Below are 115,343 nucleotides of genomic sequence, written 5' to 3'. Positions count from 1 at the left end.
TGCTTTTCCTCCAGATGCGAAAATAACGCGGTTATTCATATTGTTATCTCCTATTCAATTTGATATGGATTCATTTTTATAGATGATCAAAAACGAAAAGAGAATTGAATTATTAATCCAATCCTCTTCTCTCCTTTGTTTGTGCTCTTATTCCGCTGAAACGATGTTTGAAATTGAATGATCTGTTTCTTCAAAACACCTAGTGAAGTTGTCGAAAAATTCAGTTGATTGCAACCAACAGGAAAACATATCATCTTCCTTCATTTGTTGAGAAATTGTAGTAATGGCTTTTGATAATTGACGAAGAGCACCCTTTTGGATATTTGTTAGTTCCGAATAGGAAATGTTGTGTTGATTGGTAACAACTTCTTCAAATCCAATTGTCTGACTAGCCTTAGCCTCGCAAATTACATTATCTTTTTGCTTAGAAAGAGTACTTTCGTGAACATACGGAACTAGTTTATTACCATTCATTCTGTATTCTGGAGTCTTTAAAATATCCTCAACAAATGCATACTGCATAGCTGTTAGATTTGTCTGATCAATATTGAGACATGATTCTATGCTCATTTCTTCTGAATGTGCGAAAATTTGAATGGTTTCTATTCTTACTGAATAATCAGAAAATTGGGAGTACCACAGATTCTCATCCGTTAGATCTCTTTTAGTGTAATCTCCAAAAAACTGACTAAACTCTCCATTTACTGCTTTAACAATAGGATGTTCACAATCATTTTTGGTATTTTGAAATTCAATGAGTTTGTTTCCCCCTATCTCTATATCACCAAAGATTAAACGATAGTTCACCATCACATAATTCTTTCCATTTTGCATTAACATTTTTTTCACGGCTCCTTTAATATAATTGGGTTGTAGGTGTAAATGACGCAAAAAAACACCTAACAAAAATCGCCAATTAATACACACGTCTAGCGTGGTTTTAAAATTGGTCACCTTTGTTAGGTGTTTTTAAAGTATAGAATGCTCTCCTTAGCGCGTGCTGGAGAGAAAGGTCTTGATATAGATAAGTTATAAAGTTATTCTATCATAAAATTAGCATTTTTCATAAAGAACTTTTTATGAATGGAAATAATATTCAACCTGTTAGAGTATCCTTAATGTATCCTTAATGTATAATCCATACAACCCCCTACTTGTCAGGGAATATTCTGTTTCAGTTCAAGATTAGTTTTGTGTTATGATAGCTTTGGAGGTGGTTATTATGGTGAATCAACATGTCCCACAATATTTTCTTTATCAAGTTGTTGTAGAACTAGGTGAACAACTTGAAGAAATATACAATTCTCTAAACGAAGGCAACATACGTGACTATATAAACCATATTATTACATCAGAATTCTCATCAGACACTAAACAAGAATATACAAAAGAACATACAAAAGAACTTAGACGTATAACATATAAATATTCTCAGGCTAACAAAAAACGTTGGGCTGACTCTTTATCAGAGAGTGTTCTTTCGAAAAAAAAATCTAAAAATACCACTGAACTATCGAAAGAACTTGATCTTCTAAAAGGTCTTTTACAAATGTATGGACCCGATGAACTTAAAAAACTACAGGGTGTAACGACAATAGAAGGTGTGATAGAAAAACGAATACAAGAAGTTAATGATTGGTGCTCTGACAAAGATTCAAGACTTGGTAATTACAAATACATCAAGGATAAAACACCTCTTCAAATTAAGAAAGCACTTCGTTTAGATACTATCATTGTCGTTGCAGACTTATTGATTAATAATTACGAAGGTACTATTAATAATATAATTGTAGACCAACCACTACAATATACGGATCATCCCGTAAGCAGCACTCCATTGAAAAAGATGACGTTGACAGAAAAAAGTGTTGTTATCAACAATAAATTGCACTATATCAGTGAATACCAACCCGAAGAGAATTATTCTCTGCTCACATTAGTTAGTCAAGATATAATTTCAGAGGAAAAGGTGTTAAGATCTATCGATGATAAAGATATGCAGATATTTCGCGCTGTTCTATCTAGACGAGATCGTAAACGATTCTTTGAGGAGAAAATAGTCTCTGTCACAATAGGTGAACTTGTTCGCCAAATTTATGGGTCAGATAGTAAACAAAGCTACAAAGCAGTTAGGGAACGTTTAATCAAAATGGCAAATATCAGATTTAACGTTGTCGAACCAAATCGAACATTAGTATTCGGAATTTTTGCTCATTTAGAGATTAAACCTTTTGGTAATGGTGAACTAGCTGAGATTACATTAGATCATGAGATTCATCAAAATTATATAAAAGGTCAGGTTATTCGTGCTTATAGTGATAGGTTAAGCTTTTTTGTTAATAAGAGTTCACAGACTCTTATATTCCCGCTTCAAAAAGAGAGATTTCTATGTTATTTCAGGCAAACCGGTTATGCCGGAGTTTTTGATTATGCCTATTTCATTCATAAGATACAATTCCAAAGCAAGCGTAAAGATTTGAATTTAAAAATGATAGAAGAATGCTTGCAGGATTTTGTGAATCAAAAAGTAACAATAGAGAGCTTTGAACGAAAGAAAGATGTTTTTTATATCACGTTTCTCCCTGTTGAATCCTATGAGGTGCAGGATCTGCTTGGTAACCAAGAGATGGAGAATTTCATTGAATATTAAACAGAACAACAGAATACTATTCCAAAGGAAAAATAGAGTTAGAAAAATAACTCTATTTTTTTGTCTAAAAAGTCGTCCATTTTTCCGTTATACGTACAACTCGCATAAAAAGTCGCCCATTTTTCCGCTATACATATAACTCGCATAAAAAGTCGCCCATTTTTCCGTTATACATATAACTCGCATAAAAAGTCGCCCATTTTTCCGTTATACGTACAACTCGTATAAAAAGTCGCCCATTTTTCCGCTATACGTACAACCCGCATAAAAAGTCGCCCATTTTTCCGCTATACATATAACTCGCATAAAAAGTCGCCTATTTTTCCGTTATACATATATTTCGCGTTAAAAGTCGCCCATTTTTCCGCTATACATATATATCACAATAAAAGTCGCCCATTTTTCCGCTATATACTATAATTACATCAAAAGTCATCCGATTCTCCGTTATTTACACTCTGTCTAAAGAGTATTTCGTTTGTAAATGAGTTTAAATTCTTATCCTTTGCTAAAGCCAGATAGGTTGAGATAGAAAATCATCTAAATCTCCGCTATTTAGCACAATAACGAATAATGATCACCCAATTCTCCGCTAATCATAAAAAGTCGCCTAAATTTCCGTTAAGCGTGAAGATCAAAAGTCACCTTTGTATTTATTAATAAAATATTCACCTATATAAAGTTGCTGATTCCTATATATTTTTGCAAGAAAACAATAATTTATAGCCTAAATCTCCGCTATTCAAGAAAATATCTCATGAAAGTTCAATATACGTTGAGAATATCGTCCAATTCTCCGCTAAACTTTTAAAAAATATTCTTTTATCTTATCTGAAATAACAAAAACCCATGCTCATCAAGATATTTAAAGAAGTCGTCCAAATTCCCGCTATTTATAAAGTAACTGTATTCGTTGATTAATTACAAAAATCGCCCAAATCTCCGTCATACTGCGTCTATTTACCATCAAAACTGACAGTGCTATAATGATCTTTATTGGAAGATTAATACTCCATAACCATCATAAATCTTATTGAATTCTTGTAATTTAATAAGAGATTATACACCAGACAATAAAAATAGAACCCAACTACATACATTCTAAATAAGTGTTAGGTCGGCAAACTCACCACTTATTATAGAACTCACGAAGTCAGGTCCTTTGTTTTACTATTCTTAAGATATGTTTTTAGTATAACATGCCTTTTGAAAAAGTAAAAGATTGAACCTTTATTTTCTTGACTTCTTTTGTTGGGAATAAGGAGATTTTATAAATGAAACATCATCCTGATTTGTTCGATGCTAGAACACTACATAATGATACTCGTCTTCTTTTCAAACTCAAACTCCTCCTTGGTTCGGTATGTGCTTATGGTGGTGAAGTACCCCTTCCTATTTCTGATATTGCTAAAAGAATGGGTACCTCCAACTACCGAATATCTACCCTTATACAAAAATTAATCACTGAGGGATTAGTCCACCATGATACGAATGGTAAACTATTTTTAAATCGATTTGTTTTCGTTCAAGAGAAAGAAGAAACTCAAAAGGACGAGCTATATTCAAAAAATTTCATTTTCTATAATTGCGATGACTTTTTAAGTGAAAACCGAAATGTACAACGGTTCATTATTCACTATGTTGGAAAGGAACTAGTTTATATGCCTGGTAACTGGAAATGGGGTCATATCAACGATATGTATGGTTCTGGTGGCTTACTGAATATCCGCACACGTAAAGAAGCGATACAGATTTTAGAGAAAGCATCTAAATATCTTAAAATCAAAATATACAAGGATAACTACCAGGTTTTGAATGTACATCCTGAATGGTTAGCAATGGGAGAGGTTTATTCAGAAGGTGCAGAGCTGTGGGTTTTAAAACAACTAAAAAAGCATCGTTTTTGCTGTGATTTTATATCTCGTAAAGCCGTTTGGCAAATGGCGAAAGTCATGGAAGATTATTATGCTAAAGCAGGATATGAATATGCTTCTGAGATTTTCGATACTGCTTTATACAACATACAACATAATACGATGCGTTCTCATACTTTCTTCAAAATGATCTATAAAGATGAGAGTGAATATGTGGTAAACGAAGAAAAAAATGAATTGGATGAAATCAGTGCTTATTTCCGTGCAGTAATGGAAGCAGCAGAACTTAATTATGCGGTACAAATGTCTATGGAACTTGAGATATTTAAAGAAAAAAAACGTGTTGCTGAGTCAAACCTATTTAACGATCATGAGCTATCTGAAAACAATCAATTAATTATTGATGAGTCGAATAAGCAGTACAAAAACGTTTGGGAAAAGCTAATAAAAATACATCAATACTGGTTACAACGTTTCCAACAGAAGCCTGAATGGTTTATTAAAAATTTTAACCAGATAATCTCCCTTCCTGATCCAATCCTGGAGATTAAAAATGTGATAAAAAGAGAGATAAATAAAAAAGCAACCAATATAAGATCGTTGGTTAACTAATGTAAATCGATATTCATTATTCGATCTATTTTGTTCTGCAATAAAATCATTGCATACCTCGATTACCAGTGGTGGTTCTATTTAATATAGAGCGACTATTATTTCTCGTTGCCTTAAAACAACCCCCTTCTTCCTTCAGGTAAATAGTTAATGAAAGATCCTACTCCTTATATAAATATTACCTTCTATCTCTACCTAATTTTGTTGTCGATCGACTAAGAATGTATTTATTATACTAAATTCTGTGGATAACGTTTTTTGTGAGTTGGTTAAAGTAAAAAGTGGATCTGATAAAGTTTTCATATTCACGGATAGAGTAACTATGTACTGTGGATATGAAATCTTTTAACATTGATAATGTCTTTCTGAATGTGTACCTAATATATTATGTTGTGTAATTCGTATTGTACTTTCTTTAACCAATTATTAACATGAAGATAAACCCATACATAGCAAGGCTTTATTGATCTTAAAACCACTCGTAAAATGGTATTAACCAAATGTATTAACGTTATGGTCTTAATCAATAGTTTTAATTTATAGTTTTAATAAATTATATTGTGAAATGGTTTTTATTAGCAAGTCAAAACAACCGCTTCAAATTAAATTATGATTGCATCTATAATAATAGAACCTCCCCTCTAACTATATTAGAGGAGAGGAGTAAAGATTACATTATTTAGATTATTTTATTATAATAATGGCAGCAATTGCATCTTAATAATTTTTGCTAAGTGTCTAGAAACACGATAATCGACGCAATTTTTCAACATTTCAAATATTGCGGTTTTACTTCCTATAAATGAAAAATCATCTGGTAAACTAAACAATCTTGCTGTTTCTCTAACAGATAGGTATCTGTCTAGTTGAGGATGGATGAATACATCGTCCTGAACATGAGTTATCGTGGGAGCCTGGCCTGTACCTAGTAAACGCTGACAATAATTGCTGAACGTTTTATTAGGAGCTCTTAGTTCAACAGGGACATTTTTAATATTGCCACCCTGTGGAACATGCTTCATTCGCTCCAACGTCTTTTCAGTGGGTGTAAAGAACACATCTTGTTGATGTACACCTTCGATGTCTTCAAAAGCTTTGTTCACTGTCATATACTCAGATAAATGCGGTATAGAGATTTTAGGTTCTCCTTCTTTTATGCCTAGGATAAACGCACGGGATCTTTTTTGTGGAGATCCCAACATTGAACTGTTTATAACTTTTGCTGTGATTCCAAAGTTACTTAATCTTTCTTTAAATCTTTTTAACATAATTCCACCTTTAACGGAGATAAAATTTTCTACATTTTCTATGAGAAATGCTTTTGCTTTACTCCATTGGATAATGTTTATCGTTTGTTCCACAATCGGGTGGAAAAATGATATATCATCTCTAAAGTTGTTTTTGGTGTTTAATGCACTGTACCGAATACAAGGAATCCCAGCAACCACTAAATCACAGATTGGAACATCCCCTTCACTGAAGTCCATGACATCTTGCGTGATTATGTGATCACCAATGTTCTCCTTGTAAGTCAACACATGATTATCTTTCAATGCTTTGGATTCAAACCGATCATTCGCAAAAATAATTTCATACTGTTCATCAAGGAAGCCTTTATCCATGCTACCGCACCCCGAAAACAGGGAGAGCATTTTAATTGACTTATCTTTTAGACGTTGTGGAATGCTGCCTTCGGAAGATTTTGAAAAGTCTAAGCCTTCCGCTTGGAAATAATTAAATAAATCCAGTTGTCCGTAACCTGATGCATGACAGTATTCATTAATACTTACTGAATACTTTTTATTTTGAAGCATCGTGTGCTGTTCTTTAGCATCTTTAAAGGATACGACGTTTTCTAACTCTACTAAATTCGCCTCTGCGACTGTAAAAACAATTTTCCCTTTAAGGATTTCCACTTCAATTTTATTATGCTCAGCAAAGAAACCCTCTACGTCTTTAGCCTTTATATCGATTACTGGAACTGTGCTTCCGTTTTTTTGAGTCGTTTTTGCTACATGCTTCTTAGAACCGGATTCTACAGGTAGTATGGTAATCTTTTTCTTGTCTTGATCTATTGCGTACTTAATTGGCTGACCTATTCCAAAGCCATAATTCGCTAAGTATTTAGCTTCGATGTACAACCTAGATTTAATTTTGTATAAGCGTTTCTTAATAGTTTCCTTCATGAGTGCATTCTCCTATTGAATAGTTATTGGGTTGTAGGCGCAAAAAAACACCTAAAACGAATGAATGATTAGACACACAGATAGTGTGAAATAAGCATTAATCACCGTTTTAGGTGTTTTGTTTAATAAAAATCTCTTCTGCGCCTGCGAAGAGTAATAGTTAAAGTTTTGAAAATGTTATGCATTAATTGTAGCACACACTGAGAAATTCTGCTTAACGAGAATTATCGCTCCTCTAACGACGTGTAATGATTTGTTTATAATACTTTATATAATTCATGTTTAATGGTTGTGTTGTGCCTTACTAATTACACTTTATAGTGTAACAAGTGAAATTAGTTGAAGAGTTCGGGAGAAACAATTCAATTAACTCCTGTTTACTTGAATAATGTATAAGGAGTCGTTAAACATGTCAAAAGAAACAGAGTATGCAAAATTTTGTAAGGTAGCTTCAAAGATATCTGCAAGAGGTATTTCAGGTTATATCACCCTTCCCAGTTCTGTTACATTTGAAGGTACTAACTCTAACTATGTAAACTACTATCTAGGTGGTTTCCTACAGGCAGAGTGTGGTCTATCTTATAGAAAAGGTAATGCAGGATTCCGTTGGTTTGCAAATGATCATAATGGACTTGTAGGTGCTGGATCATGGGGTGAATTTGCTTTCGGTCAGAAAGTGCATCTCAAACTTGTTGTTGATGAACCAACAACAAATCCATCAACTCCTCTATATATTCGTTTTTACGTAAACGGTATAGAAAAAGTTAAATATACGTATAAGACATTTCTGGTTGGTAATACAGCTAGCGATTTACGATTAATTATTGCTGCTGGTAGCAATGTTTATGCTTCTACGCCAAATACATTGCCTGCATGGGACATCTGGCATAGTCAACTTACTGCGTCGCAGTTGCAAATTAAGAATGCGAGTAGTAACACTTGGACTGCACTTACTACAACTAATTCAACTCCTAGTACTTTCCATTGGCCTGAGAAGAATGGAGTAGCTGTACCGTGTCCAAATCCTCAAAATTATATATTTAATTTTTCTCAATTAGCTAACTCGACTGTAACTGCGACTTTGGCGAAATAGTAACAGTATTTAAATCTTAGTGATTATTTATCTAGCCCTCAGGTCCTGCTTCTAGCAGAGACTTGAGGATTTTTTTATGGTAATAACCCTTAGATTATCGATGATTTAAAATGACAGTGAGTGATATATTTACCCGCTATCAACTAAGCTTGTTTTCCTGTGGAACATAGATAATATAAAAAATCATCATCCAAATAAGGATAATGATTTTTTTGTATATTAGGATTCACCAGGAATCTCAAATATGAAGTTTGATCCGCTGGAAGAGGGTGCAGAAGCTTCGAAAATTGATTTTCCATTCTCATCAATAGTCCCATATTTCACTTGATCTATTTTCCATAAATCCATAAAGTAGTTTATTTTACCTGTGAAATCAGGTCGAGAACCCCACTCTTTCGCTACAGATGGGATAATATTAGGAATTCCATCTTTATTACTTGAATCTTTTTTTCCGGCTTGTGCTTCCCAAATTTCCCGTGCTGCACCATTCTGTACTTCAAAATATTGAGCTATACCCCTATATACGTATAGGAACCTATCTTTTTGTCCGAATTGAAAATAGTAATGACCACCACTCCCTCCCTCTTCAGTTGGCGTAAAACCATCATGTAAAAAAATACGAGGCAGTTTTATTACAGCATTTCTAACTTCTGTAATATCATTGCTCTTAAGCGATTCTGAAAGTTCTTTATCCGTTTTATAAATAATGATGGTTCTAGTTTTCTCATCCCATTCTACATGTGCTTTCAAACCTTCACCAATAAAGCGGAATGGAACATAAGTCGAACCATTTTTAATAATTGATGCGGTTGCTAGAGTAACCTCATTATCTCCAATAAAAGCTGTTTTACTGCCCACTTTTATTTTAACCTTATCCAGCGTTAAAGAATCCTTCACAGTGACAGTTTTTGTATTATTATCCCAATGGACGTTTACATTCGGTACTAGTGTAACGGTACGTATTGGAACCAGGATATTGTTATTAATGATAATAGGAAGTTGTCCCTCAACTTTTTGCCCATTAATATTTAAATTAATTCCGTTCACCTTTGAAGCAGATACAACATTAATTGAACAAGATACTACGACGATCAAGATACTTAACAAACTAATTATTTTTTTCACGATTCATTCCTCCATTTACATTGTTATATCCATATCAACAGCCTTTTGACTAAATAATAATTATTGAACATTATCCTTCACCAAGCTGGTTTTGATTAATTTCGAATGTTCTAGATTATTAACGTAAATAAATGGAAAAAGTTGCACATTTGGATTGTAGGCGCAAAAAACACCTAAAAGGAATGAATGATTAGAAACACAAATAGTGTGAAATAAGCATTAATCACCGTTTTAGGTATTTATTTAAAAGAGTACTAAAGGATATCGTTTTAGAATATATGATTTATTGAATCATATTAGATGAAGGTTGAGAGAATAATTCTAATCAATAGCAATTAACTTCCAAACTCCTTGGTTATCTTTTTTAAAGTATAATAACCAAGAAAAATCTTTTATGTTTTGTCCGTCCGCTTTCTGGCCTAAAACATCAATAGATACTCTTTCTTCAGCGTCAATATATGCATCAGGGGATACTTCATAGAAACGAAATTTATAGGGTCCTGTAAGTAGAGCTTCAAATTCAGAAGCATATGCTTCTGGGAAAATATTAGTGAAGTAATCAGTATCATGTTTTACAACAGCTTCTAACATAGTTAGGAGTGCTTCTTTAAAGTTATCATCAACGTTCGGAGAATCAATCTGATCAACATCAATGAAAACACCTTCTTTAAAGTTAGATGTAGTTGGAGTATTGTTGTCATCAGTTAAAACTTCATTAGGCTTGGTTGATTTGGTTTCTTCATTTTTATCAGTACTGATATCGCTTGTAGAAGTGAGACTTTCGGATACTTTCCCACAAGCGGTAATACTCATTACGGTAATAAGCAAGCCCAAACTAATAATTAAATGTTTTTTCATATAGCACCTCTTTTCTTTATATATATAAACGCAAAAAAGGATAAAAGGTTTTGAAATGTAAACAAATGCCCTGTAGTTACACAGGGCATTTATATTTAAATATTTAATATTAACTCCGCATTGCAACCATTGAGTAAACTGCACGAGGAGTTTGGTCCGTACCACCAAAAGATCCCTCAGCGACTTTATATTCAGACGAACCGCCTCCATCAAGGAAGATCCCGTTAACCAATGTACCAGATCCTACTTTTTCCTTAATAGCGTTTCGGAATGCAGTTGCCGAACATTTAGTAGTTGATACAACTAACCAGATGTTATTCGTATTATTATATACTAAGCCTGTGCGTGCGGAACTGCCATCTAAATCTGGCATGTTTTCTGCAGTAGCTTGTGCTTTCCAGCCACTTTCATTGTTTAGTCCCATACTGATACCACCTTGTGCCCAGTATTGGGTTTTACTTAGTACATTCAGATCATTAATCGTTGAAGCAACCTGTACAGAAAATTGAGAGGCTTTTGTGTCCCACACAAGGGTACCACGATTATATTTTTCATTTTTATAACCACTACCGTAAGTCCCATTTGATCCATTAATCGGATTACCGTTATTCGCTGCAATCGAAAGTATGCTACTACCGTAGAAGAAGCCTCCGTTAACACCATATATAGATTGTGCAGAAACTGCCTTCTGACCGATATATGTCATATAAACATTATTAGGTGAAGTTTTCATCGTCACCAATTTAACACCATTTGAAGCAGTATAAGTTGCATAAGTATAAGCCATTTTATAACCTCCAGAATATGATTTGAAAACTCTGCTTGGCCAAGTTTGTTTTCTTACTAATAAAAGTGTTCTAACTCTGTAAAAAAACAACCTAAACTTTACTTAGATTAGTATAATAAAAAAGGCCAGCAAACAGCGCTGACCTCTTTTTCCGAATATATAAAACGATAATATAATGAATGCTATATGGGAACGTTAAAACATTTACTTAGCTATAAAGAGTTCAACAAACTGCGTATAGTCAGGAAGGGAATCAAGATCGTATCTCTGTACAGCACGAATCACTTTCTCCGTAAGATCTTGTTGCACATCACTTCGTTCATTTGGTTTTGCGCGTAGACTAGACTTAATGATAAGTGGTTGAAACATGACGATGATTTGATTCATCGCCTCTTTATCTCCTTCTTTTGCCCGCTGCACAAGTTCAAATAAATTTATTTCATTCACTGTTTCGTTCATTTCTTTTTAAGCACCTCATCTTTAATGATCTCTATCATCTCTCTTATTGTTGCGTTGAGCATTTCAATTTTTTTTTCAAATCGTAAAAGTAGATAACCTGTTAATACGATGGGAAATCCTAAAGTCGATATTGAGGTTGTAAGCATTGAAATTAATGTTTGTGTTTCCAAATTAGCCAACCCCCTGACAGGTTGCAATAGCCACAGCCAAAAGTTCATTCTTCATTTTTTGAAGTGCTTTAATTCTAGTCTTTGTTATTGCCTGTTGGGATACTTTCAAAGAATTTGCGATTTCTGTATCTAACACACCTGCATCATAGGCGAGTGTAATAATAAGTTGTTGCTTCTGAGTTAGCTTTGAAAATGCAGAGTACAGCTTAGGATCTTCAATTTGAGATTGGAAAACTTCTGGACTACGTTGTGGTAAATCAAAGTCTGGTGTTGCTGATAAGGAAGAAATGTACTCACCTAGTGACATATCTCCTTCATCACCTACAGGCGTGTCAAAAACCAATGGGTTTCTTTCATCATATCTTTTACGCTTTCTGTGATAATCGATATCAGCAAAATAAATAAGTTGGCATAGATATTTTGTAAAGCGAAATTGAAAGAAAAAACTTTTGAATGCCGTGTCAAGTTCGACCTTTACTTCTGATGATGGATCGCAAAGTTGCCTCCCAAATAATAGTACATGGTATGGATTTTCGAAGAAGCCACATATTACTTTATTTTCAAATACCCTTGGGTGACTTTTACGATATGTAAGGAAAACATCAATTTCTCTCATGTTGGAAGATGATTTGTTTACTGCTATTGTGTTCAATATAAATCACTCCTTTACGTTCTTAGATTCTATCTATTAAAGTGATATGAACCTCCTTTTACACAACCCCTTTTACGAACGTTTGTTCTTTTATTGTGTAAGAATGGATTTTTCGCAATGTATCTCTATCTCTATTATAGAACAAATGTTCCTATTATGATATGAAAAATATTGCTTATTTTCGTCGTTTGTTAGTTGTTTACAGATGTTCTAATCATAATTTATGACGTACAACTTAGACTTGTCGGAGTATAATGAATTAGGATTCTGTTGATACTGGAAGAATTGAGATAGTAAACAAACGTGAGTGGATACTACGCTAAAATTAGTAGATGATGGATAGAGCACTCGGATAAGGGGCCATGGGGTAAGGGGACACAAAAAAATTCAAAAACGCCAGATGGAGGGCTTTTTCGCATATTCATTTCTATACAGTAACTTTTAAAGCAATTGATTGCCATGAATTTTATAAGTGTATGAATGTCAAAACGGCAGAACATAGGGCTAACTATTTCCCATCAATTTGTTAAACATAATACAATGGTTCGTTTACGTTATTATATGTATTCTCAAACGTATCTTACGTTCGATATGAATGATTTTTATATCTCTTATTCCAAATAGGAGTATGGTGTAAAACGTTGGCGTTACTGGAGTTATAGCAAAAAGAACTACAGGAATAATAATTATCCTACCGGCTAATAGATAATTGAAAAATAGATGACTCAAACGCCCCTCTTTCGCCCCCTAATGTTATAAAATTGGAAAAAAGAAGTTTTCCTTGCTAAGAGCAGAATCTGCAATAATCCTTCCTAACGTCATCGATCCTTTCGAGTTAGGAAAATAGTTAAGAACCTAAATAAAACACGTAATACATAATTCATCCTGTTGGATAGTTATGTATTACGTGTAACATGTTATATTCCAATTAAGATAGCATTAACACATTTAAGTTATTTGAGGTGTTATAAATTAAATCCCTATAATCATATAAAAAATAGAGGAGTATCGCATTTGCGGTACTCCTCTATTTTAAGTTTTCTTTACTCTTCTGCTTCGGGTCCTAAGTAGTAACCATCACAATAATGAATTTGAATTTATTATTTTAAAGATGCATACACGTCGGAGTTACCAATATATTTCTTATCCAATAGGTACGTTTTACCGTCAGGGGTTGCTACATTTAGTGGCCATTCTTCTGTCTCTAATCTACTACTTGGTGTATTTGCTGTAAAGGCAACCCAATTATTTGAGCTATTTTTATATTTCATTTGATAAGCCCTAACTTGGTCGTGTTTAACAGTCCATGCTTTTAGTGGTGGAGTGACCCCTGTTGCTTGATAAGAAGCTAAGACTAGCCGTGCAGAGTTCGGAACAGAAGTGACTGTCTTACTGAAAGTTTTGATAATACTATCATTTACCTTGAATTCTATCAGGTTCAGTGCGTTTCTTTCAAGAGAAATTGTGACAGTAGCGCCGTTAGCGTATAAAGTTGGTCCATATGTTGTAACGCCCTCTCCATTCGCAAAAGCACGCCACATTAAAGCACCATTCTGTTTCCAGCCACTTTGGTCTTTACAAGATATACCGCATTCATAAGAACCAAGGCCACAGTAGAAATTGATATAATCATATATTCCTGGCAAGGTTTTAGCGTTTGGTAATGTTAATGTTGCTTTGAACCCTTTGTCGTTAAGATCACCTGTTTTGATTCGTACAACCTTTGCATATTCATCGAGCTGTCCCATAGTTAATAACTTCCTCTCAAATTGTTTATTTTGTTTTAGTTTGATTGACTATTTTTACTAGTAAATAGTGTAGGTAGGTTCGGGATACCACGTTGAACTGACTGTATCCCTCAGCAGCTAACGTGGGAACTTATACCTCAGCCTCGTCTTAAAGAAGTTCTCATTCTTTCAGATCAATTTGGCTTATGTTATATAAAGTGTTATGAACTGCAGAATTCACAACCATGTTTAAAATAATTAAAAAAAATTTTTATTAGTAAGTAAGTTTGAAACATGCTACCGGATTTGCGTAAGATACCTTGTATATGTTCTTGAATCACCCGGAAAGGCAAGTTTTTGAAAATGTCCATGTCTGTAATAAGATAATGGAAATGAATATAAACGGGAAAAAACCCTATGATTAGCTCAGCTAATTATAGGGTGCTTTTTTATGGTGCAGCGTGCCCAGATAAGCACGCATGAGTATGAGAGGTGGCTACTGAACTAATGGAGCGTCTTACTCGATTTTGGTCCAGCTATTTCAGATGTTAAAAATAACACATGGAATCGTAGAACGGGTAATTCGTTGGAATCATTATGCTAATTTGTAGTAGTGAATTACTATGAAGTAACTTAAATCAATGTGGAGAAGGGTGATTAGGAAAAGAATCTTCTATAATTTTAAAAAAACAATGGCTAGTTAAAGTTCTAAACAATAAGAACTTCAACTAGCCAATTACTTTATGGTGTTATAAGCTCATGGTGATGCCCCTTCAGCTCAATTCTATAATGTCCAAAGGTTCCTTTTCGATCATCATCGCTTGGATCGCCAAAGCGTTGATAGCCAAATGTAGAGATACCATTAACATTAATTGGCCAATCATAGACCTTACCCTCAGTGTCGAATCCATAATAAAATCCAGGCTTACCTAAATAATCAGAAGACCATTGTCCATTGTTAAACGTTGCAGATTTTAAATTGCTTGTTTCATGAGGATCGGTTATACCACGCTCATATCTCGTCAAATAATAGACATCGTTTAGATATGTTTTTACTGCCTTTATTGGTGCTTTTTCAATCGCTACCCTTGTAATCACTTCTCCATCCACACGGTATAAATTATATTCCTGCGTTGTGTCATAGGCATAATTCAAATAAAAATGGCCCATCTCTGTATTAAACCATTTATCCCCCTGACGAACCAAGTTTTTATCCTCAATGAATTCCTGATAAACAAAAGGCTTGAAATATGAGAAAGTATTGTCATTACTAAATAATAATTGTCCCTTTTCTTTAATGACTACCATAAAACGGTCACTATAGACAATGGATTTTCCTTGGTATAGTAATTTAAAAACGTGGGTAAGATTAAGTTGTTCAATCGCTGTTGCGTTAACATCCCTAATTATAATCAAACTATATGGTTGAATCTCCGTATTTTTTAAATAGACTACTTTTTTATTAAATGCCTCGCCAATGTACCTTAAAGGAATATACGTTGAATTGTTGTAAATGGTTGGGGCCACATCCATATCACTCGATTTACCATTTATAGAAATATTATTCTTCCCTATTTCCAAGAAAATGGTTTTGTTAGCGTCTTTAATGGTAATGGACTGATTTTTTTTATTAAAATCTACCTTTGCACCAAATCCTTCAGAAATAAAACGAAGCGGGACTAATGTCCTTCCATCTTTAACAATCGGCTGAACGGCTGATACCTTCTGCCCATTAATAAATGCTATGGAGCTTTCAGGGGAAAGAACCAAACTATTTTTCAAGTCATATTCTGTTACATCTTTATAATAGTCATGAAGATTTTCCGCGTGTATCGTATAACCAAAAGCTAGGAATAATGTAAAAGTGAATAATGTGAGGATCATTTTAACTTTCATTGCTACACCTCTCTATAATTAATTTTTTATTCTAAAGATACATATATGCCCTAATTACCAAAATATGTATTGTTTATATTATACACTTTTCCGTCAGGGGTTGCTACCCCTAAGGGTTGATCCAATATTACGGTTGTAAAAGGTTCACGCCTGATATTAAAAACGTTATTCGAAATGTGCATGCAACTTCTTCTATTGATACAATGTACATAGGGAGGATGAACAATGACAGAAGTTCGAGATAAGATGAGAACATTAAGGCGAGGAAGAAGACAAAACGGTGAATGTGCAGCTGGTTGTGGTACATATAGTGGTTTAAGTTATCTTTGCCCTACTTGTGCTTTAGATCAAAGTGAACGCCAAAGACGACAACAACTTGGTGAAAGAGTATTGAAGAGGCGCCCTAGGAGATTGTCTACTTGGGATGAGAACTATACGAATCGTTCTCTTGTTGGTGCTATGGAGAAGAAAGGGTATCCACCTAATGATACCGAAAAAATGAAGGAGTTAGCAGAATTGATTGGATGTACAATACGGACGGTTCAAGGATGGGTTTATGAAAAAAGAGTACCTAGAACTAAATTCCATTCGGCTATTGAAGAAATCCTTGATACTCCTATCCAATTTTAGTGAGCACAAACTTACTGAAATTTAGTCTAATAAAAAATGCAGGAATGTTAAATATAATTAGAATATTGAAAATCCCTGCTCAAGAGTTAGGGGTTTTTTTCATAGGCGTATAGATCCTAATCTATTTACAGGAGAATGTCATAGAAAATCCCGCTACATTCTTTAATATAAAATCCATCATATTTTAATGATGTGGTATTATACAGATCAATGAAACACGAACTAAAGGCGCTCAAAGCAGATTCACTTCTCACCCATCATGCTAACTACTGGACAACCTATATTCACCCTCAGTTTATGATTATTATAGAACCGACATGAAAAGGAGTTTATTATGAAAAAATACACGTTATTAATACTGATGATTTTTGTAATGATGACAGGGAGAACAGATGCATCATCACTACTCCTATCTCCAGGTCTTGGACACATACAGGATAGAGCAGGCATGTTTCCCACAGCATCCATTCCTGACCTTGAAAAATCAGCTACTAGATCCCCTTATCACTTTTATATTGTTACGGTAGAGAGTTTAGACGGTAAGACACAGGATCAGTACGCTATGGATATCTATAAGAAATGGGAATTGAATACAGATGAAATCCTGATCCTATTATCTGAATCAGAACAAAAATTAAAGATATATTTTGAAAACATCAATCTACAACAGATCATCGAGGCCCTCCCAAACGATTACGCAGGTAGCGGGTATGCACCGACTTCCAAAATGGATCTATTGATAATTAAAAACTTTATTACTCCAGCAGAAAATGGAGACTTTGCAACCGGCATTCAAATGTTAATGGAAGCAATAAACAACCTAGCTGATAAAGGACTCGAAACATGGCATTACGTGATCATGGGGAGTATAGGTTTGGCTTTTGGTATGTACCTCATCAACAGAGGATACAGTTTAAGGACTCAAGGGAAAACAAAATTAAACTTGTTTAGGGTAGGTCGTTCACTATCCAGTCAACTAAATGGATACGTGGAACAAATTACTGCCTTATTAGAGAGATACAATAATCCTACGGATTCTCAACGGTTAACCTATATTAAATCAGAGGCAGACCATTTATCTATACAACTATCCGTGTTAGTTAATTCAATTGAGACGACAAAATTAAGTATATTTAGTGATTTTGGAGTGAGAACACTTAACAGGTACCAACAAGACTTACACACTTCTCATAAAACAATCGATAGCATTAAACATCAATTAGATGAAATACATAATCTTGAAAAGGAAATCAAAAGTTTGCTTGAAGAAATTCAGTCAAGAGCACACGCGTTGATGTCCCGTATAGAGATTTTATCTACTACGGCCAATTTGAACGATTTACTAGCTGAATTGCATCAAGAAATTGAATTAATTCAACAGAACTTTACTAATATGGAACTTTTCAATGCCAAAGAATATTTTAACCTAATTCGTGCACAGATCGAAGAAAAAGAACATTTATTAAGTAAACTACCTGATATGTATAAACAACAACAAGAGTATAAAGTGCAAATTCGAACTGTGGAAGGTAATATTCAAGATTTATTGATTCATCTAAATCTAACTCTTGTAGACCGCAAGGCGTTTGCTGAGTTGCAGCGAGCGTCACTCTTGTGTGACCGGTACTTATTTATTTTGAAATCAGGAAATTTGAGAGAAGCAGAACGGATCTCTAATGAAATTGTTGACATTATAAAACAGTCGGTTGCTTCTGTTAAAGAAACTCTCGAAATGCGTGATAGTGTGACTGTAATACTTAAAAATTTAGAAGATTGGGTTGCCAATATGGGGTATAAAGATAATACGTACCTAGGCGAGTTGAAGCGGGTACAAGAAACATTTCATCTATCAAGTTGGGCTGAGATGAAGGAAGATTATACAATGCTTAAGAAGGCGCACAGTGAGTTTGATGATGATTTCACAGTATTTAAACAGTTGATATCCGATCACTACTATGAACAAGCCCAAACTTTGGGAGATTCATTGATTAAGTTAACTATATTGATAGATCAAAAGATAAAAGATCTTAATGTCTATGATAAAGCCATTTCTAAATTAGAATGGCTGAAGAATCGCTTTAGCATCTATTTTGAAAAGTATGAATCTTATTACGCGAAATTCATCGGTTTAAAACTAGACCAATCTGTACAATTTATTGCGTTAGAGGGAATGAATCAGCTGATTCTAGATCGTAACAAGTCACTATTTCATATGATATCGTTCCCTCCTTACCATATAGACGAAATAGATGATGAAGTGAGTTTATTTGTTAAAGATATTCTAGAATTCATTAAGAGTGTGGATAGATTTGAAGATCGACGAAAGTATGAGGAAACGATTAAACCGATCACTTCTAATCTGGAAGATGAACAAAGGTTAGACCATACGGGGCAACAAAATGAATATACAAAGAGACAAGAACAGAAACTATTATCATCGACGAGTTTTATTGGTCAACGAGAGAATGTCACAAAGACGGGTTCAGGCTCTAATGATGGGCAAACTTAGTACTGATCAATTTTAGTTTAGTATCATCATACGTATCAATTTTTGTAACACATATACCCGCTTCCTTTGATTAGCAAGGGAGCGGGTATATGTGTTTTGTTGATATCTTGTTCATATTGCATTATTGGTTGTCTTGAAATGTCATCTTAAAGAGTAAGTGTAATTTGGAAGTAACTTTTCTACGCTTCGCGTCATATGACCTTAAATGACCTCATTTGCAAAGGAAAGGATCAAGGTGTCCATTTGCACCATATATGGCAGTGCGAGCTCTCTGGGGCTACCCTCGAGCGTTACAACCAATATCTAACGTTATATTCCATCTACTCTTTTATATGATATTCGTGTGTTCTTTAAATCTCATGCGATCATGTATAGAAAATAAAGGACATTTTTTTGAAAAACTGAACAGTACACGTTTAGAAATTGGCACAGGTATTCAAATAGATGCTTTGGAGAGCACTTCTTTCGTCTCCTGGTGAGATAGGTGTAAGTGAATAGTCCGATAGAAACGACTCTCACTACTTATACTCGCCTGAAGCGGGTAATATCAATAAAATTAGAGCATGCTATGAATGACATCTGGATCATTGATCTGTATTTGGTGTTCAAGTTGCAGCAGTTCAAGATCTATGGGTTCTTCTTCTATAAATCCGTTCTCGGACTCATATGAATATCGATGTTTGATGATAGCTTGGATTTTCTCTTCACTTTTCTCCAGTACCGCATGATGTAATTCTTTATTGAACAAGGCTTTTAATAATATAAATTGATTTAACTTCAACATTTTTATCATCCTCTCTAAATTAAGCTTACTTGGCTAATCAAATACAATCTAAAAAAAGAAGATCCAGCATACTCGCTAGACCTTCTATATTCCCCATACGGGTATTTTATTATGGTATATCCTCTACCCGCTCATATACACCTGTAAAGGTCTTCATGTGGGAATTGTTATCTTTGATGTATTCACTAACATTTTTATCGATCTGGTCCATGATTTCTTTATATGTGTGGGAACCGTAATTTGATAGCCATCAGCGATTAACTCAGCTACAACGTATAGAAGAACGTGTACTCTCAATCATCATTTGTGTATTGTGTCCTAATCGAACGGCTCCGGTCACGGTTTAGATAATGAAAAATATAGAATCCACTGAAAAAGAAAAGAAGCAGGTTAAGTAACCCGCTTCCTCCGGTGGAATATTATAGTTCAACTTTTGCTCTTCGTAACTGAGGCTTATAGAGCGTATTCATTGTCGATGTCGATTTAGAAAGGACATGCACCCGAATCGCAGGTCTCTTATTGGCTCTCAAGCGATTCCGTAAATGACCGATGTAGATCTGGTTGGGATCCATTGGATCAAATTTACGTTTTACTGCCTTTTCGATATCGGCAACCTCTCGCGCAAAGTCTACTGCATTGGGTTCAAAACCCCAAGTTCTGCGTAGAACCCTGTAATGCTTAAGAAGAACCTCTTTCGCTTTTATCTCTGTATAGCCAAGTTCCTGCAGCTCATTCATAACTGCGCGAATGTATGGTTTATTCAACATGTGAGTATTGGTCTTGTTCGCCATAGTATTGGTATTGTCCATGATATGAGTAATGTTCTTATTCATCATCTGAGTATTGGTCTTGTTCGTCATAGAAATCCCACTCCTTCTTGTAATTGGTGGAATTGTTGATTTGGCCACTGAATTTTGCGAGATCTAATTTGTAGTATCCCTCAAAATGGAGGATTTGATTCAAACGTTCGTCAAAAAAGGCGATCTGGTCACCAAGTTCTAACCCGAGGAGACGATTCCCATCCGTGGAGCGGGTAATGTTCTCCCCAAACCACTGTATATGCTCCTGGTTATCAAGTGATTTCCCACTTTGAATGAATTCTTCGATGACATCACCAGTATCATTGTCAGCCATCGAACCACATACAATCTGCGGATGGGGCATGTCTCCCCTTTGATTGCAAAGGCAGTTATCGAGTGAACTGTCAAACCTATGATTTAATACGAATTCCACCCAATCGATACTCTCTCCACGAAAATCCTTAACCGAGATATCGTCGTTATACCGTTGCGGGTATATACGAATCTTGGCTACAGCGGGAATTTCGTCTTTAGAAATTGTTACAGCGCCCGCTTTAATTTTACGGATAAGCTTGCCGACAGGCCAAGTCATTGCCTGCTTCAGGTCAATGGTGGTATATAATCCTGTACCAAAGTCTCTGTTTCGGCTCTCACCTAAGAAGTCAAAGTTAATTAACTTCGTTTTAAGCCCGCCTGCGATAGCCCCCATCGTAGTACCGTGGTACACAACGTCTGGTAGGCGAAGTGAAGTTGTAAAAGTAGCCATAAAACCCTCCTACTTAATTATATCATACATTGGATAATTTTCACGCACAATTAAGCATAAAGAGCAAACGAAAGCGGTCTGCTTTTCATGTCATTAGGATTTATGATCCGTAGTCAACCAGTTCCGTCCATCGCTGCAACTTTTCGTGGTATTCGAAAAAGTCACACGCGATGTCGAGAAAAAATTGCTTGTTCATGCGCAGATCATCCTCATTGTAGTTCTTAGCCGTGAGATTGGCGATGACCTGTTCTTTTGTCAGAAGCGGAACATCCGGGTCGAACTTACCGGTGACCTTGATAAGGAGATCATTTTCCGGCTCATGGCCTACCACCTCATAGACGATATCCATCAAGCACGCCGCACCGGTCAGACGCTCACTGAGTTCATCATTAAAGTTCTCATCATCGCAACAAAGTACCGTAGATAGGGGAACTCGGATCAAGCCCTGTATAACCCCTTCTGTGGCGTTCTTAGAGGCTTCGAAAGCGGTAATTTCTTTCCGCACACGGTTGGTGATCGCACGATCGTCGCCGGAGATGTCACTAACATCAACAATGATCTCCTTATCTCCCTTACGCTGCGTCACATAGATTGAAAGGGTCCTTTCAAACTCTACACTTCCCCAGGACGGTTCAGCGCTATTCCAGCAGAAGCCAACTTCTTGACTTCTCTCAATTACCGCGACTGTGTGATACGCATCAAGATCGGGACCAAATTTGAATTCCAATTCCTGCTCGAAAATGAACTCGATTATCGCTTCATCGTCCTTTGCTTCGCAGGCACTGCTAATCAGGTCACCGAGTGTTCCATCGGATTCGTAACCCCTTACTTCCTCTTTATCCACTTTAGCGAATGCTGAGATAACATCATCGTTCTCCTCCATCAAGGCTTCGATGAAAGATTTCCGATTAATCATGTTGATTTGTCCTGCCATTCTTTACCATCTCCATTTCGATCAATTTTGGGTTGTTTTGGGTAAAAAAAGAGCCCTATCAACGACCAATAGTAAACCCAAATAGGGAATTCACAATTAGTCGCTCATAGGGCGCTTCTTACAGCATAATACTCTCTTTAGTCGCGTGACAGAGAGCTAAGAATAAAAATGAGTAAAAATATGTATATATCATAGCATTCGAATGGAAAAATGAAAAGAAGCGGGTGTAGTATCCCGCTTCCGTAAGTCTAATTAGTTATGAGTGACCTGTGTACTTTTCTTGTGAAGCTTCACGAAAGCTTTCATGTCGGCGTCTGCTTCTGCCCGCTGATCGCCTGGGATTGGTAATGCCAATATCCCGTCATCAATTCGTCTATAAGCCGGGCGAACTCTCACACGGAATGGAACACGTCCTAAAACTAGAGGATTTGTTTTTCGCATGAGTATCAACTCCCTTATCTATAGTATAACCCAACTAGCTATTACCTTCACGTAGAGCCGTAACCCCTCCAAATGACTGTCTATTTCAATCATTATACTGTAAGGACGATTTGTTAAGCATATGAACATTCATGTTGATGATCCCAAGAAAACAGAAGTACTTCCTCAGACGCCAGCAAGTAACGGAGTTCAACTTTTATCACTCTGCTTTACTACTCGACAGAAGCGGGTATATGTGAATACCCGCTCCCTTGCATTCATCCCTATGACACTAATTGTTTATGTCATTCTTCATTCTCTTTGCTATCACTACATAAATCTATGAATTTCTTTTCTCGTTAACCTGAGTATGTTACCAAAAGGTGATTTGCCGATGAAAACTGGCTTCCCTAAACCTTTAGGGAACTCTATTTTCTCAACTCTGCCAATACCCTTTCCACCGTCGTGTGTAAAATATTCAAAAGCTTTGCCCATATACTTCATAATCGACACTCCCTCAACTTTCATTAACCTGCTTTATTACTTGGCAGAAGCGGGTTCTTTACGTTACAACCCGCTTCTGCACAGCCACATTGTTCTCTAACGCCATATCCCTAATAAATCGCTCAGTCCATCGCTCACTCCGGGTCATGACTGGTTTGCGCGTTGGAACGAATGAATCGGGTTGATCAAACAAATCGAATCGCTTAACCTTTTCACGGTGAAAACCTTCCAGGTCAAGCTGAACCAGACATTCCCGAATCGTACCCCTTATTGAATCGCTCCACGGTATAAACATACCGTCTTTCTCGTTATAGAAGAAGTAAGTGATCTGATACATGCCGGGTTGTTTCGCAGACATGCTTAATATCGCGCGGGACCGATTTCTCATGGGATTATAAAAATAATAGATGAGTCCAGTACTGTTGGTCATAGTACAATTCCAGACGGAATGATGACGGTTTCCAGCAGCTCAGCGTATAGAATGGAGTTGTCTCCTATAAGCGAGCGATACTGCCCCTCAGTCATTCGGGAAGGCTTACGCAATCCGGCCTTAGTCTGGCAGTAATGGAGAACTTGTTGGTACAAGTTCGCGGCGATTGTGTCCCGGTTAACAAGGTCATACCGACCCTTATAATTCTGGCCATCGCTAAACTCGATCTTGAAGTCCGTTTTGTTGTAGCTGCCATTATCAGGAGCCCAAAGTGCAAGCTTCTTAAGAATGGCGTCTGCTTCTCCCCAAGAATGGGTTTCAAATAGGCGTCCTATAAGGTGTGAATGGCCTTCTACTGGTGAAATCGTTATTCGGGTAACCCTTACAGGATCCACGGAAGCGGGAGACAAAGATTGAACCGTCACGGTACTGTTAGTCATAAAATATTCCTCCTTTAATTTATGGTTATTAAAAAACAATAGAGCACCCTTCCGCTTTGAAGGTGCCCTACTGGTATTTTTAAGGATGCAGGGTTACTGCACTGCCGTTTTGCTCACGTCTTCGTCGTAGAAAGTGAGATCTTCACTGATGTTTCCATCATTATCGATCATGACCCATGTACAGCCGCGAGCATCTGCAAATTCCAGAACGCGCTCCAGATCAGCCGGCAAATCGAACTCATAGGGGACAATCGGGAAAAAGAAGCCGATTTCATCTTTAGTGTAAACATTAAATCCCCCGTCGTTGTATGCCTGCTGACCGAGGTACTCGAGCGTGTCGGATGTGAGATGACCGGTCGAGAGCTCTAGCATCTTGTAAACCACATCATTGCGGACGGTGAGGAACTCTTTCGCGTAATAATCCGATCCGTCCAGTGTCATGTAGCAATTACCTCTGGCATCATGAGAGTACTTTACCGAAAAAGCTTTGCCGTCAGCGTCTACTCCTTCTACTCGATTCTCTTTCCATGAACTCACCTTAATACCACTTGAATGTGTAAGCATAAATCTTCCTCCTCAATCATTTTGGGATGTTTTGGACACAAAAAAAGAGTCATATCAATGACCAATAGAAAACTCGAATAAGGAATTGACCCTACTCTTAAATGACTGGGATATGATTTCCGCGATCTAATATTTCAAATGCACCTGGAAGGTTGTTTCCTACTTCCTCCCAATTTTCACACTTCGGACACTCAATCTCCCAATCATCGTTGGGAAGATAGTTCTTTTGTCGGTCATACAAAAACTCATGTTGGCATTGTTCTTGTTTACACTTCAACTTAAACATATCATTCATTACGGTCATACTTAACATCTCCTCCTCGAAATGAGTTATTGGGTTGTTTTGGACACAAAAAAAGCCCTATCAACGACCAATAGAAAACCCGAATTGGGAGTTCACAATTAGTCGCTCATAGGGCGCTTCTTACAACATAATACTCTCTTGAGTCGCGTGACAGAGAGCGGTGAAAAAATTGAGTTAAATTATGTATGTATCATATCACTCGAATGGAAAAATGAAAAGAAGCGGGTATGGTCTCCCGCTTGCCTGCTAGAAATGAATGGTTGGATCTTCATCCGGCTTGTCAATCTCAAGTTGATAGGTGATATCCGGAGAAAAGCTTTGGATCGGCATCTGAATCGGCATATCCTTTTGATCGACATTAAACAATGCGTAGTTAAGGTAGGTGGGATGGTTTTTATGGACCCCCTCATACATCACCCCGTCGTATCCAATATGACTGCAGCAGGTGCCGATGTAATTGGGAAAGAGATAGGCTTTCTTCAGCGGGTTGGATTCCTCATTAGGTTCGTTGAAAAATCCACGGAATTGCTGATCAAAATTACCGATATCGAATAAACGGAACACCCGCTTCGTCTTAAACTCAGCGACATCAATGAATTCATCCGGAGCGGGATGAAGTTCGTAAGGTATTGCTGTTAAGCTATCTGTTACATATAGGACGGGAACGCCGATCGTATTATAACGGCCATGCTGCGGTTTCCCTTGAGGCGGAGCCCACATATTTTTTTTAGGATAAGGACCGGACTCATCCTTCCTCCTTGGCCGCCCTCTGAAGAGTGTTGTCATTACGGGCACGCTCGCATACTCGCCGGCATCAAAGTGAGCCTTCAGTGCACTATAGATTCTGACGCCTGTATCGTGTTTAAAGGCGAGCATAGGATGTTCCATCAAGAGGACACGGAAATCGATCATGTCCTCATAAGTGAGCGTTATGCCGTACTGATGGGTGAACGAAAGAAAGTCTTCAACGTCAAAACCCCATAACCGGTCCATGTCCTCTCGGGTATATATATCCTCGTATTTGCCAAACACTCCGCCTTCAGGATTGTGACGCTGGTGCCTACCCTCTCGCCCATACCCACAAGGGCATTGTATCAGCTGTGTAAACCGATCCAATTGCTCTTCCGGCACGCCTTGAACGTAAAGGAATTCCTCAACGCTGTTTGCATCCTCCAATGTCATGGGGGAACTTCGGTCATCCGGATCATCGTTGAACACATGGACTAAATGAGCTCGTTCATTTCCTTCACAGTGCTCGCAACCGCCGATATCTTTGGAGATGTGATCCGCTAGTTCCACGAGCGTCTCCTCGGTGATGGTGAGGGATAAGTAATCACCGCCCTCTTGTATCGTCGTATTACAAGATTCACAGAAAAGCGATTCGGGGGCCACCTGTTCTTGGATGCTACCGTGTTCCTGGAGAGACATGCCATATATACGGAATAACATGGTTAAATTATCATAGCAGCCCAGGCAATAAGATTGATCATCGATATCAATATCTGAAAGGCACATCACTCTTTCCTCCTTCAAATTCATATTCATTTTTCGAGGAAGCGGGGGCCTGCTTCCTTTATTCTCCTTTTATGATGCGACAATCGTGGCTTATGGTCAAGCCCGAGAGTATTGCGGCAATAACTCACGCAATTTCTAGGGGTATAAGCGTAATTAACTGGTAGCAGACATTTCCTCGCTGAAGAGACTACTACACTAAAGCGGGTATATGAAGGTTCTTTTGACTCTAGAGCCTTCCAAAAATAAAAGAATAAGCAGATCCAATAGGACCCGCTTTATATTTATTACAATTACTTATCTTCCTTGTAGTCGATCGTGCTTCGATAGCTAGGTTTGCATTTATTATTCGATGTATCATCTGGAAAGAAATGATTGAGGTGAAAAATGATTTAAAGTCACAAAAATACATTCAATATGCTCAAAAATGCGACATTTCACTTTATGTGGACAACAAAAGTCCATATTAGGTGATATAAACTACTCATTTCTAGTATTTTAAATGTCTTTTGGGTATTTTCTGTACTACTGCCTACTGAATGGACTGTATCCACGATCTTATTTACTCTCCATAAGGGGAAACGTTTGTGACTGGCTCTGTGCAGACCCATTCTACACATTTTGTAGACTTACTGGAGCGGGAAACTCGTGTGGTGTATAGGATTTTAAGAGGTATACATTAAAGTATAATTAAGTATACATAAAAGGGGAGTTGTCGAGGTAATAAGAACATGCATCATTTAATAGGATAGTATATACAGCTGTATCTATTGCAGGCCCTTTATATCTGTTACATGTAGAAAATGACTACAACCGCCAATATATCCGAACTGCTAGGATAAAGGCGGTTGTAATAGTTATTCTTATAGGACTAATACCTGTAATGTTAATCTATTCAAATATGTCTTATTAGTTTACAGGACACCAATGGAGAACCACTGAATATTCCCATAGATTCCATTCGATATAACTTAATTCATCGTCTATGTCTGATTTAAGTAAACTTCACTATTTTTAAAATCAACAGCTTAAAAATATACTGCATCCTCTCTCTTTTCTACAAACTCAACATTTTCGTATTTACCTAATGATTCAATATGAACTTTTAATGCTTGAATTGTGTAATCCATGTTTTTCCTCCGCCCTATAATAGTTCAACAGACACTTACATCTACTATTGAGTTGAAGAACTGCTCTTTGGAGAGTTCAAATCGATATAACTCACGGTCTTCATCCAAATAGTCATCATCTACGCTGGCACCCATATGATCCCAAAATCCGCGATTTCTATCGTTGGTTTCACCAATGATTTTTTGGATATCTAATTCATTAAAGATTGCTTTGACTATACGCTTACCGCATCCGATATTTTTAATGAATGCATTTAGGTAGTCAATATAAAATTCACCGGAGGATAGAACAGAAGAATTATTACTGGACTCTCCAATAAACAAACCGAGTACAAGATCTCTTAGCAACACTTCATGAACAGTCTGCCCATCTTCATTTACTTTAATTGTTATTGTAATAGGGTCATTTAACTCGATTGTTAATGGATCTACTCCACCAGTATCTATCAATCGTATACATTCTTCATCGATCATTGCTAACAAGTCAGTTCTATTAGCTGATGCAGCAGTTTCCTTTAGATTCATCAGAGAATCCAGAGTTTGGTCAAACGAAGAGATTCCAGACTTACGATTGTGTACTATTTGTCTAAATTCTATGTTTATTAAAAACTCAAATGCACGATTTTCCATAATATAAAAACCTCCTGAATTTATATACCTCGGCTATGACGAGATATTATTATATTTACCTGTTCGTTTGATAAGTAATGAAGCGGGTCTTATAAAACCCGCTTCAGAACATTATATAGGAATCCTAACACTAGTAGACAAGTTTCATGCTAGTAGTCGTACGAATAATTGTGCCTCGCTGTGAATAGTGATATAACCCGATAAAGTAAGACTGAAATAGGAGCGGGAATGATGCTTCAGCGATTTTCGTTATAATTTAATTGCTTAAGCGACGTATACGTTCTACAGTACCATCATAGTTATCAGAAAAAACTAGCGCCTCTACCCAATGGTTCATACCACCGGAATAATCCTTCATGTGTTTGATTGAACGATACATTACACGATTACCCATAGACTGGCTTATCGTTACATATACACCTTTACCATCTTCCCAAAGACCCATTAGCAAAGCATCTCCACTAACAGCTATTCCACCTGGGTTAAAGGACACCTTGGACTCTTTCAAATTAAGGTCCTTAGCTAGTTGTTTTAAAGCAGCAGTACTACTTCGTTTAAATTGATTTTTTCCATCCAGATTATAGGATAGATCGGTACCGTACATGATTTTAGACATTTCCGTTAATTTCTTGTTTTGACTAGATACGTTTAACATTAGAATTCCTCCATTAATTAGATTTGGGTTGTTGGCGCAAACAAAATAGCACCTAACAAAGATTAAATAAAGGCACAAGGAGTTGTGCAATTAGTTAATTAATCACTGTTAGGTGCTTTCTTATCATAAGAAATCTCCCATGCGCATGCGGGGAGTAAATAGTTGTGTGAAAAAATAAATTATATGTATATGATATCACGTGACTTTACAAAAATACATATTGAATTATAAAAAGGTATGTTAATGATGAATGGCACTGTCTCCCCTATTCCCTTATAAGGGGAGTGTGGGAATTTGTATCGATACAAAAGAATAGGGAGTAACCTGTTCACGTTAGTAGACACCTTAACGTGCCTACCAACGTGAACAGGAGTGAAATGAAATCGGATAATTAGCGGTCACTTCAATGTGGCTACCAACAATCTTCTTTTATCTCTGAGTGAAGCGGGAAAAACATTAAATCATTGTAGTCATGTTAACGTGACTACAAAACAAGAAAAAGGCCAAGGGAATCATCCCCTAGACCTTGCAACATAAAACATAAGTGGATTTGATCTTTTAACATTAATGATTTTGCCACTACGATCATACCAAAGATTATTGTATACATCATGCCACAATGCTTTCTCAAATAATTTAGTGAATTCTTCTTGATCATCACAACCTAAAAAATCAATAGAGTGAGGTTTTTTCTCAGAGAAAACTAAGACAGGAATAACTTCAATAGCATTAATTCTTTGCATAGATTTTATTTCTTTATATTTGCGTCCAAAGTCAATGGCTTTACAAATCCCACCTGTTTCATATTCATCATACTTAACGTAAAGGTAGATTTGGTTCTGCTGATCTATTTGAGTCACAGTGAAAGATGGTTCCCAACCTAGACTCATTACTTCACCTGGATAAAGATAACAAAAACCTGAGAATGAAGCGGGGTTAATTCCTGGAGAAGGTTTTGGTTGGCCAATAAATCTATAATCTTCTAAAAGTGGTCTCAAATTATTACTTAATTTCTTCTTTAATAAATCTTCTTCATAAATGTGAGATAAGATTAAACTCTCAAGTGTTTCTATATTGCCGACATAAAGATTAAGAAAAGTCCCCCATGAACCAATTGTGTTTAAAAAATTCTTTTGTAGGTTGGCCCATCTTGACCAAAGACTTTGTTTAGCTGTAGTAACAAAAAAAATAGCATCTGGTACTGTTTGACTTAGTCTTGATCGATCTATGTCCTGACCCATATAGTTCAAAAATAGATTGTACTTAGAAAATTTCTCTGCAAGAAAAGACCCACGCTCTGTACCCATATCAAATTCAACCCAACAGTGAAATTTCTTTTTTCCATTTGCATCTTTAATTATAAATTCTCCATCAGGTCTAAATATCTTATCTACGTCCCTCTTACTTTCGATGTCGGGAGTTGTGAATTCTACAGAAGAGTATCGATTATCAATGAAATCATATTGATAATTATGCTTAATTGTTAGCAACTTCATTAACACATTAAAATCTATACCTAAATTGTGATGTTTTAGGAGTCTTTCTTTTGGAGGTCTGTATAATTCATAGGGAAAGTACCCATGATCTCCATCCCATCCTGTTCTGTGGAAGCCTTTGATCTCTGGAATGTCTAAAAGATTGTACGCAACAGATAAACCTTCGTCAGACAAAGTATACATACGTGAATCATTTTCAGGATGCCTTCCAGCAATCATGACTAGACCCGTTTTTTGTAATCTAGCGATTTCATTCCACAAATGTCTTACTTTAGGCAGCCTTAATTGTTCTCTTGAATAATGTGGGAATGTTAAGGGTATTTCGGTAGGGTCAATTAGGAAATACAGTTGATATACATTAAGGCTTCGGTATTGAAATAATATGTTAATGATTTTCTCTTTTGTTGGTGAGATTTTATATAGGTTTTTTAAGTCCATATTTTGGTGATCAGTCCTTTCTAAATCTCTCATGTATCTCAGACATATTTACTCACACCTTGAACCTCGACCTCTGGGTCACAAACTCGACTAGTCTGAGAGTATCAAAGAAAACTGATAACCGGCAAGGCTTTTGTCGACCTTTTATAATTAGTTGAGTTTGTGACTGTGTATGTGACTACTTATGTGACTCATCCTGTGATCGAATCACAGGAGCAGTCACATGGTTAATCACACATGAAGTCACTAAATCGACATGAAAAATTAATGATCTTTAGCGTGTTGTATTTCCTGTAAAAATGATCGTCAATTCAGAGATTATAAAGAGGTATAAATCATCTGATGCTATTCTATATAACTGAAAGCTAAATCAAATGAACGTAGGAATGATAGATAGCCATGATTTAATGAACTTCTTACACGTTGTGCTTTGTAAATAACAATTTAAACATCACCATATTATTTTATATGGTTGGAGATGTTAGAAACCATCAAATTTCTATGTGAGTATAATTAATGAATAACTAAGTATACTTTTAGATAACGCTTATTTAATAAGCTTTTATTAAATCATTTACGATGTCCCTCCTATTTTTCATATTGATATATATATAAAATGAATGAATATAACTAATTATTAGTTAATTAGAAGTATAATTAATTATACTTTCATTGAATGCTATAGAATTCCCCTATGTTTATTAGGTTCTATAGTGTATACTCAAAGTATAACTAATGTATACTTTAAGTGTGTGTTATCTATTTAGGAGGTGCTGAAGTGTATGAGCGAATATATGACGATATTCATTACAAATCATTTTTAGACAAATTATCAGTTTGCCAAATTAATGTTTTATCTATTATTTCTAACACATTAGAAATATCACAAAAAGATATCATTGATGAATTGAAAACTGAATACTCAAAGGTTCCTATAGTTGCTGCGATTGAATCTCTTCACTTTGCAGGACTAATCGCATTTCGTTACGTAAGAAAAAACAATAGAAGAAAACATGCATATTATCTAACCAAGGATGGTCTTGAATTTAGTGATTATGCAAACAAACAAAATATTGAGGAGGAATAAATATGGGGATCTCAAATAGTAAAGTACTTAGCTATATGAATGACAATGGATTAATAAATGAACTTTCTTTAAAGATTGGAGTAATTGGTGCAGGACAAAAAGGTAATAAGGATGCTGACATCTTTGCTGGATATACCTACGATGATGGCACTAAATGTTATCCTAGTCTCGCGGTTAATTTTGCGAAAAATGATATGATTCATCTTAAACATATACCTGAAGAAGATCGACTTCATTTTGAAGGTTTAGCGGGAGCAGCTCGTACCCCTTCTCTAGTGATTGAAATGTTTGATCCTAAAATTAATGAATCTGCGAATGATATGCGAAATCAATTGATTGATGCAATGGAAAGAAAGTTTAGTGAAGTGGATCATTTAATCATCTGTGCGGGTGCAGGTGGCGGAGTTGGAACTGGTTTTATATCGCTTGTAATAAATCTTGTTCAAGAAGAATTCTTCCCTGTTCCTATAACTTTCTTGATCTCTCTTCCCTTTGATGATCCAACCGAAATGTCTAACTCTATTCTACTAATGTCGGAACTTAATGATTTTGTTAAGCTCCAAAACGATTTATTTGAACCAGGTGATATTAAACCTGTAGGAAGCATTTTTTTAACTGATAATAAAAAGATGTATAATACTTTCTCTGTTCAAAAAGGAAATCGATTAAATCAGGACAAACTTATTTCGTGGAAAGATGAAGGTAATGATGCAATTATTAGTACAATTCATGAAGCTAATGTGATACCGGCGAATTTTGGTAGTGATAATGTTACATATGATCCTTCTGACTTTGTTAAGTTGGTTCAAACTTCGGGTGGTTTTATTAGTATTCATAAGGCGCAAATTGATGCTCCCTTTGATAATGATGTTCTTAAAGCTAAGATGACAAACAGCATAACTCGTGGTTATTTTGCATGTGATCATAATTACGATACTGCTACTATGTACGGTGGGTTTGTAATTCGACCAAGGAGTGCATCTTCTTTTAAAGATGTAAAAACTGAACAAACGATTAAAAGTGTGGTATCCGAGTTCAGCTCAACTGCTCAAGGGAAATATGGAGATCCAATATGGGATGCGGACTATGCCGTTGTCTATACCATGTTTTCAGGTATGATAATGCCGAACAGAGTGGTGGAACTTAATGAGGAACATACTATAATGAAACAAAATCAACTGGAAGCAAAAACAAGTAAGGAAATTACAGTGGATTTGTCCAATGTAATTGATAGTGTTCGTAAAAATTCATTCAAACTATATGATAAGAAGCCAGCTAATAAATTTGGTTCAAAATCAAATGAAAATGTCACTTCTGTCTTTAGTAGAAATACTACTGATAATCTTGAAGAGAATGTAACTAGAACAACTGGTGATTCAAGTTCAAAAGCCGGAAGTGTTTGGGCAAAAATGAAAGAAAAAAAGAATTTAGAAAAATAGAATTTAAACTACGTAAATCTATTATCTGATGTGTTAGCAATATTATTATATATTTATAAAATATAAAAACCGAAATCCACATATATAATGTAGGATTTCGGTTTTTTTATAGTGAATATCACAATAATGCTCCTAACTATCATGGTCCGTTAGGCCTGAAATAAACATATCCTTTGTAAGTCACTTCATGATATCCTGACCCATCACTACTAATAATGGTGTAATAAGTGCTATTCATTTGAAGCGATCCAGAGAAACGGCCGACTGGGAAGTAAGTTATATAAAAATAAGTAGAAGGTACAGTAGAATTACTCTCTCCCTTGCCAAAATGAATAAGTCTTATAGTTTCCACATACTTTGGAGATGTATCATAGAAGTTATTCACTTTTTGTTCTACATCTGCTGCGGATACTGGAGATACTGGCAATACTGAAATAATAGTAATCAAAAAAGTTAATACGAAAACAATAAGTGATTTCCTATTATGTTTTAGTTTCAATTTAATCACCTCCTTTCCCTCTTATAACATACATAATTTCCAAATATATCAATATAATATTTAAATATAGTAAATACTTTCAATTATTCAGACAAAGGAATTGAGGGAAAGAGAAGAATATTAAATAAGCCTAAGATGTGATCCCTTTACCAGTGGATCTCCCGCGTACTGTCCTTTGGTATATAGGGGAAAAATTGAACTTCGATGCCTGTTACGTTCGTTTGATGCTTCTTTCCGACAAGCGGCACAAATTCACTGATTATGGGGAATGATGATTTCCTGCTCACCCTACTTGCTCACGATACTTTTATTGCTCTTTCCATTACGGGTACACGTCGTTTGCTAATACTGCATATCATGCTTCTGGTAGCATAAATGAGCATTCATCTCACCTTCCTGCATCTCTTGCACCTTCGCAGCAAACAACTCTTTCAATGCATCTTGAGCATCCTGTGCTAACACCAGCTGATTCTCATTAATAAACGTAATTGGTTTCGTCCATAATCCCATGGCTGTCTTATACTATTATTTTATTAGTTTTGGAGTTGTATGGAGAAAAGAAGTATTGACTGGATTTCTATTTTCCACGCGGATTTTCGAGTTGCCGTACCATCAGACTCTTTAAAATTAGTTTTAGGGAGCCTTGAAGTTGAAACAGTGACTTCCAACTAAACATACCTATGAAGCTTGACGTTACATGGAACCCACTAATTAAATGGATTCCACTTTCCTCTTTGATTTCACGAATTGCGCCATCAATCAGATTTTCTCCAACTTCAGTTATCCAACCAAGATACACCCAACCATCGTGTGATTGTTTGATCGCACAGAACATATTTATCTTGTACTATTTCTAATCAATGGAATAAATCATGTGTAGTTTTGAATAACAGTCACCTATTTCATATTAATATCATAAAGTTTAATCCTTTCTGATTTTAAACAGAAAAATAGACGATAATTTCTTATCGCCTAAATACCCATTTATTATTTTTGTTCTCTAAGTAGATGAACTAGTTCGGGATATTCCTTTTTAAGCAACAATCGAACTGCTTCATTTACAAAGCGATATCTAAACCCTGTATCGTCACCGGCTAGCATATCAATGATTTCTATAATTTCCTTTTCCATGTAATACGATCTTGACGCATGTGTATCAACCAATCGTTCTTTTTTATAACGATTTGGTTTGTTTTTAACATGGTTAAGCAGTGATGGATCAATTAGTTGTTGATCTTGTTTTTTGATAGTCTTTTGATTAAATGCTTGTTCTCTAGCCAATATGTCTGATTCCAGCTTTTGATATCTAATTTCAAGATTATTTAATGTGTGATCTGCGGGTGGAACGCCTCCTCCTTCAGTGCTATCAGAAATAGTCTCAGAACTGATTATAGTGGCTTCAGAGGTCTTAGGAATCTGTTTATTTATGTTAGCATTTGATGGCGCGGATATTTCTAACGGTTCTACAATATCGTTTGGTTTATCGTTCGGTTCAAGGATTGGATCTACTAACATTTGTAAAGTACCCTTGCGACCTCTTGTTGGTCCATTTATTTTTTCTTTGTAATCATCCTTGTTTGACAACTTCCATCAACTCCTTGTAAAACGGATCATACTGATTTAGGACTTTTTTGATATCTTTATTGTTTTCAAATCCAAGTAAAGGTAGTCTCCCAACATCAGCAGTCCTTTTTATGATTGTTTTATAGACATATCGAGGATATTTTTCTTCAACAGCTTCGGAATAAGCTTGATTATCATTTCTTCTCATATCTATCATACTCCGTAGGATACCTGCTATTTTGAGATTCGGATTCAGTTTTTCTTTTACATATTCTATAACCTCTATATAAGCTTCCAATGATGAATAACTAAACTTACTTGTTTCAAACGGGATAATTACATAATCAGATGCGGCCAATGCGCATATGCATATTTCACCTAGAGCTGGTGGACAATCAATGATAATATAATCGTATAAGTGTGTTATTTTATCTAGTGCATTTTTCAATGTGAAATGATATTGTCCTTTAAGTTTGGAATAAAAATGTGCACCTAGTGTGTTTATGTTTGGACTTCCCGCCAAAATATGTAGGTTATCATTAATTATTGAAATACAAGTCATAGCTTCTTCATTTTGAACTGCTCTATGAATCGTATTTTCCCCAAATTCAAAAATATCATCAATGCCAGTTAAGAGTTGAGTTAAATTACCTTGACCGTCGGCATCTACAGCTAAAACTTTATATTCTTGACTTAACATGTGTGAAAGAATGCTGGCTGTCGTTGATTTTCCAGAACCGCCTTTTATAATTCCAACAGAGATTGTTACTGCCATTAAATACAGCCCCTCTTCAAGTAACATGTGGTATAACATAGAGATTAATTGTTAGATATGTTTAGTTTAATAGAGTTTAGAAGCTAAAGTCAATGAGAATGCGGGATTTCAAGTGGATTAGGTTTAAAAACTCTTAGCAAATTTGAAAGACAGATCGACTTATAATTCACAATGTACATTGGTTATTAATACTCATACATTGTTGCATGCAAACATGCATGCATGTTTGCATGCACATGTACATTCATATATAAGGACAAAGTGGAAACAAGAATGAAACCTAAAGACCGATTATAATTGGAATGACTATGTCCGTCTAAAGTTACGATAAAAATTAACTTTAATGATGAATATAAAAACATAAGGGACTGTTGTTATGAAGATAGAACTGAAGATGAGTGCCACTATAGATTGTATATTAAATTAGAGGGTGCATATTGAATTAACTATACTATTAAAGGTTAACTTAAAAGAAAAGCCGAAGTTACGCTTGTATTATGAAGTAATTAAGAATTTAAAAGCGCATATAATAAATGATGACAATGTAATTAGTAATTAAAATTTACTATTAAATACTAATGTTAATAAGCTTTAAATATTAATAATGAGTGGAGTTTTGATAATGCTTTTGCAGGTAAATATTGAACTAGTTTTAAAATGATCAGTAGATACAAAAGAGTCTCTAAAAGAGATTTTTATATCTAAACTGTATATGAAATATATAATCATTTTAATTCTAGAATTAAAGATGTAAGGGTAGTGAATTTTAATTATTTAATCAAAAGTCTCCTCCACTAGACTTCTTTTTGATCTACCTAATAGGCAGTCTTTACATATAAAAGGCATAATACTTCAGGCGAACTCCCACCACTTCCATTTCATTTAGAAGTGTGATCCTCATGAGGCCTCCAATTCACCTCGTCACTTATAAAAGAGAAAATCCTTGTATTCCCCTTTAGTGCTCTTAGGGATGAAAGATATAAGGCACCAGAACGGGAATTGTAGTTATCCTGATCTAAGGGGAGTATAACTCGAAAGCTAGCTTCATGGATCAAGCACCGTTGCCGTGTTAAGGCGAAGAGGGAAGATGGATCTTCTCAGGACAACGGGTATATCGGGGTCTGTATATGAACGTGAGGGTCTTAGTACATGCCGATGTGAACGGTGCAGCCAATATTATACGAATAGTGCCAAAGGAAAGATTGGGATAGTGACTGGATGGCAACTAGACCATCATTGTGTCAACTGCACTGGTGTTAAGCATCCAGTAATAAGTTGGATGATGCATCAGAAACGACTTCAGCCAAAGCGACATCTTTGCTACGTTGAGGGAGTATTCATATAATAGAAGAATCTATATGAATAAATACTAGTTGTTGACAAGATTATGGAAATTGTTTTATGATACTTGTATAAATAAACCAAATAAGATCCGACCGGGTCACAAAAAGCGAAGCACGCTTAATGCCAACAGGCATTTAGCGTGCTTTTTTGTGTTTAAGCCCTTAAGGAAAGGGGTGTATTCCAATTAAAACCAAATTATCACCAGGAGAGTTAATGAAAATACATAGGATACGAAATGGAATTTCTCAAGAAACACTTGCAGAATCGATAGAATCTTATCAAGTGAGAGTTAGTCGTATAGAATGTGGAACCGAAAACCCTACAGAAGAAGAGATTCTTAAGATTGAACATTCTTTAAAAGTGAAAATATGGAGTAAATAAAGGGGAATAGTGAATGGTATCTCAGAATGATCAAAAAAGGCCTACAGCGATTATAGCTATACCAAATCACACGTTCGCTGAAGGATTAAGAAAACATTTTGAAAATGAAGGTGTACAAATTCTCGATGTTTGCGTAGTAATGGATCATTTAATTGAAAGATTATACGAGCTAAAAGAACAAAAAGTTATAGTGAATGCACTTGTAATATCATCGGATATTGCAACTAAGTTAAAGGACAAGAGATTAGATTATTTAGCAAATATTATTGAGAAAATTCGTGGGGACTTTAGTGAAACATCCATAATTTTTCTCTCGAATGAAAATGAAGGTCATCCTTTACTAGCAGAACTTGTTTCGATGGGGATATACAATATTTTTGTTAAATCATCATCCAATACTGAACCATTGGATATACAGCTACTGGTTAAATGCATACATACACAAAAGCTGTACAGTGATGTGAAAAAATACAAAGACTATGATAGGGATATTCCTTGGAGAAGATTTGTTAACGGGGCTCAACCGATAACGATCAATGTTGAAGCGAAAAGCAGCGATGATCATTTAGAACAAACTAACTCAAGTAAAAGTACACCTGGAAATAGTGATGAAAAAAGAGAAGAAGTACTTAATAAGTCATCACTAGATAGTAAAAGAGAGAAAGTCAAAAATACGGTAAACCACATAGAAGACGATTTAGAAGATGTTGAGCTTATGTGGTTATTACCGCCAATTAAACCGCAAGTGATTGTAAAAGAAAGAATAATTGGAAAGTCAATTATTGCAGTTGCTGGTATTGAAGAAGGTGGTGGTAAGACTCATACATCTATTCTGATTGCCAATTACTTAGCTAAGCGGGGATACCTTGTTAAGTTGATCGAATGTAATGACCGTAATGAATTTGAAAACATTGAGACTTCATATGAAGGTAAAAATGTGGATACTCATAGTACTGATGAGTTTTTCATTAACGGAGTAACATATGTAAAAGAAAATTCAGGTCTAGAAATGGCGCAACACCTTACGACTGATCACACTCATGTAATTCTTGATTTAGGTTCATTCGATAGTTCTGAATATATAGAAGAATTCCATCGTGCAAACATCCAAGTCATTGTTGGTTCAGGAAGCGAGTGGAAACAACCGAAAATCAAAGAGTTTTTAGAATTAAATAGAGGGCTAGATCAAAGTAAATGGATATTACTTATACCACTCGTTGAGGCACAAAGTCTTAAGGATATAAGAGCGAGTGTGGATAATATAAATCAAATTTATTCAGTTCCGTATCATCCAGATCCATTTATTAATAGTGATAATACGGATGAAACATTTGATAAGGTTTTTGATGACCAGAGTTACCGGAAAAAGAAAAGAAGAGCGAGCATTGGTGCAGTAATCGGATGTTTGATCGTAATTGCATTAATAATGTTGTTCTATTATCTAAAATGAGGAGTGAATTACATTGTCAGCAATAAGACAGAGAACCAAGAATTTAATCCTAGCAGGTGTAATAGGTGCTATTGTCACAGCAGCAATAGCAGGTGGTGGAATTACTTATCTAATCAAGCAACAAGCTAGAGAAGAAAAAGCGATACGCATAGAATATCAAGCGAAGATTGATGAAGCAGAGAAACTTCTCAGTGAACAGAATGCAGTTAAAAAAAGCGTAGTAGTAACCGCAAAGGAACTGAAGGCAGGCGAAAGTCTTACACGATCTGATTTGAAGTTGATTGAAGTGCTTGAAACCGACGTACCAGAAAATATGGTACCAAGTATCGAAGGCTTACTTGGAAAAATTATTAAAATCGATGCAGGAACAAATACGCCATTAATTAGTTCAATGGTGTTTGAAGAGGGAGCGACACCAAAAGATCTTAGAAATAAAGAATATAATGTGTTTCAGCTGCCTTCACAACTTAAGAAGGGACAATATGTAGACGTTCGTATAACATTCCCAACTGGTCAAGATTACACAGTATTGACTAAGAAAAAGGTGAAGGATCTCTCAGGTAATACAGTTTGGCATGATGTTAATGAATTTGAGATTCTTGCAATGGAGAGTGCTATTGTTGATGCCTATATACATGGGGCAAAGTTGTATGAAATTACCTATGTAGATCCATTTATGCAGGATGAAGCGATCCCTAACTATCCTATTAATCTAAATGTAATAAATTTAATAGAATCTGATCCGAATATTGTGAAAAAAGCAAAGAAGTCTCTAAGTATTTGGAACAGAAATCAACTTGAAAAATCGATGGACGAAATGGATGAAACAGATAAACTGAAAGTTCAAAATGGTAGTGCAATGCTTCAGCAACAACTTGTAAATGACCAAATGGTAATACAACAAAACAATGAAGCTATGTCCAACGTTCAAACTGGACAAAGTAATCTAGAAAATACACCAGAAACAGCGTCTCCAAGTGAAGTGGAAACAAATGATATTGTAAATAATGGTTCTGCTCTACCGGATGATTCGATAGTCCAACCAATAAGTACAGTAGAGAAAGAAAAAGACGTATTTGAGCAGCCATTAGTCAACCCATAAAAAAGGAGGGAAAGCATTGAATAAAACAATGTTTTTTGGAGCGTGCGATATAAGTGACTTACTTCAATATACAAGTAAAATACTTACGGAGACAGGTAAAAAGGTACTCGTAGTTGACAATACATTAGAACAATTTATCTATTTCGGAACAACAAACCATAATGAAAAAATTAAAATAACTGAAAATGATGGTATTGAAACTACATCTGGATTTAAAAACATATCAGATCTTGAAGCATTTCTTCTTAAAAATGATAAATATGATGAAGTCCTTATTCATTGTACAGATCCCGACTTTATAACAAAAGACGATCTGTCGAATTTTAGTAAAAAGTATGTAGCAGTTAATAATGAGAGAATAGTACTCGAAAAAACAATCGATTATATGAATAATCTATTTGCCAGTAAGGGTAAAAGTGAAAATCCAGTTCAGTTTACCAAAATTGTAGTAAGTCATGTTAAGTGTGACATAGCTGAGGACTATTTAGAAACTATCCTAGGGAAGTTACCAATAGCGTGGTCTGATGAAACATTTGAAATGCTCTATGACGAAGTGGACTTTGTTACAAAGATTAATAATCAACAGAGTGGGAAATTCAACATGCGTCGACTCTCTAGATTATATAAGAGAACACTAATGAAGTTATCCGAAGATATTTCAGGATTAGAAAATAGAGATATAAAAAATGCTTTTAAACAAGCAAATAGGAGGAAATTGGTATGGGGCAAATAGCATTTTGGGGACCGTATCCAGGGCAATCAGGTGTAACAACCAATCTAATTGCAGTGGCAACTATGGTTTCTATAGAATACATGACACAAACATTAATTAGTCATACACACGGTGGAGTATCTCCATTAGAATCAATATTTATTAAAAATAAAGGGTTTGGTGAACTAGATAATCAATACTCATCAGCAGGTATTGATGCACTAAATCGGTTAGTTCGGAGTAATAAATTAACTCCAGAAATGGTTCGAGATTATACGACTCCAATTTTAAAAAATCGACTTGATCTAATGACTGGGACGACAAAATTGGATGATGAATCGTTTGAAACCATAACACAAGTAATAAGCAGAATATTCGAAGCAGCGACGAAATTTTATGACCTGACACTTATAGATGTGAAAAGTGAGATTGATAATCCCTTAACGAATAATGTAATACAGAACTCTGATGTAATCGTTGTAAATTTAAATCAAAATGTATCAGTCTTGAATACATTCTTTGAGAGTAATCAGATTAATGATCTATTGAAGGATAAGGAATATGTGATTGTATTAGGCCAATATGATAGAAATTCAAAATATACAGATAGTTATATTAAGAGAAGTTTTAATTGTGATAAACCAATATATACAATACCTCACAATTCGAGCTTTATGGACGCATGTAATGATAAGTCAGTAGTTGAATTTTTATTAAAAAATAAAAATATCAGACCTGATAATGATAATTATCATTTTATTGAGGAAGTACGGAAGTTTGCCAAAGGAATACTTGGAGCTGTAGCTATTGATACAAAGGTTTATAGCGGACGGGGGGCTTAATTATGCTGACGAGTCAGTGGATAAATATAACACTGATTGTCCTAGTTGTCTTAGTGATCGGAATCCTTCTCTTTTTTAAACTTACTGATAAAAGAGAAACTTCTGATAACCCTCAAGATCTGGACAAGAAATATACGATCCCAAGTATGATTGAGTACGTAGAACTTGCTCTGAATGAAATGACTACGAGTAATTTATATAATCTTGCTTTATCAGAGGAAGAGTACAATCGTGAAATCAATCAAAGATTGCTGTTGAAAAAAGCATTAAAAGGTTCTACTTATGGAGATCGTAATGAAAAAAATTATGTTAAAAATACAGTCTATGACCTCCTGTATAAAAATTATGGTTTAAATGAAGAAAATATTAACAGAGTTATTCCATTTGATAATAAAAAACTTCTAACTTCTCAGGATAAATTTGAAATAATTCTTCATCTTTACAAGAAGAAGTATGGAATGAATGCTTTAACAAATATGATTGAAAATCACAGTCTAGCTGAACTAAAGGATGTTATCGAAGATTCAGAAACAGAGTCATACATTATTACAAATGATGAAATTGACGAAGTGTTTAGAAAAGATCAGAAAAGTCTCTCATTCGATGACAGGTTGAACATTATTGTACAAAGGATCTATCAGCAATTTAAAGGATTTAGTGTTATCGATGATATTCGTGATATGCGGATTGATGGTGTTTCTGGAGGGGTATCTGGTATTCCATTAAGTCAAGTCGATCCTGATGATGATTGGTTAGTGGGTACTAATCAATCTAAACTCGAAACGATTCCTTATGCTCATGATAGTGTATGGATATTTTTTAAAGGAAAACCCATTCATTTATCCTTTCTCTCGTTTAAAACAGAATCAGAATTAAAGAGAGTATGCCAGAATATCTACCGTTATAACAATCCTGGTCAATTGTCAGATGGAAACGGATATAAGGTCAATGAAATGAAGGATGGTTCGCGTGTGGTTGTGGTTAGACCTGGTTTTTCTGAGACATGGGCCTTTTTCGTTAGAAAATTCGATACGGGTAGTGCGCATCTAGAAGAATTGATTCCAGAAGACGAAAAAAATCGATTATTGATTATTAATCTTCTCATTTACTTAATTAAGGGATGCAGAGTTACAGCAGTAACAGGGGCACAAGGATCCGGTAAAACAACTCTATTGATGGCTTTGGCTAGATATATCCACGCGTCCTATCCAATACGAGTTCAAGAAATGACTTTTGAATTACACTTACGGAAAATCTATAAAAATCGTAATATTTTGTCCTTCCGTGAAACAGATACAATCTCAGGGCAAGCAGGATTAGATCTTGGAAAAAAGACAGACGGAGCTGTAAATCTTCTTGGTGAAGTCGCAACAGATCCTGTAGCAGCATGGATGATTCAAATGACTCAGGTAGCAAGTCTATTTACGTTGTTTTCACATCACGCTAAGACCTTTAAAAATCTAATTGAATCTTTAAGAAACTCATTGCTAAAAACTGGAGTGTTCGATAATGAAAAGATTGCAGAGATGCAGGTAGTTAGTGCATTGAATTTTGATATTCACATGAAGAAAGATGAGGACGGAAAAAGATATATTGAAAGGATTACAGAGTGTGTATCTCTTGATCAAGACACAATTTATCCAACAGAATATCGTAATTCACCTGATCCTCAAGCTAAATGGGAAGCATTTATGGACACGACTGCTGAGTTTTATCGAAGAACAACAGACCGTAAATTATACGAGGCTAGAAATATCATCGAATACCGTGATGGTGGGTATGTTGCGGTAAATCCAATCTCAGATCGTAGTATAGAAGAAATGCTGGAGATGATGTCTCCGCGTGATAAAAAAGGATTTGTAGAGTTCACACAAGAGAATTGGGGATGAGTTAACGTGAATAAAAATACCGAAGTTGCATCCGCAGGTCTGCAGGTGATCAGCACCTTAATCTTAGATGTTCACATGAGTAAAGATCAAAAAGGTAAAGACAAATCGATAGATTAATTGAGATATCGAATGAAAACTATTAAGTTCTTGAATTATCAGTTCAGAGCTCGGGGGGGGATGTAAGGTGGATTTAAAAGCCATAGCTATTGTAACGCTTATTAGTTCAATTTTTATGAGTGCGGTCCTTTATTTATTGATGAAGTTACTCAATCGAAAGTCTGAAAGAGATGGTACTCAAGAAATATATCGGTCCTATGAAGAATTAACAGGCTCAAGCAAACATAAGTGGAAAAAGAAATTATACCAATTCATGCAAGATTCATATGTGGCTCTATTAAAAGTACCTATTGTTCGAAGATACGTACTAAAAATAAGAAAAAGGCTCCAATCCATTCATGCATATGATGAAAAAACTATGCGACGTGAGACTATAATAATAGTGTTTTCAACAATCGGTATATTCTGTTTCGCAGTTCTTCTTTTAATGTTCATAAACCATGATCTATCATTTATTTTCATGGTGCTCCTGACAGCACTGGTAGTAAACGGAATGATGATTGACCTTTTTGTACATCGTGTTGATGACAGGTTACTCATTCAACTTCGTGATCTGTTAAAAGATGTTCGTCACAATTTTCATCAACATGGGATGATCGAAGATGCTTTATATGATTCGTCTGAATCATCAGATCATGAATCAGCACTTCACGCTAAAAAAATCCATGAGGTTTTGACTGCAAGCAATCCCGAAGAGAAGCTTCAGCTATACTATGAGGCTGCACCAAATCGATTTTTAAAGACTTTTGCTGGAATATCCTATTTAGTTCAAGAGTTTGGAGACAAGGTTGTTAAAGATGGGTCTCTATACTTGAGTAATTTAAATAAACTTACAGAGGAAATCAACTTAGAGATAATTAAGAGGAAGAAACTAAGTTATTTATTCAAAGGATTAACAGCGATTGCAGTTATTCCGATTATCGCTACAAAACCGATCGAAATATGGGCAAGTACTCAATTCCCTTTAATGGATGAGTTTTATAAAAGCAAGGCAGGATTTCTTATGAAAATAACTATATTCGCTGTCGTACTTGTGTCTTATGTATTGCTTAAAAAAATGCAAGATCAGCAGGAAGCTACTTATGTTTCAAAGGTAAAGAAGAATCCTTGGGAAAAATATATTCTCAAGATTCCAGGGGTTGGGTGGTTCGTTGATCGTCTTTCTCCAGCACGTAGGACAGGCGAACACTTTAAGATAAGTAGATTGTTAAAGGAAGCCAATGCAAGTTTTTCAATGGAATGGCATTATCTTCACAGGTTTTTGTTATGTATTGTTTTGTCGATAGGCATGTTAATTTCTTTTTCAACTATGCACTATATTTCGATTAACAATGTCATGACATCACCTACAGCGAACTCCAATGTATTTGGTAAAATGTCTCCTGAAGAATTGCAGAAGGCCAATGCATTGACTGAGTTTGACAATAACATTATTAATCAAGTGAAGGGGGTGAAATATGATAATTTACAAGACAGGGTAGTTCAGCTCATCAAGGAAAATGAAACTACAGATTCTAATGTAACAACATTAAATAATACAACCATTAGAATTCTTTCGAAGATACACGATATTAACTCTGAGTATCTTATGTGGTGGGAAATTCTAATTTGCGTCCTATTAGGATGGATAGGGTATCAAATTCCCTATTGGGTTTTATTATTCCAAAAGAAATTGCGTGCGATGGACATGCAAAATGAAGTGGATCAATTTCACACAATCATAGCTATGCTTTGCGAAATTGATCGAATGTCTGTTGATGTAATTCTCGAATGGATGGAGAGATTTTCTACTGTTTTTAAGGCCCCACTCCATAAATGTGTACAGAATTTTGATAGTGGAGCGGAGCAGGCTTTGGAACAGGTAAAACTCGATGCACCATTTATACCTTTAGTTAGAATTATTGAAAAACTGCAATTATCTGTTGATAGAATACCTATTAAGCAAGCTTTCGACGATCTTGAAACAGAACGAAAATTTTACTTTGATCAACGTAAGCAAGCTTATGATGAGATGATTGAAACCAAGTCAAGCTGGGGTAGAATGATTGGATTTCTCCCTATGTACGCGATAATTTTTCTTTACCTTGTAATACCGTTAGTGTATATGAGTTTTCAACAATTTGGAACGTATTATAATCAAATAAACCAACTATAAAGGGAGATAAAAAATTATGAATAACGCATCAACCGCACTAAAGGTTTCAGCAGGTATCTTTTTAACAATCGCCTTAATAACTATCGTCGTTGTATTGTTTACTACTGCTCAAGAAGCAACGAAATCGGCACAAACCAACTTCTCTTCTATCCAGGAAGAGCTAGATCAAACTGCGTTCACTGTGTATGACAATACAACAGTATCAGGAAGCCAAGTTTCTAATGCATTGCGTAAGTTCAAGGACAAAGGGCAGTTTGGCGTTCAAGTTATCACTGGTAAAAACCCAGTAGGTACATGGTACTTTCATACAGTAAATACTATTGTTCCGATTGGAAGTACTGGTTACGGTTCGGTTACCGGAACAACAGCAAATGGTACCATTGCTGATGCATTGAATGAAGCTAATAACGATTATATTAACCCTTCAGGTAAATTCAAATCTACAATCGTAAAAGACAACAGTAACGTTATCCGTGCTCTTATCTTTTCACAAAACTAAAATCATGGAATGGGGATGTTACTTCAACATCCCCATTCTAAAATCAAGGGTGATATTTAATGGGATTGGGAGAAAACGCAAAAGATGCAATATATAACAGTTTTTATACTCTAGTTTTCGTAACATCATTAGCACTTTGTTTTTATTTATTCACGACTACTTCTGATGCTATACAGTTAACATATAAATCGAACGACCAATCAGATAAAAACATTCATACCACATTGCAAGTACCCGCTGCATACAGCGTAAAAGGATATGAAGTAAGACAATCAATCTACCAAATCAATGAAATAGGAGTAGATATTCAAGTAGACAGTATTACCTTTTCTAAGAACTTGGACCCTAGTATCGTAAATGTTTCAGGAATTGACTGGAATAGAGATTATAGTCTTTTGGTTAAGAGAGACGTTGAAGGTAATGTTATCCGTGTTGAATACAGATAAGGAGGTGTTTCTATGGGAAATAGTATATCGAAATTTGTAGCAGTATTATTAGCGATTTGTTTATTGTATATGTGGCCAATTTCAACAGCTTTAAATAAACAAGATGATATTTCAACTTTAATTGTGCTAAATGCTACGACAGAATTTGTCGATGCTGTAAGAGATAAAGGATACATAACCCCAACAATGTATAATCAATATTCTGAAAAATTAATGCTTACAGGTAACGCATATGACATCGAGATGGAACATCGTCATAAACGTTATGATCCAAACTATAATGATGCTGGAGTTTATCTTGGCGGTTACACAGTGAACTACGAAGGGTTCTACAACTCTCAAATTAACTCGGTAATTTTCCCGATGACTTCTTCAGATCCAATAGATAGTCCGAATCGAGTATATAAATTAGCAGAAAGTGATTTTTTCTCAATTTCAGTGAAAAACACCAATAGGACAGGAGCTACATTGGTATCTGATATTCTGACAAATTCAATAAATAGTCCTACCGCTAAAATAATCATTGCATATGGAGGCATGGTCCAAAATGAAGATTACTAAGTACGCTATCATTTTTGTACTCATACTGCTTCCTTTCTTTATCATTAATAACATCAACATGGAACATAATCGGAAAAACCTAATTAATGAAATACGGTATAACCGAGCTATGGATACAGCAACACAGGATGCTGCAAGAGCTCTAATAATTAACTCGTCTCTAAGCGAAGAAGCAAAGTATGAATTTGTGAAGAAAGTGAAAATCAACAAGGTAGAAGCAGTAAATACCTTTTTCAATTCTCTTTATATGAGTTTCGGGGTATTTAGCGATCCAGTGGGTCAAGGCGTTATTAATAGTTATGTGCCGGTACTTATAGTTATTGGTTATGACGGCTTCTATGTGTACCATTATGAAGAATACTTAAATGCTTCAGGGGAAACGGAGTTAAAGCATGTATGGAGTCCTAAAAAACCATATGCCTACACGGATATTGCTGGGAACAGTATTTCTTTCACGTTGGACGATTATGCGATAGTGAACAGAAATGGCGATCAAAAGTGGTTCGAAGGTTTCAGATCAGAGATTGCTGTAAGCTCGGGAGTTTCACTCTTGGACAATGCTAATACATTCGATCAAGTCAGACGAATAACTATAGTAAATGCAATACAAAAAGACTTAGAACACTACATTAACGAGTATAACAATTCTTCGAAGCGTATTGGTGCATCGTATACATTTACATTGCCTCTTATTAGTCAAGAAGAATGGAATAATACGATAGATGATGTCGGTGTAATGTCATTCTTGCAGGGGATCCCTATGGGTGAGAAGCATTATAACAATTATGCTCTAGGTGGAAGCCGTATTATTAAGAAACACGAATATATCGCGATTGTCGCTAATGGTAGAAAGTATTTCTATTCTCGAAAATCGTGTACATCTAATTTTGATACTGTGGAAGTATTCACATCCCCAAAAGCTGCAGCGAACAATGGATATATTCCATTAGATTGCACGGTAGGGTATCGAAAATAGTAGGTTCCAATTTTCGCCAAAACACTACAAGTTATCTATAATAAAGGTATAAGATTAATTATAATACTTTTTAGGAGGAATATAAGATGAAAAAGACGTTATTATCCATTGCAGTAACAGCCCTGTTGCTAGGGGCGATCTCCATCCCAGTTCAAGCAGCAGAAAGTGCCATTCCTAAAAACAAAATTATTAACGTTCTACTGGACGGAAGAAAGATTATCTTTCAAGGTGGTAATCCCTATATGGATAGTGCCAATCGGGTTCAAGTTCCTTTTCGTGGGATAGGTGAAGCGATGGGGGCCAAGGTTGATTTTGCTGGAAAGGTGGTTTCATTCAAGAAGGGTGAAGATGCGATCCAACTGACCTTGGGTTCAAACACCGCCGTGGTCAATGGTAAATCCGTCACGATGGATTCTAAAGCCACCGCCACCAATGGACGAACCTTTGTACCTCTTCGTTTCATTAGTGAGAATTTGGGAGAGATCGTCCGCTGGGATGGTGAAGGTAATATGGTCTGGATCGGGGAAGAGAAGATCTTTACTCAAGAGGAGATTGCCGGTGCAGGTGAAGATATTAGTAAATACGCTTGGTTCTATAAGGGGAAAGAGTATTTAATGAGTAATGCCAAGGATGTTCCATACACTAAAGTTCATGCGCTTTCTATTGATCAGTTTCCTGTGAAAATAAATAATTATATTATTTATGATATGTGGACCTACAAACAGAATGGGAAAAGTTACATCGCTATGAGACATTCACATACAACACCTAATATCTATTTTCTAACAGACATATTCAAACCGAAATTTAGATATCCATCGGTAGAAGATTCAAAAAAGAAGGATATTAAAACGGATAGTTATGAGGTTATGGAATATGGAGATCAAAGGGATGGGGATATGCATCCTGAAAAGTTCAGTATCCAACAAGCCAAATATATTGGATTTGACGTTGATTCCGCATCGATTGTGTTGTTGAAAAACCCTTGGAAATGAGGTCATCTATTGTGAAGCAACTGCAACGCATATTCATAGTAATCATAACGATCACCCTCTTCATCGGTGGTTTCACACCATTTATTACTTCTGTTAGTGCGGCAAGCTTATCATTACCAACATCTCCGGATGCAGATAATCGGAATATCCATTACTTTGTTGGTTTCGGATACCATTCTATATGGCAACGAACCAATGGCCAGTGGACAAGTGATGGCCATCCCGGTGGTCCATCAGATATGACATGGGATTATGGATTTAAATTTCCAAACCGAATTATTAAAAGCGTGAAGATCGAGCCTTTCGTCTATGACACGATTAATAGTCGCGTCAAGGTGAGTGAAGACGAAAATAATGATGGGCTAAAGAATCTCGATGATATTTTCTATAAGTCGCGCTACAAGCAAATAGAATATGCCCAATTCAAAAGAAAAATGGTCTTGGAAAATACATTTACGGCTGTTAAAATATCCGGAAACGAGAGTGGAATCAGGACAGATGATGTTACTGGAAAAGTGAAGGTTAATGGAATAGTTAATGCTCCTGAACCAGAGAAACTCATACCAGGACCAGGATTAGACCCCTCCCTTAAAGGAGAACAACATTATTATCCGATCTTTTATACCATTGAGCTTGAACCTAAAGAGGGTGAAGCGATTATTAAACACTTTACCACCACAGAAATAAGTTTAGATGGTGTATCTGGTTTCAAGGATGAAAAAAAGGAATTAATAGTAGGCGAAGATTATACCCCCAAACATACGTCAGGTACGGCAGATTACGTGTATAAAGGTTACAAAAAGAGTACGCTCTCAGCCCCTTCGGGTGGCAGTATTGAGACAGGGGATCCACCGGAATTAAAGCCTTATGACGGAAGCTTTCTAGTCTATTATATTTACTATTTTTATGAAGGTGCCGAACCAGACATACCGGATCCACCGCCTGGTGAACCTAACACAGTAGTATGTACAGATCCATCACCTGGAGCCTCTATGAATGGTGTTGATCTTAACCCTAACGTGAGAGCAGTCATTAAAGCGGATTCCCGTGGTAACGAACAATTCGATGTTCTACAAGGGATTCCAACGTCAGAAAGTCTCTACGGAAATGTGTGGTCTAAAGATTATCTATATAAATTTGGGTATCAACAAATGGCTGGAACGTGTACGTATACGGTGAACGTTACGTTGGCTCCGGAAGAACCGGATCCTGATGCACCACCAATACCAGATCCACCGGCACCAGACCCTGATGCACCACCAGAAGAACCGCCTGCGGGTCCTTCTGAACAAGTTACCGTAGTACGTGACTATTCATTCTGGACGATCCTTAACGTGGAAGTTCATAAAATCGATGAAGCGACACTCATGAACTATGCCTTTAATGGGAATGGCATTCGGATAACACCAAGTGGATACAATTCTCCAACCTATGCTACGTCTCAGAGTAGTGGTTATGAACCGGCATCGGTCCCTGAAACCGTTGAAGCGATGCCAGATCAAGATGCTCAAGACGCTGCAGAAATGGCCGTTGGTGAGGTTCGGGTAAAGAATGATACGTTCACTTTTTATACTCAGACATTAATGAATGGATCAGAGACAGGAGGACGTGGGTCAACACCATCCGCGATTCCTACAGCACCGATGACCGGTGACAATGTGTTGTATAGCCCTGGGAATATGATACCTAGTAGTAAGACGAACAAAGCGAACCAACCCAGTTCAGGAACAATTTATTATAGCCAGGTTAATGGATCCGCGAATTTGAATTACCCGATCAATGGTATCAATACTGTAACTGTTCACACACCTACGGTAGTTTATGCAGATGCAACGGATGATGCAGCACATAATCAAAAAACGGTTCCGAATTATTCTCGGAGAGCTTTTATATTGGATAGACCATTTACAGTTACCATTCCAACAAGTGGTCAACATAGAAATATTCCGGGATATGGAGATCGAGATTACGCAAAATATATTAAGACAAAACAGGTGCGATATGAATTTGATGTCTATTCATCTGACAAATCTATCTTCTATCCAAAAGATACTTGGATCACAATTCCTGTCAATCAGTTAAATACAACGTTCTTTACACCTGTGTGGGTAGAAGAAGGCGATTATACGGTCTATTTTAGATCTATCGCTGAGAATGCTCCAGACAGTTTTACTACTCAACAAGATGCTAATCTTGATCTAACACATCATGTCGCAACAGATACTGTTCCCGTAGAGGTTATTGGAAGACTATATGACTTACGAGTTACCGATATTTCGGATTTTAGTTGGGAAACTGTTTTCCGGCAAGGAAAAGGAAGTAATGTTCCTACGGGTGTTAGCTATTGGGTTGGTCGTAATAGTATAGACGGAGATGTAAGAGGAAACACCGCTCCATATGTCTTGCCAATTATGAGAGGTAGTCACCCTAATTCCGGTTATAAAAATGTTTCAATTAAAACTGGTTATAAATTCACATTCGATCTAAAAACAAAAGGTAATATGTTTGGCGTAAATGACGCGATTAGAATCACCCCAAGTTTCTTTTTTCAAGATAGTGATGCAGCAACTCCGGTTAATAGGGTAGCAGTTGACCTGTATTATCATACGAATGACAAGAAATTTATTAAGATCGGGTCTAGTGATGATAAAGAACGTCGGGATATTGTACTTAATACAAGACTTCGTAATGTGCCGGTCGCTGATATCGTTAATACAGCGGGTACTTTATATGATTTGTTTGCAACTTCCGAAGGTTGGGCAGTTACACGGAATCAATATATAACGTCCTATCAAAAGAGAGCAACAGAAAAAACGTATGTAGGTGGGTATGATATTCAGTTAATGCCTACCCCGTTAAGAACATTCATAAACACTTTTAATAGACCTACTAACGCAAGTGCTTCGCCTTCAAGGGTTAACGCATCCGTACAACAGTGGTACGGTGAGTATAGCCTTCCAGCAGATGTTTATGTTGTACCAAAAGGTTTCGATCTCGTTACCTACGGTAGGAAGAATAGACTAGATGAAAAATCATCTATATTCCTTCGTAATGGATTCATAACACTCAATTTTGATATTGAAACTATTAGAAACAAAGACCTGAATAACCCTCATTTGCAATATTATAATGCTCCGGCAAATGTAAACAATCAATGGTGGGAAATGGAAGGGTATGATGGTACAGATGGTACGCGTGATCATCGAGTAACAGATCCATACGGAGTAACTTATAGCGCGGAAGATGGCGATATCGTTTTTTATCACGCAGACTTGAGTTCATATGACGACTTTTCATCTAGTGGTACTCATTAAAAAAAATAAATAAATGTATACTTAAAAGATTGCCATTTGGCGATCTTTTTTGTTGCTTAGGTTTGAATTGTGAGGGCTAGTTGAAGACTAAAGTATCACTAAGATGCCTTTAAGCTCTAAGGCGCTCAAAATGAACCACAGTTGATCTAAACGAATCGAATAGAGATTATAGCGCGGGATGATAATACTCCCTGTTAGGAGGGTATCTGTCACGGCCACATAAAGAATAAGACTGAAGCGGGATACGAGACAGCAAGCTGTTGGTATATTATCGTATTCATATTGCAAAACATTCACAGCAACCATGTACAACCTGAAAAATAGAATTGTCTTCTGACATCGTTTGGATTATAATTTAATTAATTGAATAACACTGACAACGGAAGAACCGTGAAACTTGGGGAAAAACCTCGAGTTTTACGGTTCTTCTTTATTATTAAGGGGGAGAATTAGTGTGACTATAAATGAATTGAACAAACCACTTATACTAGGTAATTACTTCTATGGTAATGGAGAGATGGCGTGGGCCTGGTGGCATGAACAACATTCAGATTTAGCAATTGTAGGCAGTGAGGAAAAAAGTCCGCGAAAGAAATTAGTTAAGGAAATCACTAAATCATTAACAGCTCGTGATCAAAATTCGGTCTATATGATTACGTCGGAGGCACCTCAGCAGGGTGAATCCATTACACTACCTGGAATAGACCACGTAGAAACATATCCAGACCCACCAGAATACTATAATGATAGAGAGATATTCATACGCCAACGTCTATTTTATACAACGTCTTATTTTAATCTTATTTCAAAAATATTAAATATCCCAAGATCTCAATTGTTACCTCCAATCTCCTTTAAAGCTCATATGGAAGGGCCTTTACTAGGTTATAAAAAGGCTATTACAAGTCTTAGTGAGGAAATTCCATATAAGGAGACTCTTCAGAAGCACATCGATGGATTATCAAGTGTTCATTGGACGAATGTGATCGGAGAAGGAAAGAAATATTATCTTGATATGCAAGGGAATGAATTTGAAAAAGCGTTATCTTTTTTAAGGGCAGTTTGGTCATTTTGGGCTTACACTTGTACTCCAGAAGAACCCCAGCAAATGCTATTAGTGGTAGAACCACCAAAAGAATTATTAAAAGTGAACGTAGATCCTATGATAGGAAAAATTATGTATGAATCAATGGCAATATTGAAATACTTGTCTCTTGTCACTACAACAACAATTATAATGTCTTCGGAAATGCTATATCCGGCACCAGAACTTCAATTCAGATATAAGTTACTATTTGATACAGAAGATTCAGACATAGATTTTAGAGAGGAAGCTACGAGGGCAATATTTGATCCCGCTTTATTTGAAGAATGGGGTAAAGGAAATAATAATGTTTCAGTTTGGTTTGATGATATTACCGATGTACCTGATGATAGTAGGATTATGCTGAAAATAAACACCGAAGAGATCCAATTTTGGGACGAGTTTCAGTAGGTTAAAATTGGTTTTAACCGAAACAATAATGTGCTATACTCAAAATATAATATTGTTAAACTACCTACCTTCCCTAGTCATGCGACAAGGGACTTCTAACGAAAGAAATACACCCCTAAAGGTGATTAAGTCTGTCTTTTTATCAGACCATCACATTTAGGGGTTTTTTTATTTTAATTAATTTATCGGAGGGTAATATGATGATCGAAACACATTTTGAAAAATTATCTAAAGAAATGAATATGTCTGTTGAAAATTTAGAGTTCTCGTTTTTAATGCCTACAGTACATGATGGAGTAAATCATTATCGAGCATTTTGTGTAGCTGAAATGTTGTTTAAGAGAAAAGAAGTTTTGATAGATACAGACATCTCTTGGACTGAAGTGAAACATGTTTTCACATATTCAGACAATAAATTGGTAGCTCTTATACAATTTAATTCATGTGTTCATGCTTTCCCCTTGGTGATTCCTTTTAAAGCTATTAGAGGGACAAAACCAAAAGTTGAAGAATCTATTTCAATTTTATTAAATCAGTTACCTGAAATGATTAGAGTTTGGATAAAAATTACGAAACGTGGTATGAAAGAAATATCAATAAAAGAGTTTATGTTCAAACTGAGAAACTGAGAAGAGACCATATGACTACTTCTCCCCATCAACTTCAGAGCTATTTGAGATAGAACAGAAATATGGGAATAAGGATGTCTTTCAGAAGGCTCTGAAAAAGGAAAATGCAGACTAATAATTAATTTTCTCAATACATGAAGGCTTGGGTGTGTAAAATACATACCCAAGCTTTTTTGTTTTTTTAGAAGTGAAATTCGAATAACTGTACCTCACTTATTTGCAGAAAATAGATTCACAATATATAGTAAAAGGGAAATATAACAATTACCTTATTCTAATGGAGTGACTATATATGTGCAAAGAATCTGAATTGGATATGTATCCAACAACACATGGATTGGAACCAGTTGACGCAGCTGTACTCATGAAAAAGTATGTGGTGCTACTGGGAATGATTAATTATGGAACGATTGAAAATAAAAGAACGGCCAGAAGAGAAATCGAAGAACTCAATAAGACGATCCACCTCCATGTAAATGAAGCAGCATTTGATGTAGCACATAGTAACTTGGGAATCGGAGAAAATGATGACACAGCATTACAAACTATTTAAGAAACCTTCAAAACTATGGATATATCCAATATCGTTAAGTATTATTGTTTCGCTTTATTATACTATCAGTACGGCCATCAATTTTTTCTCTGTTTCAGATCCAACATGGGGTACCAAAGTTCCACTGATGATAAGCATAACGGCATTATTTTTAACGTTGTATGCTCTGTTTTTGTTTTTCTATTCCACATGGGCAGCGCTAGCAAAGAATAAACTTTATTCTCTATTTCAAAAAGGACATACTAATATTATAAACAAGAAATATCACAGATATATATTGGTTGAAAGTGTTTTGGAACAAGCGGGTAGCAATATAAAGTACTTTAAAAATTTACGTCAAAAAGATTTAGAAGAAGTTATGAGAATAAACGCTACTTATCGTAAGTTGTAGTATAAATGATGATCTATAATGTGGTATAATCAAAATAATTAAATACTCTTTTTTGTGGAAGCACCACCAAAACAGCCTTAGGGCTGATTGGTGGTGCTTCTTTTATATATATACAACTAGAAATCAACCTACTATCCCTAAACTGGAGCAGGAGGAGAAGAAAATGCAGTGGGCCAGATATGGTATCGAAAGAAAGCAAATTTCTGCAATCTATTATAGAGAGAATAAACATGGTGACGTGGTTTGTCGTTTCTGTGAAGGCAAAATGTCATTTGTTAAATCTGAGAGAAGGGCTCCACACTTTAGAGTCGTTGATAGAAAGACTCATAAGTGTAAGTACTTTGGTTTTGATATTGAGACTATAGTAGAGTCTTGCAATGAATCGGTGAAAATGGACAGGAAGAACAATGAAAACCCTTTATTTTATCTAAACTTCGTTCAGAATAAGAAATCAGAAACATCTGTGGGAGTAGAGTTTAGTGATATGGAAGTTTTAACACGTACAACAAGTGAAACTCTACCGGATTATAGAAAAAATCATATAAGCAAGTTCATTCATGATTTTTACGAACTTATTCTTAAGAGTGACTACGAACAAGTTTTACACAGTAAATTTGTTGTTGAGGAAGAGGGGAGATCTAACAAGATTAAATCTGAGGATTTAATTCCATCCTACAAACGAATTATTGAATTAGATGAAAAAAAGAAATTACAAGATACAAAACGGTTTATTGTAGGCAAAGTACTTACTTCCAAAGAGACCTTGAATAAAAATTACGAAATCACTTTACGTGGTGAAAAAAATGGAACCACGGGAAGCTATATTAATCACAAAGTTATTTTTATGAGGAATGCCATTTTTAGTTGTAATCTAAACATAACTGATTTTTATAAAGGAAGGCCCCTCGTAATTTATGGGAAGTTGAAATTAAGTGATAACAAAAAAGAAGTTATTTCGTTCGTCAGTATGGAAACTGATTTTTCGTTTGGAAGTTACACCTCTTTGGATGGTGATTGGTTAAGATCAGAGAATGAAAAATTAATAGATGACTTTTTTTATCTTCGAAACATCATTCATGATATACCAGGAGCAGAGTTATGTCGTAGATATTTCTCAATAGGATCAGAAGAAAAACAAAACATCTATTTCGTCCCAAGTTGGATTTTATATTTAAAAAACAACATTGTTATTGTGGACTATTCTGACAGCACTTTAGGTATGGAGTTAGATAAAAAAAGAATAGAATTCTTCTCAAATCGTGTAGATTATCAGTATGTTCAGATAAGTAATCAGGACCTAGATAATGATTATGAAGGATTGAAGAACAAGCTGCACAAAATTCAGCCGAATCTACAATTAAAATATTTTGAATAGTGAGGTGAAAAAAATGAGAGAAGATTTAGAGTCTATTACATTAGGTGAAGATATTCGAAAAAACAGAAAAAACAAAAAATACTCACAGGCACAATTTGCTCTTAAAGTAGGAGTAGATAATACTACAGTTTCAGCTTGGGAGCGGGGGGTACGCTATCCAAAAGAATTTAATTTACACAAAATATCTGAATGTTTAGGAATCCCTATAGACACATTGTTTAAGCTATCTAAAAACAGAGTAAGTTGAGATCCTTTCTACATGTTTACCACATAGATTCATGATGAAAATAGTTGCCTAATTATAGGCAACTATTTTATTTACATGATATAGTTAACTTATCAAGTGTTAATTAAAGGAAGTGGATAATATGAATGAAATCACAAATGCAGATCTCACAAGATGGGGAGTACAGTTATTCATAGCACTGATATGTGTGGTTACTATACATACTTATATTGTCTATAGAATAGAGCTATATAAAGAAAATAAATCCCTGGAAAAAATGAAGTCAGAAAAAACTCATGAATCAAATAGTCAATCGACAGCTGAAAAAATACCGGTTCTAAAGAAAGCTTCTCCAGTATCCATTGATCAAAATCTATATCAGGTTATACAACTGTTGAATAACTATGATCAAGAGGGATACGTCCTTGGTCTATCTGCAGATATACTGATTGAGTATCCTCAACTTATTCATTATATCAACAACTATCAAGTACTTATATGTGATGAAGTTCTAGAAGAAGTGAAGCGAAATTCAAAAGTAGCGGGTATTCCGCATCAGATTAAGAGATTAGTAGAGCAGGATAACTCGTTCGTAACCCTTTTAGCAGTAAATGAGCGAGCAATTACCCGTTTAGGATTGAATCCAGATGATATGACGGATCGTATCATTAGTACATATATTCAATATGAAAATACGTGCTTGAACAACGTGATATTTGTATCATTGGACTCAATTGAAAATGATCGTGCAGAAAATGCAGGATTAAAGGTAATTGCTGTATAAAGAGTTGTAGAAACTCAAAGAAATAACATATAATGAAAGTAATCAAATACAATAAGCGACGAAGCACGCGCACACCCTAAGGGTCGTGCGCTTTTTTGTGCGCTGGAAGGAGAAATTAGATAAGTTATGTTTAAAAAGATGATTATCTCAGCTTTAACTGTAATACTGTTTGCATCAAGTCATTCGTATGCTAGAGCAGAAGTTGTTTCCCCGATATCGGTTTACTTAGATGGAGGTAAAATGACCTTTGAGACACCACCAGTGATTATTAATGGATCCACAATGGTACCAATGCGTGCAATATTTGAAGAACTAGAAGCAACTCTAAAATGGGATAAGAATACTCAAACGATTACAGCAGTAAAAGAATCACAACGTGTACAAATATCGATCGGTGAAAAAAAGGCGTATAAGAATGGGAAAGCCATTATTTTAAATAGTCCACCTATTTTAATAAATGGAACAACATTTGTCCCCCTCCGGTTTGTAGGTGAATCTCTCGGTGCAACAGTTGGATGGATAAATGAACCACAAACCGTTACTATTCACTCACAATTGGTTGATGAAGTAAAAGTAAGCTATATACGTGACGGAGATACGTTTGAAGGCATCTACGTTGGAGGGAAACGAAAAGGAGAACAAGCAACCTTCAGACTAATCGGAGTAGACACACCGGAAACAGTAAAGCCAGATTCTCCTGTTGAATATTATGGTAAAGAGGCTTCTGATTATACGAAAAAGATGTTATCCAAGAAAACGATATTTGTCGCACCGGATAAGACAGACGATCCTTATGGAAGGGTATTAAGTTACGTATTTTTAGAAGATGGGTCTTTATTTAATGCGGATCTGGTTGCGAAAGGGTATGCAAATGCAATGACTATTGCCCCTAACGTTCGCTGGAGTACCTTGTTCGAGGATCTTGAGGTAGATGCCAAGCAAGGAAGACGCGGTATGTGGGATGCAACAGGAAGTGATAGGTCTGCCATGACGAGCAATGAATTACTTTCAAATGATTATTTTCTAGAGAAAGCACAAGAGTTTGGATTCATGAATGGCCAATTCAATCCTGAACAGATCCTGACCCAAGAGGCACTCCTTAAATATGTCATCATTGCAATTTATCCTGAAGCAAAAGCGATTTTTATGGCTCAAACATTTTATAAACTATCTCAAGAAGAACAATTTCAAAAACTTGTCGATTATGCTGTCAATGCTGGACTTATGACAGTTGCGGAGATAAAAAATGCAGATGAACCTGTAACGGTATCTAATATCATTACGATACTGGGTAGAGCGCTACAGATCAACGAAGTAGGATCTGAGACAGTTTTAGCTGATTTTGGTGTATACGGTGACGTATTAAACAAAGATCAAACCATTACTACGGGAGCGGCCATTACACTGATCGCTAAGGCCAAGAGAGCCTACCAACCGATACAAAGTTATATAGCTAGTATGAAAGAGGCAGTATTGCATTCTGAAACGGTAAAGAGCCTATCATCTTCATTACAAGACAAATCTCTTACTCAAAAGTTTGATGCCTATGTGACGGATGTAAAGACAAGTATCACTGACCCGGAATTAGCTACTAAATTCAAGGATAAATCCGGACAATTATTCAACTCATTTGGTAACTTTCTTAAGGGTGGTTGGAAGGATGCAGAAAGTTTAAGAAAAATTCAAGAATCGATTAATAAATCGAGTGATAGCATTACAGAGGCGGTAAACCAATTAGAAAAAGCCCGAAAAATAAATAATTAATCAATCAGAAAAAGGAGCTTTTAAAAGCTCCTTTTTCTATGTGCAGTGATCCTGAACGAATGGCCCTCAAAATGTTGCATTAATCGTGTTGCAACCTGGTCTGTAGGATAACAATCCAAAAGGTTTGTACGAATAATACCGAAATTCACCTTTTCTATCTCAATCACATAATATTCATCAAGCGATTTGGTTTCAGAGGATTTATTCCAAACGACAGTAGGGAGACGGGCGGTTAAAAAATCAACCTCTTTAGAGGAATCCCCTTTACCATAGATACGTGCGCTGTCTATTAATGATAATAAAGTAGAATAACTAGTGGATTCGTGATAGGAAAAATCCCGGCATATATCAGTATCAGAAATAAAGCCAAGCAGTAACCATTTTGCTAATATGTGTATTTCCAAGTAAGCAACACCTTTCTAATAAAGAGAAAACCGCATCGATTCTCTAATGAGAACGGATGCGTACTTCGCACTTTTAATAAATTCGATTGACTATATTATAATTTGGAAGTATGAGATCTGTCTAGACTTCTAAAATTGCAGCACCTAAGTATATAGAGCAGTTGCTAATATAAAAATTATGAGATCATATCCACTTTGTGAAAATATGGTAGGATGTAGTAGTAATATTAATAGAAGGGGCTTGATGTGAAAACTTTCAAATGGGGTAAGACAATTCTTGAATTCACATTTCAATGAAACAGGTGACTAAGTATGAATAAGTTAAATTTTCAAAAGTTAACACCCATAACAGATGCTTTTATTAATACTTATAAAGAAGCCCTCGACTTTGCTATCAAGGAAGATGATTTGAAGAATATTGCAATCACTGGCTCATATAGTGCTGGGAAAAGTAGTATTATTGAAACCTACAAAAAACATCAACCCAATAAAAAATTTCTAAATATTTCATTAGCTCATTTTGATTCAAGTGATACGTATTTTCCCCTCTAATGTAGTTTCTTTAATTTTCTGAGATGATTCAAAGATACTGATAAGAAGTTGAAATGGAATTACACATTCGTCATTTAGGAAATGGGAAAATGAAAGTTCCTGTAAACTAAATCATTAGATCAAATTTAATCCCGCGTATATGAATTACAGATTAATGAATGTTATTTGAGATGATTAAGCTAATCTTATAAGGATTGAGGAAAGCAAACCTTTGTTGTATAATAATACTAATCAAATATTACCAGACGCGAAGCACGCGAATTACCTTATGGGGTAGTTCGCGTTTTTTTCTGTCAAAAATCAGAAGTGGGGTGCAAGGTGCGACAAATATTAAAAGTCTTAATGATTGGTTTTACTATCCTGCTATTAGTTGTGTTCAACTTATACAAAATATATATAATATTAGGCTTATGTTTTTATCTCTTTTTCTTTTTATGGGGAAAAGCTAAAGGACTAGATAAAAACTATGATGGTTGGTATTTTGTATTAAACACAATTAGAGGATTAGTTTACTTTCTATTGAGTGGTAGTATTCTGTGGTTACCGGTATTACTTACTTTGTCCGTTCAAAGTTTCAAACATATTATTTTGAAAAATAATCAAGATATATACGATTTAAAGTATTGGTTTCAATATCTTCTTAATCCAATGGAGTTACATAGAAGATGGTTTAATAAATTCTATCAATAATTCAAATAAGGAAGTGTTAGTTGTGGAATTGCTGAATATTTTTACTGGGGTCAAAGCTCAGTTTATCGGATACCTTGTTTGTTTGCCTGTTATTATCATTTTATGGATGCTCTCGTTAAAGCTTCATCAAAAGCGTAATAGGAAGTCATACACCTTTTTATTTTACATACTCGAAGGAGTTTTATGCTTTAATGGTTTGGCGTTTATATCTACACTAATAGCTTCATTAATGAGTGTTGAAGTTTCGTGGCTTTCTGCGATTCTTTTTGGACTTACACAAGTATCATATATTGTTTTGCTTTATGGTTTCTATCGTATGTATAACCTGGATTCATTAAAGACGCAGATATCTTTTTTAGGACCCTCAATACTAACGCTAATATTCATTTTCATTGCGCCCTTTATTGCAACAATAATTTCAATTATCTCAGTAGGATTATTAATTGTGTACTTCTATGGAATTAATTTTGGATGGAAAAAATATTTATGTATATCAGCAGCAGTTTTTGTTTTTTCACAATGTTTTGTGCTCTGGGGACAACTAAGTTCGCATGTGCCTAACAGCATTCAAATGATTTCTTCATTAATATCGATAGTACCTTATATGTTTATGTTAATAATACTTCTCGAACAAACCCTAACGATCATGCAGAGTTCCTATGAATCTGCAACAAAGGATCCACTTACTGGTTTGTATAATCGTAGACAATTCACAAAGTATATTAATAAATGTGTTAAAGAAGGTATTCCTGTCAATGTGGTGTTTAGTGATATTGATAACTTCAAAAATCTAAATGATACAAAAGGTCATAAGGTGGGTGATGATGTCCTAAAAATAGTAGGAAGCATCTTCCTGGAAGAAGTTGATGGTATTGGTATCGCATGTAGATATGGTGGGGAAGAGATTGTGATGCTTTCTCAAAAACCAGAGATTGATATGAAGGAATTAACTGAACGTATTAGATTTCGTATAGAGCAAGAAAGTATAGTAACCGTAAGCATGGGATATAAAAATTATCAATCTGGTGTACAACCTGATCTACTAATCAAACAAGCAGACGAAGCAATGTACGTTGCGAAAAAAAGTGGAAAAAACAGAATTGTTTCTTATGATGAACATGTTAGAAAGATAGATATGATGGATATCGCTGCAGTAGTTATGGAAGGAAGTGAATAGGTGACTGAATACGGGCCAACTATTTGCATCACTGAAAATGATCACATTTGGTTGATAGCCCAATGTATAAAAGAAGACTTCACTGGACTTGAAGAAAATGGAGAAGAATGCACACGTTGTGGGGAACGTCGAGATCAAAAAATATGAGTATGATTGTGAAAAAAGTGAATTCAGAAGTCATCTTATCACTGTCTGAGGATCTTATGATTCATGACGATCCCGATTGTACTTTCGAGTCGCATCTTATCATTAAAGCACCGGCCGTACCTTTCAATTTGTCAAAACACTCCTTAATGAGCAGCGCTTCACGTTCGTCTGCATCCTCTCTTAACGGTCCTTGATTCTTCAGCGGCATACCACCGGTAAAGCCCGTAAAGACTAACATAGGCCAACCTACACAGATACCGTGTCATTCTCTGCAAAGCGTGTTTACGTAGGGTATGGTTAATGATCTGAAAGCGCTCGAAGGGAGTCAACGATTTCTCCGTATCTTCTGAATATCGAGCGCCTCTAGCTTTTTTAGAAAGTCATTCTCCATCTCCAATAGTTTAATGCGTGCTTCAGCGAGTTTTAACCTTTCTTCTGTCGAATGCGCCACTGTAGGTCGTCTGCCTGTGCTTCCTATTCCGCGTTGCTCCTCAAGTAGTCCAGTATCTCCGAGAGCAGTGTACGTATTTCGCCAACGAATTGGACAATACTTTGGCTTGTCACGACCAATGAAATCCAAGTCCAATTGTTCGATCTTATGTTTATGAAATATCTTTAAAGTTCTTTGAAGTTAATAAAAGTAAATAAAAATAGAATACATGCAAGACAACCATTCAGGGGTTGTCTTTTTGTCTATAGTCTAATAAAATAAGGGTGCATTGTATGAAATGTATAAAATATTAAATAAAGAAACAAAGCTAATAATATCGACATGAAAAATTACTATTCCATTAAGAAAAATACTACTTCAAAGAAGGGAAATTCAATGAAAGAACCAAAGAGATATTTAACTGAGAATTTAAGCATATACAGAGTAGTCGGAGTAACTTTCAAACCCCAAATCAGCGTAGTTAATCACTTTGAAGAGAAAGTACAAATTGGTATTAAAATAGGCGAGTGGAAAAAGCCAATTGATTTTATTTCTTTTCTCATTTCAACAGAAGCAGAACGTCTTTACTGAAAATATCTCATAAACCAAGTAAGTTTCTACATATTATACTTCCTAATAAATAGATTTTTTGATATTATTGATGTATATCTTATTTAATTTATTCTATTTACTCTCTGGCATGCGCAAAGGGAGCATTCTAATAGCATCTAAAACAGTGATTAATCTAAATTCGCACTATGTGTGATTGGTTTAATGAGCTGTTAGATGCTTTTTTTGTGTCAAGAGTATGTTCTAAGTGTACTATGAAAGATTCTTATCGAAGTACATAAACGTGCATCAGAATAGTTAGTGAGAGAATAAGTTTATGAGAAAAACGTAAAGGAGTAAGAATAATATGAATAAATGTGATCGATGTTTAAAAGAGCCATCTGTGACAAAAGGGAGTATGTTTAATACGGATATGATCTGTTCCGTTTGTGAAGTAAAAGAAAGGTCACATCCAGACTATGCCTTAGCTAAAAGTGTGGAATTTAGAGAAGTGAAAAAAGGTAATTATAATTTTCCGGGCATAGGTAAACCTGCAGATCTTTAGTAGCTTAAAACAAGCTATATGATCATTTTTCTGAGGGATATATATGTTATTTGTCGAAAAATTATTGATACGTCAGTTTTAAAATGATACAATAGCATCAATTACAAACAATAAAATGCGAAGAACGCATCTTTCCTCAGGAGAGATGCGTTCTTTTTTTCGTGAAAAAGGAGAAAAGAAGGAATATGAAGAAGGCGGAAATTAGATCAATTAAGCAGGTTACTAAAACTTTCCAAAGTATAGAAATCAATATTATACATGCTAATAAATTGGCGGAAATTATGATGATGTTAAGTGATTCTGGAATGGATTCCTTAACGCGTAATGAAGCTGCAGAATTAAGTATTGAATTTATGTATAAAGTTTTAACGAAAAATCGCGAAAAGATGGAGATACAAAAATCACATGGGTATTTAGCAAATGAAAGTAGACTCGAAATATGACACAATATTTATGTTGTCTATGGAGAGTAGAAAGTGATTCATTTTGTATAATCCCCATATTGTTAAAAACGGGAACGGAAAATTAATTATATCGTAATACTTATTAAAATGATTATTAATTAGGCTATTCTTCTAATAGTACGGAAACTTTTAAAGATAAGATTGAACGATAATATTGGATTGTATAGGAATGGGAGTCTAATTGGAATTGGAAAAGAGGTAAGTAGCTAATGCTTTAGGTTTAACAAGGCATATGCCGAAATGCATTGATCCTTGAGAGGTTGCGATAACATCTAATCCTTACCTATTCCTTACCTATTCCTATATAATAAGCAATTTAACAATTAAATAAGAAGTTGTGGAGGTAACATGCTTATAATTCATCCGTCAAAAGTAAGAATAGACTTTTCTAATGGAGACTATATCTTTGTTAGTTCGCAAGACGAGCATCTTTTTGAGGGTAAGTTAATTAAACGACCAGATGAGAGTAGGACTATCATCTATAGTCCTATCCATCAAAGAAATATCAGCATTCAACGATATATCTTAAAACCAGAAAAGGGACTCATGGGTGTTCAGAAGGTAAAAGATCGATATGACTTTACCAGAGATAATCTCGAAATCGTAAACAAGAAAGATGCTGCCAAGAGACAGAGGCATTTAGTAATAAGACCTGGAGGTCATACTCGTATAATGGATCGCCAACAACTCAAACATCATGATTTATATATACACTCTAACGGAGAGGTGAAGGTCGTTTTCAATGAAGGAGGGGACTTCTTTGTTATAGATCATGAAGATATTCAGAAAATAGAAGGTTTTGTCTTTAAAAGAAAGGGGGACGGTAAAACAATAAATGCTATAAAGGAAATTGATGGAGTGAAAATTCACAGATCATTAGCAAGAATCTTGTTACCATCTGCTAGTACTTCCTGGACTGTACAAATTAATAAGGATATGAATGATTTTAGAAGAAGAAATCTCATGGTTTCCTCTAAGCAAAGAGCTCAATTACAACGGGGACCTAACAAAACAAAAGGCAAAACTTCTCGTTATAAGGGCGTCTATCAAGAGAGGAAACGCGGAGGTATTTGGAGGGCAAAATTAGTTATAGATGGAATAGGTAATCATTTGGGAACTTTCCCAAATGAAAGAGAAGCTGCTCTGGCATATAATAATTATGCATTGAAAGTTTTCGGTGAAGGATACGTAAGACTTAATAGAATAGAGAAATAGTGATATAACCTGCCAGTTATGAATTCGAATGAATTGAAGAGAGTGTATAAGAATGGGTATTTCAAAAAGAATCACTTCAGCGAATGAATATTAAATTTCATGAGGGGATGATATGAGATCTACCTGAATGTCGGAGGAGTATAAGATGGTTCGAAGAAATCCTAGTCCCATGTACTTTGGAGAATACGAAGAGACTACTTTATAGTGGGGGGAATTTATATTAGACAATCTTCAGGATTATCATTGAGCTTCATAAGAAACATATATTGGATAGTAGTGTTGTTTGTTCTCCCCTTCTTTATAGGTCGTGGGTTTAAAACAGTATGTTCCTGGTTTGGGATTGAAATATCCCTTTTGAATGCAAATGTATTTTTAATAATAATATTTGTGTTCGTTATTTTTATACCAATTATCAAGTCATATCACCATATATATAAAATGCGAAATCAACTTTATCCAATCACCAATCAAAGTATTAGTACCTATCGAGATTTCTATATTTATATCTTAAATGAAGAACTATCGTATATACAGAAAGCTATAGGGATGTTGTATCAGAAAGAATCAAATGAAGAAACAATCACATCATTTAAAATTACTAAAGATTCATTAAGGCATATCAGATTGAGCATTGAAAATAATAATGTATTAAAACAGGAAGAACTTGTAGTTATGAATAAAATGTTTAATAAAAGCTATCTTATAAAATTGATAAGAGATAGAAAAAAGGATTAAACTTAATATTATAATTTAATTAGTAAAGTAAATGTTCTGACTGGATAGAAATCCAAAGGAGTGGTTGAATTGAAAGAGAAAATTAAACAATATTTACTTGCAGGCTACCCAGCAATATGGATACAAGATTGGGAAGAGGACCGAGTTTGTGAAGATTTACAACGTATTGCAAAAGAGGGAAAGGGTGAAGACGTAAGAGAGTTGAAATATTTAGAATGGAGTTGCACAAAAGGTTTCTTTGATCCTATAAAAAACATAGTACCTGCGGGTATGGATATTTTAGATCCGATAGAAGCTCTGAAAGAAATTGCGAAAAATACAACGGAAGATAAACAGATGTTCGTCTTTAAGAATATGCATTTTTTTCTTGAAAATCCAAATACGAAACATCTCATTATACAATACATAAAAGATCTCATTCCCATAGCAAAAACAAAAGAGCGACATTTAATATTTGTAAGTTCTCAGGTGAATTTACCTCAAGAGCTCTCAAAGGACATTACATTTCTCCAATTTGATCTTCCAGATGAAAAGAGACTTAATTATGTATTAAACGATATTATTGCTTCCGTAACATTTACTGAATTAAATTTAGATAATGAGTATATGACCGATAATTCAAAAATCAAAATTGTAGATAAAGGTATAAGAGAATTTGGCATAACAGATGATCACCGTTATCGGATGGTACAAGCTGCAATGGGTTTAACTTGCTCTGAAGCTGAAAATGCATTTGCATTATCCTGGGTAGAACATAAATCTTTTACTAGTGATGCTGCGATAGAATCAGTTCAAAAAATCAAAACTCAATTTATTAATAGTGGTGGAATATTGGAATATATTCCTGCAAAATATTCATTAGATGATATTGGTGGTTTGGATGAACTAAAAAAATGGCTTATTATGTATCAAAGCGCATTTACCAAAGAAGCTATTGATTATGGGCTCGATATTCCGAAAGGGGTTATTTGTACAGGACAACCAGGGACAGGTAAATCTGCCGCTGCAAATGCTACAAGCGCAGCATGGAAAATTCCTCTATTAAGATTCGATATTGGACAAATATTTGGTTCTTTGCTTGGTGAATCGGAACAAAAATTACGTAGTGTACTTCGAACAGCGGAAGCACTTGCTCCATGTATATTGCAAATAGAAGAAATCGAAAAGTCGCTAAGTGGAATATCGGGTGGGAACTCTAACGATGGAGGTACTACTTCCCGGATAGGTGCTACTCTTCTCACATGGATGCAGGAGAAAACGAAACCGGTGTTTGTATTCGCAACAGCAAATGATATTTCAAAGCTGGATTCCGCATTAATTCGCAAGGGAAGGTTTAATGAAATCTTCTTTATTGATCTACCAACAACAGAAGAAAGAAAAGAGATCTTCAAAATTCATATCCGCAAACGCAAACGTAATCCTGATGATTTTAATTTAGATCTCCTGTCTGCATACAGTACTGGGTTTGGTGGAGCTGAAATAGAAAGTGCTGTAGAAGCTGGTTTATGGAGTGCATTTAGTGACAATAAACGAACATTAATGACCGAAGATATAAGTAAGGCGCTACTAGAGACACGGCCAGTCTCAATTACTAAAAAAGAAGCTATTAACGATATTCGTAAATGGGCCGAAGGACGGGCGAGAAATGCTAGTTCATCTATTGATATTGTGAAAACTGAAGAAATAGAATCAAAATACAGAAGTTTACGAAAAATTTCAAATTAAGGAGGAATTTATATGTCTCATTTTACTAATGCCCCCACTCAAATGACTGATATAGAAGTTATAAAAGATGCTTGTGAATTAATGGATCTTACTATTGTTCAAAACGCTAAAGCCCGAGGATATGGATCAACTACAATGAAAGCAGATTGGGTCATAAAACTAGATAAACTAAATTGTCCTTATGATGTTGCTCTAGTCAAAAAAGGTGAGTATTATGAAATAACCACAGACTGGTGGGGTGGACATGTTGAAAAAATTATTGGTAAAGAAGGAAACTTATTAAAACAAGCTTATACTTGTATGGGAAGCGTACAAGTAGCTACGGCACAGGGCTTGCCGATTGAAATGCACAGACTTGAAGATGGGAATATCAAACTAATCATTACAGATAATAGAATAAGAGTAGGAGGTTAGAGATATGCGGAAAATTGAAATTCTCTGTAAACCAGATGGTACGTATGAAATTGAAGCATTTGGATATAAAGGGAGTGGTTGTGAACAGATGACTAGACCTTTTGAAAAAGTCCTCGGTACTGAGGGTTTAATCCGAGAACGTAAAGAGGAATACTTTCATCAAGAGATCATCCCTACTCAATCTACAAAGGTTAATGGTGGATAATATGAGAATTCACTCTTTTACGCCTAGTACGTTTGTTAATGGTCCTGGAAACAGGGCCATGATTCACTTTCAAGGGTGTACATTGTCTTGCCCAGGTTGTTTTAATACAATCACTCACTCTAAACAAGGCGGTTCTGAAATGACTGTAGAGGAGATCCTTTCACTTATTCCAAAAGGTGTCGATGGAATATCGATTAGTGGTGGGGAGCCGTTTCTTCAGCCGGAGTCTCTTTGGGATCTCGTTAGAGAGTTAAGGAAGTCACAGGAATCAATCGTGATATTTAGTGGGTTTTACTTGAAAGAGATCAAAAATACTAAGCATGGGGAAGATATACTGTCAAATATAGATGTGTTAATAGATGGCCGGTTCGAATTGAATCAACTGGCTGTGAACGGACTTAGAGGATCAATCAATCAAACAATTCATTTATTGTCAGAAAAACATCAACATACGGAATTTACCGGAAGAAATACTGAAATCACTATTGATACTGATGGTAACTTTTCAATTACAGGTTTTCCTTCAAAAAAGTTTCGTGATGATATCGATTTGTTAATTAAGTAGGATATTCACGTATTGAAGAAAAGTGCAACAATAGATAAATTCAAAAGGTTGATATGCTGGTAGAGGTAGGTGTATCCAATGAATGATACATATAAAGGATTAATAAAGTGTATAAACATAGTAGCCATTTGTATACTATTTTTTTTTGTTTTTCAAATTACGATATATGGAACTAGTCAAAGTGGGGTAGGAGAATATAAGGAATCACAAGTAGCGGGTTCAATAAATGAAAAAAGATCCTATATTTACTCTCAGCAGCCTACAATTGACGAAATAAGTAAATATAAATCATTAACTCGTCTTGAAGAGAATTTAGTTCTTGAAGTTACACCTAAAGCAGATGAAATGGAAGAGCCTAACTCATTTTACGGTATTCCCATTACGAATCCGTTATTTATTATTATGTTGATCACTTTTATTCTTGCATCAGCATATAAATTAGCAAAGAGAATTCTATCAGTTGTTTCTTCTGAAGAACCAACAGTCTCGTTACCAATAACAGAGAGACGGCCAAGCCCTACTCCTACTCCGCGTCCTACTATATCTGATGCATTAGAAAGCTTTTTAGTGAGTAGAGCAGACGTAAATAAAGAAAATGAGAGCAATCAAGATAGACAAACACAACAACCCATGCAAAATGAAGTTAATCCTATGTCAGGTATAAGGGTAATTCGTGAAGCTGTTGCGGAAGAGAAAGAGATAGAAGAGAAGGTGCCTGTAGTAAAACGAGTTATTCGTTCATAACACTGTATGTGATATACAGGAGAGAACCTTACCAAAGTAATGTTATTGAAAATAATAATAATTAGTGACATATTATAGGACTCTTCAAGAGGGTCCTTTTTTTGTTATTAAAATAGGTTGCTCCAAAAGGGGCATCCGCTAAGACCCGTTGATATACTTGAATAAAGCAACAGAATAGAATGCTAGGAGGAGTTATTAAGTGAAAGAGAATCAAATTATCATGAATTCACAAAATAATTCAGACTTTGTAAAAATAATGAATCAGTATAATGATAAAGCATATAGAACCGCTTCTAAATACTTCAAAAGTGATACAGATCGCGAAGATGCGGTGCAAGAAACATTCATTAAGGTTTATCATAATCTGCAGAACATTGATGTGAGTAAAAATATCCCCGCTTGGATATATAGGATCACGGTCAATACCTGCTTAGATATGTTACGTAAGAAAAATAATTATAGATGGGCAACCTTTGAAAACGATGAATTTCCGTTTGAGGAACAATTACCTTCTTTACAGATTGGTTTAGAAGATTACGTGATTCAAACAGAACTGAACGAATATCTTTTCCGAATGATAGACACGCTACCATCTAGATACAAGGCTATAATTTATCAGAGGTACATATTAGGATTGAGTATGAAAGAAATAAGCGATATAAATAATATGAATTATGACACCGTGAAAAGTCGAATACATAGGGGACGTGCTTATATGAAAAAGCAGTGGAAGTATGAATTAGATCCTGAAGATTTCAAATGAGAAATTGAATGATTTTGGGTGATATCACCAAATTAATTATTCTATTAGATAGGATCACCAGTGGCCAGTCTTTTCTGCAAAAGGAGAAAAGACTGGCTATACTTATATATTCATTCAAGATAGTTTTCATTATGGAAAAGAGAAAAGAAACCCTGGTCGGGTGAAATGACAAATCAAATCTTGCTAGCAATAGCTTGGTGTATAAAGGTTTGTCGAAGTATAATTAAGTATACATTAAGGATAGATTTAGTGATCATCGAACATTTTAAAATAAAATTTGATACTAATAACCCTGATAAACATACAATAAGAAAAGGCTTGTTTTGAAAACAACAGATCGATTGACGTGTTTAACTATAGCGGTATACTATTGGTTGATCTGAACTTTCTATTAATTTAAGCTAGATCAACAAATAGTTTATTTTTATAAAAATGCTTGATCATATAGAACGGATAATACCAGCTTTAATACCAGTAATCATATTCCCATATAATCTTCTCGCCATTATTTCGTTTTCTACTGCCGTCTCCCATTTGGAGATCATATTTTTGGCTAAATAATTAAAATGTTTATCTACATGCGTTTCTATTTGTTTATTATAATCATTAAATGATTCATAAGAACTTATATATCTAATATAAGTTTCAAATAGAAGTGCATCATCAAAATATGTATCAACTATAAAACAATAGGTTGAATCATTGGGGAAAAAATATTTATTCATCTTTTTCAATAAATCAAACTGTTTTTCCTCTAATTTAAACCAATCATGAGGTAGAAGTTTTCTTTTTTCTGGATTATTTTTATCGTACCTGTGTTCATTAGCTAATTTTGAAATATATTTTCCTGAAATTACGACCAAAACATCAGAAATTCGAAGTCCAACATGATTAGTAGAATCTTCATCTTCTTTTATTGATGGAAAATTTAATTTTTTGAACGGTTCTATTGGTATACCTTCATCAAGAATCAGTTCTGCTGACTGCATATTAAATTTATTGGCAAGGCACATTTCTGCAATCCACAAGTCAATGTCAAATGACACCTTGTCCCAATCAAATGAGACTTCCTCAAAAGGAGTGCCTTTAATTAAATGCTTAGTTTTTCTAATCGTTTGAATTATCCACCTATAATCCAGTATTTGGTTCGTCATTCTCTGAATATTCTTGTTCTTTTCAACAAAAGCTGCCATGTCTTTCTGAATTTCTGTAAGAACTTCTCTATTTCCCTTATTCGAATCAAAAATAGATTGAATCACACTTTCACTAGCTTCAATCTCCAAATATTTCACAAGAGAATATTTTAAAATCCGTGCCGATTCTATATATCTTTTTTCTTCTAATCCAAGAATCCAACCTGTCAACCTATTATCTACAACTAGAGACATTTTATTTATTGAAAATAATAAATTATCAACGTGATTTTCAAGGAGTAAGTCGAACAAGGAATTATAAAAATCTAGTTCACGATTTTTAAGACTAGCGATACCATAATTGAAATTCTTGTCCAAAATATCTTTTCCTTTTAATTCTTTATTTTCAGGGAAATTTCTAGAAGACATATAATTTCTTTCTAACATTTTATAGGTCTCTTCAATCTTATGGAGGTATTTCTCATTTATCTTAATTAAGTCAGCAACATAAACATACATGTTGTCATTTCCTAACTTAATTTTCTTTTCTCCATCATAGGGTGTCGTTATCCTAATTGTTTCTTGCGGACCTTTTTCATCAATATATAAGTAATCCATTTTGTCATCCTTTCACATCTAATTTGAAATTTCTTCTACATCTATTGACTATATAGAATCATAGCAAGTATATCTAGGGATTCTTATGTAATTTTCGGATCAGACCTTTTTTATATATATTCAAACTTTGTTTTAAAGCCACACGATCTACAGTAGACAGCGGTTGCTATTAATATTCCTCGTTCCACCGACAAATCGAATATAAACCTAACGTAGGATCCCGCTCCACCAGTTAACCTCACATCCCCTCCCTCTTTTTATAGTATTCATGTCCACATAACACCATATAGCGAACAACTCGCTCATAGGAAAGCCCGGTCTATCTATGCTCTTCGAATCCTTCTACCTCTTGCTCACTATAGTTACTACTTGACATTTAGCCTGCGCGATGGCAGGTTAACCCCTTTATACCCGTACTTAGATTTGTTACTAGAAATCTTCGACTTTATGCGTTTCGATGGGGCCTCTCTAACCCCGCGCGACCCCCGCCCCCCCAAACCATAAAGAAAGAAACTAGATACGTATCTAATTGTAGAATTGCATGTAGATATTAGATACGTATCTAGTGCGACCAGGTAGAAAAGATAGGAAAAAGGGGAAGGATAAAGGCGAGAAAAAAGGAAGTGGCAGATGAGAATATTGGTTGTCCTATGAACGAGTTGTACGGTATAATATGGTATGCGGACAGCAAACACAAGTTCTATTGACCTATTTGTTGGATGTTCTGATCGGGATACGAAGCGGATACGATCGACGTAACTCAAATGTGACGTTGATCCTCCTCTACTCCCCCTCAGTACTTGTTGGTGTAACGCCTCATCCGCTGCCAAACGAGGTAGATGTATATTCGTGAGAGAACGTTTCCTCAAAACGACTATACGTGATCGGTCCTAAACAAAGTCATATGTCTATCAGAGACTTTGGTAATTTGCTTTAGTGTCTATGCAATACAACGGCTTAAGTATAAGAAGACACTAAAACAAAAGTTTGATCGTATTAGTAATAAAGAATGTTCTTCTGTTCTATAGTCAATTACAATATCTAATGAAAGGAGTATTACATGAAAAAATTCACGAATATGTTATTGGCCATATCTAGTAGCATATTAATTTTATCTGGTTGTGCTGTTAATATGGAAAACTCATCAGCAGAAACAGAAACATCATTAAATACATTTGATTTAGGCAATTCAGCATCCAGTTTTATGAATGTAGGAGATAAGGTAAGTGTTTGGTATATACAACATGAGAAATGGGACAACTACCAAATTGGATTTCACATGCAAGGACAATTGGTTTGGTATGGAGTTAGTCCAACGGAGGTTAGGCTGGAAGATTTTATTGACCAAACATATTTAGAACGTGTTGAAGATACTAATCAAGTTTTTAAAAAGGCAGTGAACTATATCCTACACAAAAAGATTGCAAAGACTCCTCCGCTTGTGACACAGGAAGTGCAATCAACACCAATCGAAGATATTTCAAAGATCAAATCTACAACAGGTGAATCAGACACTTCCACATTGACTACCACTGATACAAACACAAATGATGCTAGTTCCAATTCGGATGATGAGTCTTTAGCTATAACGGATCCAGTAGGTGTGGATAGTTTCATGGATATTGGGGATAAAGTAAGAGTTTTATATATACATCATGAACAATGGGATAATTACCAAGTGGCTTTCAGTAGTAATGGCTTACTTGAATGGTACGGGGTTAGTCCTACAAAAGTAGAGCTACATGCGGACATTGAAAATTCCTACCTTGAACGAATATCTGATACCCTGGAAGGCACTGATCGATATCCCTCATACATATTACACAAAAAAATGGATGATCCCATTTCAGGAGAACTCAAGTTGGATAATTGAAGTTATGAAGTTGTCGTCATACCAAATCTTTCATAAAAAGGAGTAGTAAAATTCATGAATAAAGATTTCCTAAAAGCACTCTCTCAGATTGAAAAAGAAAAAGGAATACCTCAAACGGTTTTGCTTGATGCTCTTGAATCAGCACTTTTGTCCAGTTATAAAAAGACGTTCAATACAGCCGTCAACGTTCGGGTAGATATCGATCGGAAATTAGGGACTATAAAAGTAATAGCGATGAAAATAGTTAGTGATGATATTTTGGATGATCGACTTGAGATACTTCTCGAAGATGCAATCAAAATCAACCCTGAAGTAGAGTTGTTTGACACCGTGGAGATAGAAGTAACCCCTTCTGACTTCGGCCGTGTAGCTGCGCAAACAGCTAAGCAAGTGGTAATGCAACGTATAAAGGAAGCGGAACGCGGTATCATATTCGACAAATATTCGGATAGGGAAGGCGAAATTGTAACAGGTAAAATTGAAGGATTAGATTCACTGAATTATTACGTTAAACTTGAGCACACCGAGGCTATTCTTCCTCTATCTGATATTCTGCCAAATGAAAAACTTCGACATGGAGATTTAATATCTGCGTATATTTCTAAAGTCGATACAACGACGAAAGGAACGCTAGTATATTTATCCCGTGTGCATCCGGCTCATTTGAAAATGCTATTTGAAAATAAAGTACCCGAAGTAGGAACTGGAGACGTGGTTATTAAATCTATAGCTAGAGAAGCGGGAGTTAGATCTAAAGTATCTGTCTATGCAGTAAATCCAGAAATTGATGCAATTGGTGCTTGTGTAGGAGTTAAGGGCGCACTAGCAAAATCCATTAGCCAAGAAATTAACGGAGAACGTATCGATATTATTCAATGGTCAGAAAATCTGGCCGAATATATTGCGAATGCACTGAGCCCGGCTCAAGTATTAAAAGTGGAAATCATCGAGGGAGAAGATTCTCACATTGCTCGAGTCATCGTACCAGATGATAATCTAACTCTGGCAATAGGTGTAAAAGGGCAGAATGCTAGATTGGCAGCAAAACTAACAGGATTGAAAATTGATATATACAGCGAAACACAAGCTACACATGATTTAAAATAAATGCGTTCAAGAAAATACTGAATCTCATGTCATTGGTGGGATTGGGCAGGACGACCCGCTGACTTTTCCCACAACAACGAAGGTCACAGGAGGCAGTAACTTAAGGTAATAGAGAGGGAGCATTTAATTATGAATAATGTGATTGATTTTAAATTTAATAAAGTGATCAAAGAAAGAAGAAAACACGAAATAATAAATATGGTTATTGATGATCCAAACATGGAAATATTTTTCAAATCAGCATTTGAAAGTTACTTGCTAGATCGACCACTCCATTATTTCAAAACAAATGAACACTTTTTTTTACTGATTACATCGGAATTAAATAATTCGGATGATTTGATACACAGCCAATTACTACAGAGAATATATGATGTGTTTTGATATAAGTGACTTTGACTTTGAATTTGTTTCACATTTCAGATTAAGTGAGTAAAAGACACATTATGCGAAGGAGTGGAAAAGGATGGAGAAACCACCTTTAGGAATAATGCCAAGACATATTTGGGAAGAAATGAGAGTGAGGGAAATAGAGTTAGCTATACAAAGATACATTGAAGCTAACGTGTCAATTCCGACGGAATGGATAGAAGAAAATAACGAATTGGTTAAAAGAATGTTATTGCGTGGTTCGACATCAAATAAGACACAAATTGTGAAGGAGAGGTTATTTCGTGGATGAAGAAAAATGCCCCAAATGCGGGAATGAAAATCTGAAATTATATGAGCAAATAGCCGTAGGACAAACTCGTTCTGTCCGAACTGGTAAGATTCTGAAAAATCACGGTTACCTAGAAACTACGTGCTGGAACTACTCATGCAAATGCGGGTGGGTTGGAGAGGTAGTTACGTCCTAGTGCGTAGTACGACTGTAAGTAAGACACATTATACGACATGAGAAAGGGTGTTAAGAATGTTTGGAAATGAATCATGTAGGATATGCGGATGCAAGGAAAATAACGCTTGCTTAACCGAGAATGGTCCGTGTTGGTGGATTGAAGACGATCTTTGCAGCGCATGTAAAGATAAGGAATGGATGGAAGGGATGGCGAATAAATTTTGCGGTGTGATCAAGCATGATGATGCTGTTAAATACCTGAATGATAAAGAAAAGGATGACTTTAACTATATGTGTCACAAGATCGAATGTGGGCGTAAAAGAGACGGAAAACAGCCTGTGAACGCCTACCTAATTATCAACGTGGATGAGCGGTATGCTGAAGAAGTGGCAGAGCTTATGAAGCGTAACGGTCACTGGGGTTAATGAGCAGAACAATAATAGTTAGGCGCAAATATTTTGACTTGTTTGAAAATGTTAAAGAAGAAATGATTTAAGTTCATTATGAAGAGCTTAGAGAACTTTCCATTTTTCAATTTTCTATAAGTGACGTTTTGTATTTCATAAAGTTATTACTTGTTCTAAAACCTTTATTAAGTCTTGTATGTAAAAAGTGTAAAAAAGAGTATGAATATAATGCTTCATTCGTAGGAGAACAAAGATTCAAGGCTCTACGTGGCAATGAAGTTTGGTGAACGTTTGACTGCAAATAAGACAAGGCTCTTCTGATTTTATGGTTAAATAATGGGAAAGGGAGTATGGAAAATGGTAAATAATGAAATACAAAATCCTAACTTTGTATTGCTGAAACAAATAAATAATAAAGGTTCAATTTATCAGGTAACAATATGTAAAAGTACTTTGAATGTGCTGGAGGAAAAGGTTATAAGTGAAATCCCAAAAGGTTGGTCAGTGAATGATTTTTACGATTTGCTAGATGAAGGAAAACGTTTCTTTAGTCAGGGTGCCTATGAATCTACTTGAAAAAAGGGAACTGTTAAAAGAGGTTGCACGTGAATATTTATATGAGTTGCGAAATTCTAATCCTATTGGAAGAGAAGAAAAACCATCTGTTTATATAAACCAAGGAATATTACTCGGTCTTTCTCGTGTTTTTAATATATATTTCGAAGTAGAGTTGAGAAGAAAAGTTTCTTTTTATAAAGGCACTTTCCCAGGAGAGGGTAAGTTTTGGTTTGAAGTTGTAGATGAAACGTTTACTGAAGAAGAAACGAAAGAAATTATTCAAGAAAACTTACGTGAATCGAGTAGACACAATCAGATGTTAAGAAACTTATAAAAACATTAGATATGTCGCACTTCGAAGATTAAATGAATTTATGACACCAATAGTGTAGTTAAGGATGCATGAATCATTGAACTAAGAACCATCACCCAACATATGAAAGGAATGAATCTAATGCAGTTCCTATTGAGGATTGGTTTAACGCTGATTATCACGATCCTATTCTATATTAGCAATCTGGTGGATAATGATTATTTATCTACTCCACTTTTAGTTATTGGTACTATTTCTCTTCTTCAATTTGTTTCAGGGTACTTCATTTGGAAATTGAACAGTAATCGAATTAAAAAAATGATTAAAGATAAAAATATCAATGATGAATTTGAGAAGAAACATTTTTACGTTGCAGCAACTAAAGGGACGATTATTGGTTTTGCAATAGTAGGATTATTATACCTACCTAACATTTTAGCCATTTCTTCGTTAAGTTTAATATCTTATTCTATTGGATTCATATTAACTTTTATTTTTGTCCAAGGATACCTTAATGAACGTGTTCGTATGAATAATCTACAAGAACAAGCTTATGAAATACTCATGGAAAATGAAAAATGAAAATATAGTAGATTTACAGAAAGTGAGTGAGGATGCATGCCATCTAAAGACGACATCCAACTCAGTCCTGAGAAATTAGGACACAGTGAACGTGATGTCATGTATTTAATTGTATTCCGAGAACTTCTGAAAGTTGAGAAGACATCTGCAGAAATATGCGAAGTCATGAAAATAAAATTGCAAGAAATAGAACGAGGCCGTTCACGCTCTTATATCTATCAAGTTATCAAACAAATGGAATCAATCGGATGGTTAAGAATCTCAAGATTTGACCCTAAATCTAATAGGAAATATTTAACGGTAACTGAAGTTGGAAGGAAAAAGATAGTTGAGTTGCGTCAATCATATTTAGATACAGTCATAGTCCTTAAAAAAATGGCAGACTTTTTCGCTTATCTCATCACAGGAACAGGTTCCAAAGAACCTGTTGAATTAAATCGAGAGCAAAAAATGATGTTTAGTAGATTGATCAATGTTAGACATTTAATTAGATGTCTATTCATGTCTATCCTTACAGAAAAAAATTATGAATTCGCGACAGGGAAGGACGTTTGGTTACTATTTCAAAAAAGATATCTATGGCAACCAGCACAAGGGTATTTTTACGAAGTGGCGCATGAAATGGAAACAGATCAAGGATACATTATAGGAAAATGGACAACATCTCGTCGGTATAACTATGTGTACCGATTAACTGACTTAGGACACGCTTCCATTGATAAAGAAGCTGCAGCCACTTTGTTCTACATCAAAAAACTTCAAAAGTATACAAATTTCATTCTCCAGTTATATCCGGAAGAATATCATTAATGAAATTAAATGTAATAATAAAAAACATAACAAAGTATGTTCATCCTTAATAGGGATTCACTCATGTTCGTTACCAGAGTGAAATCAACCTAAATTTAATATGGAGAGTGTGAAAATGCAAGGGTTAAATTACATGCTAGAATTATTCAAAAAACATAACCTTCCTTTTAAATTGAACCAAAATGGGGATATAGAAAGAGAAATTAAAGTAACAAATATGATTGTGAAGAAGGAAGATGTGGAACGTGGTCATATCGAATCCTATTTAAAAATAATTAATAGTGTAGAGAAAAAGAAAAAGAATGGTAGAAACGGTCTTGCCATCATGTTTGTTGGTTATGAAAATGACCCTAGAAGAATGTACAATGTACCAGAAATTAAAAGATGGGTTCAGAGAATCGTGAAAATAAAGCCCCACTTGTTTTACTTAATCGTTAATATAAGAGACAACTACCTTCATGATTTCGCCTTATGTTTAGTTACACCAGAAACATCTTTTGTACCCGCTTCTATGAAAAAATATGTTTCCAATCAAGACTTAACTCTCAATGGAGCCGATGTAACCGGAATGATTCGTGAAGTGACAGAAAGGGCATTTGTATACGCTAAAAAGTTAAATCATCCACCAGAAGAAATAATGGATATTTGTATGATCATCCTTGATAATATGGCTTATGAAGCTCATATGACAGAAATGAAAGCTAAATAATTGTCTATATATAATAACCCGTGAAAATAGTGCGGGTTATTATTTTCTTTTTAGATCATTCTATTCGATAATAGTTATGGAGATCACGAATGCGAAGGTAGTCGGGAAATTGATCTACCAGAAGAGGAACCAGAGTTGTGATGAACTATACATAAGGATGTAAAATAGGCTATAGGAGGTAGAGTATAGTGATAGCAGAACAAAAGTACGATCGTTATTTAAAACTGCAGAATGTAATGTCAATGAGTAACGAAGACTTAGATTTGGCTCTAGCTCTTTTGCAGGGTCATACTGAAATTGCAGAAATAGAAGATGTAACCCGACTACAAAGAAATAATTATAAGGTAAATGGTGTTGTAGTGTTATATGGTAATAAATACACTCTTCGAGTAGATGGAGAATCAATTACATGGAACCCAAGTAAGAATGCATCAATTTCTCTAGTGCTACAAGTTAAGGCTATTGAACTAGATGCGCTTGGGTATGTTAACGCACTATCTAATGTCACAGGAGCGGATGCTTGTTGTGGATGGTTCGAAGGAAACATGCATCCTGATGGAATAGTGCGGTTGTTACAAGTCACTCCACGACAACGAGCAGAAGCTGTATATTTAACGCTTTCAGAAATTAGAATGAACTAGTGAGAAAAACATACAATTGAAAGCGGAGTTGATGTCTTGATCAAAACAGTGTATTCAAATAAGATGATATACTGTACATTTTGTTGTGAAATGTACGATTTATTAATCGATGATGTAGATAAGAATGTTGAGGGATTTTGGTGTGACCACTGTGATGGATTTACCTATTTTGATTCAGACAAAGAACAAACTCGTAAATACACCTTAATCCTTGAAGGTAAAGCATCTGTAAATGAAACTGTGTCAGTAGCGGACCAAGTTAAATTAAACAAACAGATCTCTCCCTTGCGTTACCCTGGAGGTAAAAGTAAAATAGCAAATTATATTCTTAGCCATATGAATATAGAGAAAACAGATAAGTTATATAGTCCCTACACTGGTGGAGGAAGCCTAGAGTTTGCTTTACTTCACGCTGGTATAATTAAGGAGCTAACATTAAACGATTATGACTTTGGAGTTTATTCATTATTTCAGTTGATTAAAACATTTCCTGATTCACTAATTCTTGAAATAATGAATCATAAACCTACGCATGATGACTATATTATGGCACGAACTAGAATTAAAGGAGACTATATCAATTGCGACATGTTTGAGGCTGCCTGGAGCCTGCTTATAGTCAATCGTCTAGCTTACTCAGGTATATTTAAAGCAAATCCATTAGGGGGCATAAGAGGGAGTCAGGAAGCATTATTATCTAGATGGAACCCGGAACAATTATGTAAACGAATATCAACCATTCATTCGATGTCTGAAAGGTTCACGGTACATAATGTAGACGCGTTAGAATTTATAGAAAATAATTACTGGAATGATAAGGCAACTATCTTTATTGATCCACCCTACTACGAACAAGGTAAAAATTTATACCTACATTATTATGGTGAGGATGATCATTTATCCTTACAGATGTTACTAGACAGTCTCTATAAAGAATTCCCTTGTGCTGATTTGTTAGTTACGTATGATGAAGTTCCGTTTATAGAAAGCATCTATGAATATCCTAAAATCACTCGGATTAAGAGAAGGTTTAGCGCCTAAAAATATGAATGCTAAATATGTCAAAGGAAGGAATTTTGTGGCATATGGTGTATAAGGAGAAGTGGAATTTATGAAAAAAAAGCATTTACTACTATTCTCACCAATAGTTCTAATTTTAATTACCTTTTTGCCTATATCGATATTATCCTTAATCAAAGTAGGGGACTTAGATATCCCAATTCATTTACTTAAGTATTTTTTAGGAATATCGAATGGAAATGGTTCGTTCGTTGACAGGTTTATTCTTAATTCCGTTGTTGGAAATGTTATAAGAATTTCCTTTTGGATAATTTTCCTAATGTTATTTGCATGGAGTATTGATGAAATTTTCTTTGGAGGAAAACGTAGCAACTTAATATCCACACGCGCATTTTGGATTTCATTTGTCACATCTCTATCTGTCACTCTTCTGGCAGGAATTATGATCACAGTTGTATGGAGGTAATTATGGTATTTTTTTGTTTTGCGATTATGTTTCTCTCTATGAGACTATTATTGTTTGTACCTATCCAAGTAAAGAAGTATCACACCATTGTAAATCTATCAATCTTCATTATTATGCTCTTCTCTACCTTACTTTTAATAGAAAATTTATGAACACCCTATGAATAGATTAGTAAATTTATATACAGGATTGATTTCATTCAGCAAAATATTATCAAATGTGAGGATGATTAAAATGGAAGGCATTTATAAAATAGAAATTATAAAGGAAGTAGTAGTAGTAGAAGATGGAGAACCTTTTCAGGTTGTTGCGAGATTAAGTATTAAAGATGATAGATTTTATAAAAGAATGGATAATATATTCTCAGGGATGGTATTAATAAAAAGATATCCACTTTGGACATTTTATGTAAGTGAAAACACACCTTTTAAGTTGCATATTTGTAACTATGAAAATGTTAACGAAAGAAGATATTTGGGATTGCTTTCAGATCTATTGAATCCTGAAGGTCTAACGTTCTCAAGTAAAAATGAAAAAGAAATAAACAAGATAGAAATAGAATTGAACAAATCACTTCAAACATACCTAGAAAAAATAAATGAGGAATATTCCTATTTGATAAAACGTGAAACAATGAATAAGCTACACCAATGATATGTTATATTGGTATGAACATATAGGGGGAGATAGCCCATGAAAATGGCTCTAAATGATGTTCTCAAAGATGCTGGAATAACCTTAGATGAATTTGTTGCAATTATAAACCAGTCTGGCGGACGCGACTCTGGCACACCAATAATTTATGATGAAAAGTGTGAAATGGATGGATGTGGAGATATTTTCTTCAGTGTGACTCAGGATCACTTCATGAGACTCAATAACAATCACCCAACGCATTGCCCTAAATGTAGAGTAGATATCCGACGAATTAAAAAAGCTAACTCGAAAAGAGCTCGCTATAATAGATAAAAAATAAAAAAGAGGTGAATGTTATGATCGAAACACAATACCCAGCACTAATAGTCTATGAAATTTACTACCTAGAAGAAAGTTCGATATACTACCTTCCTGGGGGTAAGCAACGAGTTCAAATATCTGAAGAACAATTCAATGCTGCAAAAGAAAAAAATACGTTCGATGGAACTCAATACATGGTCTTGTATGACTATATGTATGTACTGAAAAAAGATAAGTGGGATAACGATCCTCAAAATATACCTCTTAATGAAATAGAATTTTTATACGAAATATCTATATTATCTGAAGAAGATTATATGTGCTTTAAATATCTTTATGCGGAGCATTCAAACTCACCTGAGAACATGGACTAATCTATTGAAAATAACTTAGATCGGACTGATATAATGTTTGAATTTAATTATTCAGTAGAGAAAGAACTTGCAGACATTAAACCCATTAAATTAACTTGTTACATTAAATATTCTGATCCTACTTTTGAGCGCAGAACAAGAAAAACTTTAAAGCAAGTAGAATTATTCTTACATGTTAGAGAATATAATAATTGGATTTCAAAAGCTTTAAAATCAGAAGTATCTATGTCGTTATACTTTGGAAGAATAAATAGTTATCACAAAAATATAACTTACAATTTTATTAGTAAAAAAATAGAAATACACTTTAGTGACATTCGAAATATTGAGAAAATAAAACGATTATTTGAGCACAAAGTAAGATCGCTTTTTAAAAATGAAATAAGACACTATGAAAAACTTGAAGATGATCTTATAAGCTTTGAGGAGACAAGTGAATAAACAACTTCAGGAGTTTATATGGTAGATCGTATACCCGTTGAATTTTTTTGTTTATTATTATAGGTGTGACCTAAAGCTTCAATTAAGGTATAATGTAATACAACAACATACTAATAAAAAGCGAAGCACGCTTATTCCTTAATCGGAATAGTGTGCTTTTTTTATGATTCAGGAGGTAATAATGAAACTTATTATAGCTGAAAAGAAAGACCAAGCGACTAAATTAGCAGCTCCTTTTGCTCAAAAGGGAAATGGCTTTGGATATATTGAAGTTCTGCCTTGCCCAACGCTTCCGAAAGGGGCTTACTTTACATGGGCAGCAGGACACGTGGTATCTCTTATGGACCCTGAAGATTACGATCCGAAATTCAAAAGTTGGTCATTAGAACATTTACCTATTATTCCAGATAAGTTTATGCTAAAGCCCGCTTCAGGTAAAGAGCGATTGTTTTCTCATTTAAAAAAACTATTACTGAATAAGAGTTTTAATGAAATTGTGAACGCATGTGACCCGGGACGTGAGGGAGAGGCAATTTTCACGCTGATCTATCAATTAAGTGGGTGCAAAAAAACTGTAAAACGTCTTTGGACTTCATCTTTAACAAAAGATGCGGTTATTTCTGCATTTCAAAAGCTTCTTCCTGAAGCAGAAACAAAAAACTTGTTTTACGAAGCTTACGCTAGATCTTGTGCTGATTGGATAGTAGGAATAAATACGTCAAGAGCTTACACATTGTTACTTAAACAAAAAGGGATGAATGAAGTTTTCTCGACAGGCAGAGTACAAACACCGTTATTATCCTTAATTTGTGAACGAGAAGAAACAATGGAGAATTTTATTTCTACACCTTTTTGGGAAATTGAAGCTTCATTTAATCTAAATGAAGAAAAGTACAGCGGGAAATGGTTCGCTGGCGATCAAAGTAGAGTTAATGATCAACCAAAGGCTGAGAAACTTGCAATGTGGTGTAAAGGAAAGACAGCAAAAATCGAAAATATTCAAGTAGATAAAAAAGAGTCTTTAGCACCACATCTTTTTAGCTTGTCTGAACTACAAACAATAGCAAATCGACTTTATAAACTGAGCCCTCAAGAGACCCTAGAAGCTTGTCAGTCGCTTTACGACAAAGGATGGCAGTCTTATCCTAGGACCGACTCATCTTGGGTTACAGAGGAAGAAGCAAAGGGATTTCCAGATATATTAACTAAGATTCAAATGTTAGTTCCATATAGTCGATTCTTTCCTTTGCCGACACAAACATTGCTTGGAAATAAGAGATATGTTGATGCCTCAAAAGTTTCTGATCACTATGCAATCATACCCACAGAATTAGTCCCCGAGATGCATGAGTTAAGTGAAAAAGAACGTCAGATTTATGACCTAGTTGTGAAGTCGCTAATAGCAGCCCATTATGAATCTGCTATTTTTGAGCACACCACAATTCTTACGTACGTTGATAATCGTTTTTCTTTCTCGACCAAAGGGAAACGAATGATTAGAGAAGGTTGGAGAAAAGTTTTATCTACGGATGATCCTGATGAAATTAAAGATGATCTCCCTATATTGCCTAATGTAATTATCGGTCAAGAAGGAACAACTGCTATATGTGAAGCTAAAGAAGGTTGGACATCCTCACCAAAACGGTATACTCAAGGGGATCTAATTCCATTAATGAAGACAGCTGGGAATCAAATCGGCGATAAACAACTTGAAAGTATCATGCGTAAAACGCAAGGTTTAGGGACCGAAGCTACCAGGGCGTCGATTATAAAACGTCTGACGGATTTAAATTATATCTCTATCAAAAAAAACTTGGTTTATCCAACTTTGAAAGGCCGAACATTAATCCAAGCTATAGGTTTTTCAGCTCTTTCTTCAGCAGCTACAACAGCTCAATGGGAGCAACATTTAAGTCAAATTGGTGAAGGAATATATACGCATACAAGTTTTATTAATCAAGCCAAAAAACTATCTCTAAAATTAGTTTCTGATGCAATAGAGTCAGTCACTACTATGGAAATTAATCTGGAAACGAACAATAATAATAAGGAAACTACGATAAACCAAGGATCAAAAATGAATAATAATAGTAAAGAAGAAACCAATAAAACTATTAGTCCTGGCCTACACGAAACAATTTCTATTACAGAGAAAACAGAGCTTATGTCCACAGAAATAAATGGTGCGAGATCCGGAGAACCAAAACAAAAACAGAAAACAAACGATTCTGCTAACTCAAATAATCAAAATCTAGACCTCACTGAAGAAAATAAGAATTACATCCAGGCGATACGTATTGTATATGAAAGTGGTCAAGCATCCGTTTCATTAATTCAAAGAAAGCTTCACCTAGGATATACAGTATCAGCAAAAATAATTGACCGCATGGAGAGTGATGGAATAGTAGGCCCTTATGAGGGAAACTCACCTCGACAAATTTTGAAATCACTTGCTGACACACAAACTATTTATCAAGATCTGTTGAGTCATACTCCCTCTGAAAATACAAAAGAAAATAATCAATTAAAAGCCGATCATCTAACGACGGAGAAACATTCGAAACAGACGTTACAACCCGCTCCCAATGACTCATCTGAAAAGATACATGCGTATGATGCACCTTATGTTGAGCCTGTACGAGTTGAAGAGACAGAAAATCGACCTGTCAGACGAATAAGTGCAGATCAAAACTTGGGACCATGTAAACATTGTGGACTACCAGTGATTGATAAAAAAGTACTATACGGATGTACTGGATGGGATACTACTAGTTGCGGCTTTAAAATCAATAAGATAATAAAAGGAGTAGATATTACAAAAGAACATATTCGGAGTTTACTTACCAAAGGAGATACAGGACTTATTAAAGGGTTTTTAAATAAGTCATCAAGTCCTGATAAACCAGATACAACCTACGATGCTGTCTTGGTATTTGATAAGACATCAGGGAAACTTGGTTGGAGATATCCAAGTACTGATTTTTTAAAGATGCCTATCCATCTATTAAAAGCTTCTACAATAGCTCCACCTTCAGAACAGGAAATGAAAAAAGAATTTTTGGCAATAGAAAATGAAGCTAGGAATTTAAAGTTACCTGTTGTTGTCTCAGGAGCAACCTTTGGACCGCGTGTAACACGATTTGAAATAAGGCCAGAAGCAGGCGTTAACATCGCCTCATTCCGGCGGTTTAAAGCTAATTTCCAACGTACACTAAAAGCTGAGATGCTTACTTTATACCTTCCAATACCAGGTTCAGATGTTATCGGGATTGAAATTCCTAGTAAAGTGCCATATGTCGTTAATTTAAGATCCCAATTAGAAAATAAAGATTTTCTCGCTTCAAAAGAACCACTTTCATTTCCAATCGGTCTAGACATGTCTGGTAACCCCGTTTTCGCAAATCTCGCGAAGATGCCTCACCTGTTAATTGCAGGGACTACTGGGTCGGGTAAATCTGTAGGATTAAACTCATTCATCATAAGTCTTCTTTATGGCCAAACGCCAGATAAGCTTAAATTTCTATTTATTGACCCTAAGATGGTGGAATTGTCGATCTATGAAAACATCCCGCATCTATTTGGTCCCATAGTGACAGATGTAAAAAGAGCATCTTTAGCACTTAAAAAGTTGGTTGTAGAAATGGAAAAGAGATATGAAATCCTTCACCGTACTGGAGTTAGAAATATACAAGCGTACAACGATAAAATACTATTAGAGAATCCTAAGGCACCTTTAATGCCGTATATTGTTCTGGTGATAGACGAGCTAGCGGATTTAATGATCCAATGTGATGATGTTGAGGAACAAATCGTACGATTAGCTCAGTTAGCACGTGCAGCAGGTATCCATATGATCATCGCAACACAGAGACCGTCTAAAGAAGTTATTTCGCCTATTATCAAAGCGAATTTCCCAGTTCGTATTGCCTTTGCAGTTGCCAATCATTATGATTCTCAAGTCATACTTGATGATACAGGAGCAGAAGACTTATTAGGAGAAGGGGATATGTTTTACCTTCCTAAAAATGGTGCGAAAAAGAGGCTCACCGCTGCATATGTTTCCGATGAAGAGATTGAACGTGTAGTCGAATATCTTACTAATCCAGTAAAGAAAAATATATAAACCGATTTTATTGTACCCATCGCATATTTAGTATCTCCTAAATTTTGCGATGGGTTTCTTACACCTTCATAATGATAATATATAATCTTATAAAATAGGATGTGAACATGTATGAATGAAATCAACTTTCCAAAATACCCTATCATAAATAACTTGATCAAAGAATGCGATATGAGTGAAGATGCTGATAATATCCTTTGGTTAAAGAATAATCAAAATGAAGCATCTGTCCTTCTGGCGGAGATGCATCTGATGTGTTTAGCTGGTCTAACTAATAGTATTCCATTACGGAACCGGTCGAAGATAGCAGCAAATTGTTACTACTCCACCGTTAACAATCAAGTCCATATTTTTGCCTCTGAACAGGCATTAGGAGATCTTGGAATGAGAGAAAATGATCTAGTATCATTATTCACTCATAAAGATATCCATGGAAGGAGTCTACAATGTATCGAATGAGAAAGAATGCCCGTAAGTTATACCGAAATGTTGTGAAATTCATCGTTCTTGTATCAATCTTAATTGTAGCTAAAACATTAATGAATAACTATGTCACAATTCCTTTTAAAACCATAAGCAAACCAATTGAGTTGAATAACATAAAACTGATTGAATTCAATAACAATCTCAGCTTATGGTTTAAAATGTGGGGTATACCTATATTAATTATTTTGCTTCTTACTATTGGTCTAATCAAATTTGTACCCCAATATAAAAAAAAGAAACGTTTGAAACTTTCGAATATACGAAATGTCGATTCAATGACCGGTGATCAATTTGAAGACTATCTAGTTTTCTTATTTCAATTCATGGGGTACAAAGCAAAAAAAACAAAGAGAACACGTGATCATGGTGCAGATGTAATTATTAAGTTAAACGGGGTAACAACGGCCGTCCAAGCGAAGAGGGAGAAAAGTAAGGTTTCTAACACTGCTGTACAACAAGTTGTGGCTTCCAAGGCAGTATATGATGCGGAAGAAGCGTGGGTTGTAACAAATTCCTATTTTACAGAGCCTGCTAAAGAATTGGCAAAGGCAAATAATGTACAACTTTGGGATCGAGACCGTCTTATAAGAGAAATGGTTAAACTATATACACGATAATCTAATAGTCGAAGAAAGTAATAAAAGCCCTAAATCTTAGTTTATGGGCTTTTTAACTTCATAATTCCGTTCCATACACTTAAGTTGAATAATAACCTCTTAAGTGTTTTTTTGATTTCTTCTAGATTTCCACGTTAGTCATACATAATTGTGGATTTTCAGAAATACATGCGATAAATACTTGAACTATTTGTTCATCAAATTGAGTACCTGAGTGCATCTGTAACTGAGTTATCGCAGTATCTTTATCCATAGCTGGTCGATAAGGTCTTGAGGTCGTCATTGCATCAAATGAATCACAAATTGCTACTATACGTGCTGCAAAGGGTATGTCGCTACCTTGTAACCCTAAGGGATAACCATTTCCGTCAATCCTCTCATGATGATGACGCACAATATCACACACACCTCTGATTGATAGTTCATGTATTTCTTTAACAATATCAAATCCGAGTTCAGGGTGTTTTTTCATTAAATTAAATTCATCGTTACTCAATCTATCATTTTTTTTCAATATTGTTTCAGCTACACCGATCTTTCCTACATCGTGTAACAATGCCCCTAAATAATTATTCTTCACTTCTTCATCACTGAGTTGGAGTTTTTTACTTAACACTAAAGTGTATCGAGCTACATTTAAAGAATGTAATCCAGTGTATGGATCTCTTGCATCAACAGCCTTAGAAAGTGCAGCGATTGTGTTAGTGAGCAATGCGCTAATTTCACCATCTTTATTTGTAAGCTCGATACCTAACATTTTAATGTGATCAGCTTGTTTAGTAAGCGTATCTTGAAATTGTTCTAACTCATTCGCAAGAATTCCTAATTCATCGATATCATTAGTTTTGAATGTATTCTGAAATTTCTTCGTCATATATACATTCTCCATAATGTTCATTAATGGCTTTAGCAGTATTCCCGCAAATGAGTAGGTTAAGAGTGATAAAACGATAAATAAGGCACTGGAAATAGATAAACTTCTAAATAAAAGTTGTAAATCAATATTATTTTCATTAAATAAAATAATGAATAGAAATATAATAAGAGAAACAATTCCGGTTGCTATTAAACTAAATATTCCTGCAATTTTTATTCGTAATACCATGTAAAAAATGTCCTCCTCAACAAAAAAAGAACCCTAACAGGCCAAAAAATGCCATTAGTGGTTCTTCCACATGATTTAGTATTTGATTATTTATTATTATATCAGAATGTTATTTTTTTTGAAATAACCCACTTGCAAATTTAACATACTCTCAAAAATGTAGTATTCTTTTTTTAGAACGAGATACCAATTTCCGTTCAAAACATAACGAGGTGAATATAGAAATGAACAAAACAAATTTAATAACACAAGTAGCTGAGATAACAGGGTTAAGTAAGAAAGATTCTACGAAAGCAGTTGACGCTGTATTTGAGAGCATATCTGGTGCTTTACAGAACGGTGATAAAGTACAGATCATTGGATTTGGAAATTTCGAGATACGTGAACGCAGTGCACGAAAAGGTCGCAATCCTCAAACCGGGGAAGAAATTGATATAGCTGCTTCTAAAATTCCAGCTTTTAAACCTGGTAAGACACTAAAAGAAAGAATAGTATAAAACCACTGTCCGTCAAATTATGTGTTAATTGCTGAAGATCTTGAATATGATTAAATAATGGGGTATCTATTAGTGACACTCCATTATTTAATGTTATTCCAATTAGGTTGAAAACTATACATAAAAAAATTCCTCTTCGCGCTACTGGATGGGTAATGCTACATAGAAATAGGTTCATAGAGACGCTTGTTTCAATAGATACTAAACCATTGATATAAATGGGAAGGGATAAACACGGGTCTAGGACCTCTGTGCTGCAAGCGATGGTAGACGATGTTTGTTAGCGGTCATGAGACCATAGCTATTAGATTATCTTCGTTGGTTTCATAGCCGAATGACAAATGGCTTACTTGAAGGTATTAATGGTCTCCGGGGATTTCAGCCATTAAACGCACAGCCCAAGCATCAAAATCCAAAGTGAAATGCGACAACGGACGTGACCACTTCACTGGAATCATCGTGATCTTATTGCATCTTTTGCAATGGTTCGGGGAACACGAGCATGGATATAGGTTTTCCATTTCCAAACATCGAGATGGCGCCACTGCTTTTTCTCTGCATCGTAGGCCTTGCAAAGTGTTCCACAATGCGGACAGGGAAATAGCGCTCCACGTTCAAAGTCTATAAATAAGTGCCACGCTTCTTCTTGCGGGTCATGCTCAATATCCACTAAATACCATGTTTCTTCCAAGTCTAACATGAACTTGAACACATCATTCATTAGATTATCTTGCTTGCTTAATGGGGCCCACATATACTATCCCGCCTCGTAATATTCTTACTAGACAGTATGGACACTTTCAAACTTAATTTTCACCCCTGACATAGATGTAATAATGGAAATATAAAAAATAAATTAGATTTTTGATTATCCGAAAACAGTATTGAGAATGTGAAGAATCGTTAGCAAAAATAAGTTTACAATTACTGATCTGCTAATAAACGCGAAAAATTAACAGCAAAGATCACAATCTTTTTTACGTGAGCTTATATAAATCAAAATTAAATATTAGATTGATATTTTACATGTATAAAGCAATAGGCAATACACATGTTAACAAAAAAACATCAAATTTAAAACCAAAAGCGCATTAAAAAATAGTGCGCTTTTGGTTTTTAAATAACTAATATATTATTCGTAAGTCTTAAATAATCAGATAACCATCCTCTAAATGAACCTTTTGACCTATTCAAATTTAAATAACAGGTGCTTTGAAAGTGGTTTGTTTTACAAGTTATAGTACTATGTGCGTAATAAAATGATATCTCAGACAACAAAACAGACGATTCGATCACATTTCATATAATCTGATTTTAATATTTGCTATAGTATCAATAACAGAGAATATCAGGTGAGGTGCGGTGCATACATGACAAATACAATAGAAGAAAAAGTATCATTCAACAATTCTCAAATGATAGGTAGTATTCTAACACAGAAAAACTTAAGCCTATACGATCAAATCAAGCTTTGCATAATGACAGATTATTATCCCAAAACGCTTTCCAAACTACCAAAAGGTACTATGGAATTCTTCGTCCGTGATGAAGAATTAGCAATCAATTATCATATAATAAAAAGAGGTCTTCGAGAAACACCTTTGACTACTCGGGGTATGTCTAGAGATAATTTGAAAACATTTTTATTGCTTATCGAAGATTGTGTTACAGCACAACCTTCAATCGAATATGGTACCATCATCATATACTATGAAATCACGGAAAATGGAGATATCGATGGAGCAATAGAATTCAAAACTCAGAATAATCATCGCCGTAAATAATGTTCAGCTTTTTTTCATAGGTAAAATCGGAGCAAACGAATCTAAATAATATTTTTTTGTTAGTGGTACTTTCTTATCAAAATAATTTAATTTGATAAGAAAGTTTTTTGGTGACATTGGATCAGGATGTATTGCTAGTAGATGAGTTAAGTTAATAAGACTACTACGATTAGCAAAAACAATATTCTTAGTACATGATTCCTTAATTACTTTTAATGGTGTACTTGTCTCCATAATAGAACCGTCTTTCAAATAAACATCTAATTTATTTCTAGAAGTTTGATCTTTTAAAATAAGAACGATCTGATGTTCATTTATCGTAAAATTTCGATAATTACCTTTTAAAGTGAGCCAATTAATGTTATCCTCATTTTTTGTACCTAGTAATATTTGTGAATGCAATTTCTCTTTAGCCTTAATGACTGCCTTTTCAAATCTGTTAAACATAACAGGTTTGGTTATATAGTCTATCGAGCCATACTCGAAACCGGCTAGAAGATGCTCTGGATTGAGCGATCCAGTAATGAAGATAATTACAGGCGAAAGTCCCGCCTCTGTTATTGATTTAACAGCAGTTATACCGTCTATACCCTCAAGACCAATGTCTAAGAATACTATATCTGGTTTGTGTAATTTAGTCATCTCGACAAGTTTTAAGCCCGAAGAAACATCTGCAGCAATGACAAGATTTAAGTCGTGGGCATATTTTTTCAATAATATCATCTGATGGGGATCGTCTTCTGCAATGATAACTCTAAATTGGTGTTCCAATACTTTTCACCTCCTTATTCGCAAACTATATTCTACCACTAAAATATGCACCTCCTTCATCAGTAATTAAATATATGAGTTTCCGCAAATTAGTTATAAGCACATAAGTGTAAGAAAGGATCCACCTTGGTGTACTTATACTCTTACAATCTAATAAGTTCTACGATTTTTATATAGTAATTGGTGCGATTGTTTGTATATATATTTTAATCATTAGTTACCTTGACTTTTGAACTCTCACAACTATAATAAAAATTAATTGAATACATCAAAAATGCGAAGTACGCATCATCTTTCGGGATAGATGCGTTTTTTTGTTTTTATGAGAGAGAATTGAATTTGTTAATTACTTCAACCAAATATACAAAATAATCAGGAGTGTATGCATGTGTTCAATTTTAAACAAAAGAAGTTTGAAGATTATTGGAAGAAAGAAGTTGAAAGCTTACATATGGATAGTATAGGTCTATTAGAATGGTATCTAATCCAAGAAGATCATGAGTATTCCAATATAAACAGCCATGATATTCAGAGTCGATATTCTGATTTAAGTGCATTTTCCGAAGTATATGCCAAACAAGTACCGTTCCTTAGGGACTCCGATACTGCTAATTTGATGATTACAGAAGTTAACGTTGTATTAGCTGATCTGGAAAGTTACATGACGAAACCACGGATTACTGAAGAAAAGATTGTTAAAGAAGGGAGCTCAATCTCAATTAAGAAGATTAAAAAAAAGAAACTCTAACTAAAAATGACATCACATCCATAATAAATTTGAGCTCCAGGAAATTTCTTGATCAAATCGAATCTTTTCCAATAGAAGCTAAAAAGTACGCTTACACTGCGCTAATTTACACATACTTGTCAGATATTAAAACTATGAAAATATATAACGTTAAATACCTTTCAGAAATATCTGAAGATTTGCTTATACTTCCAAGTGTGATTGCAACTGGATTGTTAAATTTTGATGAAGATGAATTTTGGAAACCAATTTTGTCTAATCACTCCACTACCAAGACCTTTATTGTAAAAAGCTTTATTACAGGTTTGTCTAGATATATATGTATGGAAAGGTCGTAACCAAGCAGCACTATAATAATGATTTGATTTATTAAAATTCAAAAGAGAGTTCCCTAAGAGTTAATAACGACTACTCATAGGGAACTCTCCTAATAGTATTAGTTCTTGATATCAATAATGGCATTGAATTTTGTGATTACCTCATTTGAGGATATTACTAATTTACCATTATTTTTCTCTAGGATAGAAGTGACGATGGATAACCCCAATCCAGTACCATTATCTTTGGTAGAATATCCAGGTTTAGTTATAATTTCAATTTGCTCTTCAGGTATTTTCCCACCATTATTGCTAACCGAAAATACGATAGTTGAACCTTCTAAATACACTTTCACGTTTACCTCTGGTATATACTCATAGTCTCTCACTTCTTTTGTAGATATAACAGCATCGAATGCGTTGTCTATTAAATTACTTAGTATACGAACGAGATCGTTTGATTTATATCTGAATTCTTTAATATTTTGAAAATCAATTATTTCATGTGTCATTTTAATTCCATTCTTATTAGCAGAACTGTATTTAGTTTGAAGAAGGGCCATTAATGGTGGGGAAGTTATGTTCAAAAGATCACTAATTTCTAAGGTGTCTTCAATAATTTCATCAGTATATTTTTTTAGTTCGTTATACTCTTTCATTATAACTAATGAGTTTACGGTTGATATTATATTGATTAAATCATGTCTTTGCTGTTTAATGGAGAGATAAATGGCGTTCATGCTATTCTCATAATCGACATGGACTGATTCGACTGCATTATCTCTGCGTCTATTGTAAATTCTGATTAGCGAAGCACACAACACAAGGAACACAGCAGAGCATATAACCATTGCATATACATATAATATAACTTGATCAAACAACACTTTAATCACAATATCATTATCTGATATCAAGCATAATATGTATTTATGGTTATCGATCATTACTGTCATAAAATACTTTTCATAATCAGCATCTCCAGAGTTATCTATGTAAATAACTTTTTCTGTTTCAGCTGCTATATTTAGATATTCTATATCTTGATCGTCTAAAAGAGTGAATGTACCATAGTGCTCAGTACTTGAAAAATTGACAAAATCTCCAGCTGGCTTTTTAAACAAGGAGAATTCAAGCGTTATGGGATTACCTTTATAAAAATTGACAGGATATTCTCCTAAACTATTTAAATGATTCGTGATATCACTGTATTTATTAACTTGAAGTTCATTATCCAATAAAGATAACTTTAAACTATAGTCCATTTCTGGAGAAGAATATTCATAATATTCTACGTCGCTATCCTCTGAATATACGAGATTATCATAACTATCGGTTAAAGATATTGCAGGTTTGTCTATTATATGTAAGATGTCAATATTATAAAGTGATTTCAAATAATCAATTTTTTTTAGGTTAATATCTGTAGATTTATTTCCTAGCTGATTTGAAACGATTGTGGTGGTAAGCTTCACCTGATCAGTAATAAGCGCCTTTACCGCTATATCGGTATTTTTCACCTGAGTAATATATTCAGCTGCGTAATCGGCCGCTAAATACATTCTTTTATCTGCTTCCGATATCAATGCATTTCTTGTAATAAAATAATAAGATATATTCGTAACCAGAAAAATAAATATGATAAGAATTAATGCAGTTAATGATAATCTTATACCTTTAACTTTCATAATAGTATGCGCCCCCATTGAATAGTCATGATGTGATCAAAGAACTATATAAAACTATATTTGTTTGTTCAAATATTAGTATACGACATTTAGTATAAGTAGGAGGAGTGAATTATGAATATCCAGCGAATTTTAACTCAAGAACTTCAAAAAGTATTCCCTGATATAGTTTTCTTTATTGATAAGTACGATAGTTTTTGGCAGTGCTCATGGACAGATGGGCCACTATCCAAACAAGTTACCCATTACTTCAATGGAATATTTCCTCTAACGACACTATATCCGATATATTCATCAATTGACATTACTGAAGGCTTTGAATATTATTTTAGACAGAATGCACTATGTATTCGGTTAATTAGATATCTTTCACCCGAGAGAGAACGCGAACTTCAGAACTTCATAAAGAAAGAAGAGTTATCTCAATCTATTACTATGCCTCATCAAGTCTCGCAATATGAAGAATATATGATAAGAAATTCTATCATATCAGGTTACCGGTTGAATATTAATGGTAACTATTACCATTCAATTCAAGAAGATGGTAACTTCTCAAGCATCATAAATACAATTGAACTTAGTAAGAGACACCAACGATTTAAAAATTATGACTCTAAAGATAGACTAATGCTTAGTGTTCTTTTGAAAGTTTATGGGGAAAATAGGTTAATTGAGTTATTAGATGAAGGGCAAGACACCATAGATGAAATATTTGAAACCACTGCTTTTGTGATTTATTCTGATCAAGATAATAATACATCGGAAGGAGCTGATAAACATTGAAATTAATTTATAATTTCGCAAAGGAACGTGACAATCAAATTCTTTTGACATTACTAGGCATTTACGCGTGTATAATGATTGCTAGGTTCTTTAGATTAGCATAATAGTGTTACCTTCTTAATGTCTAAAAGAAATGTAATGATTTTAACGTTATAATCCGTTATAATTAAAACAATCAAATATGTTTATCATGCGAAGCACGCATTAACCCCCTCGGGTTTTTGCGTGTTATTTGTTTTACCTTTAAAATGATATTAATACAACTTGATCAACTTCTATGAAATATAAATACGGGAGAAGTGATTTCATGAACACATTAAGAGATTTAATTAAAGCTGACCAACAATTTAGAAATAAGGTCATGGTCATTGGTTTTATTGTAATGACTATTATTTCATCACTATCTTTTATTGGCACGATTCTAACTAACAGAATAATCCTAGCAATTATTCTTGAAACCTCAATGTGTATTTTTATGCTAGTGTGGCATATTCGAAAGCAGAATGCGAAATTCCTTCAATATTTCGCTTTACTTTCTATTTCGATAGTACTTGTTTTCTTCACTCAATTATTGCCTGATTATAGTAACTTTTCATTTGTTATCTTATTACTCTTAGTTGGAGCAATGAGTAAGGACATTAAAGTGTATTTATGTTCAAGTGTTATAGGAGCAATAGCTATCTATTATATGTTAGTCTATCAAAAAGATGTAATGAACGTTTCTAGTTCTAATCAATCATTGTCTTACAGTTGGACTGGTATTGTACTCAATGATATTGTCTATTTTGCAATACCTGCGATTGGTTTGTACTGCTTTTTATATGGAGATAGATTACTAAATAAAAATATATCTCAGGTGCATTATAAAACAGAAGAATTAACTAATGATCTACTACATAACAAAGATGTTATTGGAACTCAAGTCAGTGAAATTTCTAAATATATTGAAATTGTGGACGATGTAAGTAAAAACCATAATACTTCTTTTCAAGAAATGAGAATATCAACAAGTGAAATGGGATTAACCTTCAATGAACAAACAAATAGTATTTTCGATATTAGCGCAGCAATGAAGGAAAGTGAAGTGAAAGTGAAATCGCTTGTTTTATCTATTGAAAGAGTCAACCTACAAGTTCATGAAACTTCAAGAGAAAGTGAAACTGGCAAACATCTCGTAAATGAAGTGAATAAAGTTGTAAATGGCTTGCTTGATATATTTGAAGCACTTTCACTTAACATCAGCGAATTACAGAGTTACACGAATGAGGTTATTAATATGAACGACAAGGTTTCAAATATCGCTAAATCCACAAAGATTTTATCTATTAATGCTTCTATAGAAGCAGCCCAAGCAGATCAATATGGCAAGGGATTTGCCGTAGTCGCTAATGAAATTAGAAATCTATCCGTACAAACAACTTCTTTATCAAGTGAAATTAGCGACCGAATATTTAAAATATCAGATAGTACTGCTAATACAAATCATTCTTTACATCTCTCGAAGAAAGAATTAGTACTTGTAAAAAGTTTGGTTGACCAAACAACAAGTGTTTTCTCAAATGTTGATACTTCCATCAATCAGGTTTCAGAAAAGACATTTGAGATGAATGACGCTGCAAATATTATTGGAAATAGTGTGTACGAAGTTGGAGGATCACTAGAATTGTTTTCGACTGCACTCGAACAAAATACCGCAACAGTGCAGCAACTCGTTTCTACAGTTGAAACTCTAGCTCATCAAAATATAGATGTATCAAATGGATTCGAGAAGGTGACTCACTCAATTCGTGCACTACAAAACTTATAGGAGGAGAGAAAATATGATGTTTAAGAAATGGCGTAAGGCAGGATTGTTTTTGATGGTTGTTGCATTAATGATGGTGAGTATACAGGTGGTGTCTGCAAAATCGCCTGTTTCAAAACCACCGGCAAATAATAGTAAAGGGGAACAACCACTTTCAACAACTTACGATGTTGAAAAATTATTCACTCTGTTTGAACCTGGATTTATGAATGATAATTTCAAAAGCATGGACACTATATTACCATACAATGAAATTTTAACATCGGCTAAGAAGAAGCATCAATTCAAAGAAAAAATCCAAGATTTTTCAAAGCTTAATTACCAATTTGAAGGGGAAACGCATTCCCTAACAGAACTTCATGAAAAGACAGAAACAAATGGTATGATAGTAATTAAAAAAGGGAAAATTATCTCAGAAAGTTACTACAATGGCTATAATAAATATTCAAAGGCCACTTCTTGGTCTGTAGCGAAATCATTTCTTTCTGTTTTAATGGGTATTGCAATAGACGAAGGTAAAATCAAAAGTATCAATGATAAAGTAACAAAATACGTACCTGAATTAAGAGGTACTGGATACGATGGTATTACTATTAAGCAAGTCTTAGAAATGTCATCAGGCGTACAATTTAATGAAGATTATACTGATCCTAACTCTGATGTTAACGTCTTGATACCTTATCTGTTCTTTGAGAATGGCAGCATCGATGAATATGTAACTTCACTTGTTAATGAGGATACTCCAGGTACTCACAAATATAAGTCAATTGATACTCAAGTCGTTGGTCTTATCTTGAAGAAAGCAACAGGCGTACCTGTATCCAAATATTTAGAAGAAAAGCTATGGAAACCATTAGAAATGGAAAACAATGCGTTTTGGGGAAAAGAGTTGCAAGGAAACGAAGTGACTTTTGCTATGCTCAATGCGACATTACGTGATTATGCAAAATTTGGTGAACTTCTTCTGAATGACGGAAAATATAAAGGCAAGAAAATTGTATCAAAAAAATGGTTGGTAGAATCCGTTACTCCTAGTAGAGCTGAATTGCTTCCAGGTGCCGCTGATCCTTACTTTGGTTACGGCTATCAATGGTGGATTCCACAAGGAGCAAAGTATGGTCAAGAATTCACAGCAATTGGTATATATGGCCAATACATCTACGTCAATAAGAAGGAAGATGTTGTAATAGTGAAAAACAGTTCAGATCCTGGAATTATCGTTAACGATCCTGAAACGATTGAAGCTTTCCGAGCTATCGCTAAAGCAGCTAAATAGAAATATAATACCATGAAAGATAAATGCCCTCAGAAGGATTCAAAACCTTCTAAGGGCATTTATGTTTTATTGTTCAAATAGCAGCTTTAATATTATTAGTATATCCACTTAATTATATTCCTATACTTTAATAGTGAATAGAGGAGACGAATGTTATTTTTACACTAAATGGGCTGGAGAAGTATTTCTGTATATACTGGTAGATAATGAACAATTCATGCAATTTGTTTATAGATCAGGTTTCTATGAATTTCAAAATATCAATCCAGAAGATTAGTAACATAATGAATAAAACAGTCCATTAAAGACTGTCTAAGGGGAGAGGAATATCATGATTATCGTTACATACAAAATATTAAGAAAAGAACTTGAATCCGAAGGGCAAGTAGAGATTGCGGATGATGAAATGATAGGCTTGAATGAGCAAGAACAATTTGAAGAAAAATATGCATGGATAACCTCCAAAGAAAAGGAATGGAATCAACTAGAAATCCAGCTCTCAGCTGTAGGTGTGATAGCCTCTACAGGTCCTTATCTCCAACGACTGCAAGCAAAGTAGTGAGAGCATCCAAATGACGGTTGACAGCCTCTACGGAGCCATAAAAGCTTTTCATGTCTATGCACAGTACTTTATGATTAGGTAATTTGCTGTAATCCATATATGTGGAATCCCCTTCCATGTAAAGAATAAAGAACATTTGTTCTATTATATCACGAAGTGGTGACGGTAATTCAACTGGAATATATTCACTTAACAGAACAATTCTATTTATTTAAAAATAGTTAGTAATCGATATTTTTGGCTACAAAAATTAGTTTTGTAATCAATTTTGAATAAAAAATGAACTTTGAAGCCATCCTAATTTAAAAAATGAAGGTGGTTTTTACTATGCACACAATCTGGAAAGGTAACGTAACTTTTGGACTAATTAACATTGGAATTAAACTGCATAGCGCAATTGAGGACAAGGATATCAAGCTTAAAAACTTACATAAAGATTGTCTAACTCCAATCAAATACCAAAAAGTATCGCCTGACTGCTCTGATAAAACCCTAACGGATGATGATATCGTAAAAGCCTATGAGTACGCTAAAGATAAATATATTGTTATAAACGACTCTGAAATTCAGGGATTGAAAAAGGAATATGAAGTTAAGACCGTGGAAGTTGTGGACTTTATTAATTTGAATGAAATTGATCCTACTTATTATAATAATACGTACTACTTGGCACCTGAAGAAGGTCAATCGCGCGCGTATTCGCTACTTAGAAAAGCTTTGAGTGATACCAATAAGGTTGGTATTGCTAAAATATCAATGAGATCCAGCCAGCAACTGGCAGTCATTAGAACATTTAAAGATGCTTTGATTTTGGAAACTATCCATTACCCTGATGAGGTAAGACCAGTGGAAGGACTTAATCTGCACAACGAGACAGTTGACGAAAGAGAGCTTGCTGCTGCTAAAATGTTAATCGACCAACTGACAACATCATTCGAGCCCACCAAATATAAAAATGATTACAGGACTGCGTTGATGAATTTAATTGAGTTAAAAGTAGATGATGAGGAGATAGATATACCACTAACGGTTGAGCCTAAAACAGATAACGTAATGAGTCTCATGGATGTCCTACAAGCAAGTATTGATCAAATAATGCCTATAGCGACCCAAAAAGAGTCAGCTCCAAATAAGCCCAAAAGAAAAAGGGCACCAGCAAAGAAAAACAAAACTGTGTGATGGACTTTATACCTCCAATGCTGCTAGATGTGCGCACCGATCCGTTCGATTCGCCTGATTTTATATACGAACCCAAGTCAAACGGAGTTAGACTAGAATTGATAAGTGCTGATGGGATTAAATTAATAACACGACACGGAAATGATGTAACTATAAGTTTGCCTGAGATCACAGCATTGAATGTGGACAGTGGTATTGTGCTTGATTGCGAGTTAGTTTGTTATGATGCGAACAACAAAAAGAAAGAAGACTTTGAGGCTGTCATGACCAGAATTATGAGCAAGAGAGAAATAAGCATTAAAGCATCAATCAAACAACATCCGAGTACTCTTATTGTATTTGATATTTTAAAATTCAAAGGTACATCCGTAATGAACTTGCCTTTACTGGAGCGCAAGGAAATACTCGATAGAGCTGTCGAAGATCAACCTCATCTAACAAAAGTTATATATCTACCTCAGTTCGGAAACGTACTATTTGACATAATAAAAGAGAATGAATTAGAAGGTATGGTTGCTAAACGTATAGACTCTCACTACCAGGAGGGTAAACGACCGAAAAATATTTGGTACAAAATTATTAATTGGCAGTACTCGGACTGTGTTATAACGGGATACAGAAAAGGCGATACTGGTTGGTACTTAGGGATTGAAAATACCGAGAGTATAGACCGAGTGGGGATGGTCGAGTTCGGCATATCCCCCAAACAGAAAAAGGAATTTTACAATATAGTTAAGGGATTGACGACAGGGGAGAATGAAAGAAGTGTATGGATTAAACCTGTACTCCATTGTAGGGTCAAACATAGAGGATTTTTGAAAAGCGGAAACATTATGACTCCGGTATTTATGGATTTCATTTGAATTCTACAAGCCCACAACCTATATGATGGTCGGTGGGCTTATTTTGTCTTTCTTTTTCTTTACATATGCTGGTCCATATTTTTCATTCCATTTTTTATTTTTAAGATCACGCTTGCAGTCATCCGAGCAGGTAAGTTGCCTATTTACTTGTGTATAGGTATTTCCACAAAAGTCACAATTGCGATCTCCAACCCTACGTAGATCATTGCGTATAGGATTTATCGTTTCTTTATTAACATGGTAAAAGGGAAGGGATGTCTTACGATCATGTTCCAAGGCGTGTATAGGTTGACATTCTTCACAAAATCGTTGCAGACCAGCGTTTACATTGTAATCCTTATTACAACGGTCACACTTGTCTAAGCTACCGATCTTACGCACCAACCCCTTGCGAGCTCTAGCCTTGTATTCAAGACCTTGTACTCTTTGTCGTTCCGTCCTACATACTGGACAATAGTAAGCACGTGGACCGCCTTGAAACGTTATCCCACAGCTTTCAGCTCGACACACTCTATCTTGCATGACATTTACACTCCTAATGACTCAATAACCGCGATCCGTTCAGCAGCTGTCCATGCTTGAGCTTTGTCGTGCAAGGTTTTTCGTTCATCGTTTGTACCAGTTGCAGCATCCATAACGGACTCGTGCATGTACTTAATAGTTACCGTCGATAATACCGACCCCGTAACAACTTCTCCTAAAATCATTTTCTCAATATCGGTAACCTCTGGTGCAGGTGTAAGGCGCATAATTAAATCATAACGCTCTACGACATCGCCCAATCGTGCGGAAAACTTGCCGTCACGGCCTTTTGCCTTGCCGCAATCTTCTGCTAACTTTTCTAACGGTGGATTCATCCAAATTTGCTTTCTGCTCATAGCCGTTCCTCCTTAAATTATAGGAGAGCCGAAGCTCTCCGTGTTAAACGCTATCCTATTAAAATGTTTTCTTCACACATAGTGCGTTGAGCTAGTTCTTTTAGATCAGCCATCGTAACTTTGTCCCAATTGGTGTTCATGTTGTGTCCCTTGCTTGCGAGCTGCACGATGTTCTTGTCAGAATATTCGTCCCAGCTATTTCCGTCAGCATAAATGTTCGTCCAAACTTCGCCAGTGCCATTGTTTAGATAAACTCTCGCTCCGCCTACATGGTGGTTAAAATCCCCGACAGCCTTTTTAATTCCAGTAATTTTTGTTTGTTTAGTCATTTCAATCTTCTCCTCTTGTCGCTACGCTAGGCTAGCGAACTCAGTTTTAGTAGCTGGGAGTATGTCTCCCTTGCTCTGATATAAATATAACACAACTACACACTTAATGAAATACTTAATTACAATCTTTTTTTATCTTGTACATATGTGTTAGACAATAATATTGTTATAGATTTGAAATGACTAAGATGAAAGAAGATCCAGGAGAATTTTTTCGGTCTTAGTCCTTCTTATGACTCGTCGTCTTCTCTAACAAGAAGAAGACTACTTCATAATAGAAGTAGTCTTCATTCTTATACCTGGATTTAAAATGTCGTAATAGACATATACCTTAATTAAGTGGTGTATCAGATACACGAACAACAGATATTATAAATACACAAAAATTATTCTGATTTTACTTCGTAAACAGTGATTTCACCATTAATTTTTTGTTGGGCTATGTCACTATTATGCCAAATTTCTACAAAATAAGTCCCTTTACCAACATCTGACCAAGTACCTACGTAAGTACCTTCATTAGGGCCATACGGAAACTCTAATGTTCCGCAATCGATACTAGGCCAAATGCCGTTTTTCTTTTTTAGTTTAATTTTGTACATACCAGATGCACTATTAGTCACCGGAACTGCCCAACTATTGATTTGAATATTGGTATAATTACTTGCAGTAAAGGTACCTGATTCAAGTCCATCGTAGGTTACTCCATAAAATGGGTTAGGTCCGTAAATTTTGTTTTCAACCTTGAATAATGATATTTCCGGGACTTTTACAGCTGTACCAACAACAACATCAGTTTTGGTATCAGTTATTGGGGTAGAAATACTCTCAGCAGCACTTACTGGAATTGCAGAAATTAATAATGCGGAAACAACCATTGATGAGATAGCTACGTTTTTGAATTTTTTCAAAATCATTCAAATCAACCTTTCTCTTTTATATTTTGGTATAAAGATACATAACATGGCTATTATATCATATCAAAGTTATATAATGGAAGTTTTAATATAAACCTGTTTATTTGAACTATTAGAAATTTAAAAGAACCCCATGGGCCTATTAAAGCAGTGGGGTTCTTTTTAATAGTAAATAAACGGAAATAATACAACGTACCATGCCATGACGAATTCGATTGAAGTCCTTTGGATAATGATACGACTCGTCGTCTTCTCTATACAAAGGATGACGAATTATGGTAAAATAGAATAGTGGAGGGCGCATTGTACCGTTTTATAAGAATGAAATATTTCGTCGTCCTCTATATTTTAGGGAAGTGAGGATTTTAAATGTTCAACAAATTTTTGGATCAATTCAAGCAACTGGGGAAATCAGACAAGACGATTCAAAATTATGTGAGTACCTGGACTTCATTTGAAAAATGGATGAAAAAAGGTGATCCGTATCTGAAGGATGCTGGATACGCAACCCAAAAAGATATCTCTGATTATAAGAGATACAAGATGCAAGAGGGAGGTCGTGGTGGTAAACCGGCTAAACCATCTACTATGCAGTTGACGTTTGTACAACTTAATGCTATTTTCCGTTTCTTTGCCGAGAACAGTTATATACCAGATAATCCGGTAGGTCCGATTAAAAAGCCACCTGCAGCTCGTCGTATTCCCAAATGGTTAAGTCGTAATGAACAGAATTTGTTTTTAAGAGATCTTCGTGATAATCGTGGTAAAGATATGAAGAGAGACTATGCAATTGTTCTAACGATGCTACGATTGGGTCTGCGTGTACATGAACTATGTGATTTACAGATTCCAGATCTTACTATGAGCGATCGTAAAGGAACTGCATATATAAGAGGTAAAGGTGACAAAGATAGGGAGTTACCCGTTAGTTCGGAGTTACGAGCTGCACTTCAGGCGTACCTGAAGGAAAGGGATAATGACAGTCCTTATTTGTTTGTCAGCAGGCGTTCTCCAAAATTTACTGTACGAGGTATTCAACATATCGTTGAGAACTACCGGTATCGTACTAAGATCAAACATCTTTCTTGTCATACTCTAAGACATACGTTTGGACATGATCTTATAGTTGCAAGAAACGACCTTCAAAAAGTGGCTATGCTTATGGGTCACTATAAAGAGGATGGTACTCCAAATATCCAGATGACGTTGATTTATACGACTCCTGGTGTGGAGGACTTAGAGGCTGCGGTGGAGTCGATCAGTTGGACCTAAACGCAGTACGGAGATTAGTAAACGATACGAGGTTACGAGGTTTAGGGTTACAAGCTGAAGGTGATGGCGATTTAATTAGTTGAGTATGTTATTCAGCATACCTGGGATGCACAAAAGGTTTTAGCTTCTAGGGATTATATCCTGAATGTACTTCAATGAATAGGGAATGTTCATATAAATTCTAGATTTACAATGTGAAAGAGAGTGGTTTAAAAAATGAGAAATACTTTAAGAGTAATTTTAAATTTATTGGGTATATCTTGTATAGTTCTATTCGTAGCTACAACCCTAATGTTTTTTCTGTCTAATTCATTTGGTGATTATATTGGATTAAATGCTTTTTATGCTCTTGATCTATTTTTTTTCTTAGGAGGTGGAATATTTCCATTTATAGCAGAACGACTCGAAAGATAAATCAATATAATGTAATCTAATTCAATAAATATATCCGTTCATATGGAGGAGTCAAATGACGAACTTTTTAATCTAAAGAATGGTGGGACAGAAAATGAAACTTTACGAGAAAATCCGTGACATGAACCAATCGGGTTTCATCGCAAAAACATTGTCTGATATGGACTTGCATGCAGAGTCCGAATCAGGATTCTGGACGGTCGGAATTGTAGGAGAAAACCTAATCTACCGCGACGAAGAAACGGCAGATCGTGATCGAACAGAATTTCTGTTAGCAATGATTCCTGGGACAGTGGAGGAATGCCGCGATCAAATGATTGCTCTTGAATTATTTTCACAAACTTGATGCACAGTACAAAAATAAAGCGTAATAATAGTGGCAAAAGATCTTTAAACGATGCAACCAAAGGGTGATTATATGATATTTACAAGCAATGAAGAAAGCCAGTTCTTCACGAAAAGCGAGTACGAATTCATTGGGCATGATTTTCACTTTGAAGCCCTGAGAAAGTTAACTTCTCTTAAATTTGCTGAAAAAATAAAAGATTCATTACATCTTGTTTATATTAAAAAATTCACCTTTAAAAAGGGTGAGGATCATTTTTTCTTAAAATTCTACGCTGAAGATGGTATTGAAAAGGAAAAGTTCGTAGTAATTTCCGCTTATCACAACAAAGCTGAATATTTTTCCATTGATGTTATTGATAATAGGACATTTAGCGATTTGGGTTTAGATATTATTCTTTCAAATAAATAAATAATGTAAGAGAGGAAGATTATATTATGAAATTTGTAATTGGAAATAAATATGATGCGGTAGTAAACGGACAACTTTGGTCCTTTGAATTTGATGGTATGGATGAAGATGAAGAGGATGTTTATATCATTACCTGGATGAGTGGGGAGTGCGAAGGTCTACATAAAACAGAAATCGAACCTCTTGTTGAAGAGGCAGAGGTTTTGAAAGCTGCAGGAGTAATTTACCCATGTGGTGGATCCGAGGAAGAACAGTATAAAGCGTTATTTGCACTTATTGAACAGCCTACATATTTTTTTGCGGGACAAGAGGTTCCAAAGGCTGTTGTTCTTACGGATCACTTTGCACCGGATGGATATACTGGAGGAAGAAACTACTTAGACTTTACATACGAGAAGACGCAAAAAATGATAGTTGTAACATCTGGTGTATCGGATGCAACACTCCCTGATTGGATCGCCCAAAGATTTGATGTATTAGGGATTATGAAGGTTAAGGACAAAGGTAAGATAGTCTGGCAGATTAGTTTAAAATAATTGGCCAGTAATTATCGTACCAGCGATTAAAGAGGAAATAAGGATTCCTCAAATGTCAGGTTCCAAAGCAAGATTCAATATATCACAGTGAATAGGAGAGTGTATTAGAATGATTAGCGGAAGCTATGAATATTTCAAAAATGAATTTGAAAATAACAATGCAGATCCGATGTATGATCCAAATGATTTATTGCTATATCTATTACGTGAAATAACATCCAACGAAAATAAGGAAAATAGTGAAGTTGGATTAATGGCGAAGAATCTTATGAAAGCCTTTGAAGAAACAAAATGAATAAATTAGTGTATGGAAAGGTGGACTTCAAATGCTAGAAGATAAGGTTAACTTTGCAAACCTAAAATATTAACACTGCAGCAAATATTATCGTTAAAAAATATATGTAATCGACTTGAAAGATTTCACATGAAAGAAGATCGGAATAGACCTGAAGGTAATAAGGAGTTTTTCTCCAATTATCTCTTGATCCATATATCGTTGAATCCATAAGGTTAAACTATCTTCCTCAATTTGATAAGTTCGGAATACATTCATAGTTGTCTTATTCATTTTGTGAATGCATAACCACAACCTCCTTCTGACTTTGGAACGTTTAAATAATTTAGCCAATCTTCAATATCTCTTTTTACTAACTCCTCTCGTCCTAAACCAGTCGATAAAAGAACAAATACAATTGCCCGATCACGAAGGGGCCGCGCGTATGTCTTCAGCCTATATTATGAGATTTAAAATACTGGGTATATGTCGTGGGTGTCTCGAAGCAGAATTATTAAATAGTGACAACTATTGTGAAGGTTGTTCCAAATAGGCACATAATGCGTAAGGTGGAACCAATTATGAATACGAAGAGCTTCAAAGAACATACGGTGTGTTGGCCGGCAATTATTGATTCGTACAATCAACTGTCACAATCTTGAAACAAAAGGGGAGTTAGATCCTCTCATACTTCATAATGAATATCGTTCATAAAAAGGGGGGTTATCAGTGATTTATGTATTTTTAATCTTGGCAATTGTACTAGTTATATATATTTGTCTAACAGCCCATATGTGGTTAAGACAAAGAAAGTCCCATAAGAATATCTCTAAATATATTCCGATAATTAATTTGCAAAATCGTAATTTAACAGAAAAAATATTGACTGATTTATATCTTAAACTTCAAAACGGAGTGATTAAAATGGAAAATCAAAATCCAATTAAATTGATGCAATACCAAGATGCTTATTATCTATTGAAAGAAAATGATTCTCGATCTATTCCAATCATAAATGAGATTTATTTTAAGTAATACAATATCAAGTGTTCATAAGGAGAAGGTGAAATCATGGACCATTCTGATACAATGTTAAATGATTTGTTGGCAGTGCAAAAAAAGCAAGTGAAATATGGTCTACCTATTGTCAGACAGTCTACTTCGCTTCGTGGCTTCCGGTCGGCGTTTCTGACTAGGAATTCGATGAAGAATTACTTCTTATTGCGAGGGATGTTTTAGAAGAAAAATTGTCTTAATTGGTAAGGGGGATATATATGATGTTGAATTTTGGTTGGATGTTAATTAAGTATCAAAATGAATAAGTCCGTTCATTAGAAAAGAGTGATTATATGAATGTTCGGTTGAAGGTATGCCTGCATAAGTTAGAAGGCGGCATTGTTCTAGCAGGATCGGAATTTCAAGTGGATGAAATTATTAATGATTGGACGATCCCGAATGAACCATTCGAAATATATCAAATTGCTTCTGGTCCAGATGCTGGAAAGTTAATTCATAAAAAACACTGTAAAGTAATTCAATGAATATAACGGTGTGTAATTTACGGTAGAGTTTAAATGAACGGAGGTTTTGCTCATGCCTAATTGCGATTGGGGTCGTCCTTGTAATTGTTCTGATTGTCGGGAGCTTATTGATACGCATGTTTGTCCGAGTTGTGGATTTTCGAATCGAGTCAGCGTTATGAGATCTTCTCGTTGGGTTGATGATTTGAAGCATGGTGGTGGTTATTACGAGTTTGATGCTCCTACTGAGCCGATCAGAGATCAGTTGTTATGACTGTGGTTATTGTATGGAGGCGGTCGGATATTATACGTCTGTAGATAACTGATTCGTGCGGGGAAGATCTGTGCGAGCTGCAGCAAGGTCGAGGGGCTTGATTCGGGACTATCCAGTCGTGTGCAACTCCAAGAGTATGGAGACCGGCAGCTGTGCGAAGAGTGCCTCGTAGACGTTGCGAAGCAGGACAAGCCGGATCCATCGGACAAGGACAGCAAATACGAATTTAATCGAACTCAGCTTGAATGGTCGTTAGTACGTGTCCGGATTCCGTGTACGATATGTGGAAAAGGTCATTTGGTTGCTGTCAGTGAACGATACTGGCGGACGCGCTGCAAGAAGTGTTATTCGCGTCGTTGAAGTTTATCGGTCTCTAGTTAGAAGATTAGGAATCAAAATGAATAATATTTTGTATATCCATATTTTCAACAGTTTGTTATCAGTATTGCCCATTAGAATAGTTTTATACCAAAATAGATTGAAAGGGTGTTTTATATGACTCAATATACGAATGATTTTATTAATGGTCAGGAAGTTCCTCCACTCATAATACAAGATGATTACGTACTAACAGGAACACATAAAGGGTCTGTACATGTTGAGAAGGGGGAGCTAATAATCCGAGGAACTTTACAAGGTTCATTACATATTCTCCAGGATTCTAAAACCACCGTAATTGGCAAACACCAAGGTTCTGTCCATTTAGAAAATGGATCTCTATTAACCATTTTGGGCAAACATGATGGATCTGCTCATATTGGACAAGGTGGTACTGTAATCATAGAGCCACAAGGGAGATTAGCTGGTTCTTTATATAATGAGGGGAAGCTCTACTTGCGTGGTGCTTTTGGCGGATCGAGAAATGGAAATGGCGAATTCATTATTGAAGGAGGAACAATAAAGAGTCCGGTTATCAGAGATGGTATTCAATATTACGAGTGGTGAAATGATTTGGGAGGACATAAATATTTGTCCATATATTGAAGGAGGCAATTTAGCTATGTACTCCAGAAGTAGTTCATTTAGCAATCAACAATTATAAAAGTAAAATTAATAATTCCATTGCAGTGATTCAAAAATTCACAGGTACTAATTGCGAAGTATCAAAATGAATAATTGCGTTCATGAAGGAGTGCCAGTTATGATTAATGTGAATCATCCCGAAGACCGTAAATAAAAAAACTTTAGATAAGTTTAACGCTGAATTGGAATCACTATTAGAAATAATAGAAAACGGAATTTACAACTGAAATGTTTAAGCGCACTAAAAAATCATCTATTGGATCTCATACTGTAGTACAAAATCTAAATGATATTTTAAAATGTTAGACTCACAACATATTGAATAGAGAGGATGTATAACATGTCTGTTATTGGATGGTTTGTCTTAGGTATTGCTTTAATAATCTTTTATATTACTTTAGGTTTAACTAAACGTAAGCGCTAATGTAGTTCGATGAATAGGGAGAGTGCATGTAATGAAACCAATTGGAATGCAGCATGTTGGAATCATGAGAAAAATCAAAAAATATGTGTTTGTAAGGAAAACTATTGATGGATTTTTATTGAGTCTAAGGGGGAACCTTTGACGATGACGACTGGAGTACCGTCGATGTTAAGGGCATCGGAAGAGTATCCTTCAAGTAGTATTAATTCCTTCGAAATTTGGGACGGTGAAAAATTCATACCAGCGATTAAAGAGGAAATAATGATTCCTCAAATGTCAGGGACCAAAGCAAGATTCAATGTATCATAATGAATAAAAATAAAAGGAGTGTATTTATACTATGACACAAACTAGCATTGTAACTACTACCATATACTACAAATCACAATTTAGAGAAACTAAAAGGTCTTATTCGATTCGCCTTGATTATGATCAAAAAGAAAAAGTATCATCCGAAATTAAACAGGAATTAATATCTGCATTCAATCAGAGAAAAATAGTAACGATTGATTTAGGAAAATATGATCAAGAAAACAAATGGAACTCTAATTCCACGACAATTGTTGTTGATATGAGCGAAGTCAAGGAGTATGTAGTTTCGTACACAACTAATTGAATAAGGCGGTGTATTAATGAAAATTGCAATTATCATTTCAATTTGATTGCCAATCACTGTCCAGACTCTTTCTAAAACAAAATATATAAACGATCACCGTCAAGAAGCAGAATCTTTTGAAATCTACTTACCGTATTCGGGCATGCTTCAATTGTATAAAGCGGGTATTGAACAAGGGGATTCATACTGGGAGGATCTTATTAAAAATGAAGATAAATAAGGATACATATTGAATACGGAGATTGTATAGCATCGGGAACAAAATTCACATTAATCTGAGAGGAAGAGAATGAAATGAAAGACTTATTTTTGAATGTGTATGGTACAAACTATACTGCTTCAGGAAAACCCAACATATTAGGGGATTGGCTTCTTAAAGTAGAAACTCCCCGAGGAGTTTTGGATCTCGTTAATTTAGGGAAATTGGTTCCCAAGAACTTTTTAAATGATAAAGAGAGTTCCCAGTATAGCTTTTATATCACTTCAGATGATCTTCCGTTATGTGACTTTTTAAGAGAGCTGTTTGAAAAAAAAGGAATTAGCCTTTCTCTTTGTCAGGTGATGGATATTTGGAGTGAACACTCTGAGGATTTATCTGCTACTTGGTTGGGTTGGGATGGAACTCCATTTGACGAATTGAATGCTATCCGGGAGGAACTGATTTCTGGAGCTAGATCGTCAATGTATAGGAATAATCCGTGGACGAGCTCCTGGAGCTGAAAACTTGATAAATCAAAATGAATAGGAGCGTGTATTATGGAAGCTTATATATGGATTAAAAACGATGGTGAGAATTACGCAGTATATCTAGTTTATAAACTATTTGAAGATCAAAACACTCCAATACGTCAATTTCTCGATGTGATGGATTCCAAAGAAGAAGCAGAAAAATTTGCTCGTTCGTTTACGGGGCTATTAAAAAGCAGTGAAATCCGATATCAGGAAACTTAATGAATATACCGGTTCATCCGGAATGGAGGGATTCTAATGAAAGTCACAATTATAAAATCTATTTATGGGATTGGTAATTATCCTGTTATCCTACTAAACAAGCATGACGGGAGCGAACCTCAGTGCTTCTATCCAAAGGACGGAATGGTCTCAATCGAGTTAATAGAAGAGATAGGCAAATTGCTAAGTGATGGCGCTGTAATTGAATATAACGATAATCCAACAGTGTCGGATGTTAAAAGCATTTAGACAATACATTGAATATGGAGGATGTCTATGAAGTTATTTAATAGAAACAATGAGGATGTAAGAGAGAAAATATTAGTACATATTAAAGAAGCATCAAGTTACTCAAGTTGTTTAAACCCAAGTATACAGAATACTTTGTTGGATCGAATGAAATGGATCGAATGCGAGTTAGACCTCAATAATGTTTCTCTTAATGGAGATGAAAAAGAATATTATTCCTCCATTAAAACTCATTTTAGGACGAGAAAAAAAAGTCACTTGACTGATCGTCAGATCCATTGTTTTCTTTACTGTATGGATCTAATTAAGGAGAAAGAGTATTCTAAGGCGTACCATGAACTATTTGATTTCATTCATGATTACGGAAATAAAGATGGGAAACCTCTTTCTAATATTGAAGTTAAAGGCTTGAAATTACTTGTAGAAGAAGTAAAAAGAGAGCTTAGATCCGCGATTTAATGCTCTTAATCTATAAAGAGAAGACTTAATGCATGAAATAATATGAGAATCGAGCTATATTTCAATGGCTCGATTTAATTCTAAAGAGAAACAATATAATCGAAACATAGGAATAAACTTAATTACGTATAACTCTAGTTGAACGAAATTATAGAATAACGAACAAATGTTTGATATAATAAATGTATCTATTGTATTGATTTAAATTGCATTAAATAATTACATAGTCATTGTATAATACGTAATTCAAAATTTAGTTATAATACATTGGAGGATCCTCATGCACATAGATGAACGAAAGAAATTATTCAAAAAAGCCGAACTTAAAATGACTGAACTCCCATGGTATACCCAGGAGTATATTGAGCGCAGTAAGCGTAAAAAATCACCTCATACGCTTATTAACTACTGTTTTTATTATATTACATTTTTCGATTGGCTTATTGAAGAAGGCCTATTTCAAGGTGATCGTAGAGATATCCCTCTAGATGTACTGGAGAATTTACGCATTTCCCAAGTAGAACGATTCGCTGATTATCTGGCTATTGATCATGGAAATACACCAGATACCATTTCCACTAAATTCGCTTCGCTTAAATCACTGTTCCATTATCTTTCCCAACTATCTGAGGATGAAAACAACTACCCATATTTGAAACGAAATGTAATGATCAAAGTCGAAACAGAAAAAGTTAAACTTACCGTACAGGAAAAAGCTTCACGTATTGAGGATAAGATTTTACTAGATGAAGAAATATTCGCTTTCCGACTCTTCGTTGCTGAAGGATTTCAATCTGTTTGTGAAGGAAATAAGCGCATTTTAAATTCTCACATTAAAAATAAGGAACGTGATTTAGCATTAGTAAGCTTGATATTAGGATCTGGTCTACGAATATCAGAAGCACTATCACTTGATCTAGATGATATGGATTGGTTAAAGGCTAAAGCATCTGTAACTCGAAAAGGTAATAAAAAAGATGCTGTGACGATCAGCGACATTGCGCTCGAGGACCTTCAAGCATATATTGCTGTACGAAAAAGAAGGTATCGTGTCAACGATACTTACCAAGCGATATTTCTCTCATTGCCTACCGGTCCTACTGGAGCTGTCGGTCGGTTAACTGTCAGAGCTGCGCAAAAAATGCTTGAGCGATATGTTGAATCATTTGGAAAGCCCGGACTTTCTATACATAAATTACGTCACACATTCGCAACTAAATTCCATAAAGAGAACAATGATCTAGCTAAATTGAAGGA

The 115,343-nt window shown here is 35.1% G+C and carries 126 protein-coding genes and 1 pseudogene (1 of these 127 running past the window's edge); 87 read left to right on the top strand and 40 right to left on the bottom strand.

Going from position 1 to position 115,343, the window contains the following annotated elements:
• On the bottom strand, positions 1 to 39 hold the start of the coding sequence (locus tag AC1TO9_RS14770) for a phosphoadenosine phosphosulfate reductase domain-containing protein (protein ID WP_482059623.1). 999 nt of this gene lie to the left of the window's left edge; the window shows 39 of its 1,038 coding nt (coding positions 1-39); the start codon lies at positions 37 to 39; the stop codon falls past the left edge of the window.
• Between the two features lie 108 nt (positions 40 to 147).
• A complete protein-coding gene (locus AC1TO9_RS14765) occupies positions 148 to 954 on the bottom strand; it encodes a hypothetical protein (RefSeq protein WP_482059622.1) in 807 nt (268 codons plus the stop codon).
• A gap of 268 nt (positions 955 to 1,222) precedes the next feature.
• Between AC1TO9_RS14765 and AC1TO9_RS14760 the strand changes: the two genes are divergently transcribed.
• Both AC1TO9_RS14760 and AC1TO9_RS14755 read left to right on the top strand, forming a co-directional pair.
• Positions 1,223 to 2,650: a hypothetical protein gene (locus tag AC1TO9_RS14760; RefSeq protein WP_482059621.1), complete on the top strand. Its 1,428-nt coding sequence runs from the start codon at positions 1,223 to 1,225 to the stop codon at positions 2,648 to 2,650.
• Positions 2,651 to 3,924: 1,274 nt separating this feature from the next.
• Complete coding sequence (locus AC1TO9_RS14755) at positions 3,925 to 5,136, top strand: hypothetical protein (RefSeq protein ID WP_482059620.1); 1,212 nt, start codon at positions 3,925 to 3,927, stop codon at positions 5,134 to 5,136.
• A gap of 692 nt (positions 5,137 to 5,828) precedes the next feature.
• On the opposite strand, the gene AC1TO9_RS14750 is transcribed toward AC1TO9_RS14755, so the two are convergent.
• A complete protein-coding gene (locus tag AC1TO9_RS14750) occupies positions 5,829 to 7,322 on the bottom strand; it encodes a DNA cytosine methyltransferase (protein WP_482059619.1) in 1,494 nt (497 codons plus the stop codon).
• 409 nt (positions 7,323 to 7,731) lie between these two features.
• On the opposite strand from AC1TO9_RS14750, the gene AC1TO9_RS14745 reads away from it, so the two are divergent.
• Positions 7,732 to 8,415, top strand: a complete 684-nt coding sequence (locus tag AC1TO9_RS14745) for a hypothetical protein (RefSeq protein ID WP_482059618.1) — start codon at positions 7,732 to 7,734, stop codon at positions 8,413 to 8,415.
• Between the two features lie 219 nt (positions 8,416 to 8,634).
• Here AC1TO9_RS14745 and AC1TO9_RS14740 read toward each other — a convergent pair whose 3' ends face one another.
• From AC1TO9_RS14740 to AC1TO9_RS14705, 8 genes are all read right to left on the bottom strand, one after another.
• Positions 8,635 to 9,540 (bottom strand): copper amine oxidase N-terminal domain-containing protein, encoded by a 906-nt coding sequence (locus AC1TO9_RS14740; RefSeq protein WP_482059617.1) that lies wholly within the window; start codon positions 9,538 to 9,540, stop codon positions 8,635 to 8,637.
• Between the two features lie 321 nt (positions 9,541 to 9,861).
• The gene (locus AC1TO9_RS14735) at positions 9,862 to 10,398 is read right to left on the bottom strand and encodes a hypothetical protein (protein ID WP_482059616.1); all 537 of its coding nucleotides are present in this window, start codon (positions 10,396 to 10,398) and stop codon (positions 9,862 to 9,864) included.
• 109 nt (positions 10,399 to 10,507) lie between these two features.
• Positions 10,508 to 11,185, bottom strand: a complete 678-nt coding sequence (locus AC1TO9_RS14730) for a hypothetical protein (RefSeq protein WP_482059615.1) — start codon at positions 11,183 to 11,185, stop codon at positions 10,508 to 10,510.
• 204 nt (positions 11,186 to 11,389) lie between these two features.
• Positions 11,390 to 11,644 (bottom strand): helix-turn-helix domain-containing protein, encoded by a 255-nt coding sequence (locus AC1TO9_RS14725; RefSeq protein ID WP_482059614.1) that lies wholly within the window; start codon positions 11,642 to 11,644, stop codon positions 11,390 to 11,392.
• Complete coding sequence (locus AC1TO9_RS14720; protein WP_482059613.1) at positions 11,641 to 11,814, bottom strand: YvrJ family protein; 174 nt, start codon at positions 11,812 to 11,814, stop codon at positions 11,641 to 11,643. Before AC1TO9_RS14720 ends, AC1TO9_RS14725 begins: the two co-directional genes overlap by 4 nt.
• A gap of 1 nt (position 11,815) precedes the next feature.
• Positions 11,816 to 12,466 (bottom strand): sigma-70 RNA polymerase sigma factor region 4 domain-containing protein, encoded by a 651-nt coding sequence (locus AC1TO9_RS14715; RefSeq protein ID WP_482059612.1) that lies wholly within the window; start codon positions 12,464 to 12,466, stop codon positions 11,816 to 11,818.
• 1,100 nt (positions 12,467 to 13,566) lie between these two features.
• Positions 13,567 to 14,214, bottom strand: coding sequence for a hypothetical protein (locus AC1TO9_RS14710; protein WP_482059611.1), 648 nt, complete (start codon positions 14,212 to 14,214; stop codon positions 13,567 to 13,569).
• Positions 14,215 to 14,934: 720 nt separating this feature from the next.
• Entirely contained in the window at positions 14,935 to 16,089 is a 1,155-nt protein-coding gene (locus tag AC1TO9_RS14705) for a copper amine oxidase N-terminal domain-containing protein (RefSeq protein WP_482059610.1), read from the bottom strand.
• 225 nt (positions 16,090 to 16,314) lie between these two features.
• On the opposite strand from AC1TO9_RS14705, the gene AC1TO9_RS14700 reads away from it, so the two are divergent.
• Both AC1TO9_RS14700 and AC1TO9_RS14695 read left to right on the top strand, forming a co-directional pair.
• The gene (locus tag AC1TO9_RS14700; RefSeq protein WP_482059609.1) at positions 16,315 to 16,719 is read left to right on the top strand and encodes a hypothetical protein; all 405 of its coding nucleotides are present in this window, start codon (positions 16,315 to 16,317) and stop codon (positions 16,717 to 16,719) included.
• 334 nt (positions 16,720 to 17,053) lie between these two features.
• A complete protein-coding gene (locus AC1TO9_RS14695) occupies positions 17,054 to 19,228 on the top strand; it encodes a TPM domain-containing protein (protein ID WP_482059608.1) in 2,175 nt (724 codons plus the stop codon).
• Between the two features lie 556 nt (positions 19,229 to 19,784).
• On the opposite strand, the gene AC1TO9_RS14690 is transcribed toward AC1TO9_RS14695, so the two are convergent.
• The 14 genes from AC1TO9_RS14690 to AC1TO9_RS14625 form a co-directional block, all read right to left on the bottom strand.
• Entirely contained in the window at positions 19,785 to 20,012 is a 228-nt protein-coding gene (locus tag AC1TO9_RS14690; RefSeq protein ID WP_482059607.1) for a hypothetical protein, read from the bottom strand.
• A 419-nt stretch (positions 20,013 to 20,431) separates the two neighbouring features.
• Positions 20,432 to 20,872, bottom strand: coding sequence for a hypothetical protein (locus AC1TO9_RS14685; protein ID WP_482059606.1), 441 nt, complete (start codon positions 20,870 to 20,872; stop codon positions 20,432 to 20,434).
• Positions 20,838 to 21,578 (bottom strand): DUF3990 domain-containing protein, encoded by a 741-nt coding sequence (locus AC1TO9_RS14680; protein ID WP_482059605.1) that lies wholly within the window; start codon positions 21,576 to 21,578, stop codon positions 20,838 to 20,840. Before AC1TO9_RS14680 ends, AC1TO9_RS14685 begins: the two co-directional genes overlap by 35 nt.
• Before the next feature lie 100 nt (positions 21,579 to 21,678).
• Positions 21,679 to 22,512: a hypothetical protein gene (locus tag AC1TO9_RS14675; RefSeq protein WP_482059604.1), complete on the bottom strand. Its 834-nt coding sequence runs from the start codon at positions 22,510 to 22,512 to the stop codon at positions 21,679 to 21,681.
• Between the two features lie 252 nt (positions 22,513 to 22,764).
• Entirely contained in the window at positions 22,765 to 22,953 is a 189-nt protein-coding gene (locus tag AC1TO9_RS14670) for a hypothetical protein (protein WP_482059603.1), read from the bottom strand.
• A 309-nt stretch (positions 22,954 to 23,262) separates the two neighbouring features.
• A complete protein-coding gene (locus tag AC1TO9_RS14665; protein ID WP_482059602.1) occupies positions 23,263 to 23,436 on the bottom strand; it encodes a hypothetical protein in 174 nt (57 codons plus the stop codon).
• A 58-nt stretch (positions 23,437 to 23,494) separates the two neighbouring features.
• The gene (locus tag AC1TO9_RS14660; RefSeq protein ID WP_482059601.1) at positions 23,495 to 23,794 is read right to left on the bottom strand and encodes a hypothetical protein; all 300 of its coding nucleotides are present in this window, start codon (positions 23,792 to 23,794) and stop codon (positions 23,495 to 23,497) included.
• Positions 23,795 to 23,862: 68 nt separating this feature from the next.
• Positions 23,863 to 24,306, bottom strand: a complete 444-nt coding sequence (locus AC1TO9_RS14655; RefSeq protein ID WP_482059600.1) for an LPD25 domain-containing protein — start codon at positions 24,304 to 24,306, stop codon at positions 23,863 to 23,865.
• A gap of 93 nt (positions 24,307 to 24,399) precedes the next feature.
• The gene (locus AC1TO9_RS14650) at positions 24,400 to 24,870 is read right to left on the bottom strand and encodes a DUF5983 family protein (RefSeq protein ID WP_482059599.1); all 471 of its coding nucleotides are present in this window, start codon (positions 24,868 to 24,870) and stop codon (positions 24,400 to 24,402) included.
• A gap of 97 nt (positions 24,871 to 24,967) precedes the next feature.
• A complete protein-coding gene (locus AC1TO9_RS14645; protein WP_482059598.1) occupies positions 24,968 to 25,174 on the bottom strand; it encodes a hypothetical protein in 207 nt (68 codons plus the stop codon).
• 246 nt (positions 25,175 to 25,420) lie between these two features.
• Positions 25,421 to 26,719 carry an RES domain-containing protein gene (locus AC1TO9_RS14640; protein ID WP_482059597.1) on the bottom strand — a complete coding sequence of 433 codons (1,299 nt, stop codon included), beginning with the start codon at positions 26,717 to 26,719 and terminating at the stop codon, positions 25,421 to 25,423.
• A gap of 1,121 nt (positions 26,720 to 27,840) precedes the next feature.
• The gene (locus AC1TO9_RS14635) at positions 27,841 to 28,446 is read right to left on the bottom strand and encodes a hypothetical protein (protein ID WP_482059596.1); all 606 of its coding nucleotides are present in this window, start codon (positions 28,444 to 28,446) and stop codon (positions 27,841 to 27,843) included.
• Positions 28,447 to 28,702: 256 nt separating this feature from the next.
• The gene (locus AC1TO9_RS14630; protein WP_482059595.1) at positions 28,703 to 29,101 is read right to left on the bottom strand and encodes a hypothetical protein; all 399 of its coding nucleotides are present in this window, start codon (positions 29,099 to 29,101) and stop codon (positions 28,703 to 28,705) included.
• A 512-nt stretch (positions 29,102 to 29,613) separates the two neighbouring features.
• Positions 29,614 to 31,068 carry a hypothetical protein gene (locus tag AC1TO9_RS14625; RefSeq protein WP_482059594.1) on the bottom strand — a complete coding sequence of 485 codons (1,455 nt, stop codon included), beginning with the start codon at positions 31,066 to 31,068 and terminating at the stop codon, positions 29,614 to 29,616.
• Positions 31,069 to 31,813: 745 nt separating this feature from the next.
• On the opposite strand from AC1TO9_RS14625, the gene AC1TO9_RS14620 reads away from it, so the two are divergent.
• Together AC1TO9_RS14620 and AC1TO9_RS14615 are read left to right on the top strand one after the other, a co-directional pair.
• The gene (locus tag AC1TO9_RS14620) at positions 31,814 to 32,122 is read left to right on the top strand and encodes a hypothetical protein (RefSeq protein ID WP_482059593.1); all 309 of its coding nucleotides are present in this window, start codon (positions 31,814 to 31,816) and stop codon (positions 32,120 to 32,122) included.
• Positions 32,123 to 32,124: 2 nt separating this feature from the next.
• Positions 32,125 to 33,561, top strand: a complete 1,437-nt coding sequence (locus AC1TO9_RS14615; protein WP_482059592.1) for an FtsZ/tubulin family protein — start codon at positions 32,125 to 32,127, stop codon at positions 33,559 to 33,561.
• Positions 33,562 to 33,700: 139 nt separating this feature from the next.
• Here the strand turns inward: AC1TO9_RS14615 and AC1TO9_RS14610 are convergent, their stop codons facing one another.
• The 4 genes from AC1TO9_RS14610 to AC1TO9_RS14595 all read right to left on the bottom strand — a co-directional run bounded on the left by AC1TO9_RS14610 (position 33,701) and on the right by AC1TO9_RS14595 (position 36,398).
• Positions 33,701 to 34,060 carry a hypothetical protein gene (locus AC1TO9_RS14610; protein ID WP_482059591.1) on the bottom strand — a complete coding sequence of 120 codons (360 nt, stop codon included), beginning with the start codon at positions 34,058 to 34,060 and terminating at the stop codon, positions 33,701 to 33,703.
• Positions 34,061 to 34,402: 342 nt separating this feature from the next.
• Complete coding sequence (locus tag AC1TO9_RS14605) at positions 34,403 to 34,570, bottom strand: hypothetical protein (RefSeq protein ID WP_482059590.1); 168 nt, start codon at positions 34,568 to 34,570, stop codon at positions 34,403 to 34,405.
• A gap of 477 nt (positions 34,571 to 35,047) precedes the next feature.
• A complete protein-coding gene (locus tag AC1TO9_RS14600; protein WP_482059589.1) occupies positions 35,048 to 35,644 on the bottom strand; it encodes a hypothetical protein in 597 nt (198 codons plus the stop codon).
• Positions 35,628 to 36,398, bottom strand: coding sequence for a ParA family protein (locus tag AC1TO9_RS14595; protein WP_482059588.1), 771 nt, complete (start codon positions 36,396 to 36,398; stop codon positions 35,628 to 35,630). The genes AC1TO9_RS14600 and AC1TO9_RS14595 overlap by 17 nt, the downstream gene beginning before the upstream one ends.
• A 1,557-nt stretch (positions 36,399 to 37,955) precedes the next feature.
• Between AC1TO9_RS14595 and AC1TO9_RS14590 the strand changes: the two genes are divergently transcribed.
• From AC1TO9_RS14590 to AC1TO9_RS14490, 21 genes are all read left to right on the top strand, one after another.
• Positions 37,956 to 38,123 carry a helix-turn-helix domain-containing protein gene (locus AC1TO9_RS14590; protein ID WP_482059587.1) on the top strand — a complete coding sequence of 56 codons (168 nt, stop codon included), beginning with the start codon at positions 37,956 to 37,958 and terminating at the stop codon, positions 38,121 to 38,123.
• 13 nt (positions 38,124 to 38,136) lie between these two features.
• Positions 38,137 to 39,573, top strand: a complete 1,437-nt coding sequence (locus AC1TO9_RS14585) for a hypothetical protein (RefSeq protein WP_482059586.1) — start codon at positions 38,137 to 38,139, stop codon at positions 39,571 to 39,573.
• A gap of 13 nt (positions 39,574 to 39,586) precedes the next feature.
• Positions 39,587 to 40,675, top strand: coding sequence for a CpaB family protein (locus AC1TO9_RS14580; protein WP_482059585.1), 1,089 nt, complete (start codon positions 39,587 to 39,589; stop codon positions 40,673 to 40,675).
• 16 nt (positions 40,676 to 40,691) lie between these two features.
• Positions 40,692 to 41,408, top strand: a complete 717-nt coding sequence (locus tag AC1TO9_RS14575; RefSeq protein ID WP_482059584.1) for a hypothetical protein — start codon at positions 40,692 to 40,694, stop codon at positions 41,406 to 41,408.
• Positions 41,396 to 42,229: a chromosome partitioning protein ParA gene (locus tag AC1TO9_RS14570; RefSeq protein ID WP_482059583.1), complete on the top strand. Its 834-nt coding sequence runs from the start codon at positions 41,396 to 41,398 to the stop codon at positions 42,227 to 42,229. Before AC1TO9_RS14575 ends, AC1TO9_RS14570 begins: the two co-directional genes overlap by 13 nt.
• A gap of 2 nt (positions 42,230 to 42,231) precedes the next feature.
• Entirely contained in the window at positions 42,232 to 44,118 is a 1,887-nt protein-coding gene (locus AC1TO9_RS14565; protein WP_482059582.1) for a pilus assembly protein CpaF, read from the top strand.
• A gap of 184 nt (positions 44,119 to 44,302) precedes the next feature.
• Positions 44,303 to 46,390, top strand: coding sequence for a hypothetical protein (locus tag AC1TO9_RS14560; RefSeq protein ID WP_482059581.1), 2,088 nt, complete (start codon positions 44,303 to 44,305; stop codon positions 46,388 to 46,390).
• Positions 46,391 to 46,406: 16 nt separating this feature from the next.
• The gene (locus AC1TO9_RS14555; RefSeq protein ID WP_482059580.1) at positions 46,407 to 46,889 is read left to right on the top strand and encodes an ABC transporter permease; all 483 of its coding nucleotides are present in this window, start codon (positions 46,407 to 46,409) and stop codon (positions 46,887 to 46,889) included.
• Between the two features lie 59 nt (positions 46,890 to 46,948).
• Positions 46,949 to 47,335: a hypothetical protein gene (locus AC1TO9_RS14550; RefSeq protein WP_482059579.1), complete on the top strand. Its 387-nt coding sequence runs from the start codon at positions 46,949 to 46,951 to the stop codon at positions 47,333 to 47,335.
• Between the two features lie 12 nt (positions 47,336 to 47,347).
• Complete coding sequence (locus AC1TO9_RS14545; protein WP_482059578.1) at positions 47,348 to 47,896, top strand: hypothetical protein; 549 nt, start codon at positions 47,348 to 47,350, stop codon at positions 47,894 to 47,896.
• Positions 47,883 to 48,872 (top strand): hypothetical protein, encoded by a 990-nt coding sequence (locus AC1TO9_RS14540; RefSeq protein ID WP_482059577.1) that lies wholly within the window; start codon positions 47,883 to 47,885, stop codon positions 48,870 to 48,872. Before AC1TO9_RS14545 ends, AC1TO9_RS14540 begins: the two co-directional genes overlap by 14 nt.
• An 86-nt stretch (positions 48,873 to 48,958) precedes the next feature.
• Positions 48,959 to 49,867 (top strand): copper amine oxidase N-terminal domain-containing protein, encoded by a 909-nt coding sequence (locus tag AC1TO9_RS14535; protein WP_482059576.1) that lies wholly within the window; start codon positions 48,959 to 48,961, stop codon positions 49,865 to 49,867.
• A gap of 11 nt (positions 49,868 to 49,878) precedes the next feature.
• The gene (locus tag AC1TO9_RS14530; protein WP_482059575.1) at positions 49,879 to 53,181 is read left to right on the top strand and encodes a DUF5704 domain-containing protein; all 3,303 of its coding nucleotides are present in this window, start codon (positions 49,879 to 49,881) and stop codon (positions 53,179 to 53,181) included.
• Positions 53,182 to 53,635: 454 nt separating this feature from the next.
• Positions 53,636 to 54,676 carry a hypothetical protein gene (locus AC1TO9_RS14525; RefSeq protein WP_482059574.1) on the top strand — a complete coding sequence of 347 codons (1,041 nt, stop codon included), beginning with the start codon at positions 53,636 to 53,638 and terminating at the stop codon, positions 54,674 to 54,676.
• Between the two features lie 197 nt (positions 54,677 to 54,873).
• On the top strand, positions 54,874 to 55,305 hold the full coding sequence (locus tag AC1TO9_RS14520; RefSeq protein WP_482059573.1) for a hypothetical protein: 432 nt from the start codon (positions 54,874 to 54,876) through the stop codon (positions 55,303 to 55,305).
• Between the two features lie 292 nt (positions 55,306 to 55,597).
• Positions 55,598 to 55,858, top strand: coding sequence for a hypothetical protein (locus AC1TO9_RS14515; RefSeq protein ID WP_482059572.1), 261 nt, complete (start codon positions 55,598 to 55,600; stop codon positions 55,856 to 55,858).
• Complete coding sequence (locus AC1TO9_RS14510; protein ID WP_482059571.1) at positions 55,830 to 56,249, top strand: hypothetical protein; 420 nt, start codon at positions 55,830 to 55,832, stop codon at positions 56,247 to 56,249. The genes AC1TO9_RS14515 and AC1TO9_RS14510 overlap by 29 nt, the downstream gene beginning before the upstream one ends.
• 163 nt (positions 56,250 to 56,412) lie before the next feature.
• Entirely contained in the window at positions 56,413 to 57,624 is a 1,212-nt protein-coding gene (locus AC1TO9_RS14505; RefSeq protein ID WP_482059570.1) for a hypothetical protein, read from the top strand.
• A 13-nt stretch (positions 57,625 to 57,637) separates the two neighbouring features.
• Positions 57,638 to 57,871, top strand: coding sequence for a helix-turn-helix domain-containing protein (locus tag AC1TO9_RS14500; RefSeq protein ID WP_482059569.1), 234 nt, complete (start codon positions 57,638 to 57,640; stop codon positions 57,869 to 57,871).
• 121 nt (positions 57,872 to 57,992) lie between these two features.
• Complete coding sequence (locus tag AC1TO9_RS14495; protein ID WP_482059568.1) at positions 57,993 to 58,634, top strand: hypothetical protein; 642 nt, start codon at positions 57,993 to 57,995, stop codon at positions 58,632 to 58,634.
• Between the two features lie 126 nt (positions 58,635 to 58,760).
• Entirely contained in the window at positions 58,761 to 60,398 is a 1,638-nt protein-coding gene (locus AC1TO9_RS14490; protein WP_482059567.1) for a stalk domain-containing protein, read from the top strand.
• A gap of 20 nt (positions 60,399 to 60,418) precedes the next feature.
• Here the strand turns inward: AC1TO9_RS14490 and AC1TO9_RS14485 are convergent, their stop codons facing one another.
• Positions 60,419 to 60,802 (bottom strand): hypothetical protein, encoded by a 384-nt coding sequence (locus AC1TO9_RS14485; protein WP_482059566.1) that lies wholly within the window; start codon positions 60,800 to 60,802, stop codon positions 60,419 to 60,421.
• 312 nt (positions 60,803 to 61,114) lie between these two features.
• On the opposite strand from AC1TO9_RS14485, the pseudogene AC1TO9_RS14480 reads away from it, so the two are divergent.
• Both AC1TO9_RS14480 and AC1TO9_RS14475 read left to right on the top strand, forming a co-directional pair.
• Positions 61,115 to 61,336: pseudogene (locus AC1TO9_RS14480) on the top strand (YobI family P-loop NTPase); the annotation flags it as partial.
• Positions 61,337 to 62,066: 730 nt separating this feature from the next.
• Positions 62,067 to 63,221 (top strand): GGDEF domain-containing protein, encoded by a 1,155-nt coding sequence (locus AC1TO9_RS14475; protein WP_482059565.1) that lies wholly within the window; start codon positions 62,067 to 62,069, stop codon positions 63,219 to 63,221.
• Between the two features lie 472 nt (positions 63,222 to 63,693).
• On the opposite strand, the gene AC1TO9_RS14470 is transcribed toward AC1TO9_RS14475, so the two are convergent.
• Positions 63,694 to 63,948, bottom strand: coding sequence for a hypothetical protein (locus AC1TO9_RS14470; RefSeq protein ID WP_482059564.1), 255 nt, complete (start codon positions 63,946 to 63,948; stop codon positions 63,694 to 63,696).
• Positions 63,949 to 64,194: 246 nt separating this feature from the next.
• Here AC1TO9_RS14470 and AC1TO9_RS14465 point away from each other — a divergent pair, with 246 nt between their 5' ends.
• The 10 genes from AC1TO9_RS14465 (at position 64,195) to AC1TO9_RS14420 (ending at position 71,742) form a co-directional block, all read left to right on the top strand.
• Complete coding sequence (locus AC1TO9_RS14465) at positions 64,195 to 64,389, top strand: hypothetical protein (protein ID WP_482059563.1); 195 nt, start codon at positions 64,195 to 64,197, stop codon at positions 64,387 to 64,389.
• 325 nt (positions 64,390 to 64,714) lie between these two features.
• Positions 64,715 to 64,912, top strand: a complete 198-nt coding sequence (locus AC1TO9_RS14460) for a hypothetical protein (RefSeq protein WP_482059562.1) — start codon at positions 64,715 to 64,717, stop codon at positions 64,910 to 64,912.
• Between the two features lie 185 nt (positions 64,913 to 65,097).
• On the top strand, positions 65,098 to 65,355 hold the full coding sequence (locus AC1TO9_RS14455; RefSeq protein WP_482059561.1) for a hypothetical protein: 258 nt from the start codon (positions 65,098 to 65,100) through the stop codon (positions 65,353 to 65,355).
• Between the two features lie 369 nt (positions 65,356 to 65,724).
• Complete coding sequence (locus tag AC1TO9_RS14450; protein ID WP_482059560.1) at positions 65,725 to 66,591, top strand: AP2/ERF family transcription factor; 867 nt, start codon at positions 65,725 to 65,727, stop codon at positions 66,589 to 66,591.
• Between the two features lie 804 nt (positions 66,592 to 67,395).
• Entirely contained in the window at positions 67,396 to 69,051 is a 1,656-nt protein-coding gene (locus AC1TO9_RS14445) for an AAA family ATPase (protein WP_482059559.1), read from the top strand.
• Positions 69,052 to 69,063: 12 nt separating this feature from the next.
• Complete coding sequence (locus AC1TO9_RS14440; protein ID WP_482059558.1) at positions 69,064 to 69,465, top strand: DUF1257 domain-containing protein; 402 nt, start codon at positions 69,064 to 69,066, stop codon at positions 69,463 to 69,465.
• 4 nt (positions 69,466 to 69,469) lie between these two features.
• Positions 69,470 to 69,670: a DUF2997 domain-containing protein gene (locus tag AC1TO9_RS14435; RefSeq protein WP_482059557.1), complete on the top strand. Its 201-nt coding sequence runs from the start codon at positions 69,470 to 69,472 to the stop codon at positions 69,668 to 69,670.
• Between the two features lies 1 nt (position 69,671).
• Complete coding sequence (locus AC1TO9_RS14430) at positions 69,672 to 70,235, top strand: 4Fe-4S single cluster domain-containing protein (protein WP_482059556.1); 564 nt, start codon at positions 69,672 to 69,674, stop codon at positions 70,233 to 70,235.
• A 78-nt stretch (positions 70,236 to 70,313) separates the two neighbouring features.
• Positions 70,314 to 70,979, top strand: a complete 666-nt coding sequence (locus AC1TO9_RS14425; RefSeq protein WP_482059555.1) for a hypothetical protein — start codon at positions 70,314 to 70,316, stop codon at positions 70,977 to 70,979.
• Between the two features lie 199 nt (positions 70,980 to 71,178).
• The gene (locus tag AC1TO9_RS14420) at positions 71,179 to 71,742 is read left to right on the top strand and encodes an RNA polymerase sigma factor (protein WP_482059554.1); all 564 of its coding nucleotides are present in this window, start codon (positions 71,179 to 71,181) and stop codon (positions 71,740 to 71,742) included.
• Between the two features lie 440 nt (positions 71,743 to 72,182).
• Here the strand turns inward: AC1TO9_RS14420 and AC1TO9_RS14415 are convergent, their stop codons facing one another.
• The gene (locus AC1TO9_RS14415) at positions 72,183 to 73,493 is read right to left on the bottom strand and encodes a hypothetical protein (RefSeq protein ID WP_482059553.1); all 1,311 of its coding nucleotides are present in this window, start codon (positions 73,491 to 73,493) and stop codon (positions 72,183 to 72,185) included.
• Positions 73,494 to 74,136: 643 nt separating this feature from the next.
• Between AC1TO9_RS14415 and AC1TO9_RS14410 the strand changes: the two genes are divergently transcribed.
• The 20 genes from AC1TO9_RS14410 (at position 74,137) to AC1TO9_RS14315 (ending at position 89,816) form a co-directional block, all read left to right on the top strand.
• On the top strand, positions 74,137 to 74,346 hold the full coding sequence (locus AC1TO9_RS14410; protein ID WP_482059552.1) for a hypothetical protein: 210 nt from the start codon (positions 74,137 to 74,139) through the stop codon (positions 74,344 to 74,346).
• A gap of 207 nt (positions 74,347 to 74,553) precedes the next feature.
• Positions 74,554 to 75,366 carry a hypothetical protein gene (locus AC1TO9_RS14405; protein ID WP_482059551.1) on the top strand — a complete coding sequence of 271 codons (813 nt, stop codon included), beginning with the start codon at positions 74,554 to 74,556 and terminating at the stop codon, positions 75,364 to 75,366.
• 54 nt (positions 75,367 to 75,420) lie between these two features.
• Complete coding sequence (nusA, locus tag AC1TO9_RS14400) at positions 75,421 to 76,473, top strand: transcription termination factor NusA (protein WP_482059550.1); 1,053 nt, start codon at positions 75,421 to 75,423, stop codon at positions 76,471 to 76,473.
• A 129-nt stretch (positions 76,474 to 76,602) separates the two neighbouring features.
• Entirely contained in the window at positions 76,603 to 76,857 is a 255-nt protein-coding gene (locus tag AC1TO9_RS14395) for a hypothetical protein (protein WP_482059549.1), read from the top strand.
• Positions 76,858 to 76,939: 82 nt separating this feature from the next.
• Entirely contained in the window at positions 76,940 to 77,155 is a 216-nt protein-coding gene (locus tag AC1TO9_RS14390; RefSeq protein WP_482059548.1) for a hypothetical protein, read from the top strand.
• A 363-nt stretch (positions 77,156 to 77,518) separates the two neighbouring features.
• Positions 77,519 to 77,737: a hypothetical protein gene (locus tag AC1TO9_RS14385; protein WP_482059547.1), complete on the top strand. Its 219-nt coding sequence runs from the start codon at positions 77,519 to 77,521 to the stop codon at positions 77,735 to 77,737.
• Between the two features lie 339 nt (positions 77,738 to 78,076).
• Positions 78,077 to 78,295 carry a hypothetical protein gene (locus AC1TO9_RS14380; RefSeq protein WP_482059546.1) on the top strand — a complete coding sequence of 73 codons (219 nt, stop codon included), beginning with the start codon at positions 78,077 to 78,079 and terminating at the stop codon, positions 78,293 to 78,295.
• Positions 78,282 to 78,611 (top strand): hypothetical protein, encoded by a 330-nt coding sequence (locus AC1TO9_RS14375; RefSeq protein WP_482059545.1) that lies wholly within the window; start codon positions 78,282 to 78,284, stop codon positions 78,609 to 78,611. The genes AC1TO9_RS14380 and AC1TO9_RS14375 overlap by 14 nt, the downstream gene beginning before the upstream one ends.
• A gap of 102 nt (positions 78,612 to 78,713) precedes the next feature.
• Positions 78,714 to 79,172, top strand: a complete 459-nt coding sequence (locus AC1TO9_RS14370; RefSeq protein WP_482059544.1) for a hypothetical protein — start codon at positions 78,714 to 78,716, stop codon at positions 79,170 to 79,172.
• Positions 79,173 to 79,208: 36 nt separating this feature from the next.
• A complete protein-coding gene (locus tag AC1TO9_RS14365) occupies positions 79,209 to 79,982 on the top strand; it encodes a hypothetical protein (RefSeq protein WP_482059543.1) in 774 nt (257 codons plus the stop codon).
• A gap of 115 nt (positions 79,983 to 80,097) precedes the next feature.
• Entirely contained in the window at positions 80,098 to 80,691 is a 594-nt protein-coding gene (locus AC1TO9_RS14360; protein WP_482059542.1) for a hypothetical protein, read from the top strand.
• 188 nt (positions 80,692 to 80,879) lie between these two features.
• Positions 80,880 to 81,332 (top strand): hypothetical protein, encoded by a 453-nt coding sequence (locus tag AC1TO9_RS14355; protein ID WP_482059541.1) that lies wholly within the window; start codon positions 80,880 to 80,882, stop codon positions 81,330 to 81,332.
• A 36-nt stretch (positions 81,333 to 81,368) separates the two neighbouring features.
• Positions 81,369 to 82,373 carry a DNA adenine methylase gene (locus AC1TO9_RS14350; RefSeq protein ID WP_482059540.1) on the top strand — a complete coding sequence of 335 codons (1,005 nt, stop codon included), beginning with the start codon at positions 81,369 to 81,371 and terminating at the stop codon, positions 82,371 to 82,373.
• A 670-nt stretch (positions 82,374 to 83,043) separates the two neighbouring features.
• Positions 83,044 to 83,472 carry a hypothetical protein gene (locus tag AC1TO9_RS14345; RefSeq protein ID WP_482059539.1) on the top strand — a complete coding sequence of 143 codons (429 nt, stop codon included), beginning with the start codon at positions 83,044 to 83,046 and terminating at the stop codon, positions 83,470 to 83,472.
• Positions 83,473 to 83,511: 39 nt separating this feature from the next.
• On the top strand, positions 83,512 to 83,787 hold the full coding sequence (locus AC1TO9_RS14340) for an FmdB family zinc ribbon protein (RefSeq protein ID WP_482059538.1): 276 nt from the start codon (positions 83,512 to 83,514) through the stop codon (positions 83,785 to 83,787).
• 23 nt (positions 83,788 to 83,810) lie between these two features.
• Positions 83,811 to 84,149 carry a hypothetical protein gene (locus tag AC1TO9_RS14335; RefSeq protein WP_482059537.1) on the top strand — a complete coding sequence of 113 codons (339 nt, stop codon included), beginning with the start codon at positions 83,811 to 83,813 and terminating at the stop codon, positions 84,147 to 84,149.
• A 33-nt stretch (positions 84,150 to 84,182) separates the two neighbouring features.
• Positions 84,183 to 84,590 carry a hypothetical protein gene (locus AC1TO9_RS14330; RefSeq protein ID WP_482059536.1) on the top strand — a complete coding sequence of 136 codons (408 nt, stop codon included), beginning with the start codon at positions 84,183 to 84,185 and terminating at the stop codon, positions 84,588 to 84,590.
• A 181-nt stretch (positions 84,591 to 84,771) separates the two neighbouring features.
• On the top strand, positions 84,772 to 88,713 hold the full coding sequence (locus tag AC1TO9_RS14325; RefSeq protein ID WP_482059535.1) for a DNA topoisomerase 3: 3,942 nt from the start codon (positions 84,772 to 84,774) through the stop codon (positions 88,711 to 88,713).
• 153 nt (positions 88,714 to 88,866) lie between these two features.
• Positions 88,867 to 89,172, top strand: a complete 306-nt coding sequence (locus tag AC1TO9_RS14320) for a hypothetical protein (protein ID WP_482059534.1) — start codon at positions 88,867 to 88,869, stop codon at positions 89,170 to 89,172.
• On the top strand, positions 89,160 to 89,816 hold the full coding sequence (locus AC1TO9_RS14315; RefSeq protein ID WP_482059533.1) for a restriction endonuclease: 657 nt from the start codon (positions 89,160 to 89,162) through the stop codon (positions 89,814 to 89,816). Before AC1TO9_RS14320 ends, AC1TO9_RS14315 begins: the two co-directional genes overlap by 13 nt.
• A gap of 121 nt (positions 89,817 to 89,937) precedes the next feature.
• On the opposite strand, the gene AC1TO9_RS14310 is transcribed toward AC1TO9_RS14315, so the two are convergent.
• Complete coding sequence (locus AC1TO9_RS14310) at positions 89,938 to 90,921, bottom strand: HD-GYP domain-containing protein (protein ID WP_482059532.1); 984 nt, start codon at positions 90,919 to 90,921, stop codon at positions 89,938 to 89,940.
• Between the two features lie 224 nt (positions 90,922 to 91,145).
• On the opposite strand from AC1TO9_RS14310, the gene AC1TO9_RS14305 reads away from it, so the two are divergent.
• Entirely contained in the window at positions 91,146 to 91,418 is a 273-nt protein-coding gene (locus tag AC1TO9_RS14305) for an HU family DNA-binding protein (protein ID WP_482059531.1), read from the top strand.
• A gap of 454 nt (positions 91,419 to 91,872) precedes the next feature.
• On the opposite strand, the gene AC1TO9_RS14300 is transcribed toward AC1TO9_RS14305, so the two are convergent.
• Entirely contained in the window at positions 91,873 to 92,172 is a 300-nt protein-coding gene (locus AC1TO9_RS14300; RefSeq protein WP_482059530.1) for a transposase family protein, read from the bottom strand.
• A gap of 616 nt (positions 92,173 to 92,788) precedes the next feature.
• Between AC1TO9_RS14300 and AC1TO9_RS14295 the strand changes: the two genes are divergently transcribed.
• Complete coding sequence (locus tag AC1TO9_RS14295; protein WP_482059529.1) at positions 92,789 to 93,202, top strand: hypothetical protein; 414 nt, start codon at positions 92,789 to 92,791, stop codon at positions 93,200 to 93,202.
• Positions 93,203 to 93,205: 3 nt separating this feature from the next.
• Here AC1TO9_RS14295 and AC1TO9_RS14290 read toward each other — a convergent pair whose 3' ends face one another.
• On the bottom strand, positions 93,206 to 93,973 hold the full coding sequence (locus tag AC1TO9_RS14290; RefSeq protein ID WP_482059528.1) for a LytR/AlgR family response regulator transcription factor: 768 nt from the start codon (positions 93,971 to 93,973) through the stop codon (positions 93,206 to 93,208).
• Positions 93,974 to 94,361: 388 nt separating this feature from the next.
• Between AC1TO9_RS14290 and AC1TO9_RS14285 the strand changes: the two genes are divergently transcribed.
• A complete protein-coding gene (locus tag AC1TO9_RS14285; RefSeq protein WP_482059527.1) occupies positions 94,362 to 94,721 on the top strand; it encodes a hypothetical protein in 360 nt (119 codons plus the stop codon).
• Between the two features lie 436 nt (positions 94,722 to 95,157).
• On the opposite strand, the gene AC1TO9_RS14280 is transcribed toward AC1TO9_RS14285, so the two are convergent.
• Positions 95,158 to 96,726, bottom strand: a complete 1,569-nt coding sequence (locus AC1TO9_RS14280) for a sensor histidine kinase (protein WP_482059526.1) — start codon at positions 96,724 to 96,726, stop codon at positions 95,158 to 95,160.
• Between the two features lie 114 nt (positions 96,727 to 96,840).
• Here AC1TO9_RS14280 and AC1TO9_RS14275 point away from each other — a divergent pair, with 114 nt between their 5' ends.
• The 6 genes from AC1TO9_RS14275 to AC1TO9_RS14250 all read left to right on the top strand — a co-directional run bounded on the left by AC1TO9_RS14275 (position 96,841) and on the right by AC1TO9_RS14250 (position 103,193).
• On the top strand, positions 96,841 to 97,509 hold the full coding sequence (locus tag AC1TO9_RS14275; protein WP_482059525.1) for a hypothetical protein: 669 nt from the start codon (positions 96,841 to 96,843) through the stop codon (positions 97,507 to 97,509).
• Between the two features lie 307 nt (positions 97,510 to 97,816).
• Positions 97,817 to 99,316 (top strand): methyl-accepting chemotaxis protein, encoded by a 1,500-nt coding sequence (locus tag AC1TO9_RS14270; RefSeq protein ID WP_482059524.1) that lies wholly within the window; start codon positions 97,817 to 97,819, stop codon positions 99,314 to 99,316.
• Between the two features lie 13 nt (positions 99,317 to 99,329).
• Positions 99,330 to 100,589 (top strand): serine hydrolase domain-containing protein, encoded by a 1,260-nt coding sequence (locus tag AC1TO9_RS14265; RefSeq protein ID WP_482059523.1) that lies wholly within the window; start codon positions 99,330 to 99,332, stop codon positions 100,587 to 100,589.
• 331 nt (positions 100,590 to 100,920) lie between these two features.
• Complete coding sequence (locus AC1TO9_RS14260; RefSeq protein WP_482059522.1) at positions 100,921 to 101,148, top strand: hypothetical protein; 228 nt, start codon at positions 100,921 to 100,923, stop codon at positions 101,146 to 101,148.
• Between the two features lie 330 nt (positions 101,149 to 101,478).
• Entirely contained in the window at positions 101,479 to 102,330 is an 852-nt protein-coding gene (gene ku, locus AC1TO9_RS14255) for a non-homologous end joining protein Ku (RefSeq protein ID WP_482059521.1), read from the top strand.
• On the top strand, positions 102,330 to 103,193 hold the full coding sequence (locus tag AC1TO9_RS14250; RefSeq protein ID WP_482059520.1) for an ATP-dependent DNA ligase: 864 nt from the start codon (positions 102,330 to 102,332) through the stop codon (positions 103,191 to 103,193). Before ku ends, AC1TO9_RS14250 begins: the two co-directional genes overlap by 1 nt.
• 18 nt (positions 103,194 to 103,211) lie before the next feature.
• Here the strand turns inward: AC1TO9_RS14250 and AC1TO9_RS14245 are convergent, their stop codons facing one another.
• The 4 genes from AC1TO9_RS14245 to AC1TO9_RS14230 all read right to left on the bottom strand — a co-directional run bounded on the left by AC1TO9_RS14245 (position 103,212) and on the right by AC1TO9_RS14230 (position 105,311).
• The gene (locus AC1TO9_RS14245; protein WP_482059519.1) at positions 103,212 to 103,715 is read right to left on the bottom strand and encodes a hypothetical protein; all 504 of its coding nucleotides are present in this window, start codon (positions 103,713 to 103,715) and stop codon (positions 103,212 to 103,214) included.
• Positions 103,716 to 103,720: 5 nt separating this feature from the next.
• A complete protein-coding gene (locus AC1TO9_RS14240; protein ID WP_482059518.1) occupies positions 103,721 to 104,071 on the bottom strand; it encodes a hypothetical protein in 351 nt (116 codons plus the stop codon).
• 50 nt (positions 104,072 to 104,121) lie between these two features.
• Positions 104,122 to 104,400: a hypothetical protein gene (locus AC1TO9_RS14235; protein ID WP_482059517.1), complete on the bottom strand. Its 279-nt coding sequence runs from the start codon at positions 104,398 to 104,400 to the stop codon at positions 104,122 to 104,124.
• 386 nt (positions 104,401 to 104,786) lie between these two features.
• Positions 104,787 to 105,311: a hypothetical protein gene (locus tag AC1TO9_RS14230; RefSeq protein ID WP_482059516.1), complete on the bottom strand. Its 525-nt coding sequence runs from the start codon at positions 105,309 to 105,311 to the stop codon at positions 104,787 to 104,789.
• A 375-nt stretch (positions 105,312 to 105,686) separates the two neighbouring features.
• Here AC1TO9_RS14230 and AC1TO9_RS14225 point away from each other — a divergent pair, with 375 nt between their 5' ends.
• The 18 genes from AC1TO9_RS14225 to xerS all read left to right on the top strand — a co-directional run.
• The gene (locus AC1TO9_RS14225) at positions 105,687 to 106,589 is read left to right on the top strand and encodes a tyrosine-type recombinase/integrase (RefSeq protein ID WP_482059515.1); all 903 of its coding nucleotides are present in this window, start codon (positions 105,687 to 105,689) and stop codon (positions 106,587 to 106,589) included.
• 508 nt (positions 106,590 to 107,097) lie between these two features.
• Entirely contained in the window at positions 107,098 to 107,349 is a 252-nt protein-coding gene (locus AC1TO9_RS14220; RefSeq protein ID WP_482059514.1) for a hypothetical protein, read from the top strand.
• A gap of 51 nt (positions 107,350 to 107,400) precedes the next feature.
• Positions 107,401 to 107,760, top strand: coding sequence for a hypothetical protein (locus tag AC1TO9_RS14215; RefSeq protein WP_482059513.1), 360 nt, complete (start codon positions 107,401 to 107,403; stop codon positions 107,758 to 107,760).
• 26 nt (positions 107,761 to 107,786) lie between these two features.
• Positions 107,787 to 108,296 (top strand): hypothetical protein, encoded by a 510-nt coding sequence (locus tag AC1TO9_RS14210; RefSeq protein WP_482059512.1) that lies wholly within the window; start codon positions 107,787 to 107,789, stop codon positions 108,294 to 108,296.
• 109 nt (positions 108,297 to 108,405) lie between these two features.
• The gene (locus AC1TO9_RS14205) at positions 108,406 to 108,591 is read left to right on the top strand and encodes a hypothetical protein (RefSeq protein WP_482059511.1); all 186 of its coding nucleotides are present in this window, start codon (positions 108,406 to 108,408) and stop codon (positions 108,589 to 108,591) included.
• Positions 108,592 to 109,641: 1,050 nt separating this feature from the next.
• On the top strand, positions 109,642 to 109,809 hold the full coding sequence (locus AC1TO9_RS14200; protein ID WP_482059510.1) for a hypothetical protein: 168 nt from the start codon (positions 109,642 to 109,644) through the stop codon (positions 109,807 to 109,809).
• 110 nt (positions 109,810 to 109,919) lie between these two features.
• The gene (locus AC1TO9_RS14195; protein WP_482059509.1) at positions 109,920 to 110,111 is read left to right on the top strand and encodes a hypothetical protein; all 192 of its coding nucleotides are present in this window, start codon (positions 109,920 to 109,922) and stop codon (positions 110,109 to 110,111) included.
• Between the two features lie 52 nt (positions 110,112 to 110,163).
• Positions 110,164 to 110,364 carry a hypothetical protein gene (locus AC1TO9_RS14190; RefSeq protein WP_482059508.1) on the top strand — a complete coding sequence of 67 codons (201 nt, stop codon included), beginning with the start codon at positions 110,164 to 110,166 and terminating at the stop codon, positions 110,362 to 110,364.
• A 120-nt stretch (positions 110,365 to 110,484) separates the two neighbouring features.
• Positions 110,485 to 110,724, top strand: coding sequence for a hypothetical protein (locus AC1TO9_RS14185; protein ID WP_482059507.1), 240 nt, complete (start codon positions 110,485 to 110,487; stop codon positions 110,722 to 110,724).
• A gap of 135 nt (positions 110,725 to 110,859) precedes the next feature.
• On the top strand, positions 110,860 to 111,309 hold the full coding sequence (locus AC1TO9_RS14180; RefSeq protein WP_482059506.1) for a hypothetical protein: 450 nt from the start codon (positions 110,860 to 110,862) through the stop codon (positions 111,307 to 111,309).
• 646 nt (positions 111,310 to 111,955) lie between these two features.
• Entirely contained in the window at positions 111,956 to 112,120 is a 165-nt protein-coding gene (locus AC1TO9_RS14175; RefSeq protein WP_482059505.1) for a hypothetical protein, read from the top strand.
• A gap of 31 nt (positions 112,121 to 112,151) precedes the next feature.
• On the top strand, positions 112,152 to 112,427 hold the full coding sequence (locus AC1TO9_RS14170; protein WP_482059504.1) for a hypothetical protein: 276 nt from the start codon (positions 112,152 to 112,154) through the stop codon (positions 112,425 to 112,427).
• A 46-nt stretch (positions 112,428 to 112,473) separates the two neighbouring features.
• Positions 112,474 to 112,647: a hypothetical protein gene (locus AC1TO9_RS14165; RefSeq protein ID WP_482059503.1), complete on the top strand. Its 174-nt coding sequence runs from the start codon at positions 112,474 to 112,476 to the stop codon at positions 112,645 to 112,647.
• A gap of 74 nt (positions 112,648 to 112,721) precedes the next feature.
• Positions 112,722 to 113,147 carry a hypothetical protein gene (locus tag AC1TO9_RS14160; protein WP_482059502.1) on the top strand — a complete coding sequence of 142 codons (426 nt, stop codon included), beginning with the start codon at positions 112,722 to 112,724 and terminating at the stop codon, positions 113,145 to 113,147.
• 36 nt (positions 113,148 to 113,183) lie between these two features.
• Positions 113,184 to 113,378 carry a hypothetical protein gene (locus AC1TO9_RS14155; RefSeq protein ID WP_482059501.1) on the top strand — a complete coding sequence of 65 codons (195 nt, stop codon included), beginning with the start codon at positions 113,184 to 113,186 and terminating at the stop codon, positions 113,376 to 113,378.
• Positions 113,379 to 113,414: 36 nt separating this feature from the next.
• Positions 113,415 to 113,627 (top strand): hypothetical protein, encoded by a 213-nt coding sequence (locus AC1TO9_RS14150; protein WP_482059500.1) that lies wholly within the window; start codon positions 113,415 to 113,417, stop codon positions 113,625 to 113,627.
• Positions 113,628 to 113,654: 27 nt separating this feature from the next.
• Positions 113,655 to 114,086, top strand: a complete 432-nt coding sequence (locus tag AC1TO9_RS14145; protein ID WP_482059499.1) for a hypothetical protein — start codon at positions 113,655 to 113,657, stop codon at positions 114,084 to 114,086.
• A 280-nt stretch (positions 114,087 to 114,366) separates the two neighbouring features.
• Positions 114,367 to 115,343: tyrosine recombinase XerS (xerS, locus tag AC1TO9_RS14140; RefSeq protein ID WP_482059498.1), on the top strand; the 977-nt coding region annotated here is incomplete at its 3' end.

The organism is Paenibacillus sp. Y916 (assembly GCF_056786435.1).
Note: the sequence above shows the minus strand (reverse complement) of the source record. Positions and strands in the feature narration are given on the sequence as shown.

Coding starts and splice junctions, on each gene's coding strand:
- AC1TO9_RS14660 (WP_482059601.1), bottom strand. CDS start 23,794: ATGTCTGCGAAACAACCCGGCATGTATCAGATCACTTACTTCTTCTAT.
- AC1TO9_RS14440 (WP_482059558.1), top strand. CDS start 69,064: ATGTCTCATTTTACTAATGCCCCCACTCAAATGACTGATATAGAAGTT.
- AC1TO9_RS14360 (WP_482059542.1), top strand. CDS start 80,098: ATGCAAGGGTTAAATTACATGCTAGAATTATTCAAAAAACATAACCTT.
- AC1TO9_RS14180 (WP_482059506.1), top strand. CDS start 110,860: ATGACTCAATATACGAATGATTTTATTAATGGTCAGGAAGTTCCTCCA.
- AC1TO9_RS14730 (WP_482059615.1), bottom strand. CDS start 11,185: ATGGCTTATACTTATGCAACTTATACTGCTTCAAATGGTGTTAAATTG.
- AC1TO9_RS14210 (WP_482059512.1), top strand. CDS start 107,787: ATGAAATTTGTAATTGGAAATAAATATGATGCGGTAGTAAACGGACAA.
- AC1TO9_RS14735 (WP_482059616.1), bottom strand. CDS start 10,398: ATGAAAAAACATTTAATTATTAGTTTGGGCTTGCTTATTACCGTAATG.
- AC1TO9_RS14520 (WP_482059573.1), top strand. CDS start 54,874: ATGATGATCGAAACACATTTTGAAAAATTATCTAAAGAAATGAATATG.
- AC1TO9_RS14690 (WP_482059607.1), bottom strand. CDS start 20,012: ATGTTGAAGTTAAATCAATTTATATTATTAAAAGCCTTGTTCAATAAA.
- AC1TO9_RS14695 (WP_482059608.1), top strand. CDS start 17,054: ATGAAAAAATACACGTTATTAATACTGATGATTTTTGTAATGATGACA.
- AC1TO9_RS14545 (WP_482059578.1), top strand. CDS start 47,348: ATGGGAAATAGTATATCGAAATTTGTAGCAGTATTATTAGCGATTTGT.
- AC1TO9_RS14750 (WP_482059619.1), bottom strand. CDS start 7,322: ATGAAGGAAACTATTAAGAAACGCTTATACAAAATTAAATCTAGGTTG.
- AC1TO9_RS14330 (WP_482059536.1), top strand. CDS start 84,183: ATGTTTGAATTTAATTATTCAGTAGAGAAAGAACTTGCAGACATTAAA.
- AC1TO9_RS14505 (WP_482059570.1), top strand. CDS start 56,413: ATGCAGTGGGCCAGATATGGTATCGAAAGAAAGCAAATTTCTGCAATC.
- AC1TO9_RS14535 (WP_482059576.1), top strand. CDS start 48,959: ATGAAAAAGACGTTATTATCCATTGCAGTAACAGCCCTGTTGCTAGGG.
- AC1TO9_RS14490 (WP_482059567.1), top strand. CDS start 58,761: ATGTTTAAAAAGATGATTATCTCAGCTTTAACTGTAATACTGTTTGCA.
- AC1TO9_RS14390 (WP_482059548.1), top strand. CDS start 76,940: ATGGAGAAACCACCTTTAGGAATAATGCCAAGACATATTTGGGAAGAA.
- AC1TO9_RS14175 (WP_482059505.1), top strand. CDS start 111,956: ATGACGACTGGAGTACCGTCGATGTTAAGGGCATCGGAAGAGTATCCT.
- AC1TO9_RS14680 (WP_482059605.1), bottom strand. CDS start 21,578: ATGGCTACTTTTACAACTTCACTTCGCCTACCAGACGTTGTGTACCAC.
- AC1TO9_RS14585 (WP_482059586.1), top strand. CDS start 38,137: ATGGTATCTCAGAATGATCAAAAAAGGCCTACAGCGATTATAGCTATA.
- AC1TO9_RS14295 (WP_482059529.1), top strand. CDS start 92,789: ATGACAAATACAATAGAAGAAAAAGTATCATTCAACAATTCTCAAATG.
- AC1TO9_RS14225 (WP_482059515.1), top strand. CDS start 105,687: ATGTTCAACAAATTTTTGGATCAATTCAAGCAACTGGGGAAATCAGAC.
- AC1TO9_RS14460 (WP_482059562.1), top strand. CDS start 64,715: ATGAATAAATGTGATCGATGTTTAAAAGAGCCATCTGTGACAAAAGGG.
- AC1TO9_RS14550 (WP_482059579.1), top strand. CDS start 46,949: ATGGGATTGGGAGAAAACGCAAAAGATGCAATATATAACAGTTTTTAT.
- AC1TO9_RS14160 (WP_482059502.1), top strand. CDS start 112,722: ATGAAAGACTTATTTTTGAATGTGTATGGTACAAACTATACTGCTTCA.
- AC1TO9_RS14215 (WP_482059513.1), top strand. CDS start 107,401: ATGCAACCAAAGGGTGATTATATGATATTTACAAGCAATGAAGAAAGC.
- AC1TO9_RS14300 (WP_482059530.1), bottom strand. CDS start 92,172: ATGTGGGCCCCATTAAGCAAGCAAGATAATCTAATGAATGATGTGTTC.
- AC1TO9_RS14760 (WP_482059621.1), top strand. CDS start 1,223: ATGGTGAATCAACATGTCCCACAATATTTTCTTTATCAAGTTGTTGTA.
- AC1TO9_RS14305 (WP_482059531.1), top strand. CDS start 91,146: ATGAACAAAACAAATTTAATAACACAAGTAGCTGAGATAACAGGGTTA.
- AC1TO9_RS14335 (WP_482059537.1), top strand. CDS start 83,811: ATGATCGAAACACAATACCCAGCACTAATAGTCTATGAAATTTACTAC.
- AC1TO9_RS14510 (WP_482059571.1), top strand. CDS start 55,830: ATGATGACACAGCATTACAAACTATTTAAGAAACCTTCAAAACTATGG.
- AC1TO9_RS14515 (WP_482059572.1), top strand. CDS start 55,598: ATGTGCAAAGAATCTGAATTGGATATGTATCCAACAACACATGGATTG.
- AC1TO9_RS14630 (WP_482059595.1), bottom strand. CDS start 29,101: ATGTTAAACGTATCTAGTCAAAACAAGAAATTAACGGAAATGTCTAAA.
- AC1TO9_RS14675 (WP_482059604.1), bottom strand. CDS start 22,512: ATGGCAGGACAAATCAACATGATTAATCGGAAATCTTTCATCGAAGCC.
- AC1TO9_RS14665 (WP_482059602.1), bottom strand. CDS start 23,436: ATGAAGTATATGGGCAAAGCTTTTGAATATTTTACACACGACGGTGGA.
- AC1TO9_RS14495 (WP_482059568.1), top strand. CDS start 57,993: ATGAATGAAATCACAAATGCAGATCTCACAAGATGGGGAGTACAGTTA.
- AC1TO9_RS14500 (WP_482059569.1), top strand. CDS start 57,638: ATGAGAGAAGATTTAGAGTCTATTACATTAGGTGAAGATATTCGAAAA.
- AC1TO9_RS14275 (WP_482059525.1), top strand. CDS start 96,841: ATGAATATCCAGCGAATTTTAACTCAAGAACTTCAAAAAGTATTCCCT.
- AC1TO9_RS14710 (WP_482059611.1), bottom strand. CDS start 14,214: ATGGGACAGCTCGATGAATATGCAAAGGTTGTACGAATCAAAACAGGT.
- AC1TO9_RS14240 (WP_482059518.1), bottom strand. CDS start 104,071: ATGAGCAGAAAGCAAATTTGGATGAATCCACCGTTAGAAAAGTTAGCA.
- AC1TO9_RS14245 (WP_482059519.1), bottom strand. CDS start 103,715: ATGCAAGATAGAGTGTGTCGAGCTGAAAGCTGTGGGATAACGTTTCAA.
- AC1TO9_RS14435 (WP_482059557.1), top strand. CDS start 69,470: ATGCGGAAAATTGAAATTCTCTGTAAACCAGATGGTACGTATGAAATT.
- AC1TO9_RS14465 (WP_482059563.1), top strand. CDS start 64,195: ATGAAAGAACCAAAGAGATATTTAACTGAGAATTTAAGCATATACAGA.
- AC1TO9_RS14395 (WP_482059549.1), top strand. CDS start 76,603: ATGAATAATGTGATTGATTTTAAATTTAATAAAGTGATCAAAGAAAGA.
- AC1TO9_RS14145 (WP_482059499.1), top strand. CDS start 113,655: ATGAAGTTATTTAATAGAAACAATGAGGATGTAAGAGAGAAAATATTA.
- AC1TO9_RS14155 (WP_482059501.1), top strand. CDS start 113,184: ATGGAAGCTTATATATGGATTAAAAACGATGGTGAGAATTACGCAGTA.
- AC1TO9_RS14200 (WP_482059510.1), top strand. CDS start 109,642: ATGGACCATTCTGATACAATGTTAAATGATTTGTTGGCAGTGCAAAAA.
- AC1TO9_RS14655 (WP_482059600.1), bottom strand. CDS start 24,306: ATGACTAACAGTACCGTGACGGTTCAATCTTTGTCTCCCGCTTCCGTG.
- AC1TO9_RS14615 (WP_482059592.1), top strand. CDS start 32,125: ATGGGGATCTCAAATAGTAAAGTACTTAGCTATATGAATGACAATGGA.
- AC1TO9_RS14375 (WP_482059545.1), top strand. CDS start 78,282: ATGAATCTACTTGAAAAAAGGGAACTGTTAAAAGAGGTTGCACGTGAA.
- AC1TO9_RS14455 (WP_482059561.1), top strand. CDS start 65,098: ATGAAGAAGGCGGAAATTAGATCAATTAAGCAGGTTACTAAAACTTTC.
- AC1TO9_RS14220 (WP_482059514.1), top strand. CDS start 107,098: ATGAAACTTTACGAGAAAATCCGTGACATGAACCAATCGGGTTTCATC.
- AC1TO9_RS14270 (WP_482059524.1), top strand. CDS start 97,817: ATGAACACATTAAGAGATTTAATTAAAGCTGACCAACAATTTAGAAAT.
- AC1TO9_RS14595 (WP_482059588.1), bottom strand. CDS start 36,398: ATGGCAGTAACAATCTCTGTTGGAATTATAAAAGGCGGTTCTGGAAAA.
- AC1TO9_RS14700 (WP_482059609.1), top strand. CDS start 16,315: ATGACAGAAGTTCGAGATAAGATGAGAACATTAAGGCGAGGAAGAAGA.
- AC1TO9_RS14590 (WP_482059587.1), top strand. CDS start 37,956: ATGAAAATACATAGGATACGAAATGGAATTTCTCAAGAAACACTTGCA.
- AC1TO9_RS14640 (WP_482059597.1), bottom strand. CDS start 26,719: ATGAATATGAATTTGAAGGAGGAAAGAGTGATGTGCCTTTCAGATATT.
- AC1TO9_RS14325 (WP_482059535.1), top strand. CDS start 84,772: ATGAAACTTATTATAGCTGAAAAGAAAGACCAAGCGACTAAATTAGCA.
- AC1TO9_RS14725 (WP_482059614.1), bottom strand. CDS start 11,644: ATGAACGAAACAGTGAATGAAATAAATTTATTTGAACTTGTGCAGCGG.
- AC1TO9_RS14250 (WP_482059520.1), top strand. CDS start 102,330: ATGGACTTTATACCTCCAATGCTGCTAGATGTGCGCACCGATCCGTTC.
- AC1TO9_RS14190 (WP_482059508.1), top strand. CDS start 110,164: ATGCCTAATTGCGATTGGGGTCGTCCTTGTAATTGTTCTGATTGTCGG.
- AC1TO9_RS14310 (WP_482059532.1), bottom strand. CDS start 90,921: ATGGTATTACGAATAAAAATTGCAGGAATATTTAGTTTAATAGCAACC.
- AC1TO9_RS14705 (WP_482059610.1), bottom strand. CDS start 16,089: ATGAAAGTTAAAATGATCCTCACATTATTCACTTTTACATTATTCCTA.
- AC1TO9_RS14685 (WP_482059606.1), bottom strand. CDS start 20,872: ATGACGAACAAGACCAATACTCAGATGATGAATAAGAACATTACTCAT.
- AC1TO9_RS14150 (WP_482059500.1), top strand. CDS start 113,415: ATGAAAGTCACAATTATAAAATCTATTTATGGGATTGGTAATTATCCT.
- AC1TO9_RS14425 (WP_482059555.1), top strand. CDS start 70,314: ATGAATGATACATATAAAGGATTAATAAAGTGTATAAACATAGTAGCC.
- AC1TO9_RS14265 (WP_482059523.1), top strand. CDS start 99,330: ATGATGTTTAAGAAATGGCGTAAGGCAGGATTGTTTTTGATGGTTGTT.
- AC1TO9_RS14235 (WP_482059517.1), bottom strand. CDS start 104,400: ATGACTAAACAAACAAAAATTACTGGAATTAAAAAGGCTGTCGGGGAT.
- AC1TO9_RS14540 (WP_482059577.1), top strand. CDS start 47,883: ATGAAGATTACTAAGTACGCTATCATTTTTGTACTCATACTGCTTCCT.
- AC1TO9_RS14380 (WP_482059546.1), top strand. CDS start 78,077: ATGGTAAATAATGAAATACAAAATCCTAACTTTGTATTGCTGAAACAA.
- AC1TO9_RS14650 (WP_482059599.1), bottom strand. CDS start 24,870: ATGCTTACACATTCAAGTGGTATTAAGGTGAGTTCATGGAAAGAGAAT.
- AC1TO9_RS14365 (WP_482059543.1), top strand. CDS start 79,209: ATGCCATCTAAAGACGACATCCAACTCAGTCCTGAGAAATTAGGACAC.
- AC1TO9_RS14430 (WP_482059556.1), top strand. CDS start 69,672: ATGAGAATTCACTCTTTTACGCCTAGTACGTTTGTTAATGGTCCTGGA.
- AC1TO9_RS14340 (WP_482059538.1), top strand. CDS start 83,512: ATGAAAATGGCTCTAAATGATGTTCTCAAAGATGCTGGAATAACCTTA.
- nusA (WP_482059550.1), top strand. CDS start 75,421: ATGAATAAAGATTTCCTAAAAGCACTCTCTCAGATTGAAAAAGAAAAA.
- AC1TO9_RS14555 (WP_482059580.1), top strand. CDS start 46,407: ATGAATAACGCATCAACCGCACTAAAGGTTTCAGCAGGTATCTTTTTA.
- AC1TO9_RS14670 (WP_482059603.1), bottom strand. CDS start 22,953: ATGCGAAAAACAAATCCTCTAGTTTTAGGACGTGTTCCATTCCGTGTG.
- AC1TO9_RS14625 (WP_482059594.1), bottom strand. CDS start 31,068: ATGAGAGATTTAGAAAGGACTGATCACCAAAATATGGACTTAAAAAAC.
- ku (WP_482059521.1), top strand. CDS start 101,479: ATGCACACAATCTGGAAAGGTAACGTAACTTTTGGACTAATTAACATT.
- AC1TO9_RS14450 (WP_482059560.1), top strand. CDS start 65,725: ATGCTTATAATTCATCCGTCAAAAGTAAGAATAGACTTTTCTAATGGA.
- AC1TO9_RS14170 (WP_482059504.1), top strand. CDS start 112,152: ATGACACAAACTAGCATTGTAACTACTACCATATACTACAAATCACAA.
- AC1TO9_RS14315 (WP_482059533.1), top strand. CDS start 89,160: ATGTATCGAATGAGAAAGAATGCCCGTAAGTTATACCGAAATGTTGTG.
- AC1TO9_RS14205 (WP_482059511.1), top strand. CDS start 108,406: ATGATTAGCGGAAGCTATGAATATTTCAAAAATGAATTTGAAAATAAC.
- AC1TO9_RS14745 (WP_482059618.1), top strand. CDS start 7,732: ATGTCAAAAGAAACAGAGTATGCAAAATTTTGTAAGGTAGCTTCAAAG.
- AC1TO9_RS14385 (WP_482059547.1), top strand. CDS start 77,519: ATGGCGAATAAATTTTGCGGTGTGATCAAGCATGATGATGCTGTTAAA.
- AC1TO9_RS14405 (WP_482059551.1), top strand. CDS start 74,554: ATGAAAAAATTCACGAATATGTTATTGGCCATATCTAGTAGCATATTA.
- AC1TO9_RS14645 (WP_482059598.1), bottom strand. CDS start 25,174: ATGACCGTAATGAATGATATGTTTAAGTTGAAGTGTAAACAAGAACAA.
- AC1TO9_RS14570 (WP_482059583.1), top strand. CDS start 41,396: ATGGGGCAAATAGCATTTTGGGGACCGTATCCAGGGCAATCAGGTGTA.
- AC1TO9_RS14280 (WP_482059526.1), bottom strand. CDS start 96,726: ATGAAAGTTAAAGGTATAAGATTATCATTAACTGCATTAATTCTTATC.
- AC1TO9_RS14635 (WP_482059596.1), bottom strand. CDS start 28,446: ATGGAAAATCGTGCATTTGAGTTTTTAATAAACATAGAATTTAGACAA.
- AC1TO9_RS14565 (WP_482059582.1), top strand. CDS start 42,232: ATGCTGACGAGTCAGTGGATAAATATAACACTGATTGTCCTAGTTGTC.
- AC1TO9_RS14755 (WP_482059620.1), top strand. CDS start 3,925: ATGAAACATCATCCTGATTTGTTCGATGCTAGAACACTACATAATGAT.
- AC1TO9_RS14605 (WP_482059590.1), bottom strand. CDS start 34,570: ATGGGATTATGGACGAAACCAATTACGTTTATTAATGAGAATCAGCTG.
- AC1TO9_RS14195 (WP_482059509.1), top strand. CDS start 109,920: ATGAATGTTCGGTTGAAGGTATGCCTGCATAAGTTAGAAGGCGGCATT.
- AC1TO9_RS14370 (WP_482059544.1), top strand. CDS start 78,714: ATGAAAGGAATGAATCTAATGCAGTTCCTATTGAGGATTGGTTTAACG.
- AC1TO9_RS14345 (WP_482059539.1), top strand. CDS start 83,044: ATGATTAAAATGGAAGGCATTTATAAAATAGAAATTATAAAGGAAGTA.
- AC1TO9_RS14415 (WP_482059553.1), bottom strand. CDS start 73,493: ATGGATTACTTATATATTGATGAAAAAGGTCCGCAAGAAACAATTAGG.
- AC1TO9_RS14260 (WP_482059522.1), top strand. CDS start 100,921: ATGATTATCGTTACATACAAAATATTAAGAAAAGAACTTGAATCCGAA.